Source organism: Bradyrhizobium oligotrophicum (assembly GCF_051168495.1).
Classification (GTDB): Bacteria; Pseudomonadota; Alphaproteobacteria; order Rhizobiales; family Xanthobacteraceae; genus Bradyrhizobium; species Bradyrhizobium oligotrophicum_A.
The window spans coordinates 1-112,647 of record NZ_JBNPVB010000022.1; the positions used below are offsets into that span (position 1 = coordinate 1).

Annotated in this window: 106 protein-coding genes and 2 pseudogenes (1 of these 108 only partly in view); 36 read left to right on the forward strand and 72 right to left on the reverse strand. The window is 65.7% G+C overall.

All coding sequences use genetic code 11. The features are described from left to right. From ACQR1B_RS30485 to ACQR1B_RS30510, 6 genes are all read left to right on the forward strand, one after another. Positions 1 to 243, forward strand: a 243-nt coding sequence (locus tag ACQR1B_RS30485; RefSeq protein ID WP_434871386.1) for an efflux RND transporter permease subunit, incomplete at its 5' end; no start/stop codon positions are given. A gap of 9 nt (positions 244 to 252) precedes the next feature. Beyond that, entirely contained in the window at positions 253 to 606 is a 354-nt protein-coding gene (locus ACQR1B_RS30490; protein ID WP_434836571.1) for a carboxymuconolactone decarboxylase family protein, read from the forward strand. A 43-nt stretch (positions 607 to 649) separates the two neighbouring features. Further along, entirely contained in the window at positions 650 to 1,318 is a 669-nt protein-coding gene (locus ACQR1B_RS30495; protein ID WP_434836577.1) for a Crp/Fnr family transcriptional regulator, read from the forward strand. 91 nt (positions 1,319 to 1,409) lie between these two features. After that, the gene (locus ACQR1B_RS30500; RefSeq protein ID WP_434836570.1) at positions 1,410 to 1,613 is read left to right on the forward strand and encodes a YgaP family membrane protein; all 204 of its coding nucleotides are present in this window, start codon (positions 1,410 to 1,412) and stop codon (positions 1,611 to 1,613) included. 68 nt (positions 1,614 to 1,681) lie between these two features. After that, positions 1,682 to 2,569 carry an MBL fold metallo-hydrolase gene (locus tag ACQR1B_RS30505; protein ID WP_434836569.1) on the forward strand — a complete coding sequence of 296 codons (888 nt, stop codon included), beginning with the start codon at positions 1,682 to 1,684 and terminating at the stop codon, positions 2,567 to 2,569. A 92-nt stretch (positions 2,570 to 2,661) separates the two neighbouring features. Beyond that, complete coding sequence (locus tag ACQR1B_RS30510) at positions 2,662 to 3,039, forward strand: hypothetical protein (protein WP_434836568.1); 378 nt, start codon at positions 2,662 to 2,664, stop codon at positions 3,037 to 3,039. A 51-nt stretch (positions 3,040 to 3,090) separates the two neighbouring features. On the opposite strand, the gene ACQR1B_RS30515 is transcribed toward ACQR1B_RS30510, so the two are convergent. Next, the gene (locus ACQR1B_RS30515; RefSeq protein WP_434836567.1) at positions 3,091 to 3,213 is read right to left on the reverse strand and encodes a hypothetical protein; all 123 of its coding nucleotides are present in this window, start codon (positions 3,211 to 3,213) and stop codon (positions 3,091 to 3,093) included. On the opposite strand from ACQR1B_RS30515, the gene ACQR1B_RS30520 reads away from it, so the two are divergent. Then, positions 3,206 to 5,308, forward strand: coding sequence for a protein-disulfide reductase DsbD family protein (locus tag ACQR1B_RS30520; protein ID WP_434836566.1), 2,103 nt, complete (start codon positions 3,206 to 3,208; stop codon positions 5,306 to 5,308). The two genes, ACQR1B_RS30515 and ACQR1B_RS30520, sit on opposite strands and share 8 nt — an antisense overlap. Continuing rightward, a complete protein-coding gene (locus tag ACQR1B_RS30525) occupies positions 5,308 to 5,943 on the forward strand; it encodes a DsbA family protein (protein ID WP_434836576.1) in 636 nt (211 codons plus the stop codon). The genes ACQR1B_RS30520 and ACQR1B_RS30525 overlap by 1 nt, the downstream gene beginning before the upstream one ends. Before the next feature lie 55 nt (positions 5,944 to 5,998). Here the strand turns inward: ACQR1B_RS30525 and ACQR1B_RS30530 are convergent, their stop codons facing one another. The 15 genes from ACQR1B_RS30530 to ACQR1B_RS30600 all read right to left on the reverse strand — a co-directional run bounded on the left by ACQR1B_RS30530 (position 5,999) and on the right by ACQR1B_RS30600 (position 17,102). Further along, positions 5,999 to 6,340 carry a rhodanese-like domain-containing protein gene (locus ACQR1B_RS30530; RefSeq protein WP_434836565.1) on the reverse strand — a complete coding sequence of 114 codons (342 nt, stop codon included), beginning with the start codon at positions 6,338 to 6,340 and terminating at the stop codon, positions 5,999 to 6,001. 47 nt (positions 6,341 to 6,387) lie between these two features. Continuing rightward, the gene (locus tag ACQR1B_RS30535; RefSeq protein WP_434836564.1) at positions 6,388 to 6,945 is read right to left on the reverse strand and encodes a YeeE/YedE thiosulfate transporter family protein; all 558 of its coding nucleotides are present in this window, start codon (positions 6,943 to 6,945) and stop codon (positions 6,388 to 6,390) included. A 14-nt stretch (positions 6,946 to 6,959) separates the two neighbouring features. Next, positions 6,960 to 7,502 carry a YeeE/YedE thiosulfate transporter family protein gene (locus tag ACQR1B_RS30540; RefSeq protein WP_434836575.1) on the reverse strand — a complete coding sequence of 181 codons (543 nt, stop codon included), beginning with the start codon at positions 7,500 to 7,502 and terminating at the stop codon, positions 6,960 to 6,962. A 94-nt stretch (positions 7,503 to 7,596) separates the two neighbouring features. Continuing rightward, a complete protein-coding gene (locus tag ACQR1B_RS30545) occupies positions 7,597 to 8,697 on the reverse strand; it encodes a YeeE/YedE family protein (RefSeq protein ID WP_434836563.1) in 1,101 nt (366 codons plus the stop codon). 68 nt (positions 8,698 to 8,765) lie between these two features. Beyond that, on the reverse strand, positions 8,766 to 9,206 hold the full coding sequence (locus ACQR1B_RS30550; protein WP_434836562.1) for a DsrE family protein: 441 nt from the start codon (positions 9,204 to 9,206) through the stop codon (positions 8,766 to 8,768). 9 nt (positions 9,207 to 9,215) lie between these two features. Beyond that, positions 9,216 to 10,118, reverse strand: coding sequence for an alpha/beta hydrolase (locus ACQR1B_RS30555; RefSeq protein WP_434836561.1), 903 nt, complete (start codon positions 10,116 to 10,118; stop codon positions 9,216 to 9,218). Positions 10,119 to 10,129: 11 nt separating this feature from the next. After that, positions 10,130 to 10,564 carry a hypothetical protein gene (locus tag ACQR1B_RS30560; protein WP_434836574.1) on the reverse strand — a complete coding sequence of 145 codons (435 nt, stop codon included), beginning with the start codon at positions 10,562 to 10,564 and terminating at the stop codon, positions 10,130 to 10,132. A 26-nt stretch (positions 10,565 to 10,590) separates the two neighbouring features. Then, positions 10,591 to 11,382, reverse strand: coding sequence for a c-type cytochrome (locus tag ACQR1B_RS30565; protein ID WP_434836560.1), 792 nt, complete (start codon positions 11,380 to 11,382; stop codon positions 10,591 to 10,593). Then, positions 11,321 to 12,604: a sulfite dehydrogenase gene (gene soxC / locus ACQR1B_RS30570; protein ID WP_434836559.1), complete on the reverse strand. Its 1,284-nt coding sequence runs from the start codon at positions 12,602 to 12,604 to the stop codon at positions 11,321 to 11,323. The genes ACQR1B_RS30565 and soxC overlap by 62 nt, the downstream gene beginning before the upstream one ends. 5 nt (positions 12,605 to 12,609) lie before the next feature. Beyond that, positions 12,610 to 14,289, reverse strand: a complete 1,680-nt coding sequence (soxB, locus tag ACQR1B_RS30575; RefSeq protein WP_434836558.1) for a thiosulfohydrolase SoxB — start codon at positions 14,287 to 14,289, stop codon at positions 12,610 to 12,612. Positions 14,290 to 14,309: 20 nt separating this feature from the next. Further along, positions 14,310 to 15,134: a sulfur oxidation c-type cytochrome SoxA gene (gene soxA / locus ACQR1B_RS30580; RefSeq protein WP_434836557.1), complete on the reverse strand. Its 825-nt coding sequence runs from the start codon at positions 15,132 to 15,134 to the stop codon at positions 14,310 to 14,312. Between the two features lie 33 nt (positions 15,135 to 15,167). After that, positions 15,168 to 15,494, reverse strand: coding sequence for a thiosulfate oxidation carrier complex protein SoxZ (gene soxZ / locus ACQR1B_RS30585; RefSeq protein WP_434836556.1), 327 nt, complete (start codon positions 15,492 to 15,494; stop codon positions 15,168 to 15,170). A gap of 17 nt (positions 15,495 to 15,511) precedes the next feature. After that, a complete protein-coding gene (gene soxY, locus ACQR1B_RS30590) occupies positions 15,512 to 15,964 on the reverse strand; it encodes a thiosulfate oxidation carrier protein SoxY (RefSeq protein ID WP_434836555.1) in 453 nt (150 codons plus the stop codon). Positions 15,965 to 15,984: 20 nt separating this feature from the next. Then, the gene (soxX, locus tag ACQR1B_RS30595) at positions 15,985 to 16,428 is read right to left on the reverse strand and encodes a sulfur oxidation c-type cytochrome SoxX (protein ID WP_434836554.1); all 444 of its coding nucleotides are present in this window, start codon (positions 16,426 to 16,428) and stop codon (positions 15,985 to 15,987) included. Positions 16,429 to 16,553: 125 nt separating this feature from the next. After that, a complete protein-coding gene (locus tag ACQR1B_RS30600) occupies positions 16,554 to 17,102 on the reverse strand; it encodes a SoxW family protein (RefSeq protein WP_434836573.1) in 549 nt (182 codons plus the stop codon). Between the two features lie 120 nt (positions 17,103 to 17,222). Between ACQR1B_RS30600 and ACQR1B_RS30605 the strand changes: the two genes are divergently transcribed. Next, positions 17,223 to 17,939, forward strand: coding sequence for a hypothetical protein (locus ACQR1B_RS30605; protein ID WP_434836553.1), 717 nt, complete (start codon positions 17,223 to 17,225; stop codon positions 17,937 to 17,939). Here the strand turns inward: ACQR1B_RS30605 and ACQR1B_RS30610 are convergent, their stop codons facing one another. Then, the gene (locus tag ACQR1B_RS30610) at positions 17,940 to 18,674 is read right to left on the reverse strand and encodes a cytochrome c biogenesis CcdA family protein (RefSeq protein ID WP_434836552.1); all 735 of its coding nucleotides are present in this window, start codon (positions 18,672 to 18,674) and stop codon (positions 17,940 to 17,942) included. 120 nt (positions 18,675 to 18,794) lie between these two features. Here ACQR1B_RS30610 and ACQR1B_RS30615 point away from each other — a divergent pair, with 120 nt between their 5' ends. The 3 genes from ACQR1B_RS30615 to ACQR1B_RS30625 all read left to right on the forward strand — a co-directional run bounded on the left by ACQR1B_RS30615 (position 18,795) and on the right by ACQR1B_RS30625 (position 20,789). Beyond that, entirely contained in the window at positions 18,795 to 19,184 is a 390-nt protein-coding gene (locus ACQR1B_RS30615; protein ID WP_434836551.1) for a thioredoxin, read from the forward strand. A 24-nt stretch (positions 19,185 to 19,208) separates the two neighbouring features. Continuing rightward, positions 19,209 to 19,559: an ArsR/SmtB family transcription factor gene (locus tag ACQR1B_RS30620; protein WP_008960790.1), complete on the forward strand. Its 351-nt coding sequence runs from the start codon at positions 19,209 to 19,211 to the stop codon at positions 19,557 to 19,559. 144 nt (positions 19,560 to 19,703) lie between these two features. After that, a complete protein-coding gene (locus ACQR1B_RS30625) occupies positions 19,704 to 20,789 on the forward strand; it encodes a YeeE/YedE family protein (protein ID WP_434836550.1) in 1,086 nt (361 codons plus the stop codon). A 149-nt stretch (positions 20,790 to 20,938) separates the two neighbouring features. On the opposite strand, the gene ACQR1B_RS30630 is transcribed toward ACQR1B_RS30625, so the two are convergent. From ACQR1B_RS30630 to ACQR1B_RS30640, 3 genes are all read right to left on the reverse strand, one after another. Beyond that, a complete protein-coding gene (locus ACQR1B_RS30630) occupies positions 20,939 to 21,655 on the reverse strand; it encodes an SDR family oxidoreductase (RefSeq protein ID WP_434836549.1) in 717 nt (238 codons plus the stop codon). Between the two features lie 47 nt (positions 21,656 to 21,702). Beyond that, entirely contained in the window at positions 21,703 to 22,377 is a 675-nt protein-coding gene (locus ACQR1B_RS30635) for a peroxiredoxin-like family protein (protein WP_434836548.1), read from the reverse strand. Between the two features lie 120 nt (positions 22,378 to 22,497). Then, complete coding sequence (locus tag ACQR1B_RS30640) at positions 22,498 to 23,118, reverse strand: glutathione S-transferase family protein (protein ID WP_434836547.1); 621 nt, start codon at positions 23,116 to 23,118, stop codon at positions 22,498 to 22,500. 196 nt (positions 23,119 to 23,314) lie between these two features. Here ACQR1B_RS30640 and ACQR1B_RS30645 point away from each other — a divergent pair, with 196 nt between their 5' ends. From ACQR1B_RS30645 to ACQR1B_RS30660, 4 genes and pseudogenes are all read left to right on the forward strand, one after another. Then, on the forward strand, positions 23,315 to 24,193 hold the full coding sequence (locus tag ACQR1B_RS30645) for a LysR family transcriptional regulator (RefSeq protein ID WP_434836546.1): 879 nt from the start codon (positions 23,315 to 23,317) through the stop codon (positions 24,191 to 24,193). Positions 24,194 to 24,383: 190 nt separating this feature from the next. Continuing rightward, positions 24,384 to 24,686 (forward strand): hypothetical protein, encoded by a 303-nt coding sequence (locus tag ACQR1B_RS30650; protein WP_434836545.1) that lies wholly within the window; start codon positions 24,384 to 24,386, stop codon positions 24,684 to 24,686. A gap of 82 nt (positions 24,687 to 24,768) precedes the next feature. Further along, the gene (locus ACQR1B_RS30655) at positions 24,769 to 25,251 is read left to right on the forward strand and encodes a hypothetical protein (protein ID WP_434836544.1); all 483 of its coding nucleotides are present in this window, start codon (positions 24,769 to 24,771) and stop codon (positions 25,249 to 25,251) included. Positions 25,252 to 25,673: 422 nt separating this feature from the next. Next, positions 25,674 to 26,117 (forward strand): annotated as a pseudogene (locus tag ACQR1B_RS30660) (trehalose-6-phosphate synthase); the annotation flags it as partial. A 41-nt stretch (positions 26,118 to 26,158) separates the two neighbouring features. On the opposite strand, the gene ACQR1B_RS30665 reads toward ACQR1B_RS30660, so the two are convergent. From ACQR1B_RS30665 to ACQR1B_RS30690, 6 genes are all read right to left on the reverse strand, one after another. Continuing rightward, the gene (locus tag ACQR1B_RS30665) at positions 26,159 to 26,611 is read right to left on the reverse strand and encodes an SPW repeat domain-containing protein (RefSeq protein ID WP_434836543.1); all 453 of its coding nucleotides are present in this window, start codon (positions 26,609 to 26,611) and stop codon (positions 26,159 to 26,161) included. Next, positions 26,608 to 29,022 (reverse strand): membrane-bound PQQ-dependent dehydrogenase, glucose/quinate/shikimate family, encoded by a 2,415-nt coding sequence (locus ACQR1B_RS30670; RefSeq protein ID WP_434836542.1) that lies wholly within the window; start codon positions 29,020 to 29,022, stop codon positions 26,608 to 26,610. The genes ACQR1B_RS30665 and ACQR1B_RS30670 overlap by 4 nt, the downstream gene beginning before the upstream one ends. 115 nt (positions 29,023 to 29,137) lie before the next feature. After that, the gene (locus ACQR1B_RS30675) at positions 29,138 to 29,752 is read right to left on the reverse strand and encodes a PRC-barrel domain-containing protein (protein WP_434836541.1); all 615 of its coding nucleotides are present in this window, start codon (positions 29,750 to 29,752) and stop codon (positions 29,138 to 29,140) included. A gap of 89 nt (positions 29,753 to 29,841) precedes the next feature. Continuing rightward, complete coding sequence (locus tag ACQR1B_RS30680; RefSeq protein ID WP_434836540.1) at positions 29,842 to 30,240, reverse strand: BA14K family protein; 399 nt, start codon at positions 30,238 to 30,240, stop codon at positions 29,842 to 29,844. Positions 30,241 to 30,366: 126 nt separating this feature from the next. After that, positions 30,367 to 31,026 (reverse strand): response regulator transcription factor, encoded by a 660-nt coding sequence (locus ACQR1B_RS30685; protein ID WP_434836539.1) that lies wholly within the window; start codon positions 31,024 to 31,026, stop codon positions 30,367 to 30,369. Beyond that, positions 31,023 to 33,047, reverse strand: coding sequence for an ATP-binding protein (locus ACQR1B_RS30690; protein ID WP_434871385.1), 2,025 nt, complete (start codon positions 33,045 to 33,047; stop codon positions 31,023 to 31,025). Before ACQR1B_RS30690 ends, ACQR1B_RS30685 begins: the two co-directional genes overlap by 4 nt. Positions 33,048 to 33,176: 129 nt before the next feature. Between ACQR1B_RS30690 and ACQR1B_RS30695 the strand changes: the two genes are divergently transcribed. Together ACQR1B_RS30695 and ACQR1B_RS30700 are read left to right on the forward strand one after the other, a co-directional pair. Beyond that, positions 33,177 to 33,986 (forward strand): Crp/Fnr family transcriptional regulator, encoded by an 810-nt coding sequence (locus tag ACQR1B_RS30695; RefSeq protein ID WP_009025836.1) that lies wholly within the window; start codon positions 33,177 to 33,179, stop codon positions 33,984 to 33,986. A 173-nt stretch (positions 33,987 to 34,159) separates the two neighbouring features. Beyond that, positions 34,160 to 35,421, forward strand: a pseudogene (locus ACQR1B_RS30700) (cation:proton antiporter). Between the two features lie 167 nt (positions 35,422 to 35,588). Here the strand turns inward: ACQR1B_RS30700 and ACQR1B_RS30705 are convergent. Further along, positions 35,589 to 35,969, reverse strand: coding sequence for a hypothetical protein (locus ACQR1B_RS30705; RefSeq protein WP_434836537.1), 381 nt, complete (start codon positions 35,967 to 35,969; stop codon positions 35,589 to 35,591). A 332-nt stretch (positions 35,970 to 36,301) separates the two neighbouring features. On the opposite strand from ACQR1B_RS30705, the gene ACQR1B_RS30710 reads away from it, so the two are divergent. The 3 genes from ACQR1B_RS30710 (at position 36,302) to ACQR1B_RS30720 (ending at position 40,326) form a co-directional block, all read left to right on the forward strand. Next, the gene (locus ACQR1B_RS30710) at positions 36,302 to 37,609 is read left to right on the forward strand and encodes a DUF2254 domain-containing protein (RefSeq protein WP_434836536.1); all 1,308 of its coding nucleotides are present in this window, start codon (positions 36,302 to 36,304) and stop codon (positions 37,607 to 37,609) included. Between the two features lie 216 nt (positions 37,610 to 37,825). Further along, complete coding sequence (locus tag ACQR1B_RS30715) at positions 37,826 to 38,188, forward strand: hypothetical protein (RefSeq protein ID WP_434836535.1); 363 nt, start codon at positions 37,826 to 37,828, stop codon at positions 38,186 to 38,188. Continuing rightward, entirely contained in the window at positions 38,185 to 40,326 is a 2,142-nt protein-coding gene (locus tag ACQR1B_RS30720) for a pyrroloquinoline quinone-dependent dehydrogenase (protein ID WP_434836534.1), read from the forward strand. Before ACQR1B_RS30715 ends, ACQR1B_RS30720 begins: the two co-directional genes overlap by 4 nt. Before the next feature lie 812 nt (positions 40,327 to 41,138). Here ACQR1B_RS30720 and ACQR1B_RS30725 read toward each other — a convergent pair. From ACQR1B_RS30725 to ACQR1B_RS30765, 9 genes are all read right to left on the reverse strand, one after another. Then, on the reverse strand, positions 41,139 to 42,884 hold the full coding sequence (locus ACQR1B_RS30725) for an ATP-binding protein (protein WP_434836533.1): 1,746 nt from the start codon (positions 42,882 to 42,884) through the stop codon (positions 41,139 to 41,141). Beyond that, entirely contained in the window at positions 42,881 to 43,921 is a 1,041-nt protein-coding gene (locus tag ACQR1B_RS30730; RefSeq protein ID WP_434836532.1) for an SIR2 family protein, read from the reverse strand. Before ACQR1B_RS30730 ends, ACQR1B_RS30725 begins: the two co-directional genes overlap by 4 nt. A gap of 291 nt (positions 43,922 to 44,212) precedes the next feature. Continuing rightward, entirely contained in the window at positions 44,213 to 44,722 is a 510-nt protein-coding gene (locus ACQR1B_RS30735) for a hypothetical protein (protein WP_434836531.1), read from the reverse strand. A 10-nt stretch (positions 44,723 to 44,732) separates the two neighbouring features. After that, positions 44,733 to 46,340, reverse strand: coding sequence for a glutamine-hydrolyzing GMP synthase (guaA, locus tag ACQR1B_RS30740; protein ID WP_434836530.1), 1,608 nt, complete (start codon positions 46,338 to 46,340; stop codon positions 44,733 to 44,735). Between the two features lie 291 nt (positions 46,341 to 46,631). Beyond that, positions 46,632 to 47,930 (reverse strand): RsmB/NOP family class I SAM-dependent RNA methyltransferase, encoded by a 1,299-nt coding sequence (locus tag ACQR1B_RS30745; protein WP_434836529.1) that lies wholly within the window; start codon positions 47,928 to 47,930, stop codon positions 46,632 to 46,634. A 13-nt stretch (positions 47,931 to 47,943) separates the two neighbouring features. Continuing rightward, a complete protein-coding gene (locus tag ACQR1B_RS30750; protein ID WP_434836528.1) occupies positions 47,944 to 48,285 on the reverse strand; it encodes an MAPEG family protein in 342 nt (113 codons plus the stop codon). A gap of 142 nt (positions 48,286 to 48,427) precedes the next feature. Further along, complete coding sequence (locus ACQR1B_RS30755) at positions 48,428 to 49,450, reverse strand: NADP-dependent oxidoreductase (RefSeq protein ID WP_434836527.1); 1,023 nt, start codon at positions 49,448 to 49,450, stop codon at positions 48,428 to 48,430. A gap of 233 nt (positions 49,451 to 49,683) precedes the next feature. After that, on the reverse strand, positions 49,684 to 51,171 hold the full coding sequence (gene guaB / locus ACQR1B_RS30760; protein ID WP_434836526.1) for an IMP dehydrogenase: 1,488 nt from the start codon (positions 51,169 to 51,171) through the stop codon (positions 49,684 to 49,686). Positions 51,172 to 51,445: 274 nt separating this feature from the next. Beyond that, positions 51,446 to 51,694, reverse strand: coding sequence for a hypothetical protein (locus ACQR1B_RS30765; protein ID WP_434836525.1), 249 nt, complete (start codon positions 51,692 to 51,694; stop codon positions 51,446 to 51,448). Between the two features lie 137 nt (positions 51,695 to 51,831). Here ACQR1B_RS30765 and ACQR1B_RS30770 point away from each other — a divergent pair, with 137 nt between their 5' ends. After that, a complete protein-coding gene (locus ACQR1B_RS30770; protein WP_434836524.1) occupies positions 51,832 to 53,319 on the forward strand; it encodes an MDR family MFS transporter in 1,488 nt (495 codons plus the stop codon). Positions 53,320 to 53,336: 17 nt separating this feature from the next. Here ACQR1B_RS30770 and ACQR1B_RS30775 read toward each other — a convergent pair whose 3' ends face one another. Further along, entirely contained in the window at positions 53,337 to 54,527 is a 1,191-nt protein-coding gene (locus ACQR1B_RS30775) for a sialate O-acetylesterase (protein WP_434836523.1), read from the reverse strand. An 87-nt stretch (positions 54,528 to 54,614) separates the two neighbouring features. Between ACQR1B_RS30775 and ACQR1B_RS30780 the strand changes: the two genes are divergently transcribed. Then, positions 54,615 to 56,039, forward strand: a complete 1,425-nt coding sequence (locus ACQR1B_RS30780; protein ID WP_434836522.1) for an O-antigen ligase family protein — start codon at positions 54,615 to 54,617, stop codon at positions 56,037 to 56,039. On the opposite strand, the gene ACQR1B_RS30785 is transcribed toward ACQR1B_RS30780, so the two are convergent. The 9 genes from ACQR1B_RS30785 to ACQR1B_RS30825 form a co-directional block, all read right to left on the reverse strand. Continuing rightward, positions 56,024 to 57,082: an acyltransferase family protein gene (locus ACQR1B_RS30785; RefSeq protein ID WP_434836521.1), complete on the reverse strand. Its 1,059-nt coding sequence runs from the start codon at positions 57,080 to 57,082 to the stop codon at positions 56,024 to 56,026. The two genes, ACQR1B_RS30780 and ACQR1B_RS30785, sit on opposite strands and share 16 nt — an antisense overlap. A 144-nt stretch (positions 57,083 to 57,226) precedes the next feature. Next, the gene (locus ACQR1B_RS30790; protein ID WP_434836520.1) at positions 57,227 to 57,412 is read right to left on the reverse strand and encodes a hypothetical protein; all 186 of its coding nucleotides are present in this window, start codon (positions 57,410 to 57,412) and stop codon (positions 57,227 to 57,229) included. A gap of 22 nt (positions 57,413 to 57,434) precedes the next feature. Beyond that, positions 57,435 to 57,872, reverse strand: a complete 438-nt coding sequence (locus tag ACQR1B_RS30795) for an SgcJ/EcaC family oxidoreductase (protein ID WP_434836519.1) — start codon at positions 57,870 to 57,872, stop codon at positions 57,435 to 57,437. A gap of 366 nt (positions 57,873 to 58,238) precedes the next feature. Beyond that, entirely contained in the window at positions 58,239 to 59,456 is a 1,218-nt protein-coding gene (locus ACQR1B_RS30800) for a hypothetical protein (RefSeq protein WP_434836518.1), read from the reverse strand. Positions 59,457 to 59,534: 78 nt separating this feature from the next. After that, positions 59,535 to 61,034 (reverse strand): tripartite tricarboxylate transporter permease, encoded by a 1,500-nt coding sequence (locus ACQR1B_RS30805; RefSeq protein ID WP_434836517.1) that lies wholly within the window; start codon positions 61,032 to 61,034, stop codon positions 59,535 to 59,537. Further along, positions 61,034 to 61,528: a tripartite tricarboxylate transporter TctB family protein gene (locus ACQR1B_RS30810; RefSeq protein ID WP_434836516.1), complete on the reverse strand. Its 495-nt coding sequence runs from the start codon at positions 61,526 to 61,528 to the stop codon at positions 61,034 to 61,036. The genes ACQR1B_RS30805 and ACQR1B_RS30810 overlap by 1 nt, the downstream gene beginning before the upstream one ends. Next, positions 61,525 to 62,493 carry a Bug family tripartite tricarboxylate transporter substrate binding protein gene (locus tag ACQR1B_RS30815; RefSeq protein ID WP_434836515.1) on the reverse strand — a complete coding sequence of 323 codons (969 nt, stop codon included), beginning with the start codon at positions 62,491 to 62,493 and terminating at the stop codon, positions 61,525 to 61,527. Before ACQR1B_RS30815 ends, ACQR1B_RS30810 begins: the two co-directional genes overlap by 4 nt. A gap of 197 nt (positions 62,494 to 62,690) precedes the next feature. Further along, positions 62,691 to 63,050, reverse strand: coding sequence for a hypothetical protein (locus ACQR1B_RS30820; RefSeq protein WP_434836514.1), 360 nt, complete (start codon positions 63,048 to 63,050; stop codon positions 62,691 to 62,693). An 81-nt stretch (positions 63,051 to 63,131) separates the two neighbouring features. Beyond that, positions 63,132 to 63,392 (reverse strand): DUF3551 domain-containing protein, encoded by a 261-nt coding sequence (locus tag ACQR1B_RS30825; protein ID WP_434836513.1) that lies wholly within the window; start codon positions 63,390 to 63,392, stop codon positions 63,132 to 63,134. Positions 63,393 to 63,560: 168 nt separating this feature from the next. On the opposite strand from ACQR1B_RS30825, the gene ACQR1B_RS30830 reads away from it, so the two are divergent. Then, positions 63,561 to 64,022, forward strand: coding sequence for a cupin domain-containing protein (locus ACQR1B_RS30830; RefSeq protein WP_434836512.1), 462 nt, complete (start codon positions 63,561 to 63,563; stop codon positions 64,020 to 64,022). Between the two features lie 18 nt (positions 64,023 to 64,040). Here the strand turns inward: ACQR1B_RS30830 and ACQR1B_RS30835 are convergent, their stop codons facing one another. Together ACQR1B_RS30835 and ACQR1B_RS30840 are read right to left on the reverse strand one after the other, a co-directional pair. Next, complete coding sequence (locus ACQR1B_RS30835; protein ID WP_434836511.1) at positions 64,041 to 64,739, reverse strand: RlmE family RNA methyltransferase; 699 nt, start codon at positions 64,737 to 64,739, stop codon at positions 64,041 to 64,043. Between the two features lie 238 nt (positions 64,740 to 64,977). Next, positions 64,978 to 66,051, reverse strand: a complete 1,074-nt coding sequence (locus ACQR1B_RS30840) for a Ppx/GppA phosphatase family protein (protein WP_434836510.1) — start codon at positions 66,049 to 66,051, stop codon at positions 64,978 to 64,980. 199 nt (positions 66,052 to 66,250) lie between these two features. On the opposite strand from ACQR1B_RS30840, the gene ACQR1B_RS30845 reads away from it, so the two are divergent. After that, a complete protein-coding gene (locus tag ACQR1B_RS30845; protein ID WP_434836509.1) occupies positions 66,251 to 68,626 on the forward strand; it encodes a xanthine dehydrogenase family protein molybdopterin-binding subunit in 2,376 nt (791 codons plus the stop codon). A gap of 256 nt (positions 68,627 to 68,882) precedes the next feature. On the opposite strand, the gene ACQR1B_RS30850 is transcribed toward ACQR1B_RS30845, so the two are convergent. After that, the gene (locus tag ACQR1B_RS30850) at positions 68,883 to 69,677 is read right to left on the reverse strand and encodes a hypothetical protein (RefSeq protein WP_434836508.1); all 795 of its coding nucleotides are present in this window, start codon (positions 69,675 to 69,677) and stop codon (positions 68,883 to 68,885) included. A gap of 116 nt (positions 69,678 to 69,793) precedes the next feature. On the opposite strand from ACQR1B_RS30850, the gene ACQR1B_RS30855 reads away from it, so the two are divergent. The 3 genes from ACQR1B_RS30855 to ACQR1B_RS30865 all read left to right on the forward strand — a co-directional run bounded on the left by ACQR1B_RS30855 (position 69,794) and on the right by ACQR1B_RS30865 (position 73,444). Then, complete coding sequence (locus tag ACQR1B_RS30855) at positions 69,794 to 70,300, forward strand: YaiI/YqxD family protein (RefSeq protein WP_434836507.1); 507 nt, start codon at positions 69,794 to 69,796, stop codon at positions 70,298 to 70,300. Positions 70,301 to 70,304: 4 nt separating this feature from the next. Continuing rightward, the gene (locus ACQR1B_RS30860) at positions 70,305 to 72,125 is read left to right on the forward strand and encodes an ABC-F family ATP-binding cassette domain-containing protein (RefSeq protein WP_434836506.1); all 1,821 of its coding nucleotides are present in this window, start codon (positions 70,305 to 70,307) and stop codon (positions 72,123 to 72,125) included. Between the two features lie 239 nt (positions 72,126 to 72,364). Continuing rightward, on the forward strand, positions 72,365 to 73,444 hold the full coding sequence (locus ACQR1B_RS30865; RefSeq protein ID WP_434836505.1) for a D-TA family PLP-dependent enzyme: 1,080 nt from the start codon (positions 72,365 to 72,367) through the stop codon (positions 73,442 to 73,444). A 171-nt stretch (positions 73,445 to 73,615) separates the two neighbouring features. Here the strand turns inward: ACQR1B_RS30865 and ACQR1B_RS30870 are convergent, their stop codons facing one another. From ACQR1B_RS30870 to ACQR1B_RS30915, 10 genes are all read right to left on the reverse strand, one after another. Then, complete coding sequence (locus ACQR1B_RS30870) at positions 73,616 to 73,912, reverse strand: hypothetical protein (protein ID WP_434836504.1); 297 nt, start codon at positions 73,910 to 73,912, stop codon at positions 73,616 to 73,618. Next, positions 73,909 to 75,171, reverse strand: a complete 1,263-nt coding sequence (locus tag ACQR1B_RS30875; RefSeq protein ID WP_434836503.1) for an NAD(P)/FAD-dependent oxidoreductase — start codon at positions 75,169 to 75,171, stop codon at positions 73,909 to 73,911. Before ACQR1B_RS30875 ends, ACQR1B_RS30870 begins: the two co-directional genes overlap by 4 nt. Before the next feature lie 196 nt (positions 75,172 to 75,367). Then, positions 75,368 to 76,285 carry an SDR family NAD(P)-dependent oxidoreductase gene (locus ACQR1B_RS30880; protein WP_434836502.1) on the reverse strand — a complete coding sequence of 306 codons (918 nt, stop codon included), beginning with the start codon at positions 76,283 to 76,285 and terminating at the stop codon, positions 75,368 to 75,370. Positions 76,286 to 76,419: 134 nt separating this feature from the next. After that, positions 76,420 to 76,899, reverse strand: coding sequence for a MaoC family dehydratase (locus tag ACQR1B_RS30885; RefSeq protein ID WP_434836501.1), 480 nt, complete (start codon positions 76,897 to 76,899; stop codon positions 76,420 to 76,422). 188 nt (positions 76,900 to 77,087) lie between these two features. Continuing rightward, positions 77,088 to 78,818: an AMP-binding protein gene (locus ACQR1B_RS30890; RefSeq protein WP_434836500.1), complete on the reverse strand. Its 1,731-nt coding sequence runs from the start codon at positions 78,816 to 78,818 to the stop codon at positions 77,088 to 77,090. After that, on the reverse strand, positions 78,818 to 79,708 hold the full coding sequence (gene mmsB / locus ACQR1B_RS30895) for a 3-hydroxyisobutyrate dehydrogenase (RefSeq protein WP_434836499.1): 891 nt from the start codon (positions 79,706 to 79,708) through the stop codon (positions 78,818 to 78,820). Before mmsB ends, ACQR1B_RS30890 begins: the two co-directional genes overlap by 1 nt. 27 nt (positions 79,709 to 79,735) lie before the next feature. After that, the gene (locus ACQR1B_RS30900; protein WP_434836498.1) at positions 79,736 to 80,812 is read right to left on the reverse strand and encodes an enoyl-CoA hydratase/isomerase family protein; all 1,077 of its coding nucleotides are present in this window, start codon (positions 80,810 to 80,812) and stop codon (positions 79,736 to 79,738) included. Then, a complete protein-coding gene (locus ACQR1B_RS30905) occupies positions 80,809 to 81,954 on the reverse strand; it encodes an isobutyryl-CoA dehydrogenase (RefSeq protein ID WP_434836497.1) in 1,146 nt (381 codons plus the stop codon). Before ACQR1B_RS30905 ends, ACQR1B_RS30900 begins: the two co-directional genes overlap by 4 nt. 167 nt (positions 81,955 to 82,121) lie before the next feature. Then, positions 82,122 to 83,618, reverse strand: coding sequence for a CoA-acylating methylmalonate-semialdehyde dehydrogenase (locus ACQR1B_RS30910; RefSeq protein ID WP_434836496.1), 1,497 nt, complete (start codon positions 83,616 to 83,618; stop codon positions 82,122 to 82,124). 161 nt (positions 83,619 to 83,779) lie between these two features. Then, entirely contained in the window at positions 83,780 to 84,433 is a 654-nt protein-coding gene (locus ACQR1B_RS30915) for a TetR/AcrR family transcriptional regulator (RefSeq protein WP_434836495.1), read from the reverse strand. 152 nt (positions 84,434 to 84,585) lie between these two features. Here ACQR1B_RS30915 and ACQR1B_RS30920 point away from each other — a divergent pair, with 152 nt between their 5' ends. The 3 genes from ACQR1B_RS30920 to ACQR1B_RS30930 all read left to right on the forward strand — a co-directional run bounded on the left by ACQR1B_RS30920 (position 84,586) and on the right by ACQR1B_RS30930 (position 88,070). Then, positions 84,586 to 85,356 (forward strand): enoyl-CoA hydratase, encoded by a 771-nt coding sequence (locus tag ACQR1B_RS30920; protein WP_434836494.1) that lies wholly within the window; start codon positions 84,586 to 84,588, stop codon positions 85,354 to 85,356. Between the two features lie 142 nt (positions 85,357 to 85,498). Continuing rightward, a complete protein-coding gene (locus tag ACQR1B_RS30925; RefSeq protein ID WP_434836493.1) occupies positions 85,499 to 86,683 on the forward strand; it encodes an acetyl-CoA C-acyltransferase in 1,185 nt (394 codons plus the stop codon). A gap of 103 nt (positions 86,684 to 86,786) precedes the next feature. After that, positions 86,787 to 88,070 (forward strand): MFS transporter, encoded by a 1,284-nt coding sequence (locus ACQR1B_RS30930; protein WP_434836492.1) that lies wholly within the window; start codon positions 86,787 to 86,789, stop codon positions 88,068 to 88,070. Between the two features lie 6 nt (positions 88,071 to 88,076). On the opposite strand, the gene ACQR1B_RS30935 is transcribed toward ACQR1B_RS30930, so the two are convergent. Together ACQR1B_RS30935 and ACQR1B_RS30940 are read right to left on the reverse strand one after the other, a co-directional pair. Next, positions 88,077 to 89,636, reverse strand: a complete 1,560-nt coding sequence (locus tag ACQR1B_RS30935) for an acyl-CoA carboxylase subunit beta (RefSeq protein ID WP_434836491.1) — start codon at positions 89,634 to 89,636, stop codon at positions 88,077 to 88,079. Beyond that, entirely contained in the window at positions 89,566 to 90,552 is a 987-nt protein-coding gene (locus ACQR1B_RS30940; protein ID WP_434836490.1) for an IclR family transcriptional regulator, read from the reverse strand. The genes ACQR1B_RS30935 and ACQR1B_RS30940 overlap by 71 nt, the downstream gene beginning before the upstream one ends. Before the next feature lie 369 nt (positions 90,553 to 90,921). Here ACQR1B_RS30940 and glsA point away from each other — a divergent pair, with 369 nt between their 5' ends. Next, positions 90,922 to 92,784, forward strand: coding sequence for a glutaminase A (gene glsA / locus ACQR1B_RS30945; protein ID WP_434836489.1), 1,863 nt, complete (start codon positions 90,922 to 90,924; stop codon positions 92,782 to 92,784). Between the two features lie 655 nt (positions 92,785 to 93,439). Here the strand turns inward: glsA and ACQR1B_RS30950 are convergent. The 4 genes from ACQR1B_RS30950 to ACQR1B_RS30965 form a co-directional block, all read right to left on the reverse strand. Continuing rightward, positions 93,440 to 93,796: a Zn-ribbon domain-containing OB-fold protein gene (locus tag ACQR1B_RS30950; protein ID WP_434836488.1), complete on the reverse strand. Its 357-nt coding sequence runs from the start codon at positions 93,794 to 93,796 to the stop codon at positions 93,440 to 93,442. After that, positions 93,793 to 94,929: a thiolase family protein gene (locus tag ACQR1B_RS30955; protein ID WP_434836487.1), complete on the reverse strand. Its 1,137-nt coding sequence runs from the start codon at positions 94,927 to 94,929 to the stop codon at positions 93,793 to 93,795. The genes ACQR1B_RS30950 and ACQR1B_RS30955 overlap by 4 nt, the downstream gene beginning before the upstream one ends. A gap of 423 nt (positions 94,930 to 95,352) precedes the next feature. Next, on the reverse strand, positions 95,353 to 96,519 hold the full coding sequence (locus ACQR1B_RS30960) for an acyl-CoA dehydrogenase family protein (RefSeq protein WP_434836486.1): 1,167 nt from the start codon (positions 96,517 to 96,519) through the stop codon (positions 95,353 to 95,355). 4 nt (positions 96,520 to 96,523) lie between these two features. Continuing rightward, positions 96,524 to 97,729 carry a CaiB/BaiF CoA transferase family protein gene (locus ACQR1B_RS30965; RefSeq protein ID WP_434836485.1) on the reverse strand — a complete coding sequence of 402 codons (1,206 nt, stop codon included), beginning with the start codon at positions 97,727 to 97,729 and terminating at the stop codon, positions 96,524 to 96,526. A gap of 633 nt (positions 97,730 to 98,362) precedes the next feature. On the opposite strand from ACQR1B_RS30965, the gene ACQR1B_RS30970 reads away from it, so the two are divergent. Beyond that, positions 98,363 to 98,788: a GFA family protein gene (locus ACQR1B_RS30970; protein WP_434836484.1), complete on the forward strand. Its 426-nt coding sequence runs from the start codon at positions 98,363 to 98,365 to the stop codon at positions 98,786 to 98,788. 984 nt (positions 98,789 to 99,772) lie between these two features. On the opposite strand, the gene ybaL is transcribed toward ACQR1B_RS30970, so the two are convergent. Continuing rightward, positions 99,773 to 101,515 (reverse strand): YbaL family putative K(+) efflux transporter, encoded by a 1,743-nt coding sequence (gene ybaL, locus ACQR1B_RS30975; protein WP_434836483.1) that lies wholly within the window; start codon positions 101,513 to 101,515, stop codon positions 99,773 to 99,775. A gap of 168 nt (positions 101,516 to 101,683) precedes the next feature. Between ybaL and ACQR1B_RS30980 the strand changes: the two genes are divergently transcribed. Then, positions 101,684 to 102,247, forward strand: a complete 564-nt coding sequence (locus ACQR1B_RS30980; protein WP_434836482.1) for a DinB family protein — start codon at positions 101,684 to 101,686, stop codon at positions 102,245 to 102,247. 228 nt (positions 102,248 to 102,475) lie between these two features. Here the strand turns inward: ACQR1B_RS30980 and ACQR1B_RS30985 are convergent, their stop codons facing one another. The 6 genes from ACQR1B_RS30985 to ACQR1B_RS31010 form a co-directional block, all read right to left on the reverse strand. Then, positions 102,476 to 103,645, reverse strand: a complete 1,170-nt coding sequence (locus ACQR1B_RS30985; protein ID WP_434836481.1) for an acetyl-CoA acetyltransferase — start codon at positions 103,643 to 103,645, stop codon at positions 102,476 to 102,478. A gap of 74 nt (positions 103,646 to 103,719) precedes the next feature. Continuing rightward, positions 103,720 to 104,703 carry a D-erythronate dehydrogenase gene (gene denD, locus ACQR1B_RS30990; protein ID WP_434836480.1) on the reverse strand — a complete coding sequence of 328 codons (984 nt, stop codon included), beginning with the start codon at positions 104,701 to 104,703 and terminating at the stop codon, positions 103,720 to 103,722. Between the two features lie 273 nt (positions 104,704 to 104,976). Continuing rightward, the gene (locus ACQR1B_RS30995; protein ID WP_284417625.1) at positions 104,977 to 105,885 is read right to left on the reverse strand and encodes a carbohydrate ABC transporter permease; all 909 of its coding nucleotides are present in this window, start codon (positions 105,883 to 105,885) and stop codon (positions 104,977 to 104,979) included. Continuing rightward, positions 105,882 to 106,835: a carbohydrate ABC transporter permease gene (locus tag ACQR1B_RS31000; protein ID WP_434836479.1), complete on the reverse strand. Its 954-nt coding sequence runs from the start codon at positions 106,833 to 106,835 to the stop codon at positions 105,882 to 105,884. Before ACQR1B_RS31000 ends, ACQR1B_RS30995 begins: the two co-directional genes overlap by 4 nt. A 345-nt stretch (positions 106,836 to 107,180) precedes the next feature. Next, complete coding sequence (locus ACQR1B_RS31005; RefSeq protein WP_434836478.1) at positions 107,181 to 108,503, reverse strand: ABC transporter substrate-binding protein; 1,323 nt, start codon at positions 108,501 to 108,503, stop codon at positions 107,181 to 107,183. Between the two features lie 67 nt (positions 108,504 to 108,570). After that, positions 108,571 to 109,632, reverse strand: a complete 1,062-nt coding sequence (locus tag ACQR1B_RS31010) for an ABC transporter ATP-binding protein (protein ID WP_434836477.1) — start codon at positions 109,630 to 109,632, stop codon at positions 108,571 to 108,573. Positions 109,633 to 109,903: 271 nt separating this feature from the next. Between ACQR1B_RS31010 and ACQR1B_RS31015 the strand changes: the two genes are divergently transcribed. Both ACQR1B_RS31015 and ACQR1B_RS31020 read left to right on the forward strand, forming a co-directional pair. Beyond that, positions 109,904 to 110,983, forward strand: a complete 1,080-nt coding sequence (locus tag ACQR1B_RS31015; protein ID WP_434836476.1) for a LacI family DNA-binding transcriptional regulator — start codon at positions 109,904 to 109,906, stop codon at positions 110,981 to 110,983. Between the two features lie 181 nt (positions 110,984 to 111,164). Beyond that, a protein-coding gene (locus ACQR1B_RS31020; RefSeq protein WP_434836475.1) for an IlvD/Edd family dehydratase crosses the window boundary here: on the forward strand, positions 111,165 to 112,647 show its 5' portion. Its footprint extends 341 nt past the window's final position; 1,483 of the gene's 1,824 nt are visible here — the first part of the coding sequence; it begins with the start codon at positions 111,165 to 111,167; its stop codon lies beyond the right edge, outside the window.

Here is a 112,647-nt window from a genome sequence, read left to right on the forward strand (position 1 = left end):
GAAGGCAAGACCTTGCGCGATGTCGTGCTGGAGGCCGGCGCCGTGCGCTTCAAGCCGATCTTGCTGACGGCGCTGGCCGCGATGATCGGCGCGGCGACGATCCTGCTCGACCCGATCTTCCAGGGCCTGGCGATCTCGCTGCTGTTCGGCCTTGCCTCGTCCACCCTGCTCACCGTGCTCGTCATCCCCGCGATCTACATTGCCCTGCGCGCGCCCGGCAAACCGACCATGAAAGCATCCTAGGACATCTCCATGACCAAGAACTACAGCGAGATCTGCAAGGACATCTCCGGCAACCTGAAGACGCTGCGCAAGGATATCCCCGACGTCATGCAGGGCTTCTCGGCGATGGCGCGAGCTGCCACTGCCGACGGCGCGCTCGACAAGAAGACCAAGGAGCTCATTGCGCTGGCGATCGGCGTGGCCGTCCGCTGCGACGGCTGCATCGGCTTCCATGCCGAGGCGCTGGTGCGCCTCGGCGCCACGCGACAGGAGGTCGAGGAAACGCTCGGCATGGCGATCTACATGGGCGGCGGCCCGTCACTGATGTACGCCGCCGATGCGATCGGCGCCTTCGAGCAGTTCCAGCAGCAGGCGGGAACCTGAGTCGGGCTCAGCAAACAGATGACGAGAACGGTCGGACTTTGTGATGTCATCGAAGCAAGATTGGACGGACACGTTCCCGCCGCTGCAGCAGTTGCCGGAAGAGATTTTCAAGCAACTGCGCGAGGCGAGCCTGATCGTTGAGCTTCCCGAAGGCAGCCGGATTTTCGGCCCTGGCCAGGCTCCGGAGTCCTTTCTTCTGCTGCTGGCGGGAACCATTCGCGTTCAGCAGACGTCGGAGTCCGGGCGCGAGATCGTGCTCTACCGCGTTCAGGCCGGCGAGAGCTGCGCCCTGACCACCGCCTGCCTGATGGGCTACGAGGAATACCAGGCCGAGGGCATCGCCGAGACGCCCATCCGGGCCGTGGCGATTCCTCGCGCACTGTTCGACCGGCTGATCGCCACCTCGCGCGAATTCCGCCAGTTCGTGTTCACGGCGTTCAGCCGCCGGGTCACGAACCTGTTTCGCGTCATTGAGGAGGTGGCATTCGAGCGGATCGACGCCCGGCTGGCGCAGAAGCTGCTCGAGCTTGCCGGGGCGAAGCAGCAGGTTCTCGCCACCCACCAGGATCTGGCCAACGAGCTCGGCAGCGCCCGCGAGGTGATCAGCCGCCAGCTCAACGAATTCGCCAGGCGCGGCTGGTTGCGAGTGGCTCGCGGAGTGGTCGAGATCACCGACAGACCAGCGCTCGCGCGGCTGGCCCAGCATGGTTAGAAACCCGACCGTCTCGGTGACTTAGTTACAGACCGTCGCGCCTCTGCCGCATTAACGTTCGCTTCATCACAACGCCAGTGGGGAGCGTCAGATGACACGGAATGTTGGCAAGGTCGACCGGCTGCTCAGGATCGTCGTCGGACTGGCGGTTCTCAGTCTCATGTTCGTCGGCCCGCAGACGATGTGGGGCCTGCTTGGTCTGATCCCGCTCGGCACCGCGCTGGTCGGCTGGTGTCCGCCCTACGCTTTGCTCGGCATCAACACCTGCGGAACGAAGTCGAGCCCGACGTCTTAGACCCGGCAAAATAACAGAGAGTACGGGGCGGCGATGCCGCCCTGGAGCTTCATTGTGGAGCAGCAGCCATGTCCTATCCGATCGATGTCCGCGTGCGGCCCAAGGTGGCCGGCTTCTTCGATCCGGACACCAGCACGATCAGTTATGTCGTGAAGGATCCGTCATCGCCGTCCTGTGCGATCATCGATCCCGTCCTCGACATCGACTATGCGGCCGGCCGCCTCGGCACCCGCTCCGCGGACACGCTGATCGACTACATCAGGATGAACGATCTGCGGCCGGAATGGCTGATCGAGACGCATGCCCATGCCGATCATCTCTCGGCCGCGCCCTATATCCAGGACAGGCTCGGCGGCAAGATCGGCATCGGCGAGCACATCCTCATCGTGCAGGAGACGTTCGGCAAGGTCTTCAACGAAGGCACCGAGTTTCGCCGCGACGGCAGCCAGTTCGACCGGCTGTTCAAGGACGGCGACACCTATCAGGTCGGGCAGATGACCGCCTTCGTGATGCACACGCCCGGCCACACGCCGGCCTGCGCGACGCATGTGATGGGAGATGCGGCATTCGTCGGCGACACGCTGTTCATGCCCGACGGCGGCACCGCTCGCGCGGATTTCCCCGGCGGCGACGCGCGGACGCTGTTTCGGTCGATCCGCAGGATTCTCGAGACGCTGCCGCGCGAGACCCGGCTGTTCATGTGCCACGATTACGGCCCTGACGGACGTGAGGTACGGTGGGAGACGACGGTCGGCGACGAGCGCCTCCACAACATTCACGCCCGCGATGGCATGACCGAGGACGCGTTCGTCACCCTGCGCGAGGCCCGCGACAAGACGCTGGGCATGCCGCGGCTGATCATCCCCTCGCTGCAAGTGAATATCCGCGCTGGACATCTTCCTCCCGCCGACGACAGCGGAAAGATCTTCCTGAAGGTGCCGATCAACGCGCTGTGACCTCAGTTGCACGATCGCACCGTCACGAAGATGTCAGTTGCCAACCACGAGCGGTCCGCGCGACGTGTCTGTGCTGGAGAAGCGAGCCGAAGATGAGGCGATCTGGTTTCAAGGTGCCCGTGCTGACCCGCCGCCTCGTGGCGGCGCTGGTCGCGGTCGCCATGAGCCTGGTTCCGCTGCTCGGCACGCTCGAAGCTGCAACGGCGACAACGGCCGACGGCGTCCATGCGCAGCAATGGTCGTCGACGACGACACCTGCGCCGAAGCCGTGCCGGAAGGCCGTGCTGCCCGGCACCATCAACCTCTGTCCCTTCGCCGCGGCGAGCCTCACCGCTCTCCCGGCAGATGACGGCGCAACTGCGCAGCCGCTGGCCGCCTCCCGCACGCTGTCGTGGCAATCCCGGCATGACGCGCTGGCGACGCAATGCCACGCGTCCTCGCCCTACCGTCCTCCCTGTCGCCGCTCCTGATCATCGTTTCGCGCGCGGCGTAACGCTGCGGCCCGAGCGAGCGAAATTCCATCATCGATCGCGCATCGAACGGATCGCATAGCGCAGCCGCGTGTTCGGGCCGCCTTGCGTCGAACCGCGCGGCACGACCGCTTGAGACATGCGCTGACCGCGCAGGGAGATCATCATGTCCATCCGCCATCCTGGCTGGCTCGGCCTGCTGCTGGGCGCGCTTCTCGTTGCGACGACGGGTGCGAGCGCCGGCGCGTCGCGGCCTCAACCGAACCTCGAAACGCGCCTGGTGGTCGGCGACGTCGCACGCGCCGACAGCGGTGTGACGACGGCCTGGGCGGGCCTCGACGTCAGGCTCGACGCCGGCTGGCATACGTATTGGCGCTCCGCGGGCGACGCCGGCGCGCCACCGGAGTTCGACTGGACCGGGTCCACCAATGTCGCTGATGTCACGGTCGAATGGCCGGCGCCGCGCCGCTTCAGCGAGCAGGACATCGACACGTTCGGCTATGAGGAGCACGTGCTGTTTCCATTGCGGGTGCGGCTGCAGGATGGAGCAGCGCCGGCGCATCTCAAGCTGAAGGCAGTCCTGTTCGTCTGCTCGATCATCTGCACCCAGCAGGAGGCGCAGCTGGAGGCCGACATCCCGGCGACGCCGCATCAGCCAAACGATCAGGGCCTGATCGAGGAATGGCGGCAGAGCGTGCCGCGCGAGACCGCGCCGGGCCTCTCCGTCACCGCGCTACGCATCGAGCGCCAGCCCAAACCGCAGCTGCGTCTCGAGGCCCGGGCCGCGCCGCCGCTGCGCGCGCCCGACGTCTTCGTCGATGGCAATGAGGCGGTGTCCGGTGGTCGTGCTCAAGTCAGCAACAGCTCAGATGGCGCCGTCACGATCCATGTGCCGTTGCAAGGCCTCGATCAGGCCGCCGCTGAACAAAGGTTGCGAGTCACGCTGGTCGATGGCGACCGCGCGATCGAAGCCACGCTGCCCGTGGACGCTGATGCTGTCGCCGCGAAGTCGGCACCGGCAAGGCCGCATGCCGCTGCGGCATCGCTCTGGAGCATCCTCGGCGTGGCGCTGCTCGGCGGCTTCATCCTCAACTTCATGCCGTGCGTGTTTCCGGTACTGTCGCTGAAGCTCGTTTCCCTGGTCGATCACGATCCGGCCCACGCGCCATCACGGCGTCCGGCCTTCCTGGCGACGGCCGCAGGGATCATCGCGTCATTCGTGGCTCTCGCCCTGGTCCTCTCCGTCCTCAAAGCCGCGGGCGCGGAAGTCGGCTGGGGGCTGCAGTTTCAGCAACCGGCTTTCCTCGTCGCAATGATCGTCGTGCTCGCCGCGTTCGGCGCCAACCTGCTCGGCCTGTTCGAGATCCGCCTGCCCTGGTGGATCGCCGGCCGCCTCGGCGGCGCCACCGGCCGCAACACGATGGCGGGGCACGCCATCAACGGCTTCGTCATGACGCTGCTCGCGACACCCTGCTCTGCACCGTTCGTCGGCACCGCCGTCGCGTTCGCGCTGTCACAGGCTGCGCCGCAGATCCTGCTGGTGTTCACCGTACTCGGGCTCGGCATGGCCGCCCCCTATCTCGGCCTCGCAGCGGCGCCGCGCCTGGCCACGCTGTTTCCTCGGCCGGGCCGCTGGATGCTGACGCTGCGCGCCGTTGCGGCGCTCGCGATGATCGCCACTGCATCATGGCTGCTGCGCGTGCTCGCGGACATCAGCGGCGTTGCGACCGCGGCCGTGCTCGCCGCCGTCCTGCTCGTGCCCGCGCTGATCCTGACCATGCTGCGCTTTCCGTTGCGGCGAACGGTCGCCGGCGCGGGCGTCATCGTCGCGATCGGGCTGGTGCTGACCGCCGCCAACGTGATCAGTCCGCCGGACAGCCCAGGACGGTCGGACGGGATCGCGTGGCAGAAGCTGGCGCCGGCGGACATCGCGGCCCAGGTCCGCGCCGGCCATACCGTGTTCGTCGACATCGGCGCCAGCTGGTGCGTGACCTGCAAGGTCAATGAGAAGCTCGCGATCGACAGCGCCGCCGTGCGCAGCCGCCTCACGTCGGATGTCGTTGCCGTCAGGGCTGACTGGACCTCGCACGACGATACGATCGCGGCCTACCTGCAATCCTTCGGCCGCTACGGCCTGCCCTTCAACGTCGTGTTCGGCCCCGGCGCGCCCGCCGGCATCGTGCTGCCCGAATTGCTCACACCACAGATCGTGCTCGACGCCATCGACACCGCATCGACCATCCCACCAAAGGAGACCGACAAGACATGATGACCAGGAAGACCTTCTCCGCTTCGCTCGCGACGCTGCTGCTGCTCACGGCTGCCACACTGCCGCTCCAGGTCCGCGCAGAGGATGACGACGGCGACATTCTGAGCGAGGCGCGAATCTTGCGCGATCCCGCCATTCCCGTCCTCGGCAATGCCGATGGCGACATCACGATCGTCGAGTATTTCGACTATCAATGTCCGTATTGCCGCAAGATCAGCCCGGAGCTCGCCAAGGTGGTTCGCGACGACGGTCACGTCCGCCTGATCTTCAAGGACTGGCCGATCTTCGGCGGACCGTCGATCTACGCGGCCCGCATGACGCTTGCGGCGAAGTACCAGGACAAGTTCGCCGAAGCCCACGAGGCCCTGATCTCCCTCAAGGACAAGCTCTCGGAGGCGAACGCCGACGCCGCGCTCTCTGCCGCCGGGATCGACCTCGCGCGCGCCAAGGCCGATCTGGCCGCCAAAGGCAGCGAGATCGATGCCGTCCTCGCCCGCAACCACGACCAGGCCATGGGCCTGGGCTTCCAGGGCACCCCGGCCTTCATCATCGGCCGCTTCCGCGTGCCGGGAGCGCCCAACGCCCAGGCGTTCAAGCAAGCCATCGCCGACGCGCGAAAGGCGTCGCGGAAGTGACGGCCGTCGTCAAGCACGCTGCTGGCGTGATGTTCAGCAGATCCGGACCGGCCGCCTAGGCGACCGGACCGCCCTGTGCGCGCCAGCGGCTCATGCCGCCGGCGTAGTGGCGGATGTTCTGCTGCCCCGCCGCCATGGCTCGCCGCAATGCCGTGGCCGAACGGCCGCCGGCCTGGCAGATCAGGACCACCGGCTTGTCGTGCACGAGGCTGTCCGGATCGAAACGCGAGAGCGGATGATTGATGGCACCTGGAATATGGCCACCCTTGAACTCGTGCGGCTCGCGGACGTCGACGATGACGCAGCTGCGCTGTTGATGCGCCTTGACCAGCTCGTCATGCTCGATGGCGGGCACGCTCGCCGATCCCGTGAGCTTGTTGAACAATCCTGCCAGCATGGGATGAACCTCTCGACTGCTGATGAGGGGGGATCGAGCGAAGCGGCCTAACCTTGCGCGCGGCTCGCCTTGGCCTCCGAAGCCTCGACCCAGAAGAAGAACGCGCCGGCGCCGATCGCGAGCGCGGCGAACCAGACACCATCCGGCACGCCAGTGATATCGGGCAACCGCACTTTGCCGAGCGCCCAGACGTTGAGAATGTGGGCCTTCACCCAGTCGAAGCTGAGCGCATACAGGATGGCGCCAACGATCATGCCGAAGGCGCCGACGGCGGCATGCACGCTGCCGCTGGCGATGGCGCCGAGCGCGGTGCCGGGGCAGTAGCCGTAGACCACCATGCCGATGCCGAACAACGCCGCGCCGAGCGCGACCGCCAACATGTTGGCATCCTTGACGTAGTATTTGGTGTTACCGGTGTCCACAAGCAGCAGCACGCCGATGCCGCCGACCACGATCGCGGTGCCCATCACCTTCAGGACGGTGAAATCGCGCAGCCGGAACTGGTTCTCGATCACGTTGCAGCTCGTGACCTTGCCTTGCTGCAGCAGATAGCCGAACACGGCGCCCATCAGGATCGGGCCGGCGATGCTCATCAAAGACGTCATGACCTCTCTCCCTCTCAGGCCTTGCGGAACATCAGGCGCGACACGACAAGGCCGGTCGCAAACATCACCGCCAGGAACAGCCAGCTCGACAGCGCCAATTGCAGCCCGCCGGAAATACCGTGTCCGCTGGTGCAGCCTCCGGCCAGCCGCGCGCCATACATGATGACGATGCCGCCGACAAAAGCGGCGACGAAGCGCTTGAACACCGAGGGACCGAAGCGCTGCTTCCAGACCTCCGGCACCAGCTCGAGGCGCCATGTTCCCGAGATGATCGCCGACAGGAACGCGCCGAGTGGAACGCCGACCAGGAACCACACGCCATAGTCCCATTTCAGCGGCATCGACTTCCAATAGCTGTTGGCGGCGACGACGTCGGATCCGACCACCGGCGCAGCAAACAGCGAGGCGACACGGGAAAACGCCGTCGTTACGCCGAGCGGATCGCCGAACCCGGCAAAGGCCACCCAGCTCAGGATGCCGATACCGGCCCCGACCAGATAAGGCGACCAATCGATCCGTCTGGACTTCCTCGCATCTCCGACTGCGACGTCGGTCATGATCGTCATGACGCCTGTCCTCCCTGCTGGCGCGCGGCGCACGCCGCACTGATGCCGCGCATTATATACGTATATTCGCACTTGTGAATATCACTTATGGTCGCGTCGTCGCGCCCGACAGCGTCTCGCGCAGCGCTTGTTTGGCACCGAACAGCCAGCGGTCGACGACGAAATCCGTCACGGCCGCGCCCAGCCACATGCCGCCGAGCACGATCCAGGCCGTCAGCGCGAACACCGAGGCTCCGGTCACACCGGCCCCGACGGCGCAGCCTCCGGCCAGCATCGCGCCGAACCCCATGAGGACGGCACCGATCAGATAGCGACGCATGCCGCGCCCATCGGAGAAGCCTTCTAGATTGAGCTCGCGGGCTAGCGCGGCGGCGACGAACGAGCCGAGGAACACGCCCGGGATGATGCCGAGATCGAAGCCCGGCTTCAGCTGCTGGCTCGCCAGCACCTGCATCAGGAGCTCGGCGGAAGGGCCGCTGAACGTCAGGCTCTTCAGCGGCACCGGCGCGAACGAGGCTTGGCCGAGCTGATAGGTCAGCAGCCAGCCCACCGCGACTGCCGCGCCCGCGGCGACGGCCGAACCCAGGGCCTTCGCACCGACCTGAAACTTCGACACTGCAGCGAGGCCGGCCACGAACCACAACATGCCGAAGCCGAGCTTCTCCGGCGTGCCGCCGCCGAACAGACTCATGATGTCGCGCGACGGCCCGCCGTCGACGAGCCAGAGATTGGTGAGCCACTCGCGCGCCGGCGCGAGCAGGCCACGATAGGCGGACTGCGCGGTCACCGCGAAGATCAGGCCCGACAGCAGCGCCCGCAGATTGCCGTTCGCCGAGAGCACCAGCAGCCGGCTGGCGCAGCCGCGCGCCAGGATCATGCCGCAGCCGAACAGGGTGCCGCCGACCATCGCGCCGGAGATGCTTCCCTGCTGCGCCAGCTGGCGCGCTTCGGAGACATCGAGCAGCCCCATCGCCACCAGCGCTTGGGTGCCGAGCAGCGCCGAGGCGAAGGTGAGGAGCCACACCGCCAGACGCGGCCCGCCCTGCCCGCGCGCGAACTCGATCGTCGCCGCCCGCAAGCAGAAGCGGCTGCGCTGGGCGAAGAAGCCGAACGCGCCGCCGACCGCGAGCCCACCCAGCAGCGACACCAGCTCCTCACCCAACAGGTCGATCAATGCGGTGAGCACGGGCGCTCTCGTCGTTCAGATCTGCTGCTCAATCCGCCGCGCGGCTGCGGCAAGGAAGTATGCACCTACTACGGACGCAGATATGCATATCCGCTCTGCTGAAGCTCGGTGAGACGCACCACCCCGCCCTTCGAGGCCACCGCGAAGCCGGGCAAGAGATCGTCCAGCTTCACGCCTTGCGCCTTCATGGTGTTGGCACAGGCATCGAAACCGACCCCGGCTTTCATCAGCCGCTCCGCCAGCGCCGCAATGGCCTGATCGGCCGAGATCGCGTGAAAGGCCCGCAAGCCCGGACCGTGGATCACCAGCCGGATGTCGGCGCGACCGGGGCCGCCGGTGCCGTCGACATGGTTCTGGATGTTGCCGAGCACGAAGAGCGCGCGATCCTGGTCGGCCAGATGATAGGCGACGCGCTGGCGCGGAGACTCCGTCGCGGCCCGGGCGCTGCCGACACCCAACAGTCCGAACAGGCTGGCAAGCCCGGCTTGCATCAAGGATCGTCGTTCCATGGGCTACTCCTAACGCGCGGCTGCAATGAATCCTGCGATGCGATCCGCGGCATCCTCGGCGGCGAGATCGCGAAAGAAGTGATCGGCATCATCGATCGTCTCCAGCCGGACACGGCTGCCGGCGCGGGCGGCCAGCGGCGCGAACGAGGCTGCCACGTCCGGCACGGTCTTGTCTTGCGCGGCCGCAAGCACCATGATCGGTAGGCTGACGTCCGCGATCAGCGCCGCCGTGTCCTGGCGCCGGTCGGCGCGATAGAACGCGACAAAGGCGCGCGCGGTCACCTTGGCATCGCGGCAGTAGATGAATCCCGGCACCGACATCCAGTCGCCACCGCGTCCCGCTGATACAGCGGCTTCGGCCTTGTCAAGCAGCGGCGCCAAGGGCTCGCCATAGCTCTCCGCATAGGCCGCCTTCAGGCTGGTCTCGATGCCCACCGTGGCTGGCGCCAGCAGGATTGCGCCTTCGATCGCGGCTTTCGGGTTGGCGACCAGATAGCGCGCGAGCTGATTGGCGCCGCGCGAGTGCCCGAGCACGAAGATCCGCGACGAGGTCTTGCGCGCCTCGGCGAGCCAGGCGGCGATCTCCTCGATCGCATCATCTGGCGCGTAGTCGTGCGGTTTGGCGCAGTCGTACATGCCGGTGCGGCGATCCAGCCCGAGCACGAGGTTGTGCGCGAGCGAGGCGATGCCACGCTCGGCCAGCGCCTTGGACAGGCCCTGGATCGTCTCCATGTCCTTGTGCGCCAGCGTGCCGTGAGTCATCAGGACCAGAGGCATATCCGGCCTCGATTGAGCCGGCAGCCTGAGCGTGGCGAGCGCCGTGCGGCCACCGATCACGAGCTCGCGCGGCTCCTCAGCGGCCAGCGCGACCGAGGCAGAGAGACAGACGACGAGCGCGAGCCACCAGCGCATGACAAGTTCCTTTACGGACGAACGATCGTCCAGTTCTTCTCGGACAGCTCCAGCAGGGTCGCGACCCCGGTCTTGACCACGGTGACGCCATCGATCAGCGGCGGCTGCCGGCCCTCCTTGCCCGCGAGCGTCTCCAAGGTATTGCCGCAGGCGATGAAGCTCACATTGGGCATCGACTTGGCGAAGCCGAGCACGCGCTCCTTCACCGGCGAGCGGTCGGCCAGCAGCATGTCGAGCCCGCCGTTGAACGCGACCACCACGATCTCGACCTCGTCGCCCTCGCCCGAATAGTGCCGGGACACATTGGCGGCGACGTCGAGTACCGCGCGCATCTTGGCCGGATCGTCGTCGCTGATCTGCAGCGCCAGCCGGTGCGGCTCCGCCGCGGCGGCAATCGAAGCGACCCCGCCTATCGCAAGCACGACGGATGCGGCCGCCAGCAGCATCTGGCGGCGGGTGCATCCGGCCATCGTCACTCGACGCCCCGCGGCTTGCCGTCCTTGTCCTCGGGCGTGACGTCGACGGCGGTCGCACGTCCGGTGATCTTGACCGGCGCGATGCAGTTCTTCATGCACGGGTCCTTCTGCCAGAAGGCCTTCTCGCTGGTCGCCCGGTCGTCCATGATGAAGCCGCCCTCGTTCGGCATCTTGATGGTGGCGAGATTCTTGTCGGTCAGCTCGAAGTTCTGATCGGTGATGACATCGTTCAGATAGAGCACATAGGCGACCAGCGCGTAGTATTCGTCGACCTTCAGCGACTGCGGGCTGCCGAACGGCATCGCGTGGCGGACATAATCGAACAGGGTCGAGGCGTAGGGCCAGTACGAGCCGACGGTCTTGACCGGATTGTCCGAGGTGAGCGAGCCCTTGCCGCCGGCGAGCACCGGCCAGCGGCCGGCACCCTCGCCGAACTCGCCATGACAACTGGCGCAATTGTCCATGAACAGCTTCTCGCCCTGGGCGACGGTGCCCTTGCCGACCGGCAGGCCCTGCCCGTCCGGCCGCACGTCGATATCCCAGCCGCGGATCTCCTCGACCGTCGGCGCGCGGCCGATGTTGAAGCGCTGCGGCGCAGCAGCTTCCGTCTTCGCCTCGGTCTTTGCGTCCGTCTTTGCGTCAGACTTGGCCGCGATCTTCTCTCCCGGTCCACCGGCGAGCGCGACCGAGCCCGCAAGGGTGGCGAGCGCGACTGCAATGATCAGCTTAGGCGACCTCGACATTCTCGACCTCACCGTTTGCCTGCACATGCCAAGTCTGGATGCCATTGTTGTGATAGATGGAGTTGTAGCCGCGCACCTTGCGCAACTCGGCCTTGGACGGCTGGACGTAGCCGGTCTCGTCCTGCACCCGCGACTGCAGCAGCAGCGGCTCGCCGTTCCAGTCGAACTCGTAATAGAAGCGGGTCAGCGCCTTATCGAGCACAGGGCCATCGATCCGCGCCGGCCACCAGTTGCGGCCGCCGTCGAGCGACACATCCACGCGCTTGACCTTGCCGTTGCCGGACCACGCCAGGCCCGAGACGATCGTAAAGCCCTTGCCGTGCTTGATCGGCGCCTGCGGGCTCGGGCTCGTGATCACGGACTTCGCGTCCATCGACCAGGTGAAACGGCGCGCCTTGCCGTTCGGCAGCAGGTCCGTGTACTTCGATGTCTCCTCGCGGGTGTGCCAGGGCTGATCGCCGACCTCGATACGGCGCAGCCATTTGACCCAGAGATTGCCCTGCCATCCCGGCACCACGAGCCGCATCGGATAGCCCTGCTCGGGATACAGCGCCTCGCCGTTCATCTTGTAGGCAATGATGCAGTCGTCGAGCGCCTTCTCGATCGGCAGACTGCGATCCATCGACGCGGAGTCGGCGCCCTCGACGAGCAGCCATTTGCCGCTCGGCTTGACACCAGTCTCTTCCAGCAGCGTGCGCAGCGAGACGCCGGTGTACTGCACGCAGTGGATCATGCCATGGGTGAACTGGCAGCCGTTGAGCTGGGCGCCGCGCCACTCCATTCCGGAATTGGCCGCGCATTCCATGAAATGGATGCGGTTGATGCGCGGGTAGCGCTTGAGCTCGTCGAGCGACAGCAGCAGCGGCCGCTCGACCAGACCATGGATCATCAGCCGGTGATCGGCCGGATCGACCTCGGCGACGCCGCCGTGATGGCGCTCGAAGCACAGCCCGTTCGGCGTGATGATGCCTTCGAGCTCATGCAGCGGCGTGAAGCTGACCGAGGATTCGCGCGAGGCCGTCAGCCATTCGACGTCGCGGCGGATGACATCCTTCTCGAATTTCGACGGCTTGCCGTAGGGACGCACGGCGACGCCCTCGCCGAGCGTGCGCGTCCATTCCGGCACGTTCGGCGGCTGATTGGCGGGATTGCCGGCACCGGCACGCGCCTGCGACGCCAGCGCCGTGGCCGCGAGACCGCCCGCTGCCGTCAGGAAGCCACGGCGCGACGCGCGAGGTACTGAGGAGAGAGATTTGTCCTTGGACATCGTCGTCACACTCCGGAGACTTTGACGGCCCGATTGGGCTCGAGACGCACGGTTTTCTGGCGCTGCAGATAGCTCGACACGACCTCCCAGATCGGCGGCCCCTGCGTGCCTTCATTGACGCTGGCCCAGCCGGCGACCTGATATTCACGCGCCGGGTCGATCGCGGCGCCGGTCTTGATCAGGCGCATGTCGGAGATGCGCTGCCCCTGCGGCTTGTTGACGTCGATCGCGTAGGACATGCCGCCGATGCGGACCATGTCGCCGCCCTGCTGGTAGTACGGGTCGACGTTGAACAGATTGTCGGCGACGTCCTCGATGATCTCCTTGAGGCGCGTGCCGGTCATGCCCATGCGGTAGACCGCGGGATAGGTGATCGCGGTGGCATTGGTGACGTCCTCGAAGGTGATGTCCTGGCCCGGCATCACGCTGGTGCCCCAGCGGAACCCCGGCGACAGCGCGATCTCCGCATCGCGCTCCTGCAGCAGCGCCTGGCAGATCAGGTCGTCGAACGTGCCGTTGAAATTGCCGCGGCGGTACAGCAGCGTTTCGGTTCGTCCCAGTGAGCGGCCGAGATCGGCGGCAAACGGCTTGCGCACCTCGGCGATCTTGGCCGCCATCGCCGGATCCGGCGTGATCACGTCGGAGAACAACGGGATCAGCTTGTAGCGATAGCCCTTGACCTCGCCGTCCTTGACGTCGAGATCGAGCCGCGACACGAACTTGCCGGAGGAGCCGGACGCGATCAGCAGCGTCTTGCCGACCTTCACGGCCTCGGGCAACGCATCATGGGTGTGCCCGGTCAGAATGACGTCGAGACCCTTGACCCGGCTGGCCAGCTTGCGGTCGACGTCGAAGCCGTTGTGCGACAGCAGCACCACGAGGCCGGCGCCATCCTTGCGCGCCTTGTCGACCTGCGTCTGCACGTCCTCCTCGCGAACGCCGAACGACCAGTTCGGGATCATCCAGCGCGGATTCGCGACGGGCGTGTACGGAAAGGCCTGGCCGAGCACCGCGATCTTGACGCCGCCGCGCTCGATCATCGTCGAGGGCTCGAACGCCGGCTCGTTCCACTCGGTGTCGCGGATGTTGAGGCCAAGGAAGGGGAAGCCGAGCGCATCCACCGCCTGCTTGACGCGCTCGGTGCCGTAGGTGAACTCCCAATGCCCGGTCATCGCATCCGGCTTCAGCAGCGCCATGCAGTCGATCATGTCCTGGCCGCGGGTCTTCAACGACGACCATGATCCCTGCCACGTATCACCGCCATCGAGCAGGATCACCTTGTCGCAGCGCTCGGCGCGGATCGCCTTGATGACGGTGGCGGCACGGTCGAGCCCGCCGATTCGGCCGTAGGTCTTGGCCAGCGCCTCGAAATCCTCCGACGTCAGCGCGTAGGCGGACGACGAGCCCGGCGCGATGCCGAACCGGGTGAGGAAGTCCTTGCCGGTGATATGCGGCGGCTGGCCCTTGGCGTCGCCGACGCCGAGATTGGTCGACGGCTCGCGGAAATACAGCGGCATCAGCTGGCCGTGGATGTCGGTGACATGCACCAGCGTGACATTGCCGACCGGCTCGAAGGCCAAAAGCTCCTTCTCGGTCAGCTTCTGCTGCGCAAAAGCCCGGGACGTGCCACCCGTCAAGGCAGCCGCCGCCAATGCGACCTGAACGAATTCGCGACGCGATATCATGATGTCTATCCTTGTGTCCGCTAGTTGCGGACCGACGGTGTCTCGACGGGCAGGCCGATGCCACGCCAGGCGACGTAGAGCTCGAGCGCCAGGAACTCATCCGACAGCGGCTTATAGGGCACGCCGCGCACGTCGAACATGCAGCCTTCGAAGCGCTCGTGCAGCGGAATCAGGCGCTGATCGCGCAGCCGGTAGGTCGGAAAGCCGTTGGTCTGGCCCTGGCTGAGAAAATCGGCGCGCATGAACTTGCCGTTGTTCTTTTCATGGCAGGAGGCGCAGGCGAGATCGAGCTGGCCGACCCTGGTATAGTAGATCTCCTTGCCCTTCTCGAACCAGGGCGACATCGGACCATCGGTCTTCACCGCCACCGGCATGCCGCGCGACTGGAAGCGGACGAAGGTCGTCATGTCCGTCAGCTCCTTGGACTTGAACGCCCAGGGCTGCGCCTTCATGTGCTCGCTGCGGCAGATGTTGATCTGCTGCTCGAGATTGACCGGCTTGTTGAGCTTCTCGCTCCATTTGGGCATGGCAGCACCAACGCCCTTCATCGTCGTCTCGGCCTCGCCATGGCAGCTCATGCACGATTTGCCTTCGCTGCCGTCGACCGTCTTCCACATGTCGGCGGCCCGCTCCACCGCGAGGAAGCCCGGGTTCTCCAGGTCATCGTCCTGGAGAGCGCGCGTTTCCTTGGTGCGGAACTGATAGCCCGAGATGATGGTCTTGAAGACGTGGCCGGGAGGCGCCGGAATGCCCTTCCGTTCCGCCTCCTGGCCGAACACCGCGATGGCCGAGAGGGTCAGCGCGGCCGTGGCCAGGACAGCGAGAGAACCGTAGCGAATGGACATCCGTCACTCCCCGTAGCGATCACACGCGGCCGGTCAGACCTTCAACGCGATCTTTTCCTCGGCCGCCACCACCGAGCCGTCATCATCCGTCCAGGCGAACTTGAAGGTGCCTTCCTCGTCGACCTTCGCGTCGAACTGGATGTACGGATTGGCGGAGATCGCCGGCTCCAGCACGCAGGAGAACACCGGCTTGCCGTTGAACTCGCAGGCGAACTTGTTGATGATCTTACGTGGGATCGGCTTGCCCTGCGCATCCTTGCGCTGGCCCGATTCCATCAGATGCGAGACCAGCGTCTTGATCTGGATGATCTCGCCCTTCTTGGCTTCCTTCGGAAGCTTGATCCGCGGCTTGTCTGCCATGTCTTCTCTCCCCTGCCTCAGCCGCCGCAGCCGCCGATGGTGACCTTGACGGTCTTGCGCTCGGTGAACATCGAGCCGTCGCTCATCTTGGCGACCGCGATCACGTTCTGGGTCTGCGCCAGACGGATCCGGATCGACGCCTCGGCCTTGCCGGACATCGGCGTGAACATCAGCGTCGCGACGCCGGCGTTCGGATTGCCGTCGGCCACGAACAGCACTTCCTTGACGTAGTTGTCAGCCGTCATCGGGCTTTCGACCGTGAGCGCGAGCGGCACGGTGTTGCCGTTCTCGGCGATCTCAGGCAGATCGAGCGTGATCTTACCCTTCGTGGCTTCCTTGCCGCCGGTGAACTTCTTGATCAGCTCGGCCGCGTCATTGCTTGGCTCGGCGTTGGCGGCCATCGGCAGCACCGTCAAGGCGACGAAGCCGCCGCCGAGAAGGAATGCCTGTCGTCTGTTGATTGCGCCCATGCATCATCCTCCAGAGGCGGTTATTTCAATGTTTCGAGATAGGCCACGACATCCTCGACCTGCGCGGCGGTGAGAACCGGCTTGCCGGCAAACTCGGGACGCAAGCGATTGAGGCCGTCGTTCTTGTAGAAGGCGGGCATCACCGTATCGGTGAAGATCCGCTTGGGATCGGCGACGATCAGGCGCAGCTGCGCCGTGTTGTAGCGGGTCGCGACGCCGTCGAGCGATGGACCGAACTCGCCGTGAAACTCCTCGGACTTCAGAGAAGACACCTGATGGCAGGCGAGACAATTGCCCAGCGTCCGGGTCAGAAACACCTTCTTGCCGGCTTCGGCACTGCCCGGCGCGCCCGTCAGGGATTTTGGAATCGCATAGTCGACGACATCGAGCCTGATCGGCTCGTCACCTCGCGCGGTTGCCGAGAGCAACGCGCAGAACAAGGCGGCCGGAATCAAACGGCGCATGTTTCCACCCTGACCGACGAGGCTTCCCCTCGCCCGCTGATGCAACGGACTTACGGCCCGTCATATTCACGAATTATGATTTGATAATGTGATTGAAGTCAACGGAAATCGATGCGGCGGTGCACTCAACCTCTGGAGGCGGCGAGATAGTCGCGAAACGTGCCGCGCTCATAGGCCTTGTCGCGCACGAAACGGAACATCGCCAGGAAATGAGGCGGCTTGAGATAGCCCGGCGCCCGCGCAACCTCGCGCGCGAGCGGCTCCTTGGCGGCGACGCCGTCCGCAGACGGCGGAAAGAACTGGAAGGTCGGCGTGAACCTGATGGCGTAGCGCTCGGCGAGCTCCTTCTCGGTGAGCTCCTTGCCGTCGAAATCGGTGACCTTGCGGGCGCCTAGCAGATTGAGCTGCAGCACCTCGAAATTCGCGCGGATGTAGTCGGTGATGAGGGGATCAGCGAAATTCACCAGATGCGTCTCGCGGCAATAGGGACAACCGCGCAGCTCCCACATGATCGCAAGCCGTTTGCCTTCCGATGCAGCGCTGTCGAGATCTTCGCGGAGATCGAGGAAGCTGTTGAGGAACCACGACTGATGATAGAGCCCGTCGTCGCCGAGCACGGCATCGGCGCGCGCCAGCGTCGGCATGGCACCGAGGACAGCAGCGGCAGGTACCATGGCAACCAGTTCGCGCCGCGACATCATCGGGTTCGAAGTCATGAGCCTGCCCGCGCTTTGCCAAATCTCTCGAAGTTCGATACACCATATTCGAATAATAGAATGTGAAAAGGACATTCGATGCTGCGCCGCGCCATCATCCTGTCCCTCGCGCTGTCGTGTCTCGCCTCAAGCGTCGATCTGCAGGCCGCCGAGAAAGCGGACATCGCGGCGATGATGCCGGCGGCAATGGCCAGCCTGCGCGCGGCTGCGAGCTATGCGCGGACCGGCAACATCGGCCTTGCGCAGATCGAACTCGACGATGCCCGTCGGGCCTGGGCAAGGCTCGGCGATCTGACCGAGCGCGCGGCGCCCTCCCATTTGGACAAGTCGCTGTCGGTGCTGATCGCCAGCGGCAATGATCACCTGAGCAAGGCCGACGCGGCGCTGACATCCGGCGACGGCGCTCGCGCTGCGGCGGACATCGCCGCGCTGCGCCAGTCGATCCACGCCCTGAGGCGCGATGCGGGCGTCATCGAGCTCAGCGACTGCGTATTCGAACTCGTTCCCGTCATGAATATCTTGCGCGACGCCGCGGCACGGTTCGCCGCGACCAAGGCAGGACCTGGTGAGGTCGTCGAGGCCGGCGCCGCCCTGCGCGCGCAGTTGCAGCGCTGCAACGGCTTCGCCACGCCTGACGTTGCAAACCAGGCCGAGTTCCGCCGCCTGATCGATGGCGCCACTGCGAGCGCCCAGGAGATCGGCCGCGCCGCTCGCGAGGGCGATGCCGGTCTCGTGCATCGCTACGAGATCGAGCTGCAGTCCTTCGTCAACCTGCTCGACTTCCGCTATGGCTGATCACCCGATAGTGGCGAGCGATGGAAAGCGCTCGAAGATCCATTGCGACATCTCCGGAATGACACCGGCGAGAAAGGCAGCGCCGGTAAGGATGAGAAAGCCGCCCATCGTCTTCTCGACCAATGGCAGATGCGGCTTGATCCCCTTCAGCATCGTCATGAACTGTCCGGTGAAGGCGGCCGCGATCAGGAACGGGATTCCCGTGCCAACCGAATAGGCCGCGAGCAGCAGCGCGCCCTTCCCCACGGTCGCCTCCGCGCCGGCCATCATCAGCACGGCGGCGAGCACCGGCCCCGCGCACGGCGTCCAGCCGAAGGCGAAGGCGAGCCCCATCAAGAAGGCGCCGAGCAGGCCGGCGGGCTTGCGCCCGACGTCGATCGTCGCGCTCCGGTACAGCAAGGGAATCCTGAGCACCCCGAGAAAATGCAGCCCCATTGCGATGATAACGAGCCCGGCGACGATGCCGAGCTGGCCGAGATGACCGGCGATGAAGCGCCCGAAGACGGACGCTGTCGCCCCGAGGCCGATGAACACCAGCGAGAAGCCGGCGACGAAGCACAGCGCCGTCAGCACCGTCCGCCGCCGCTGGACCATGCTGCCCTCGGTGATGGTATCGGCCGCCGAGACGCCGGCCATGTAGCACAGGAACGGCGGGACGAGCGGCAGAATGCAGGGTGACAGGAACGACAGGAGGCCGGCGGCAAGCGCAGCGCCGAGCGTGACGTCGAGATCCATCTCACCTCCCCCTTGACCAGTGCTGCGGCCCCATCTGCATGGCAGGCTTCGGAATTCACGCACTGGTACATATTCGAATTTAATGATAGAATGGCCGGCAAGTCCAGAGAGGATGGCGGCATGGCGGGTCCAATCACCAATCGCAGGCTCGCAACCGTGGCATCGGCGGCGGTCTCCCTGCTGTGCCTGTTGTCGCCGGCCCTCGCCTCCGAGCTCGTGATGTTCGAGCGCCCCGGCTGCGGCTGGTGCGCCCGGTTCAACGCCGAGATCGCGCCGATCTATGCCAAGACCGACGAGGGCCGCGCCCTTCCCCTGCGGCGGGTCGACCTCACCCAGAAGCTGCCGGCGGATCTCGCCGGCATCGACCCCGGCGCCTTCACGCCGACCTTCGTAGTGCTCGACCAGGGCCGCGAGATCGGCCGGATCCGCGGCTATCCGGGCGACGCGTTCTTCTTTGGGCTGCTCGGCCGCATCATCAATGCTACAAGCGGAACGCCTGCCCGCTCCTGACCGACAATCGAGGACCCCAAATCCATGCCGCTGCCGAAGTTGAAGGACATCGAAACCTCCGCCGAGCTCGAGCAGATGATCGAGAAGGCGCGCGAGGCCAGCGAGATGCTGAAGGCGCTGTCCCACGAGTCCCGGCTGCTGCTGCTGTGCATCCTCTCCGAAGGCGAAAAATCCGTCACCGAGCTCGAGCAGTTCCTCGGCGAGCGACAGTCGACGGTGTCGCAGCAGCTCGCCCGTCTCCGGCTCGACCGGCTGGTCACGACACGGCGCGACGGCAAGACGATCTATTACAGTCTCGCCAGCGAGGACGTGCGCAAGATCCTGACGGCGATCTATGACGTCTTCTGCGAGCCGGTCCGCAAGCGCCGCCGCTGAACGGCGCTCTGCGCCGCGACATCGTCGGCCGCGCCGGCGAAGCAAGGGGACGCAAACGCCGGTAACGGACTGCGCAAGAGTTCTGGCTTCGCCAACGATCCTGGCGCACAATCGGCCGGACAAGAACAAGGACATCGGGGAGGCATGCTCAGTCCGTCAGCAATGACGTTCCTATGCGGGCTGCTGGCGGGCGCCGTGCTCGGAGTCGCCGGCCGTGCGGGTCGTTTCTGTACCCTCGCGATGCTCGAGGACGCATTCTTCGGCGCCGATACGCGGCGGCTCAAATCGTTCGCGCTGGCCGCGGCCGTGGCGCTGGTCGCGACCCAGCTGCTTTCCAGCTTCGGCCTCGTCGATCTCTCCCGCTCGATCTACCTGACCGCCTCCATTCCGATCGGCGGTGCCATTCTCGGCGGTTTCCTGTTCGGGATCGGCATGGCGCTGGTCGGCACCTGCGGCTTCGGGACTCTGGTGCGCATCGGCGGCGGTGACCTGCGCGCGATCGTCGTCTTTCTCGTGCTCGGCGTCTCGGCGCTGGCGGCGATGCGTGGCCTCACTGGATTCGTGCGCGTCGGTTTGATCGAGCCACTGTCGGTGCGTCTGCCGGAGGCGATGAACCAGGGCATGGACACACTGCTATCCGCGGCCATCGGCTCCTACGGGCGACCTGTCATTGTCTCGCTCGTCGCCGTGACGCTTGCGGCCTGGGCCCTGGCTGATGGCCAGCTGATCAGATCGCCCCGCCTGCTGTTGTCGGGCCTCGCGGTCGGCGGCGCGGTCGCCTTCGGCTGGTTTGCAACCGGCTGGCTCGGCCATGATGATTTCGACCCTGAGCGGGTGGCCTCGCTCACCTTCGTCGCTCCGCTCGGCAACACCGTGCTCTACATCGCCACGCTCTCGGGCAGCCACGCCGACTTCGCGATCGGCTCGGTCGCCGGCGTCATCCTCGGCTCGTTCGTGGCGGCCATGTTCTCGCGCGTCTTCCGCTGGGAGGCCTGCGACGACGCACGCGAGCTGAAGCGTCACATGATCGGCGCGCTGCTGATGGGCACCGGCGGCATCATGTCGATGGGCTGCACCATCGGCCAGGGCCTGTCCGCCTTCTCGACGCTGGCGCTGTCAGCGCCACTGACGATGGTTGCGATCAGCTGCGGCGCGCGGCTGGGGTTGGAGTACACGATGACCGGCGAATGGCGCCCCGCCGTGCGCAATCTGTTGCGGATGTCGTCGTAGCGCCCGACCAGGCATGTGCCGCACGGATTTCGGCACTGGACTCTCATGGTGATGAGCGCCGTACTCCGTCGCCTGCCCCGCGACGGCTGCCCACGCGGCCGTCTCGAAACCATGAGGCGACCGCCGGGCCTGCCCCTTCGGGACTAGCTCTAGAACGTCGCCTTGCCGATCGAGGCGCCGCCGTCGACGTGGAGGGTCTGGCCGGTGATGAAGGCAGCCCCATCCGACAACAGGAAGGCGATCGCGGCGGCGATCTCCTCCGGCCGGCCGAACCGTTTCATCGGGACACCCGCGAGGTAACGACGTTCGCCGTCGCTGCCGGGCGGGTTGTTGGCGCGGAACAGTTCGGTCTCGGTCGGTCCCGGCGAGACCGCGTTGACCGTGATGCCCGTGGTCGCGAGTTCGAGCGCCCAGCTGCGGCTGAAGCTCACCAGCGCGGCCTTGGCCGCGGCATAGGCAGTGCGCTCGATCGAACCGAGCACCGTCAGGCTGGAGATGTTGACGATGCGTCCCCAGCCTCGCTCCATCATGCCTGGAAGCACGGCCTGCACGGCTTGCAGCGCCGGATGCAGATTGACCCGCATCACCTCGTCGAGCGCAGACAGCTCGACAGCGCCGAGCCGCTGCGGGCGGACCAGGCCGACATTGTTCACCACGCCGTCGACGCGGTGGCGGGCAACGAGCTCGCGCAGCGCCTCGGCGGTCGCGCGGGCATCCGCGAGGTCGACCGAGACGAGCGTGCCGGGGAAGTCCGCCGCCGCGCCGCGCGCGAGGCCTACGACCTCGTGCCCGTCCTGCGTCAGACGATCGGCGAGCGCCCGGCCGATGCCCTTGCTCGCGCCGGTGATGAGGAAAGTACGTGTCATGAGGACCTCGCGAGAACCATTGTCGATCGGGAGACGTGCGTGTTCGGCTAGGCGGCGATGGCAGACGCGCGGCGGAGTGCCGGCAGCATGTCCTCGGGCTCGGGCCGGCGCGTGTAGTCCGGGTTCACCTCCGCATAGAGGATCCTGCCGTCCCGCCCGATGACGTAGCGGGCGGGCATCGGCAGCGTCCAGCTCGGGTCGCCGTTGAACGCCGGCAGGTCGTTCTTCAGGCTCTTGTAGAGATCAACGAGATAGTCTGGCAACGCGAAGCGCAGGCCGAAGGCGGCGGCGACATCATTGCGGACGTCAGACAGGATCGGGAAACGCAGCTCGTTCTGACGCACCGATTTGCGGCTGTTGGCCGCCGTCTGCGGCGAGATCGCAACCAGGCTTGCGCCGAGTTCTTCGAACGCGGGCAGAGCCGCCTGCAGCGCCTGCAGCTCCATGTTGCAATAGGGGCACCAGACGCCGCGATAGAAGCTCACCACCAGCGGCCCTCTGGCAAGCAGATCCGCCGATGATACCGGCCGGCCCTCGGGATCGTTGAGCGTGAAGGCAGGCGCCGTATCGCCCGCCTTGAGCGCGCGCGCCGCCGCGCCGCTGGCGATCAGCTCCGCGGTGGCGCGGTGCATCGTCTCGATCACGGACGGCGGCACATTGTAGGACGGCTTGCCTGCTTCGAAATCGGCCTTGAAGGCATCGAGCTTGGACTGAAGGGTCATGGATGTATTCCTTGGATTGAGTTGGCAGAGTGGAGGGTGAGCGTTTCAGGGACGCGGCGGCAGCGGCGCCGTGCGACTATCGTTCATTCCACGTGGGAATAGCCTCGCGAGCGCCATCACTTAGACGGCAGGAACGAGCGCGTTGACACGCGCAATGGCCCGCTGAACGGCCGGCCGGCCTTCGATATCGGCGTACCAGCGCCGAACGTTGGGCGTGCCCTCGAGACTGACACCGGCAAATTCGCGCCGCCACAGCCAGCCGAAATGGGCAATGTCGGCGATCGTCAGCGCCTCGCCGGCGACGAAGCGGTGCCGGGCGAGGACGCCATCGAGGATCGAGACCGTGCGGCTGGCCTCGCTCGAGAAGCGCTCGATCGCGATCGGCTGCGGCTCGGCCGCGAAGCGCTGGAAGAAGCCGGACTGGCCGAACGCCGGACTTAAGCCTGAGGCGTGGAAGAAGAGCTGCTCGAACACGCGCGCCCTGCCCTCGCCCGAAGCCGGCAACAGACGTCCGGTCTTCTCGGCGAGATAGACCAGGATGGCGGCAGACTCGGTCAGCACCAGATCGCCATCGACCAGCACCGGCACCTTGGCGTTCGGATTGAGCGCGAGAAAGTCGGGCGCCTTCTGCTCGCCCTTGCGGACGTTCACGCCGTGCAGCGCATAGTCGAGCCCGAGCTCCTCCAGCGCGATCGGCACCTTGACGCTGTTGGGCGTGGCGAAAGCATAGACGTCGAGCATGGGTCCTCTTCCTCTCGAATGTGGCCGCGGGCTGAAAGATCGCGCCGCCAGCACGATGGTGCCGCGGGCGGCTCCCGCTGATCCGATTGATCGGTCAGCACAGCGGATTGATGCGCCCTGGCCGCTCGACAGGGCAGCGGGCCATGAGCGATAACGCTCATTCCACGGAGGAATGACGTTGGACCGATATCAGGCGATGGCGACGTTCGTGCGGGTGGTGGAAACGGGCTCCTTCTCGGCCGCGGCGCGGCACCTCAATGTCGGCCAACCCGCCGTGTCGAAGACCATCGCGCAGCTCGAGGACAGGCTTCAGGTCAGCCTGCTGATCCGCTCGACGCACGGACTGACGCCGACCGAAGCCGGGCAGCGCTTCTACGAGCGGGCCAAGGCCGCGATCCAAGAGGCCGATGAGGCCGAGCTCGCCGCGCGTGGAGCGGGCGCCGGACTCTCCGGCTGCCTGCGCGTCTCCGCTGCAACGACGTTCGCGCGCTTGCACATCGTGCCGCTGCTGCCGCGCTTTCTCGACCGGCATCCCGAACTCGAGATCGACGTGATCCTCGACGACCGGGTGATCGACCTCGTGGCCGAAGGCATCGACGTCTCGCTGCGCATGGGCGCGCTGGCCGACTCGTCGGCGGTCGCGCGCAAGCTCGCGACCGGCAGACGCTCTGTCCTGGCCACCCCCTCCTATCTCGCGGGCGCGGGCGAGCCGCGGAGTCCCGCCGAACTCGCGGAGCACGAGGCGGTGATCTACAGTCAGCTTCCGAACGTCTGGTCGTTCACGCGCGACGGCGCCGAAGTCTCGGTTTCCGTGCATGGGCGCATCAAGGTGAGCGCGGCCGAGGGGCTGCGGGCTGCGGTGCTCGCGGACATGGGCCTGACCATCGCATCGGACTGGATGTTCAGCCCAGAGCTCGCCAGCGGCGCCGTGCGCCGCGTGCTGAACGACTGGAGCCTGCCGCCGCTCGATCTCTGGGCGGTGTTCCCCGCCGGCCGCCTCGCAAGCGCCAAGGCGCGCGAATTCGCACGGTTCGTCGAGGCCGCGTTGGCCGAAGGCTCTCCTGGCGCTGCGTAAAGCGCCCAGTGACACTCGCGCCCGTACGCAATCATCGAGGCACTTCGAAGATCGGCGCGCCCGTACGGACGCGTACCAAGAACCGTCGCGCCTTTGCGTCGACATGCTTGCTGGAGTGTTGAAGGCGGTGAACGCCAACGATCCGCCCCTTCGGCACGTCGATCGTCGGCAGGCTCGACGGAGTTCCTCGATGAGCAAGCGACGCAAGCGCACCTCCCCGACCTCATCGCTTCGGGAGCGGCTGCTGGAGTTCGCTGCGCAGGCCCATGCTGCAGCGAAGACGTTGCCGGCCGGGACTGCACGCCGCGACCTGCTGAAGAAAGCTTCCGCAAGCGCGACGGCTGCGGAGATCGATCGTTGGCTTTCACTCTCCGATGGCAACAGCGCGCAGCGACCGGCTCGTCCTTCGACATCCAGTCCGGTACCGCACCAAGCCGAGGGCCATGATTCATTCTCCGCCGAACAGGGCCCTCTCCGCGATCAGGCGTCATAGCACAGACCAGAAGCAGTCAGGCCCGGCGGGCCGCGTCGAGCCTGTATCGATTCGTACCCACGACGAAGACAGGAGGCGAAAGATGCGCAGTGTTGGCTTGGCGCTATCCCTTTCCGGCATTTTGGCAATCACGCAGGTCACCTGCGCCACTGCGGCCCCGCTGACGTCGCTGTCCGCAGCTGCCAAACCTCTCGAACGAGCTTCCAGCATGCGAAGCGACGTGACGGAAGTCCGTTGGCGTGGCGGCTGGGGCATTGGAGCCGGTCTTCTCGCCGACGCGCTCATCGGCTCCGCCTTTGCCGCTCCCTATTACTACGAGCCGTATCCAACTTACTATGGCTACGGTTACTCGTACGGGCCAGCCTACTACCCCCGCTACACCTACCGACCTTACTGGGGCGGATATGGGTGGGGTGGCGGCCCTCGCTTCTACACCACTTACGGCTACGGCGCCGCTCCCTGGGGCTACACGATCCGGCCGCATTGGCGAAACAGCTATGGCTGGCAGCCGCGGCCATGGCGGCGTCACCACCACGGCGTCATTCGCGCGCACCATCGTTGGTAGGCGACGCGGTCGATACGAGCGGCGCTGCTCGCTGATCGCTGCGCCCTCGCCACCAGCTCTCATCGTCCCGGCAGCGCATCCAGCAAGAGGTGTGCTTCCGGACCGCCCGCCGATTCGCGAAGGACTGGTGGCCTTCCGCCATGCGACTCGGCGCCTCGCATCAGGTGCCTTCGCAGCCAACGTCCGCAGCGGCTCCGCAGTTGGTACGCGCGCGTACCAACTCTCACGTACGAGGATCCGGCACGGCGGGAACATCACTCCGGAACCAGACTGCCCACTCAAGCGTCCGTGAGAGTTCTTGATCCGCGGTCGATCTTGCACCAATCTGCGGGCCACCGAGATCTCGACGCTTCATGCCCATACAGCCCCTGGCCAAGACCATTCAGGATTTCATCCTGAAGCACATTCACACTGTCGCCCAGGTCGGCTGGATCAACGCCAAGCCCATCCGGCTGGTCATTCGTCACCACGAACCCGATGAGGTGTTCGAGCTGTTCAGGGCCGCCGACATCTGCGTCGTCTCGAGCCTGCATGACGGCATGAACCTGGTCGCGAAGGAATTCGTCGCCGCGCGCGACGACGAACAGGGCCTGCTGATCCTGTCAACCTTCGCCGGCGCCTCGCGCGAATTGTCCGAGGCCCTGCTCGTCAATCCCTACGATACACACGGCATGGCGGACGCCTTGCAGCATGCGATGCAGATGTCCCCGTCCGAACAGCGCAACCGCATGCGGCTGATGCGAGAGCTGATCCGGGAACGCAACGTGTATCGGTGGGCGGCGCAGATGCTGCTCGACGCATCGCATATCCGGCAGCGCCAGCGTATCGGCTCGGTCGAGCCGGAGTCACAGCGACGGTCGGCCTAGATCATCTCGGCTGGCTGCGAGCTCCGAACGAGATGTCGCGCTCAGCGCACGTCCGGCGCCGTCTGACGCAACAACCAGAGTCGCGATGATGCTAAGGCCAATGTCGCGATGCCGCTCAGCCCCACCGTGACGGCCGCCGATCCAGGCAGATCGATGAAGGCCGGCGACAGGATCGCCAATGCCGATGCCAAGACCAGAATATATTCTTCCCAAGCTTCGAACGCCCTCAGGGCTGCCACACTGGTGACAGCGATGACCGCCCCCAGCACGCCGGCCGTCCGCGTTGCGACGTTTGTGACGGGACCTCCGAAGCCGAGCACCCAGGGCGACGAGAACAGGAAGGCCCCGACAATCAAATTCGCGACGTCGCACCAGGACCCGTTCGAGAACGCTCCGCTCGCCGCACTCCTGAACGACGTGTGATCGAAACGCTTCAAGGCCGGTGCATGCCCGCCGGCTCGGTGAGTACGCCACGTATTGCTTTCAACCGTCATTGAGCTTCCCTCCGGGTCGTTGCGGCAGGACTTTGCGGCAAGGCATATGCGACGACGGCATCACCGATCGGCGTTTCCATGAAATGGTGGCCGCCCGCCATGATGACGAGATACTGACGCCCGTCTGCCTCGTAGGTCATTGGCGTCGCCTGGCCGCCCGCCGGAAGGGTGTCGCTCCAGACCGTCTTCCCGGTCCTGATATCGATCGCGCGGATCAGGTTGTCGGTCGCGGCGGCAATGAACACCAGTCCTCCTGCTGTCACGACCGAGCCGCCATTGTTGGGCGTTCCGATGCGGATGGGCAGCATCGACGGGATGCCGAACGGTCCGTTGGTCCGGGCCAAGCCCAGGGGTCGGTCCCACAACGTCTTTCCAGACTTCAGATCGATGGCGCGGATGCCGCCGTAAGGTGGCTGCTTGCAGAGCATGCCCGTGAAAGGCAGACGCCAGCCGGCGTTGACGTTGATGGCGTACGGTGCACCCTGCTGTGGATCCCCGGCCCCTTCCGGACCTCCGATCGTCCCGCGCGCCTGCTCCCGCGGAGCCCAGCCGCGCCGATTGGCCTCGTCGCGCGGAACCAGCCTGTTATAGTTCGGCATGTCGTTGTAGTTGGCAACGAGGATGCCGCGGACCGGATCGAGCGCAACACCGCCCCAATCCGAGCCGCCGTTGTAGCCGGGATACTCGATCCAGTGCCGTGTGGCGCTCGGCGGCGTGAACATCCCCTGATAGTCGGCGCGCCTGAACTGAATGCGGCACACCATCTGATCGATGGGAGAAATGCCCCACATGTCGCGTTCGGTGAGATCGGGCCGACGAAGCGTGTGGTAGGAGGAAAACGGCTGCGTTTTGGCACGCTCCTTCGGCTCGACGCCGCCTTGTGGCACGGGGCGCTCCTCCACGCCGACCAGCGGCTCGCCGGTCCGGCGGTCCAGCACGAAGATGTCTCCTCGCTTGCTGGGCAGAACAAGGGCGGGAACAGACTGGCCCGTCTTGTCGGGGAACTCGGCCAGCGTGGCCTGAGAGCCGAGATCGTAGTCCCAGACGTCATTGTGAACGGTCTGGAAGTGCCAGGCCGGCTTGCCCGACGTCACATCGATAGCCACGAGCGACGTGGCATATTGTTTTTCGACCTCCGAGCGGCTGCCGCTCCAATAATCGACCGCCGAGACCCCGAGCGGTAGATAGACCAGCCCAAGCTGTTCGTCGCCAGACGCGGTCGTCCACATGTTGGGCGTGCCGCGGCTATAGGTCTCGCCGAGGGCCGGCGGCGCAGCTCCATCCGGCCTCGCCATGTCCCAGGCCCAGCGCAGCTTGCCCGAGATCGCATCGTAGCCCTGGATGACGCCTGACGGAGCATCGCGCTTCTGTCCATCGAGGATCTGATGTCCTACCACGACGACGCCGCGAACGATGGTCGGCGGCGACGTGATCGAGTACATGCCGGGATCATGCCGCCCGATCCCCGTCGCCGTGTCGACCTGACCTCCGTAGCCGAACGACATGCAAGGTTTACCGGATTCGGCGTCGACGGCGACAAGACGTCCATCCAGCGTTCCTTCGAACACCCGTGTCGCGCAAAGCTGCGCGGGATCGGCATCCGGCACCGCAAAGTACGTGACGCCGCGACAGGCGGCCGTATAGGGAATGAACGCGTCAGGAACGCGAGGATCGTAGCGCCAGCGCTGCTTTCCGGTCGACGCCTCGACGGCGATCAGAATGTTCTTGGGCGTGCAGACATACAGCAGGTTGCCGACCTTCAACGGAGTCGTCTCGGCGCCATAGTTGTTTTGCGTTTCGTCGGATGGCAGATCACCGGTGTGGAACACCCATGCTCTGGTCAGTTGGCTCACGTTCTTGGGGTTGATCTGGTCAAGCGGCGAATAGCGTCGTGCGCTGTAGCTCCTGCCATAGGCGGGCCAGTCCGCGCCTGCCTTGAGCGGTGAAGGATCGTTCATGGCAGAGCTGGCCGCCATGCTGGCCGCCATCCCTGGCACCGATACGGCAGCCGCAGCATTCGAGGACACGAACATCAGATAGCCCGTTCCCACCAGCATCAGCGTGCCCACTGCGATCGTGGCCGGGAGCTCGAACGCATGGCGGTAGGCGCGCAATGTCGGCGCCAGGAGGATGACGCAGATCAGCAACACGGCAGGACCGACCGTCCTGGGCACCAATGCCCATCCGTCCGACCCGACCTCCCACCACGCCCAGGCGACCGTGACGAGAAACAGCAACGAGTACAGCCACGCGCCCTCGGCACGGCGGCGCGCCAGCAAATAGCCGGACAGGATCAGGGCTATACCGGAGGGAAGATAATAGAACGAGCCGCCAAGGGCGATGAGCCAGGCGCCGCCGATGGCGAGCACGATCCCGATGACGATCATCACGGCGCCCAGGAGGAGCGCCATCCAGTCAGCTGCCGACCTGCTACGCCACATGTTCGTTCTCGCTGTCTATCGGATTTGAAAAGCAGCTGTGGCAGCGGAGCCGGAGCGGCTGCACGCCGCTCCGGCTCGTCGTCGCTCACATGTTGCTCGGGTACTTGAACGACGGGGCGGCCTTCAGCTGCTCTGCCGTCGTGTCCATCGAGGCATGCCACCGCTTGTCGCTCTGATCATATTTGATCTTGATCGCGGACGGACGCACGGCGACGTACTGATCGCCGATGCCGAGAAAGCCGCCGACCGACAGAATGTAGCCATCGACGCCATTCTCGTTGAAGGCGATATCCTTGATGGTGCCGATGTTCTGCTTGGCCATGTTGTAGACGTCGAGTCCGATCACCCGCGATCCGAGCCCGTCCTTGGCCGGCACGGATGTGAAGGCCCCGCCGGGAGCTGCATCCGGCGCGGAGCCCGCCGATGCCGCGGTGTTCGCTCCGACCGTCGCGGGTTCGTCCATCGCATTCGCTCCGACGAACACCATGATCGGATTGCCCGAACTGTCCTTCGCCTGGATGACGGTCGGGGCGGAGATCACCTTCACGTTCGTGAAGCCGGATTGCTGGAGGTTGGCGACGATGTCCTGGCGACCGCTCTGATTTGCGGCCGGTGCTTGCGATGCCGTCTCTGCAAACGCTGCGGTCGATGCCAAGGCTGTCATGGCTGTCAGCGCGAGCGCTGTCGTCAGATTTCGCATGGGATATACCTTCTTGAAGTAGGTGTTCGATCTCGAGCGACCGTCGATGTGATGAGGAAGATTTCCTCTCCTCACGATCGCGTCGCGGTTTACGGACAGGGATGGCGCTGTCCGTCATAGCCGAGATAGGTGCCCGAGCTCGGGTCGTAGGACCTGTAGCGCTGGGAACAATAGGCGTCGGTCTCTGCCGCCTGCGCGCGGCTGTTGGCGATGGCTCCACCGATCACCGCGCCCGCTGCCAGACCGCCGATCGCCGGTCCCCAGCCGTAACCGCGTCCATATCCGTGATGGTAGCCGTATCCCCGGTGACCGTAGCGCCAGCCGCCGCCGCGCCAGCGCGCTTCGATCACGTTCGTCGCACTGACGCTGCTTCCGGCTGCGATCGGTGCCTTGGGGGAGATGACGGTCGCCGCGGACGCCATGTCGGCGCCCGAGAGGATCGCCACGAACGCAACAGCTGCGACTGGAACTGCGTTTCTGATGGGCATGGAGTTCTCCTTCGTTTCGATTTGCGAAGGACCAATCCGCGCCAGCTGCCCGAGTTCTCCTGAAGTGTACCGCTGCGTACCATGCGGGCTACCGTGCATCAGCGGCAATCTGTCGCGATCATCAGCTTATTTGGCGAGATCGCCGAGCCATCCCTGCGACACGCCATAACGCACGATGTCGGCTCTGGTGGACAGGCCGAGCTTCTCTATCGCCCTCGATTTGTGCGTCTCGATCGTCTTCACGCTGACGTCCAGGCGTCCGGCGATTTCCTTGTTGCTGAAGCCCTGCGCGATGAAGCGCAGCACTTCGGTCTCGCGCGGCGTCAGCTCGTGTTGAGACGCCTTGCCCGGATGAGACTCGTCAACTCTTGAAGCCGGCAGCACCTTCTCCGCGACAGCGGGATCGAGATAGACGCCGCCCTCCGCAATCGCCCTGATTGCGCGCACCAGGTCTTCTGCCGCGGAGCGCTTGAGCAGATAGCCACGCACACCGGCCTGCATCATCGGCTCGACATAGGCGCGATCCTCGTGGACCGTCAGCGCCAGCATCCGCACCGAGGGCACCTTGTCCGCAATCCGATGCGCCAGCGCGATGCCGCCGATGACGGGAAGCGAAATGTCCAGAACCGCGATATCCGGTGTTTCACGCGCGATGAGTTCAAGCGCGGTCTCGGCATCCGTGGCTTCGCCGACGACCTCCATGTCGCCGACGCGCTCCAGGAGCGCCTTCATCCCTGCGAGCACGAGAGGATGATCATCCGCGAGCGTGATCCGGATCGGCGTCAAGATCTCAGACTCCCGTTGATCACCGGCACCGTCATGAAGAGGGTCGTTCCGTGCCGGGGCTCGGTTTCGATCGCGAGCGTTCCTCCCAGGAGTGATATTCTCTCTTCGATGAACGAGAGCCCCAGCCTCTGGCTTGCGCCGTCAGGACTGGCGCGGCGGCTGGGATCAAATCCCTTGCCATCGTCTTCGACGATGACGCGGAGCTCTTCTTCGCGCCGGTCCAGCACGACGCTGACATGCCGCGCGTCCGCATGCTTTGCCACATTGGTCAGGGCTTCCTGAATAGCGCGATAGATCGCGCTCTCGACCTCCGGCGGAAGCCGGCCCGCTCGTCCCAACGTCTGGACATCGGTGCTCACGCCGAATCGTCGCGACCATTCCGAACAGAACGCTTCCACCGCCTTGTACAATCCCAAATCGTCCAGCGCGGCGGGACGAAGATCCGCAGCGATCTGATGGATGTCACGCCCGATGTCGCTCGCGAGCGCCTGCAACGCGTGCAGACTGTCGAGCTGCGCGGCCTGCCCGGGGAGTTGCGCGATCGCCTGCTCGACGTTCTTGAGGCCAAATAGCAGGCCGGTCACGGTCTGGCCGATCTGATCGTGCAATTCGCGCGACAGGCGCTTGCGCTCATCCTCTTCCGCCTTGCCCAGTCGTCTCAGCAGACGCTGCCGGTCGAGCTCCGCGCGCTTGCTGTCGTTGATGTCGACGAGAACGGCGACCACGACCTCACCGCCCGTATCCGGCCGCTGCGAGCAGCGGCCGTTCACACGCAGCCAGCGCGCCGGTGGCGTCGCCGTTCTGAAGTCCACCGTGACGGCCTCGTCTCCACGACAATGCAGCAGTGCGTTCCTGACCGCAGCACGGTCGGCCGGCTCGATGGCTTCGACAACGCGATCGAGGGCGAGCGTCAGGTCCTCATGGCCGGCCTCGTCGCTGAGTTGCAGCATCTGAAGGGTTCGCCCGGAGGCAATGACGTCACCCGTCGACACGGTCAGACTGAAGACGCCGAGGTCCGCGGCATCGACCATGATGCGTCGGCGCTCTTCACTGGCCTTCAGGGCCAGCGCCGCCTGAGCCTCCTGCTCCAGACGCCGCTGCGAGATATCGCGAGCAGTGAACCACACGAGCGCCATGCCCAGCGTCAAACTGACCGCTCCTCCACTGGCAAGGACGAAGGCCGATCGGCGAACCGGCGCATCAAGCTGATCTGTCGGGATTCCGAGATGAACCGACCAGCCGCTGGTGCCCGGCAGCTCCTTGAAAATCGAATCGACGCGGGCGCCTTCCGGGGTCGTGGCCGTGTAGTTTCCTTCCGATCCTTCCGAGATCGCCTGCCGGACGGCGGCGCCGGCCGGCCTTCCGAGCTCGAACGGTTCGCCGATTGTCCGCGCGACGATGTTGCCCTTTGCGTCGACGACGACACCGACCCACCCGGGTGGAGCGCCGGCGCCCTTCAAGATCTGGCTCACCGCATCCGGCACGAGGGCGACCGTCAGCACGAATTTCAGCTCACCGTGCCGTTCGACCGGCGCCCTGAGCGCAACGAGCCGTTTGCCGGAAATGGGGCCGATCGGGCCGATGCCGCCGATCGCCGCCTTGCGGGTCGCCAATATCCGTTCGAAGTTCTCGCGGTCTGCCGTGGCTCCGAGGTCGGCCCCGATGGGCCGCAGCAGATTGAGCACCTGATTGCCTTTGGGGTCGACGAGCTCAATCGTCTCCCAGAGCGGCCTTGCCTGCTTGATGCGAATCGCTTCGATGTAGAACGAGTCTAGATCCGGCGCATCCAGGCTCGCAGAGGTGGCGAGCGTCTCCGCAATCTCCACCTGAAGGCCCAGCTCGGATGACAGACGGCCGACGACGCGGTTGAGCGTCTCGAGTGCAGCGAGGCGCGAATCGGTTCGCGCCTGGCGGGCGTTCAGGAAGACCACCCAGCCAGCAAACAGGATCAGGGGAATTGCGGCGGCCATGACCAGGAGCACCAGGGACCGCCGGGCGGCACTCGCTTTCTGACTGGTCAATCTATCCCTCAAAAACCAAGTTCTCTCCGGGTCAGGTTTTTCCTGACGGCGCCTCACCGTCAGCCCGACTGGGATGAGCGTCCTGCACTCACCATCAATAGTCAAATGGCGATGGTGAGGACGGTGGACATGCTGAAAACCGACACGATAGACGATCGCGCGTGGACCCCGCGACCACCGCGAACCATCAACGACCAGGGATTGCTCTGCTCAGATCCGCAGGAGACAGGCAACGCGCTGCTCAGCAGGCTTTCGCGCCGCTCGCGCCAGAACCTGCTCGAGCGCTGCGAGAACGTCGATCTCGCGGCCAGAATGCATCTTCAGGATCGTGGGGTTCCCATTCAGTATGCCTATTTTATCGAATCAGGCGCTGCCTCTGTGAGCACCAGGGCCGGGGACTGTCTGCAAGTCGAAATTCAGACCTTGGGCAAGAAAGACTTTGTCGGTATTCCGCTGATTCTCGGCATGCGCATTTCACCACATACGTGCACTGTGCAAGTGCCGGGAACCGCGCTGCGTATTCGCGCGGAGGCGCTGATTCATGTGATGACCACGGACCGCGAAGTCGAAAAGATGCTGCTGCGGTATGTCCAGGCGACCCTCATCCAGAGTTCCCAGCTCGTGGCCTGCAATTCGCGACACAGCCTGAATCAGCGCGTCGCGCGATGGCTGCTGGTCGCCAGGGACCGGACGGACAGCCCTGAGATCGGCATCACCCACCGCTCGATCGCCCAGGCGCTCGGCGTGCGGCGGGCGAGCATCACCGACACGTTCGCCGAAATGGAGGCTGCCGGGCTCATCCGCCGCAGCCGCAAGCACATTGCGATCACCAACGAGGCCTGCATGGCGGAACTGAGCTGCAACTGCCATCGCGTGATCCAGGCTGCCCACGAGAACTCCCTGTTCGGAAATCCCGGTCTGCACATCGAGCGGCGGTGACCTTCGGGGGACCACCTGGGACTTTCGCGAGGAACGAACGATCTCCCGACGGCATTCCTTGAGACGATGCTGCCGGTCCGCCCGAGCAGGCACGGCTGGTCTGGACGGCTGCGTGCGGTCGAGCATCAGGTCCAGCTCCGCATCGCGACGCCCGACAAAGCAGTGAGAGCGACTTGGCGTTTTCCCTCCTGGACCTGAGCGCGATCCTGCTGGTACTCTCGGCGCTGTTCGGCTGGCTAAATCAGAAGTACAGCCCGCTGCCGCACACGATCGGCCTGCTGTTGATGAGTGTCGTGGTCTCCGGCATTCTGGTGCTGGTCGACGTCGCCGCGCCGTCGCATCACCTGTTCGCGCCCCTGACGAACGCGCTGCTCCAGATCGACTTCTCCTCGGTCGTCATGAACGGGATGCTCGGCTTTCTCCTGTTCGCCGGCTCGCTGCACGTCGACCTCAAGCAGCTCAGGCGCCGGGCTGTTCCGGTGATCACTCTGGCCCTGCTTGGTACGGGCATCTCGACCGTCGTGGTTGGCTTCGGCTTCTACGGCGCGTGCACGGCCATCGGCCTGCCGATCTCACTCGCCTGGTCGCTGGTGTTCGGCGCCCTCATCAGTCCCACCGATCCCGTGGCGGTTCTGAGCACGCTCAAGAACATCCGTGTCCCGCCGGACCTCGAGATCGAGATGCAGGGCGAGTCGCTCTTCAACGACGGCATCGGGATCGTCCTGTTCACCATTCTGCTTCGCTATGCCACGGGAGGTGGCGATGTCGGTGCTGCCGACATTGGCCGGTTGCTGCTGTTCGAAGCCGGGGGCGGAATTCTCCTGGGCCTTGTGGGCGGCTACATTGCCTACAGGGCCATGCACGCGATCGATGACTATGCGATCGAGGTTCTGCTGTCCTTGGCGCTCGTCACCTCCGTCTACGCGGTTGCCTTGCGGCTCCGTTGCAGCGCGCCGCTCGCGGTGGTCGCTGCCGGATTGCTGATCGGAGATCGCGGCCCGCGATACGCCATGAGCGAGCAGACCCAGCGTTATTTGTTCGGCCTGTGGACCCTGATCGACGAGATCCTGAATTCGGTCTCTTCCTGCTGATCGGCCTGGAGGTCCTTCTGCTCCGCTTCGGCACACTGGCGTTGCTGGGAGCCGCAACCGCGATCCCGATCGTGCTGCTAGGCCGGCTGACCGCCGTCAGCCTTCCGCTGCTGTTCCTGGCGCGGACCACCCTCGTCTCGGCCCACAACATCCCCTTCCTGACCTGGGCGGGTGTTCGAGGCGGAATCTCCGTAGCGCTCGCGCTGTCGCTTCCGGAAGGAGAGGCCAAGGCTCCCATTCTCGCAGCCACCTATGCGGTCGTCGTGTTCAGCGTGATCGTCCAAGGATCGACGCTCGGCCTCGTCGCCAAGCGGACGTTGTCGCTGTCGGGCAAGAAGGATTGACTGTAAGGGGGCGCTTCCCTGCTCCGTGCAATCTTCAGCGATGACCGAGCGGCCGGCCAGCCAGACGAGCAGTTCACACAACGACGGTATCGCTGTCGACACGTGGCGGCGCGGGCCACGCTGAAGCGTGTGACCCGCGCCAGATCGGCCTCGGATGAATGATCCGACTACTTGCTGCTCTGGCCGCTGCCGTTCTGCATGCTGCTGGAGCCGCCGCCCGAATGCGCCGCACCGCTGGCGCTGCCGGTGGTCTGGCTCTGCGGGCTGATCTCGCTGAACATGGTCAGCGAGTGCGGCCCGATCACCATCGTCACCGGATCGTTGTTGCTGTCCTTGGCGCTCACGATGAACGAACCCGGCACCACGTTGATGTCGGTGAAGCCCTGCTTCTGCAGCTTCTGCTTGATCTCCTGCGGAATCGGCTGCGACGCCGAATTGCTCGCCTGACTGTTCTGGGTTGCGGCATGAGAGCGGCTGCCCTGGGCGATTGCCGGAGCCTGAGACGCAGCGAGAACCAACAACGACGATGCGATGAGCCGTACAAGCATTCCATATCCTCCTGGATTGACTTGTGATGCAGACCTTGAACCGAAGCGGGTGACGAAGGTTCGACGCATTCAAAGGCGCTCCGTACGCTCTCGTACTCTGATTGCCGGCGTCCCTTCCGATCGCGCGTTTCTCACGTCCTTCGCGCTCTGACCGACTTGGCTGGCCTCGCCGGCAGCGTCCTCCAGATCGCGAGCACCGGAATGGCCGGCAGGGCCGATGGCGGAACCTTCCTGGAGAGGAACCATTGACAGGCGGCGGATCAACGCCCTCCGCCCGGCCTTGCTGACGCGTCATCGCCAGCGAGGGCCTCTGACACGCGCATCGAGGATCCATGACCGCACGTTTCCGCAAGATGCTCGACGATCTCGCAGAGACGTTCTGGCTGGTGCCGGCCCTGATCGTCCTGCTTGGTATCGGCATCGCGTTTCTGGTGATCGAGATCGACCGCGGCACCATCGTTCCTGACTGGCTGCGCAACGAGTGGCTCTACAATGGCGGCGCGACCGGCGCCCGCACCCTTCTCGGCGCCATCGCGTCCTCGACGATCGGCGTCGCCGGCACGGTGTTCTCGATCATGATCGCGGCGCTGTCGCTCGCAGCCGGGCAGATGGGGCCGCGGCTGCTGCGCAACTTCACGCGCGATCGCGGCAACCAGATCACGCTCGGCGTCTTCCTCGCCACCTTCTGCTACGCGCTCATCGTGCTGCGGAGCGTGCGCACTCCGGCGGAAGGCGCGTTCGTGCCGCACCTCGCGACCACGATCGGCATCGTGCTCGCCTTTCTCTCCGTCGCCACGCTCGTCTATTTCGTCGGTCACATGTCCGGACGGATCAATGTCGACACCGTCATCGGCCTGGTCAGCGACGACGTGCAGGCCATGATCCACTCGCTGACCCGCGAGGACAGCCAACCTGCGCCTCCGCCTGCGCGTTTCTGGCAGCATGCCGTTCCGATCGTCGACGCGCGTCAGGGCTATCTGGTCCAGTTGGACGAGAGCGGACTGGCGACGTGGGCGTGCGAGCACGACACCGCTATCCATCTCCTCGTGCGGCCGGGCGATTACGTTTTTCCCGGCGCGCCGATCGCGATGGCGACCAGGACGCGCGATGGACTCGAGGAAGCGATCCGCGATGCGACAGCGCTCGGCCCGCAGCAGGTCACCTCGGCCGATCTCCGCTTCGCGGTTCGGCAACTCGTCGAGGTCGCGGTCCGTGCGCTGTCGCCGGGGATCAACGATCCGCATACGGCGATCACCGTCCTCGACCGGCTCGGCGCGGCCCTGTGCGAGATGCAGCCGCTGCGATTGCAGACGGGCGTCTGGATCAAGGATGGAAAACCCGCGCTGGTCGTTCCTCATCTCCGTTACGCTGAACTGGTCGCCGCCATGTTCGACATGATCCGGCAAAACGCGGCGGATGCATCTCCGGTGATGATCCGCATGATCGAGGTGATGATCCAGGTCGCGAGCTGCGAGCGCGACCCGCATCGGATCGCGTGTGTCCGCAAGCACGCCGATCTCGTTCTCGCGGACGCCGAGCGATGCATCCGCAATCCCAGCGATCTCGACGCCGTTCGCAGCCATCATCGCGTCTTCACTGCGGTCTGCGAAGATGGCCCGCTGGGCCGCTTCCGGAGTTGATACATTCTGGGCCAGCTCTGCGCCGTGATCATCTGCGATCGACGTTGTTTGCGTGGTGCGCCCGACAGAATGCGTGCGGTCGCGGACAATGTTTGAGCAAACGCGAGCCCAACGGGCGGCGGCCAAGGGAACCAGCACGTCGAAAGAACATTCCTTCCCTGCTCGTTAAAATCGCCGCTGCCGCACAGGCAGGCCAGAAAGCTTGGAAGCGTCGACTTGACCTCATCTCACAGCCAACCGCTCGGTCCGATCATTGTCCTCGTTGCAGCCGCCGCGGGCGTGCTGCTCGGGCTCGACTACTACTTCACCCCTCTGACGGGAATCACCGGTGCGCCGGGCGTGCTGCTCGTCATCGGCTCCAGCCTGGCCCTCGTCCTCGACGCCTTCATCCTCTGGTTCGGCGGGCGCGGATGGCTGTTCGGGGTGTTCTGGGCGCTCGGACTGCTCGGCGCGCTCGGTACGATCGTCGCCGCCTGGTTTCTGCACGCGTGGTGGCTGGCGGCCGCGATCGTCTTCGTCTTCGCCGGATTGATCGTGACACTTGCCGGTCCCTCCCATCCCCGGAGGGCCGCCGCATGACAATACGCACACTCCTCCGGTCCGCCCCGGCTGCGGCGCTTGGCCTGGCGCTACTGGTCGCACTTCCAGCTTCCATCGCCCAGAACGACACGAACAAGCCGGGCGCGACCTCGGGGGGCATCCCCGGCCAGGAACAGCATGGGCCGTCGGGCCCAGGCGCCGAGCCGCCGCGCGGCAATGTGGTCGCCCCGTCGTCTGCCCCGGCCAGCAGTCCGTCGTCGACCACCGACGCCGCCGCGCAGCAGCCTTCCGGCACTCTGCCCCCGCCGAAACAGGTCCCGCTCGTCCCGGCGCAGGCCACCTGGAATACATTCCACGGCCAGCTCAACGCGCAGAAATATTCTCCGCTGACCCAGATCACGGCCGACAACGTCAAGTCGCTGGTGAAGGTGTGGGAGTATCACACCGGCGACATGTCGGACGGTTCGGGCGACCGGCCGACCAGCGTCTGGTCCGCCACGCCCATTTTCGCCAACGACACGCTCTACATCGGCACGCCGTTCTATCGCGTGATTGCGCTCGACCCCGGCACCGGCAAGGTCAAATGGACCTTCGATTCCAAGTCGACGCTGAAGGCGCTGACGCAGCCGGCGCTGAAGAACCGCGGCGTCGCCTATTGGCAGTCGCCAAATCCCGTCGCCGGCCAGCCTTGCCAGAAGATCGTCTATCTCGGCACCATGGACGCGCAGCTGTTCGCGATGGACGCCGACACCGGCAAGCTCTGCCAAGGTTTCGCGAACAAGGGCGTCCTCAACGTCGATCAGTGGAACGACGTCAACAACAAATATCCGCTGTCGCTGCTGCAGCCGCCGACGGTGGCCGGCAATCACGTGATCATGGGCTGGGCCGGCAAGGACTGGGCCTATGCCGAAGCCCCTCCCGGCACCGTGTTCTCCGTCGATCCGCAGACCGGCCAGCGGCAATGGTCGTTCGCCGCGCTGCCGCCTGAGATCGCGCCGCGCACCGGCACCGCCAATGTCTGGACCGGCATGTCGGTCGACGAGGGCCTCGGCCTGGTCTATCTCCCGGTGTCCAGCCCCTCGCCCAACTACTGGGGCGGCAACCGCACCGAGAAGATTCCGCTCGCCACCTCGACCACGGCGCTCAACCTCGAGACCGGCGAGGTCGTCTGGTCGCGGCAATGGGTGCACCATGACATCTGGGACTACGACATCAACTCCGCGCCGACCCTGATGGACATCACCGTCAACGGCCAGCAGATCCCGGCCTTGATGCAGGCCACCAAGATGGGCTTCCTGTTCGTCGTCGATCGCCGCACCGGCAAGGACGTCTGGCCGATCGAGGAGCGCAAGGTGCCCGGCGGCGACGGTTCGATCCAGGGCGAAGTCTACGCGCCGACGCAGCCCTTCCCGACCAGGCCGGCGCCGCTGCTCGACCAGTCCAAGAAGCCCCCCATCTGGTGGGTCGCCGACGCTCTCGGGCTCGGCCAATGCTCGCGGCTCTGGAAGAGCCTCGACTACGCCGGCATGTACTCGCCGCCGACGCACAACAACAATGGCGTGCTCGCCTATCCCGACTCGGCCGGCGGCGTGCAATGGGGCGGCGTGGCGTTCGATCCCCGCGGCAAGACCGCGATCGTCAACTTCTCGCACGTGGTGCAGTCGATCAAGCTCTACCCAAGGAAGGAATATGAGCAGCTCGCCGGCGGCTCCGGCAACGAGCAGGGCTTCTATCCGCAGGAGGGCGCGCCCTACGGCATGTCGCTCGACAATGCGTTGAACTGGCTCGGCATGCCCTGCTGGGCCCCGCCGTTCGGCGAGATCGCCGCCATCGACATGTCTACCGGCGACATCAAGTGGCGCCGCCCGATCGGCGCGTCCCAGAAATGGGGCTTCTACATGCCGGAGTCGATGGGCTCGGTGACGATCGGCGGCCCCGCGGTCACGGCCGGCGGCGTGATCTTCATCGGCGCCTCGATGGATGCCAAGGTCCGGGCCTATGCGCTGGCCGACGGCAAGGAGCTGTGGTCCGACATCGTCCAGGCCCCCGCGGTCGCCAATCCCGCCGTCTACGAATACAAGGGCCGCGAATACGTCGCCTTCATCGCCGGCGGCAACACGATCCTCAAGGACCAGGTCGGCGATCAGGTCGCGGTCTATGCGCTGCCGAAGTCGTAGCTGGCCGCAGTCGCGCCCGGGATCATCGCCGCACGGCTGGCGTTCGCCCGCGTCCATCGTCATCGCGCCTCCGCGCCAGCGATGGACGGGACGAGACGGCGCCAATCGCGGGATCCCTGGGCAGCGCACCGCCACATCTCTCCACGTCTCAAACAGCAGGCATGGCTGAGCCGCCTCGCGGCTGCATGCGCCCGAGCTTTGCGATCAATCGACCTCTTCGTCGGAAGAAGAGGCGCAGGGAAGACCGGGTATCGGCTGACACCCGCGGTCCGCGTGCAGCAGAAAGCACGCGGCAGAACCACAGGTACAGCCCAATATCCGGCCTTCCCCGCGCAACGGTTTGACGGTTTATAGGCGCTCTCCCCGGGGACCGGCTTTTTGCCCCCGTCGCCAGCGGATCATCATCACCACCGGCTTGGCATCAGCACCGGGATGCCAGGACCACACCACTTCGCCGTCGCCTCACTCCGTTCGTCGGCCCGGCTGCGACACCAGGCTGCAGAGCAACGCGCCCGCCGCTTCCCCTGCTCGACGCTCGTGACGATCGCGAAACGTCCCTCTTCAGCGAGCCGGGATGCGCGGAAATGTGCAGCTGATTTGCCCGACGGCGCAAGTGATGAGTCCGCGACAAACTGGCACGACGGGCAGTTGGCGCATGCTGGGCATGCAAGGATTGCCCGTCGGGCAGATGGTTAGTCTAACGAGACGGAATGCCCGTGCGTGGCTTTCGCCGTCGCTGCGTCGGGCCAACGTGGTCATTCGCACCGATTAGAGCCAACGAGTTTCGCACACTGCCATCGTAACCACGACGCCTAACTTCGGGCCTGGCTCCGCAAGCGTTCGACGGCGGCCTTAATCGCAGCGTCCTCGGGCTGAACATTACCCCATTCCGTCCAAAAATCGCGTGTAGCGCTATCTGGCCTTATCTTGGGGATATCGAGCTTGATGCGCGTAGGCAGAAGCACCGCATCTCCCAACAACAGCGCCTCCCCAGTATCCAGCAGCGGCAAAATGCTCGTCAGACCAGCTAACGAGTCGGGCATAAGCCGCTTTATTACACCCTGATCCGTCTCGTTGGTCAGCCGTAACGCCAAAAAATTATTACATTGACTCAAGATGGTTCGACTAACGTCAGAAGGCCGCTGACTGACGACCAGCAGCGAAAATCCATACTTTCTACCTTCCTTTGCAATTCTTTCAAAAGAGCCGAGCGCTTGGCGCTGAACAGCATCCGCATCATCTCGAACCGGAAGATACAGATGGGCTTCGTCACACAGCAGCGTTATTGGCGTCCGGCTTTTCGGACTCATCCAAAACTGCACATCATAAAGCAGACGAGAAAGAGTGCCCGTGACGACGGGAAGCACATCTGCCGGAACTTCCGAAAAGTCTATGACTTTAATTCCGGAACCGCCATCTGAGCCTAATAGCCTCAGCACCTGCCCTGCAAGCCAATCATAAGACATCGACGATCTGGGCGGAGAAAACATAAACCCGTATCGTCGATCATCGAGCTTCGCTTCAAGCCGAGATAAGAATCTTGTTAGCTTATCTTCCCACTCACCCTTTACAGGCGCCCCCTTTGATCCGACACCTTTTGTCGTGTTGTCGCTATCAAGACGCTTCACCAACTCTCGCACATCGTAAGGAATCGGGGAGTCCACGGTGAACGTCTTCTTTACGGCTTCGCGCTTCTCGAGATCGAGCGTTGCTCCTTTCAAATTTCGCACATGCAATGTGAATCGCGATGCTTGATTTGGAGCGTTTTGGTCACTTCGATCAAGTATCATCGATAGCATTTCATCGCGGTTTAATAGCCAATACGGAAGAAAGAGAACATTACTATCTGGATTATCAAGATCGCCAGGACCGGCTATGCGAAACCGCTGCGCAAATCCACCATTGGCCTCGTCAGCCAAAGGGGCATATTCGCCGTGCATATCGAACACGATGATATTTGGATACTTAAGCTTTGCGGCACGCTCTAGGATAAGGGCCACTGCCCAACTCTTTCCGGAGCCGGTGCTCCCCAATATTGCAGCGTGACGCTGAAAAAACTTGTCGCCGCTAGCGATCGCATCAGCCGACCGATCTGCAACGAACGAGCCGAGCTTGAGGCGCTCATCCGGAGTAAAGCCCGCCCCCAATATACCCATAAACCTCTGGAGGTTACTACCAGAGACGACGTAGGCCTCTCGATCAATCTGCGGAAAGCTGTCAGCACCTCTCTTGAAAGTGTTGGATTTTGCCCCTTCCACCGTCCGGAACGTCCCTATGAGTATCGCATGCACCAAATCAGTCGGAACCGATACCAGCAATGCGCTATCGTCGTCGGCACTTAAATCAGGAAGCTCATTCTGTATGCTCCGAGTTACACGCTCAGTGATGGCAATAAGGTACTCGCGCTCAGTCGAGCCACGAATCGCAATTAGCTGGCCAATACCTATTCGAGTAAGAAGAACGGAATTGGTTACTGTCAGCGCGACCCGACTCGTATCCACCGAAGCAACTCGGCCAAGCTTTTCGTCATCAGAGAACTGAAGAGCAGCATCAGTCATGGCTCAAGCACCTTCGATATTAACACACCTAAGTCCCACAACGCCAAGTCTGGCACGAACTCTTCCATCTTATTGACGAACAGTAGCGAGCCTTCCTTGCCATCAGCGGCGACTGCATGCTGGACAGCGATTACGTTGGCATTTTCTCGCGCAAGCTTTAACGCGTTTTCCGAGAGCGAGTGCGTCAAGAGCAGAGTTGGAATACCGCTTCTGATTCTCGGGGTAAGGTGGGTTTCAAGATGATCATCGTTGAAACCGTATCCGATAATCAAGAAGCGGCTTGCTTTGTCGATTGCACTATTTGCACGTTCCCGATGGCGATCGAACGGGCTTTCGTACCCGTTCCTAAATTTGTTCAATCCAGGCGTAATAATAAGCCTCGGAAGGGGCAACTCCCCAGCATAGCTGACTGGCTTACCCTCTCGATAATACCAATCCAAACTTCCGTGCGGCTTGAAAACGTTCACTCGCTCTCTAAACCGATAATGGACTCGGCCCTTAGTTAGGGTAACGTCACGACAAAAACTGAGACGGCTTTCTTTTTCGTTCAAGTGCCCGGCGAATTGTCCAACAAAAAGCGTATCAACTCCCAGACCCGCTTCTTCGGAAGCTACTTCAATTAAGCGATCATAGTTTGTCGTCACGACCGGAATGCCAGCTGTTGGCTTTAGGAGATGGGCTAAGAGTCGCGTAAATCGGAGGGTTCGTTTTTTCTGGAATACCTCGGTCACAATTTCCCGCTCTCGCTGAGCGATCAACTCTGCCGTCTTAGACACGATTGCCGCCTCAAGAGTAGCACTGGGCGGCTTGGCCAGGAGCGCAGCTTCGAGACCCAATTGCGCAATCATCGGCGACAATTGGGCCCAAAGCTCCTTATCATCGTCGGAAATTACGGCCTCGATGGTTGACTGCAAATGAGCGGCTAGCGCTCCCATCCCTGGGAGTCCTTCCGCGCACGACAGGCCCGATCCCACGACGGTGACGAGACCATCGGTGAAATGACGCTGAAGCAAGAGCTTTAAATCGTCCAGCTGCAAGTAAGTCTCAACTTGGGCAATATGGACCAGTAGGGTCGCTGGAACCTAAATCTTCTCGAATGCAATTCAAGGTAGATGTCGGACAAATTGTGAGCAAAACCTGCGGTGATAGTCCGTCCCAGCGTTCGCCTCGTTGAAGAGGTGCCGAGGTACGTCATCTCGAAGGCATAGAATCCGTCGAGGTGACGACGCGCAGGCGACGACGTAATCGAAAGTGCGGGCGTCGCCCAGGCGCCGACTGTGCTGACGAGGAGCAGCGCATCTCGTCCTAGCAGATAACAGGCGGGGCCCTCAGATCAGCACCTTGAACGAGGCCATGAACTTCCGGTCGGCCGCATCCCAGCCCTCCAGCGGTTTGCGCTTCATGACCTGCACGAGGAAGGTGTGTGGCCCGGAGACCGTCGTCAGGCCGCCTCCCCACACCTTGTCACTACCGAAGGTGAAGCGCTTGGCGGGGAGCATGGCGCCGCTCGCCGATTTGAACTCGGTCTTGTCGATCGAGAGGAATTCGCCCGAGATGCGCTCCACCAGTCCGTCGAGCATGGACTGCATCATCAGGGCCGGCTTGCCTTGGATCGGCCAGGACGCATGGAAAACGGCGAAGGCCTTGTTTCCGTCCTTGGCCAAGAACGTCGTCGAGGAAAGTCCCAGCAGGCCGCTCGACTTTTCCTCCGGTGGCGTCGGAAACTCGACCGAGAAGAAATGCTCGGCCGGGGCGAACGCCTGGCCAGCGAAGGCCGGGGCCGGGACGACGGCGCCGCTGAGGATGGTCAACAGATGGCGTCGCGATATCCCGCTCATGACGGCCCACCTACTCCCACTCAATCGTCCCGGGCGGCTTGCTGGTCACGTCGTACACTACCCTGTTCACGCCCTTCACCTCGTTGATAATGCGCGTGGCCGTGTTGCCCAGGAACTTCATGTCGAAGGGATAGAAGTCGGCGGTCATGCCGTCGGTGGAGGTGACTGCGCGCAGGCCTACGACGTAGTCATAGGTGCGGCCGTCGCCCATGACGCCGACGGTCTTGACGGGGAGCAGCACGGCAAAAGCCTGCCAGATGGTGTCGTAGAGGCCGGCCTTGCGGATCTCGTCGATGTAGATGGCGTCGGCCTTGCGCAGGATGTCGAGCTTGTCGACCGTGATCTCGCCGGGGCAGCGGATGGCCAGCCCAGGGCCCGGGAACGGGTGGCGGCCGACGAACACGTCGGGCAGGCCGAGCTCGCGGCCGAGCACGCGGACCTCGTCCTTGAACAATTCGCGTAAGGGTTCGACCAGCTTCATGTTCATGCGCTCAGGCAGGCCGCCGACATTGTGGTGCGACTTGATCGTCACCGAGGGGCCGCCGGTGAAGGAGACGCTCTCGATCACGTCGGGATAGAGCGTGCCCTGCGCCAGGAAATCGGCGCCGCCGATCTTCTTGGCCTCGGCCTCGAACACGTCGATGAAGAGCTTGCCAATGGTCTTGCGCTTCTGCTCGGGGTCGGTGACCCCTGCGAGCTCGCCGAGGAAGAGTTGTGAGGCGTCCACATGCACCAGCGGGATGTTGTAGTGGTGCCGGAACAGGTCGACGACGGTCTCGGCCTCGTTCAGGCGCAGCAGGCCGTGATCGACGAACACGCAGGTGAGCTGGTCGCCGATCGCCTCGTGGATCAGCACCGCCGCGACGGCGGAATCGACGCCGCCGGAGAGGCCGCAGATCACCTTGCCCTTGCCGACCTGCGCGCGGATCTTCTTGATCTCCTCCTCGCGGAAGGCGTGCATGGTCCAGTCGCCGCCGAGGCCGGCGATGTTGCGGACGAAGTTGCGGATCAGCTTGGCGCCGTCCGGCGTGTGCACCACTTCGGGGTGGAACATCAGGCCGTAATATTTGCGCGTCTCGTCCTGGATCACGGCGAAGGGCGCGTTGGGCGAGACGCCGGCGACCGAGAAGCCCGGCGGCATCTGGGTGATGCGGTCGCCATGGCTCATCCACACCTGGTGCTGCTCGCCCGGCTGCCAGACGCCGTCGAACAGCAGGCTCGAGGTCTTCACCTCGACGTCGGCGCGGCCGAACTCGCGGTGGTGGCCGCCTTCGACGGTGCCGCCGAGCTGGGCGGCCATCGTCATCTGGCCGTAGCAGATGCCCATCACCGGGACGCCGGACTCGAAGATCAGCTGCGGGGCGCGCGGCGAGCCCTCTTCGTGGACGGATTCGGGGCCGCCGGAGAGGATCACGGCCTTCGGGTTCATCTGCCGGAAGGCGGCCTCCGCCTTCTGGAACGGCACGATCTCGCAATACACGCCGTCCTCGCGCACCCGGCGCGCGATCAGCTGCGTGACCTGGCTGCCGAAATCGACGATCAGGATCTTGTCGTGGAGCGCGGCCACAGAGGTGTCGGCGGCGGCGGCGGTCGGGGTGTTGTTGGCTGGGGCTGTCATGGCAAGGAATTACGCCGAGAGCCGGAGTCTCGCAACCCTTGCAAGCGGGCGATTCACCGGCGCGTGCCGCGCCCACCGCTGTCGTCCCGGCCAAGCGGGCTGGGGCAATGCGCAGCATTGCGCCGGGCCGCGCCGAGCCGGGACCCATAACCACAGGATGCGGCGCTCGGGCACGCTGGCCGCTCCATCTCGCGCCTCATAACGGCCGCGGAGTATGGGTCCCGGGTCGGCGCCCCACGCGCTGCGCGCGCAGGGCTTGCCCGGGACGACAGCGGAGGGTGTTTGCGGCAGCTAGGCCTTTTTCAGCACCGACACGAAGAACCCGTCCGTCCCCGTCCGGCGGGGGGTCATAAGCCAGCCTTCCGGGGTCTGCAGGGCAGCCTCGGCGAAGGCTTCGGCCTTGTCCCAGAGGACGGTCGCGGTCTGATCCGGGGGCTGGATGGTGAACTCCGGATGGCGCGCCACGAACGCCCGGACCTGGTCACCGTTCTCCGGCTGGAGCACCGAGCAGGTGATGTAGGCGATGCGGCCGCCGGGCTTGACCAGGGCGGCTGCCCGATCAAGCACTTCGGCCTGGTCCTTGAGACGGATCTCGAGCGCGCCGGGCCGCATGCGCCATTTGGCGTCGGGGTTGCGGCGCCAGGTGCCGGTGCCCGTGCAGGGGGCGTCGATGACGACGAGGTCGGCGGAGGCCTTGATGTCGGCGAGCGGATCGGCGTCGCCCTTCGGGGTCCGCACATCGGCATTGTGGACGCCGGCGCGCGAGAGGCGCTCGTGGATGGGCGCGAGCTGGCGCTTGTCGGCGTCGGTGGCAATCAGGCGGCCCTTGCCGGCCATCATCGCGGCCAGCGCCAGGGTCTTGCCGCCGGCGCCGGCGCAGAGGTCGATGACCTGCTCGCCGGGCTTGGCCGCGGTGAAGAGTGCTGCGAGCTGCGAGCCCTCGTCCTGGACCTCGATGCCGCCCTTGATGAAATCCTCCTCGGCATGGATGCCGGGATTGCGCGCGTCGGCGCCCAGCGCGATGCGCAGGCCGAGCGGCGACCATGGCGTCGGCGTCGCGCCGAGATGCTTGAGCGAAGCCTCCACCTTCTCGCGCTTGGCCTTCAGCGTGTTGACGCGCAGGTCGAGCGGCGCGCGGCTGGCCATCGCCATGGCCTCAGCCACGCGGACGTCGCCGAACACGGCGGCGAGATACGGGTCGAGCCAGTCGGGATAGTCGCCGGCGACCGGCGGCGGCGCGCCGTCGGTGGTGCGCGAGGCCAGCGCGCCCTCCTCTCTCGCGGTCAGCGGCGGCGGCGCGAAACGGCTGCCGTCGCACATCGCGGCGATGGTCGCGACATCCAGGCCGCGTTCGAGCTTGAGCATGCCGAGCACCCGCGCACGCGCGGTATCATCCTCCATCACATAGGCGCTGGAGGCGCGGCGGCGCAGCACGTCCCAGACCAGGCCGGCGATGGCGGCGCGGTCGCCGGAACCGGCGAAGCGGTGGCTGGTGCCCCAGTCCTTCAGCGCCTTGGCCGCCGGCGCCCGCTGGGCCTCGATGGACTCGATGATGTCGATGGCGGCGGACAGCCGGGCGGCAGGGGTCATTGCAAATCCAGAGCTAGAGCAGAAGCAGAATCTTGAGGGCGAAATACAGCCACATCGCCAGCAGCACCAGCGCCGAGGCGAGCCAGGCCAGCCCGCGCTGCCGGCTGTCCTTGGCGCCGCTGACGAGGCCGGCATTGGCGAAACGGGCGACCACGAACACCCAGGACAGCAGCACGATGACCAGATCGGCATGGCGCAGCGGCAGCGCTATCGCAATCAGCGCGTAGAACAAGGTCGGCAGGCCGAACTCGTCAGCGGCATCAGAGGCTTGCGCCCGGGCGTTGTTCCAAAACAGCAGCGCGAAAGTGAGCCCGATCTGCGCGAAGACAGGCAGCAGCACCATGGTCAGCGACATCGAAAGATCCCCCTCGAGAAAATCAAAGGCCCGGCGCGACGCCGGGCCCTCGTGATTGAACCGGTTCCCTCAGGACTCCCGACAACCGTCTGTGGTTCCCGTATTTTTGCGGTCGTGCTGAATTTTCACTTGAGGTGTGGCATCACACCTTGTCCGGCCCGACCCGCACCAGCTGCTTGCCGAAATTGGCGCCCTTCAACAAGCCCATGAACGCCGTGGGCGCGTTCTCCAGGCCCTCGGTGACGAACTCCTTGTACTTGACCTTGCCATCGCGGACCCAGCCGGACATGTCGCGCAGGAAGTCGCCATGGCGGCTGGCGAAGTCGGAGACGATGAAGCCGCGGATCAGGAGCCGCTTGGTCAGCACGTTGCGCATCAGCGCGCCGGCCCATTTCGGCGCCGCCGACTGGGTGTCGTTGTAATGCGCGATCAGGCCGCAGACGGGCATGCGGGCGAAGGCGTTGAACAGCGGGAACACCGCCTCGAACACCGGGCCGCCGACATTCTCGAAATAGACGTCGATGCCCTTGGGACACGCCTCTTTCAGCTTCGCCGCGAGGTCGGGGTCGCGATGGTCGAGGCAGTCGTCGAAGCCAAACTCGGAACGGACGTAGTCGCATTTGTCCTTGCCGCCGGCGATGCCGATGGCGCGGGCGCCCTTGATCCTGGCGATCTGGCCGACCGCCGAGCCGACCGCGCCGGAGGCGGCGGCGACCACCACGGTCTCGCCTTCCTTCGGTTGGCCGATGTCGAGCAGGCCGGTGTAGGCGGTCATGCCGGGCATGCCGAGCACGCCGACGGCGGTCGAGATCGGCGCCAGCTTGGGGTCGACCTTGGCGAGACCCTTGCCGTCGGAGATCGCGTGCGTCTGCCAGCCGGCGCGCGCCAGCACGATGTCGCCGGCTTTGAAGCCCGGATTGTTGGAGGCCACCACCTCGCACACGGTGCCGGCCTCCATGACGCCGCCGACCGGCACCGGCTGGGCATAGGACGGCCCGTCGCTCATGCGGCCGCGCATATAGGGATCGAGCGACAGCCAGATCGTGCGCAGCAGCACCTCGCCGGCGCCGGGCGTCGGGATGGCGTAGTCCTCGAGGCGGAAATCGCTGGGCTTGGGCTCGCCGACGGGCCGGGCGGCGAGAACGATGCGCTTGGCTTGGGACATGATGTTTCCTCTTCTTCGTTGGTTGTGATCGGCAGATTTGGGCCTCATGGTTCGAGACGCGCCGCAAGAGCGGCGCTCCTCACCATGAGGTTTTGGCACCGAGACCGGTGCTGCACATTGACCATGAGCAGCGTGTTCATGGAGAGGGTTGAGAGCGTCTCCGCAGAAAAAGTCCTCGTCCTGAGGAGCGCGCCCAGTTGGGCGCGCGTCTCGAAGGACGGCCGCGAGCTCAATTACGCCCCGCCCGGATAGTTCGGGCTTTCGCGCGTGATCGTCACGTCGTGGACGTGGCTTTCGCGCAGGCCGGCGCCGGTGATGCGGACGAACTCGGCCTTGCCGTGGAAGTCGGCCAGATCCTTGGCGCCGACATAGCCCATGGCGGCGCGCAGGCCGCCGGCGAGCTGGTGCATGACGTTGCCGACCGGGCCCTTGTACGGCACCTGGCCCTCGATGCCCTCCGGCACGAGCTTGAGCGTGTCCTTGATGTCCTGCTGGAAGTAGCGGTCGGCCGAGCCGCGCGCCATCGCGCCGACCGAGCCCATGCCGCGATAGGCCTTGTAGGAGCGGCCCTGCCACAGGAACACTTCGCCGGGGGTCTCGTCGGTGCCCGCGAGCAGCGAGCCGACCATGGCCACGTCGGCGCCGGCGGCGAGCGCCTTGGCGAGATCGCCGGAGAACTTGATGCCGCCATCGGCGATCACGGGCACGTCGGCCTTCTTGGCCGCCTCGACCGCATCCATGATCGCGGTGAGCTGCGGCACGCCGACGCCGGCGACGATGCGCGTGGTGCAGATCGAGCCCGGGCCGATGCCGACCTTGACGGCGTCGGCGCCGGCATCGATCAGCGCCTGCGCGCCGTCGCGGGTGGCGATGTTGCCGGCGATCACCTGCACGGCGTTGGAGATCCGCTTGATGCGGTTGACCGCCTCGAGCACGCGCGCGGAATGGCCATGCGCGGTGTCGACTACGATGAGATCGACGCCGGCCTCGATCAGCTTCTCGGTGCGCTCGAAGCCGCCCTCGCCCACGGTGGTCGCCGCCGCTACGCGCAGCCGGCCCTGGCCGTCCTTGCAAGCGAGCGGATGCGCGACCGCCTTCTCCATGTCCTTGACCGTGATCAGGCCGACGCAGCGATACTGATCGTCGACGACGAGCAGCTTCTCGATGCGGTGCTTGTGCAGGATCTTCTTGGCCTCGTCCTGGCCGACGCCCTCGCGCACGGTGACGAGGTTCTCATGCGTCATCAGCTCGGAGATCTTCTGCCGCGGATCGGTGGCGAAACGGACGTCGCGGTTGGTCAGGATGCCGACCAGCTTGCCGGGGATGCCCTTACCGCTGCCGGTCACCACGGGAATGCCGGAGAAGCCGTAATCCTTCATCAGCGCCAGGGCGTCGGCAAGCGTCGCATCAGGGGAGATGGTCAGCGGATTGACCACCATGCCGGATTCGAACTTCTTGACCTGGCGCACCTGGGCGGCCTGGCCCTCGGGATCGAAATTGCGGTGGATGACCCCGACACCGCCGGCCTGCGCCATCGCGATCGCCATGCGCGCTTCGGTGACGGTATCCATGGCGGACGCCATGATCGGAATGTTCAGCGGGATCTCGCGCGTCACGCGCGAGCGGATGTCGACCTCGGAGGGAAGCACATCGGACAGGCCCGGCTTCAAGAGCACGTCGTCGAAGGTGAAGGCTTCGCGAAGTGTCTGCACGGTGGCCATCGTCAACTCCTTGTTCTGCGGCGGATAGCGCCGCGATGGTGCTACGGATGAGCGGCGCCGCCGTCGAGACCATGCCTCGCCGTCGAATCGGAGCCCATCGGAGGGGGTTGACGCGGGTCGATAGCATGGGCCTGTGACGAATCAAAGGGCCCTCGCAAGCTCATCCCGCGATTGCGAAGGACGGCCGGCGAGAGCCCATCTTTGACGCCGCGCGCGCAACAAAAGATCGCGCTGACGGCGATTCAGATGCCAAAATTCCGCGCCGGGCCTCCGCCTAGCGCCAGGCACCTGGCGGCGGTCCATACCGCCGGATCGCATCCACCACCTCGCGGTGCCGCCGGTCCTCGCGCCGCATGTGCACGGCGATCAGGGCGTGGGCCGAGGGCACCAGCAGCAGGATGTGGAACACCAGGCCGAGGACCAGGCAGACCACGCACAGCACCAGATTGAAGATCGCGGCAAACGGCTGGCCGTTGAACAGCAGGCCCAGCGGCGGCACCAACGCAGCAAGCAGGTAGATCATCGGCACATCTCCCTTGCGGACGCGACAGCGTCACGCTGGATTTAGGGGGCCATGCTGCCCACGCAATGGCCTCGTTGGTCGCAGGGTGTTAAAGCCGCGCGGCCCGCCCTGCCCCTCGCTCCCGAATCCCCCCGCTGATGAACAAGCAACGAATCATTCCGCTGATCGTCGCCACCGCCCTGTTCATGGAGAACATGGATTCCACGGTCATCGCGACCTCGCTGCCGGCGATCGCGGCCGACATCGGCACCAGCCCGCTGACCCTGAAGCTCGCCATCACCTCATACCTGCTGTCGCTGGCGGTATTCATCCCGGCGAGCGGCTGGACCGCCGACCGCTTCGGCGCGCGGCGCGTTTTCGCCAGCGCGGTTGCGGTGTTCATGATCGGCTCGATCGGCTGCGCGCTCGCCAACTCGGTCGAGAACTTTGTGTTCGCGCGCATCCTGCAGGGTATGGGCGGCGCGATGATGACGCCGGTCGGCCGGCTCGTGCTGCTGCGCTCGGTCGACAAGAGCGCGCTGGTCGGCGCGATGGCCTGGGTCACGATCCCCGCGCTGATTGGTCCCGTCATCGGGCCGCCGGTCGGCGGCTTCATCACCACCTATTTCTCCTGGCACTGGATCTTCCTGATCAACATCCCGATCGGCATCGTCGGGATCGTCATGGCGCTGCGCTTCATCGATCCGATCAAGAGCGACAATCCCGAGCCATTCGATCTCTACGGCATGGTGCTCGCCGGCATCGGCCTCGCCGGCATCGCCTTCGGGCTGTCGGTCGCCGGCCTCAATCTGCTGCCATGGTCGGTGGTCGGCAGCCTGGTGGCGATCGGCGCGATCTCGATGACGCTGTATGTCCGCCATTCCTGGCGGACCAATTCGCCGGTGCTCGACTTCTCGCTGCTGCGGCTGCCGACGCTGCGCGCCTCGATCATCGGCGGCTTCATGTTCCGGCTCGGCATCGGCGCGCTGCCGTTCCTGCTGCCGCTCTTGATGCAGATCGGCTTCGGGCTGTCGCCGTTCCAGTCCGGTCTCGTCACCTTCGGCTCCTCGGCCGGCGCCATGGGCATGAAGGCGCTGGCCGCGCGCATCATCCGCACCTTCGGCTTCCGCTATCTGATGACGGTCAACGCGGTCGTCAGCTCGGTCTTCCTCGCCGCCTGCGCGCTGTTCACGCCGGCGACGCCGCTGCTCTTGATCCTGATCATTCTCGTCGTCGGCGGCTTCTTCCGCTCGCTGCAGTTCACCGCCATCAACACGGTGGCCTATGCCGAGGTCGAGACCGCGCAAATGAGCCGAGCGACCACGCTCACCAGCGTCAACCAGCAGCTCGCGATCTCGGCGGGTGTCGCGGTCGGCGCGTTCTCGGTGGAGACCACGATGTGGGCGCACGGGGCAAGCCAGATCACCGCCACCTCGTTCGCACCGGCGTTCATCGTCGTCGCCATCACCTCGGCGCTGTCGTCGATCTTCTTCTGGCAGATGCCGGATGATGCCGGCAGCGAGATCTCGGGCCGCAAGGTCGACGCGATCGCGAGCCGCAAGGGCGCCGAGAAGACCGCGGAGAAGGCCGCGACCAAGTCGGCGAGCGAGACCACGCAGGACGCGCGGGATCAGCGGCTCGGCTGATTCCTCCCGCCTGCGGCTCAAGGCCGCCGCGCGCCGGACGTCCAGTAGTCGGCGAGGCGATCGGCCCACATCCGCGCGTGCATCTCCGTGCCGGCATGGCTCATGTGGCAGCCGTCGTGGCGCAGCTTGAGCCCGATCTGGTCGGTGTCCGGACCCGGATGGACACCGAGCGCGGGGTTCGGCACGGCGGCCTGCGCCGAGCGGATGATCTCGTCGGCAATGCTGCCGCAGAGCGTCGCCGTCGCCACGAAGATCGGTGCGGTCACGTCGGCCGCGCGCAGCCCGGCGACGATCTCGAGATAGTTCCGCAAGTACGACAGCCGGCCCGCTTCCATCATCTGAGCGGTGACTTGCAGGCGCGTGCCGTCCTCCGCGCCATGGGTCGAGAACGCGAAGGCGTTGTGCTCGCCCTGATGCCAGAGCACGGCGCTCGGCTCGAGCCCGACGTCGCGCAGGCCGGCAAGGGTCGCGAGCAGCACCTCGAAATATTTGCCGCCGCGGGCGCGCCACTCCTCCAGATAGGTGCCGCCGATGGCGACGGGTGCGATCACGACCGTCTTCGCAAGCCCGCGATCGATCAGTTCGTCCGCAAGCCGCGTGGCGACGTTCTCGCCGTCCCCCGTCGTTCCCAGCAAGGGATTGCGCGCAACGTAGCAACGGCCGTCGAAGCGGTCGAAATTGTAGAACCGGCGATGCGGCTGATAGAGCGTCCCACTCCGATCGGGAGCGCCGGTGTTGGCGATGTTCGACTGCCCCGCGGTCAGCAGCACCACAAGCCCGTCGCGCGGAATGGCGTCACAGGGAACCGGCGTGGCCTTGGCGCGCGCCTGCTCATTGTCCGGCAGGAGGCAGCGCGAAACGCTTCCGCCCGCGATGAAATCCGCGTCCGAGCCGTACAGCGCATGCGCCAGATTGCGTCCCTTCAGCAGGCCCTGCACCGCGAGGTCGCCACTTGCGCCGTCGATCCGGCGATCGATGTCGTCGAAGACGGCGCCGCGCGTACGCACCTGCTCCACCAGCGCCAGAAAGTGCGGTCGTGTCGAGATCGCCCCGACCATGCAGGAAACACAATTGCCGTCACGTGACTTGGCCGAGGTAGTCGGCAGGCAGACATCGCGCGCCGGCAGCACCTCCGCGGCGCCAGCCGTGACGCCGAGCAACGCCAGCCAGGCTCCGACACATGCGGCGATCGATATACGTCGTGTCATGCTTCGATCACTTCTTCCTGGCCATCACCGGACGCCCGTCTTCGCGGGGTGCATCGCGCGCCGGCTTTTCCATTATAGTCCGCCACCATGAAGGAGAGCCGAATCGACGCGCGGCCGCTCGCCGCCCTGGCGATGGACTGTTGGCCAACAACGCTTCTGCTGGTGGCAACGGCCCTGGCCGTCCCGGCGCTGGGCGGACTGGTCAGACCGGCCTTCGTCCTCGGCTGCGCCGTCGCCGGGTGGTTTGCGTGGCGCCGCAGCGCCGCGGCTCACATGCAGTCGGCGATCGTGATGTTCGCCTTCGCCCCGTTCGTGCGTCGCCTGGTCGACGTCTCCGCAGGCTTCGACCCCTCGGGCATCATGCTGAGCGGTCCCCTGCTGTTCATTCTCGCGCCTCTCCCGAGCCTGATCCTGTCGCCTGCGGACAAGGCCGCGCCAGGCAATCCGTGGCTGGTGCCGCCGCTCATCATCCTGGCCTGCATCGTCTATGGCGGCGCGCTGTCGATGTTCCAGAACGACTGGTTCAACGCCGCCAATGGCGGCATGAAATGGGCGGCGCCGGTGCTCTATGCGATCGCCCTGCAGCAGCAGGCACGATCCGACGGCGTCCTGATCGATGCGATCACGCGCGTGTTCATGCTGGTGCTGCCGCTCACCGGCCTCTACGGCATCTGGCAATATGTCGATCCGCAGGACTGGGACCGGTTCTGGATGGTGAATGCCAGCATCACCTCGGCCGGGTATCCGCTGCCCTACATGGTGCGCGTGTTCAGCACCATGAATGGGCCCGCCAGCTACGCGACCTTCACGGCGACGGGCCTGCTGCTGGTCGGCTTCCTGCGGCCGGGATGGCTTTCGATGGTCGCGATGGCACCGGCGGCGCTCGGCCTGTTGCTGTCGCTCTATCGCACCAGCTGGATCACGCTCGCCGTGGGCGTCCTGTTCTGCCTGGCCTTCCCCGCGACGCGAAAGCGCTCGGCGTCGCTCACGCTCGGACTGCTCGCCGCGGTGGTCGTCACCGTCCTGTTCACGCCATTCGCGGAGGTCATCACCTCCCGTCTGGAGTCGCTCGGCAGCGTGTCGCAGGACAGCAGCGGCAGCGAGCGGCTCGAGGAGTTCGTGACGCTCTGGAATGCACCGAACAGCATGGTGCTGGGATCGGGCTTCACCATCACCGACGTCGGCGTCGCCGGGACGATGCCGATCGACGGGCAGATCATTGCCAGCTGGGTGACGATGGGCATTCCGGTCGGACTGATCTGCCTCGCGGCCTATGTCTGGGTCGGTCTCACCGCCACCGGCGCCGCCTGGCGGATGCCGACGCGTGAGGGCGTCGTTCTCGGTGCACTCGCCATCAGCGCGCTGTTTATCCAGCTGCCGCTGACCAGCATCTCCTCGGGCGAGGTCTCCGCGCTGTTCTGGATGCTGGTCGCGATGGCCTGTCCGATCGAGCAGACCGCCAGCCAGACGCAGCACGCCGCTGGTCCGCAACGGCATCACACCGGCGCCTGATCGGAGGTGGCGACACGCGGCGCAATCGCCTGAGGTTGCGGCTTGCGCCTGGCGGGGGCTGCAAGTCCAAAGACCGTGAGCAGGTGCAGCCGCCGCAAAGCGGCATGCGCGATGAGGGGACACACGACGCCGGCCGCGGTCCCGGCCAGCAGATAGACCCAGGGCCACGATGGGATGTGCGCCTTGAGCATGATGATACGCATGCCCGAGCCGGCGAGGATGTGCAGCACATAGATCGTCATGGAGGCAATGCCGACGGCGGCAAGCCAGCGGTGATGCGCGGGGTCGAGCAGCCGGCACAGCACCACCATGCCGGCGATCCCGAGCACGCAGGCGGGCAGAGAGGCGAGCCCGTTGGCGTCCATGCCGGACAGCTGACCGCCGAGAACCACCGCGGCCGCAAACGCTGCAACGATCGCCATCAGCAAGGACCAGCCCTGCGGGCGCCATTCCGCGACGAGGCGGGCGCCGTACAGGCCTGCGACATAGAACGGCAGATGATGCAAGGTCAGTGCGAGATCCGGCCGGACCGGAAGCATCAGAAACACCGCGAAGCCGGCCACTGCAAGTGAGATCAGCACCGTCCGCGAGGGAACGAGCACCGCAATCAGGTGGCAGATCATCAGCGCGTAGAGAAACCAGAATTGCGCGATCGGACGATACCAGATCGCGGCGAGATCGCTCGGCTGGATCGGAATGTTGGCATCCCGCGCCAACAGCATCGTCGTCCCGCCCTGCAGCAACGACCACAGCAAATAGGGATAGGCGATGGTCCAGAGCTTTGCTTCCAGGAACGGTCGCGCGCCGTGACGCAGACTGTGCTGCACGTTCAAGCCGGCCAGGAAAAAGAACAGCGGCATGTGGAACGTGTAGAGCGTGTAGTCCATCCAGCGCGCAAGCGCCTCATCCGGGAAGATTCCCGGGCGCACCAGGCCGCCCAGCACGTGACCGACCACCACCAGGATCACGCCGAGACCGCGCGCATAGTCGATCCACACCATGCGCGTGGTTTCGGCCGACGCCCTCTGCGTTCCAGCATCCATGCCCGACATGCCCTGCCCTGTCGCGCAGTCGCGTCCGGTCCATGATCCCTGCGACGCCCGCGCGGCGTTCCGCCAAGTCATATCGCACGGGGCTTTGCAGTGCCGTCACATCCGGCCGGGGCACCGGGTATTTTGATGTTAGTCTTAATTAACCCTCTGCGTCCGGTGGCTTGAAAAATTCGAGACCGGCAGCACGATCTCGCGCGACACGGTGTCCACGACATGGCCCTGCTCGCGCCCCCACCGGCGCGCCATGCCGTCGACCGGCATGGCGTTCCAATGGCTTTGCATTCCTGCGGTATTCATCGCGAAGCGGAATGCCGGCACCACACCGCGATCGTCTCGTGCGCGGTTACTTCTCCGGCATCAACGAGGAGTGGAGATGGTCGATCTTCCAGGCGCCATCCTCATAGCGATAGATGAAGGAGTAGCGCGCCTTCACGTCGGACTTCGTCCCTGTCGCCGGGTCGGTCAACGTCACCGTCCAGGTGCCGAGACGCGTCGCCGTGTTGCAGTCGAGCTCGACCGTCGATGTGTCGATGCGGCCGACCGGGCTGCCCTTGAGGAATTTCACGAAGTAATCGTTGACCTGCTCCGGCGTCGTGCGCGGCTGGTTCGACACGGTGGCGAGCAGCACCGGCTTCTTGGTGAAGAGCGCGGTGACCTTCGCCGGATCCTTGGTCGCCCAAGAGTCATTGAAGCTGGCGAACAGGCCTTCGATCTGCGATTCCGAGGTCGTTGGACATTCCATGCTCTTGGCCTGGACCGCACTCGCGGATACCACAATCATGAGCGCCGACATTGTAGATTTCACAACGGTAGACACGTCTCTGTTCTCCTGTGGACGGTGCGGACCATGTAAGAATCGGCTATCGGCCAACAAGCCCCTGCGACATTTTAACAAACAACTCATAGTTCTGAGTAGTCACTTCATCCATCAGTTCCATCGACTGATCTTCTCGCCAGACGATTGCATGAAGGCTTTATGGCGGCAACGAAGGCCTCCTGACACATCCAATCAAATTCGCAGGAACGAGACCGACTGATTGTCTCAATGACTGGCATGCAGAAGGCCACGCTGGTTGCCGCCAGAACTCCTGCAGGCGAGCTGATCGTGCCGGGCGGGATCGGTCTGGTCGCAGCCACGCTGGAAACGTCAGGGCACACGCGCGCCGGTGAACGGATTCCAGCCGGTCTCGGCGAGCACAGCCCAGGCGGTGGCGCCGAGATGCGGCCGCTTGTAGTAGAAGAAGTCGGGGATCTTGCTGGCCCCGCTCGGATCGATCGAGAGACCAGTCGTGATGCGGGCGATGCGCGTCGCGTTCAACAGCCCCGATGGCGTGCGGTCGTCGCGCAGCGCCGCGAGCAGCCGCTGGCTCGCGGCGGGATCGCCGACCATGCGGTAGGCCAGCGCGGCCTGTGCCGTGCCCTCGACCCAGACCCCATCGCGATCGCCGTTGAAGTCGAAGCCGCCGTCGACGGCGAGTGCCCGTTCCGCGAAACCGAGCGCCTTGCGCCAGGCGAGCGCATCCGGCACCGCCATCCATGGCCACAATTGCACGTCGAGCGCGAGCAGATCGTCGTCGGCGAGGCTGCCGTCCGGCTTGGTGCCGAGCAGGAAATGATCGCCGCGGAAGCTGCGGTCGAGCAGCCGGCGGGCCTTGCGTGCCGCGTCCTGATAGCGCCCGTCCTTCGTCAGGCGAAACAGCCAGTCGGCCACCGCATGGACGTCGGCGTTGTGCTCGGTCGACATCCAGGTCAGCCGGACCTGCTGCGGATCATAGCCGTGAAAGCCGCCGCTGAAGCCATCCGCTCCGTTGGTCGCGTTGGCGATCACCCAATCCATCAGCTGCCTTGCGCCAGACAGATAGCTCGCATCGCCGGTCGCCTGATGCAACGTCAGGAGCGCCAGCGCCCCCCAGGCAACGTTACCGGTCGAGGTGCCGTCCTGCGCGGCATCCTCGCCCCAGATGTTCTTCCGGCCATTCCACCAGCCCGGCAGCAGCGCCGCACCGAGGCCGGCCGGACCGGCGCGGTAGGCATTGCGGAGCCGGCCGTCGTCGAAGGTGCGATCGTGGGACGCGGCATGCAGCAGCGCATTGCCGATCGTGCGCGCCTGATCGACGCGGTCACATGCGACCAGCGCGATCGCGGCGAGCGCGTTGTCGTAGACGAACGCCGTCGTGGACAAACCGAGCGGCAGGTCGCTTTCGTCAGCGCCGGGTTCGTAGCTGCGGATGAAGGCCGCGTCCCGGCCCGCAAGCTTCGGTCCGACCGCCTTCATCAGACCCGGGCAGAACGAAACCTCGGCGTCCGCAGGCCGGCCGCCGCCGAGCAGCGCGATCGACAGCAGGATCATGGACAAGAGTCTCATCTGGCTGTTACCGCGCCCGGCTGCCCGTCCGACGAGAGCATGCCGTACAGTGGCTCCGTTTCCGCTTGCTCGCCATACCTAATCTTCATTCGCCTTGAAGCGCCCGAGCCCCTTCAGCACGAACGGCGCAACGAGCGCGATCAACGCCACGACGAGGAGGGTCGCAGAGATCGGCGATTGCAAGAGCATCATGGGATCGCCGAGGCTGATCGCGAGCGCGCGGCGCAACTGACTCTCGGCGATCGGCCCGAGGATCAGCCCGACGACGACCGGCGCGATCGGAAAGTCGAAGCGGCGCATCAGGAACCCGAGCACGCCGAAGCCGGCCAGCATCGACAGCTCCACGACCGACGGTTTGGCCGCGATCGTGCCCATGGTCGCGAACACGAGAATGCCGGCATAGAGCCAGGGCGTCGGAATCGCCAAAAGCTTCACCCACAGGCCGACCAGCGGCAGATTGAGCACCAGCAGCATCGTGTTGGCGATGAACAGGCTCGCGATCAGGCCCCAGACCAGATCGGGTCGTTCGGCGAACAGCAGCGGCCCCGGATTGAGGCCGTATTGCTGGAAACCGGCGAGCATCATCGCGGCCGTCGCCGAGGTCGGCAGACCCAAGGTCAAGAGAGGCACGAGGGTGCCGGCGGCAGACGCGTTGTTGGCGGCCTCGGGCCCGGCAACGCCTTCGATCGCGCCCTTGCCGAACTGCTCCGGATATTTGGTCAGCCGCCGCTCGGCCGAATAGGACAGAAAGGTCGGGATCTCCGCGCCGCCCGCCGGCAGCGCGCCGATGGGAAAGCCGAACGCGGTGCCGCGCAGCCACGGTTTCCACGACCGCTTCCAGTCCTCGCGCGTCATCCACAACGAGCCCTTGATGGCCTCGATCTTCTCCTCGCTGTGGTGCCGGCGCGAGGCGACGTAGAGCGCTTCGCCGACTGCGAACAGGCCAACCGCGAGCGTTGTCACCTCGACGCCGTCGAGCAGCTCCGGCACGCCGAAGGCAAGCCGCGCCTGCCCCGTCAGCTTGTCGATGCCGATGAGGCCGAGCGTGAGGCCGATGAACAGGCTGGTCAGGCCGCGGATCGGCGAGTCGCCGAACGTCGCGGACACCGTGACGAAGGCGACGCACATCAGCGCGAAATAATCCTCCGGCCCAAAGCGCACGGCGATGTCGACGAGGTACGGCGACAGGAAGGCGAGACCGATGGTGGCGATGGTGCCGGCGACGAAGGAGCCGATCGCCGAGGTCGCCAGTGCCGGGCCGCCGCGACCGGCCTTGGCCATCTTGTTGCCTTCGAGCGCGGTCGCCATCGAGGCGCTCTCGCCGGGCGTGTTGATCAGGATCGCGGTGGTCGAGCCGCCATACATGCCGCCGTAGTAAATGCCGGCGAACATGATCAGCGAGCCGCCGGGATCGAGCTTGTAAGTGACCGGCAGCAACAGCGCGACGGTGAGCGCCGGCCCGATGCCCGGCAGCACGCCGACGGCGGTGCCGAGGAACACGCCGACCAGCGCATAGAGTAAATTCATGGGCTGGACGGCGATCGCCATCCCATGCGCGAGCGCGGCAAAGGTGTCCATCAGAGCAGTCTTTCCAGGGGACCTGCGGGAAGGCTCAGGGTCAGGAGACGGTCGAAGGCGAGATAGATCGCCGTCGTCAGCACCGCGCCGATGACGAGGTCGGTGACGAAGGCGCGGCGGCCGAACGCGGCCGACGTCGTCACGAACAGCGCCGTGGTCGCCAGGATGAAGCCGCCGCCGAAGCCGATGATGGCGATCAGCAGCGCAAGCCCCGCGAGGATCAAAACCACCGCGACCGGATCGGAGCTCTCGCGCGGCGGCAGATGGCCCCTGATCGCATCGATCAGATTGGCAGCCGCGAGGATGCCGAGCCCGATCGCGATCACCACCGGCATGACCTGCGGGCCCATGCCGTACATCGTGGTCGCCGGAATCTGGTTGGCGTCATAGACCAGCACCAGGGCGACGGCGGCGAGCAAGCCTGCGATGACGATGCCGGCCTTGTCGACGCCTCGCGAGGCGGGTGTCTCAGGGCCGGCGCTGTCCGCCGTCATGACTTGACGAGACCGACCGACTTCAGCACGTCGGTGACGCGGATGTTCTCCTTCTTGAGAAACTCGGCGAAGGCGTCGCCCGCGAGATAGGCGTCATCCCAGCCCTTCTGCTTCAGGATGTCCTTCCACGCGTCCGACTTCACCATCTTCTCGACGGCCTCGCTCAGCGTCTTCTTCTGCTCCGGCGTGATGCCGGGCGCCGCGACCACCGAGCGCCAGTTGGCGAGCACGAGGTCGATGCCCTGCTCCTTGAAGGTCGGGATGTCGACGCCGGGAACGCGGTTCTCCGAGGAGACGCCGATCGCGCGCAGCTTGCCGGACTTGATCTGCCCGTCATACTCCGACAGGCCGGAAATGCCGGCGGTGACCTTGCCGCCGAGGATCGCGGCCAGCGACTCGCCGCCGCCCGAGAACGGGATATAGTTGACCTTCTTGGCATCGGCCCCGACGGTGCCCGCGAACAACGCGGCCATCACGTGGTCGACGCCGCCGGCCGAGCCGCCGGCGAAGGTGACCTTCGCGATATCGGCTTTCAGCGCGGCCGCGAGATCCTGCGCGGTCTTGATCGGCGAGGCGGCCGGCACGACGATGACCTGGATCTCCTCGGTCAGCCGCGCGATCGGCGTCACCTGCTCCAGGGTCACCGGCGACTTGTTCATGGCGAGCGCGCCGACCATGACGAAGCCGTTGACCATCAGCTGGTTGCCGTCGCCCTTGGCGCCGTTGACGAACTGCGCAATGCCGACCGAGCCGCCGGCACCGGCGACATTGGTCACCTGGACGCTGCGCGCCACGCCCGATGCGACGAGGGCCTGCTGCATGGCGCGCGCGGTCTGGTCCCAGCCGCCGCCGGGCGCGGCCGGCGCCATCACCTTGAGCTCGAGCTGCTGGGCAACGGCCGGAGCACTGGCCAGGACCGTCAGAGCAACGGCGGCGCCGAACAGGCGCGTACACAACGAATTCAAGGCGATCCTCCAGGGTGGGCCGAACGAGCGGCTCGCGTTTCTTGTCTTGCTTCTCAGAAGCGGCATTTCAGCGGGAAACGGCGGCTGTGTCCAGACAGGAATGGCCGCGCGCGCTATCGCGCCGCGACAGGCCCGCCATCGGGCATATCTGCTGCGTCAAGCCGAGAACGCGTGCGACGGAAACGGGGCCGAGCGGGCTAGCCGCAGGTCCAGACCATGCCGACCGGCGTCCGCGTCCAGCACGGGCCGAAGCTGCCGCCATTGTAGTGGCCGCGATAGAAGCCGGGCTGGCCGAAATAGTGCCACTCGCCGTTGTAGAGCATGTATTTGGGCGTGCCGTCGATGTACCAGTTGCGGCGGCTGCCGCGCGGTCCGTTTCGCATCGCCTCCTTGTCGGCATAGAGCGGCAGGCTATTGTTGGGCGGCTGCTTGTAGCCCGGGAGGAAGCCATAGCCCTGCCAGCGATGCGCCTTGCGCTTGTGCGCCGGCGCGGCAATGGCGATGGCCGGCACCAGCAGCAGGAGCATCACGATCGACACGATGAAACGATGCGGCATCTCGGAAGCCCGTTTGGTGCGACGGCTGGAATCTTTAAGCTCGATTGCGGCGCGGCAACGGCCGGACCGTCATGAAATGTTTCAGCGATGCCGCCGATGCGCGCGCCGCGGCGGGGGCGACGGCGGCGCGAAGAACGGATTGACGTCGCACATCGCGGACCGGCCCGACGCGGACGCGCGGCATTGCGGCAGCGACGTATAGCTGCAGTCGATCCACTCGCCACCGCCCCACCGGCCTTCATAGACCTTCATGCAGACGGGATAGCGCGGATCGTAGGCCTGGGCGTGAGCCGGAACCAACGTCAGGATGAGCGCGAGAGCGCTCCAGGCCAGGACACGCATCAGAATCTCCACCTCAATTCGGCCCGTGAGTCAGCCGGTCGAGCCGATACAGGCGCTGTTTATCCGTCACCGACGGCTGTCGCAACGCGTGCATTCGTGCAAGGCTCGGAAAATACCGCAGGCGTAGCCCAACGGGCACGGGACCGCATTCAAAAACAGGCTTGCATCATGCCCAAGGTCGAGATTGCTGCCGTTCCACGCCGAAAGGGCTCCGGCTATCCGGCGCCGCACGATCAGCCCTGCTCCGAACGGATTCGGCAGCGCCTCGGGGAGGCCGGGGGATTGGTCGATTTCGGGGTCAACCTGATGCAGCTGCCGCCCGGCGGCTGGTCGAGCCAGCGTCATTGGCACTCTCACGAGGACGAGTTCGTCTACGTCCTGGCGGGTGAACTGGTCCTGATCGAGGACGGCGGCGAATCGATCCTGCGCGCCGGCGATTGCGCGGCATTCGCAAAAGGCACTGGAAACGGGCACCACCTGGTCAACAGATCGGTGACCACCGCAACCTATCTCGAAGTCGGCTCGCGATCGCCTGATGACGTCACGACCTGCTCGGACGTCGACATGATGAGCAGCAATGCCGATGGCCGCTTCCTGCACACGGACGGAACACCCTATCCGGAGCGCTAGACCAACGTCCTTCGCGGATCAGCCCGCCTGCTCCGGATCCTGGCTGCCGCGAAAGCCCATCGCCAGCACGTAGCGCTCCGACGAATCCTGCCGGCTCGCCGAAGGCTTGACGTGCCGGACGCTGGTGAAATCGCGCTTGAGCTGGGTCATCAGGTCGGCATCGGCGCCGCTCTGGAAGGTCTTGGCAAGGAAGCTGCCGCCGGGCTTGAGCACCTCGCCGGCGAAATGCGCCGCGAGTTCGACGAGGCCGACGATGCGCAGCTGGTCGGTCTTGCGGTGGCCGGTGGTGTTGGCGGCCATATCCGACATCACCACGTCGGCGCGGCCGCCGATCATTTCCCGAAGCTTCTCGGGCGCCTCCTCCGCGTGGAAATCGAGCTGGGTGAAGGTGACGCCGGGAATCTCACCCATCTCGAGCAGATCGATCGCGATCACCTTGCCCTTGCCCGCATCGGCGCCGACGCGCCGCGCCGCGATCTGGCTCCAGCCGCCGGGCGCCGCGCCGAGATCGACCACGGTCATGCCGGACTTGAGCATGTGATATTTGTCGTCGATCTCGATCAGCTTGTAGGTCGCGCGCGAGCGATAACCGTCGCGCTTGGCCTGGGCCACGTAGGGATCGTTGAGCTGGCGCTCCAGCCAGAGTTTTGAGGACAGCTTGCGCTTGCCCCCGGTCTTGACCTGCACATGCATGCGGCCGGTGGTGTCTTTTGCCATGTGGGTCTCTGTAGTGGTCCTGCGAACCATCGTCGATGGGATCGCTCGGTACTCGAGCAACAACGCCAGTTGCGAGGGTCACCCTCCCCTGGAGGGGGAGGGTCGATCGGGAGCGAAGCGAGCGATCGGGGTGGGGTGAGCCACGGAAAGACTGCCCGTGGGGCTCACCCCCCACCCCGTCTCCCATTCGCTTCGCTCATGTGAGCCGACCCTCCCCCTCCAGGGGAGGATGAAGAACTCACGCCGTTCTCAGCGCCCCGTCCTCGCGCATCATTTCCACCAGCATGCCCTCGCGCAGACCGCGATCGGCGACCCGCAGCCGCGGCAGCGGGAACGCGTCGCGGATGGCGTCGAGAATGGCACAGCCGGCGAGCACGAGGTCGGCGCGGTCGATGCTGATGCAGTTGTTCTCGGCGCGCTCCTGGTAGCTCATCGTCAGCAGCTTGGCGATCGTCGTCGTGATGTCGGTATCGTTGATCCAGATGCCGTCGACCCGGCGGCGATCATAGCGCGCGAGGTTGAGGTGGATGCCGGCGAGCGTCGTCACGGTGCCGGAAGTGCCCAGCAGATGCATGCCGGCGAGGTCACCGCCATGCTCGGCCGCGAACGGGCCGACATGGCCGGCCACGGTCTCGACCATCGCAGCATAGACCTCCGGGGTCACGTCACGACCGCCGAAACGCTCGGCGAGCGTCACGACCCCGAGCGGGATCGACATCCAGGCCTTGATCCGCGGTTCCGCATTGCGGTCGGCCGGGTCGCGCTCGATCCTGACCAGCTCGCTGGAACCGCCGCCGATGTCGAACAGGATCGCGCCCCGCCCGCCCGGATCGAGCAGCGGCGCGCAGCCCTTCACGGCCAGCGCCGCCTCGGTCTCGCGGTCGATCACCTCGAGATCGATGCCGGTTTCGGCGGCTACCCGGCTGCGGAACCCCTCGGCATTGGCCGCGGCGCGGCAGGCCTCGGTCGCGATCAGGCGCAGTCGGCGCGCCTTCTTCGACTGGATCTTGTCCCGGCAAATGGACAGCGCCGCGATGGCCCGATCCATCGCCGCGTCGCTGATGCAACCGGTGGTCGAGATACCCTCGCCAAGCCGGACGATGCGCGAGAAGGAGTCGACCACGCGGAAGCTGTCGCCCGAGGGACAGGCGATCAGGAGCCGGCAATTGTTGGTTCCAAGGTCCAGGGCCGCATAGACGCTGCTGCCATTGCTGGCGCAGGAAGGCGTCGCGACGTCCAGACCCGGATGCAAGCCGGGCCCCAGGTTCCCGCGCGGCCTCGGACTCTCCCGCAGCCGCGTGTCATTGATCATTCAAATGTCTTTCCGCTGGCCGAACCGGCCCAGATGGAAGTTCTCTTTCCGAGACATTATCAGTGGAGTGCGCCGGCGCAACAGCCCCTCTGTCAGGCGTGATGCACCATTCCTAATCAACCGTTGTCCGGCCGCGGACCCTGCACTATCTGGGAACAGCCCGCTTTTGCGCCCCATCCAGCTCCCCGGATCCGTCTCCATGCAAGATCACACCTCCCCGGCCTCCCTCGAAAACGCGATCGCGCTGCAGAAATACGGCGTCGGGCAGCCGGTCCGGCGCAAGGAGGACGACACGCTGGTCCGCGGGCACGGCAAATATACCGATGATTTCAATCTCCCTGGCCAGGCGCACGCCTGGATGGTGCGCTCCAGCCACGCTCACGGGATCATCAAGGGCATCGACACCACGGCCGCCAAGGCGATGCCGGGCGTGCTCGGGGTGTGGACCGGCGCGGACCTCGCGGCGGCCGCCTATGGGCCGTTCACCTGCGGCCTGCCGCTGAAGAGCCGTGACGGCTCGCCGCTGCTGCAGACGAACCGCGGTGCGCTGGCGACCGACAAGGTGCGCTTCGTCGGCGACCCCGTGGCTTTCGTGGTGGCGGAAACCCTGGCCCAGGCCCGCGACGCGGCCGAGGCGGTCGAGCTCGATATCGAGCCCCTGCCAGCCGTGACCAATGCCGAGGAGGCCGCCAGGCCGGGCGCGCCGCAGCTCTATGACCACATCCCGAACAACGTCGCCCTCGACTACCATTATGGCGACACCGCCAAGATCGACGAGGCCTTCGCCAAGGCCGCGCATGTGACCAGGCTCGACATCGTCAACACCCGCGTCGCCGTGGTGTCGATGGAGCCGCGCGTGGCGCTCGCCGCGTTCGATGGCAAGAGCGAGCGCTTCACGCTGCAGGTGCCGACCCAGGGCGTGTCCGGCAACAAGGCGACCTTGGCCAAGATCCTCAACGTCGCGCCGGACAAGGTCCGCATACTCACCACCAATGTCGGCGGCTCGTTCGGGATGAAGAACGTCTCCTATCCGGAGTATGTCTGCATCCTGCACGCCGCGAAGGAGCTGGGGAAGCCGGTGAAATGGCGCGACGAGCGCACCACCGCCTTTCTGTCGGACAGCCAGGGCCGCGACCAGATCATCCATGGCGAGCTCGCGCTCGATTCCGACGGCAAGTTCCTTGCCGTCAGGCTCTCCGGCTATGGCAATCTCGGCGCCTACATCATGGGCGTCGCGCCGCTGCCGCTGTCGCTCAACGTCGGCAAGAACCTCGCCAGCGTCTACAAGACGCCGCTGCTCGGCGTCGACATCAAGACGGTGCTGACCAACATCACACTCATGGGCGCCTATCGCGGCGCCGGCCGGCCCGAGGCGAACTACTTCATGGAGCGGCTGATCGACACCGCCGCGCGCGAGATGGGCATCGACCGCCTCACCATCCGCAAACGCAACTTCATCAAGCCGAGCCAGATGCCGTTCCCGGCCGCCTCGGGCGTCACTTACGACTCCGGCGATTTCGCCGCCGTGTTCGAGAAGGCACTGGAGGTCTCCGACTATGCCGGCTTCGCCAAGCGCAAGCGCGAGAGCCGCAAGGCCGGCAAGCTGCGCGGCATTGCGGTCGGCTCGTATCTCGAGGTGACCGCGCCGCCGAGCGGCGAGCTCGGCAAGATCACCTTCGATGCCGATGGCGGCGTCACGCTGACGACCGGCACGCTCGACTACGGCCAGGGCCACGCGACGCCGTTCGCGCAGGTGCTGTCGGCGCAGCTCGGCGTGCCCTTCGACAAGGTCCGGCTGGAGCAGAGCGATTCCGATCTCGTGCGCTTCGGCAACGGCACCGGCGGCTCGCGCTCGATCACCGCGACCGGACAGGCCATCGTCGAATCCTCTCAGCTCGTCATCGCCAAGGGCAAGCAGGCGGCCGCGCATCTGCTGGAGGCGTCCGAGGCCGACATCGAGTTCGCGGGCGGCCAATTCACCATCGCCGGCACCGACCGCAGCATCGACATCATGGAGCTGGCGCGGCGCATGCGCGAGGGCAAGATGCCCGAGGGCGTGCCGGCCTCGCTCGACGTCGACCACAATTCGACCGCGACCGAGTCGACGTTCCCCAATGGCTGCCATGTCTGCGAGGTCGAGATCGAGCCGGACACCGGCGTCGCGCAGATCGTCGCCTACACCGCCATCAACGATTTCGGCACGGTCATCAACCCGATGATCGTCGCCGGCCAGCTGCATGGTGGCGTGGCGCAAGGCATCGGTCAGGCGCTGATGGAGCATCTGCGCTACGACGAGAGCGGCCAGCCGATCACCGGCTCACTGATGGACTACGCCCTGCCGCGCGCCTCCGACGTGCCGATGATGACGGTCGACAACCATCCGGTGCCCGCCAAGAGCAATCCCCTGGGCACCAAGGGCTGCGGCGAAGCCGGCTGCGCCGGCTCGATGGCGAGCGTCATCAACGCCGTGATCGACGCGCTGTCGGACTATGGCGTGAAGCATCTGGACATGCCGCTGACGACGGAAAAACTCTGGCGCGCGATCCAGGACGGCAAGGCGAAGTCGGCGGCGTGAGACACGCTGCCGCAAAGTGCAGTGCTGAGTGGGTGCCCCGCTCTCTCCTCCGTCATGGCCGGGCTTGACCCGGCCATCCACGAATCCCAGCGACGATCGACGTGAGTGCCCGGGCCTTCGCCGCGCCGAAGCGGCTTCGGCCGCGCAGGCGGGACAAGCCCGGGCATGACGATCTTTGTTTGGAGGCAGCGTGCCTCTCATCTCGTCCGCGCAGGCGGAGCATGACAGCGTGCCTGGCTGAAGGCAGCTGCCCTGTTCAGGCCACCTGTTCGCGCGGCTGATAGATCGCGACGTGGTGGCAATGTGCCAGCGGCCGCGTGCCGTTCGCCACCACCAGTGCGTCGATCTCGACGAAGCGGTGGCCCTTCTTTTCGTAGTTGGCGACCACCCGTCCCCGCGCAGTAATCTCGTCGCTCTCCGCAATCGCCGACAGCAATTGCATCCGGCTGCCGACGTGAATCCAGGGGCCGAGCACGACATTGTCGACCAGCAGGCGGTTCATCACCCGCTGCAGCATGCCGGGATGACCGAACCGCTGTTCCGCATAGATCGGATCGCGCTCGCGGATCTCGGCGAGATACGCCGTCGCCGCCTGTCCCGGCCACGCACGCGGCGCCGCGCCGAGCCAGCTTCCGAGAGCGAACGACTCCGCGCCGACCGGCGGCCGCACCACGATAGGCGGAACATCGCGATAATCCGCCAGCGCGACATCGGGCACCGACGCCGGCAGCGACGCGGAACCGGTGGCGCAGAGCTCGCCTTTGCTGATCACCGCGAGGCTGAGCCCATCGCCCACCTCCTCTGCCTTGACCTCGGCGATCTCCCCGTCATAGACCGGCTTGATGAAGCGCGCCTCGATCAGGCCGCGCTCCAGGAACGCCCGGCCCCAGCGCGCGACCGGCTGATGCACCATATAGGCCAGCACCTCGACGCCCGGCACGAGGCCGCCTGCGAAGCCAAAACGCTTGGCCACGCTGTCGTCGTGCATCTTGTTCTCGGACTGCTTGGCCGTGTTGAACGCCTCGACCGCATAGGCCGCCATGTCTGCCATCCACACCTCCCTTTGACCCGTTTTTCGGCGATGGTAGCGGCCGGACAGGTCCTGGCAAGCGGCTCGCAATTCTGTCTGCGATGGGGTACCAACCGGCCATTCGAACAGATGGCCCGATGACGACCGAAACCACCGAACCCGCCCCGATCCGAATCTATGTCGACGCCGACGCCTGCCCGGTGAAGGACGAGATCTACCGCGTCGCGCTCCGGCACGGCGTGCCGGTCAGCGTGGTCGCCGGCAATTTCATCCGCGTGCCGCAGGATCCGCTGATCGAACGCATCGCGGCCGGCTCCGGCATGGATGCCGCCGACGACTGGATCGCCGAACGCGCCAGGACCGGCGACATCGTGATCACGTCGGACATCCCGCTGGCGAGCCGCTGCGTCAAGCTGGGCGCCGCGGTGCTGGCCCCCAACGGCAAGGCGTTCACGGAGGAATCGATCGGCATGGCGCTCGCCGTGCGCAACCTGATGACCGACCTGCGCTCGTCCGGCGAGGTCACGGGCGGACCGCGCGGCTTCACGCCGCGCGACCGCTCGGCCTTCCTGTCAGCCCTGGACCAGACCATTCGCCGCAGCCAGCGCCAGCGCGCCGACCAGCACGCGCAGCAACAGAGTTAGCATCATGGCGCCCCCGCTCATCCAATTGAAAGACATCCGCCTGACCTTCGGCGGCACAGCCCTGCTGCAGGGCGTCGAACTCTCGGTCTCGCCCGGCGAGCGCGTCTGCCTGATCGGCCGTAACGGCTCCGGCAAATCGACCTTGCTGAAGATCGCCGCCGGCCTGGTCGAATGCGACAGCGGCACGCGCTTCGTGCAACCCGGCGCCACCGTGCGCTATTTGCCGCAAGAGCCGGACTTCTCCGGCCACGCCACTACGCTGTCCTATGTCGAGGCCGGCCTCGGGCCCGGCGACGATCACTATCAGGCGCGCTATCTCGTCGAGCAGCTCGGGCTGACCGGTGAGGAAGATCCGGCTCATGTCTCGGGCGGCGAGGCGCGCCGCGCGGCGCTGGCCCGCGTGCTGGCGCCCAATCCCGACATCCTGCTGCTGGACGAGCCGACCAACCATCTCGACCTGACGACGATCGAATGGCTGGAGAACGAGCTCGACGGCCGGCGCTGCGCGCTGGTGCTGATCAGCCATGACCGCCGCTTCCTGACCAATCTGTCGCGCGCCACCGCCTGGCTCGACCGCGGCCAGATCAAGCAGATCGACCGCGGTTTCGCCGGCTTCGAGGCGTGGCGCGACGAGGTGTTCGCGGAAGAAGAGCGCGAGCAGCACAAGCTCGACCGCAAGATCGTCAACGAGGAGCACTGGCTGCGCTACGGCGTGTCGGGCCGGCGCAAGCGCAATGTCAAGCGGCTCGCCAACCTGCATGCGCTGCGCCAGCAGCGCCGCGACTATCGGGGCACGGCGGGCGCGGCCAATCTCGCTGCCGCCGAGGCCGACAAATCCGGCAAGCTCGTCATCGAGGCGAAGGGCGCCTCGAAGGCGTTCGGTGAGCGCAAGATCGTCGATAATTTCTCCATCCGCATCCAGCGCGGGGATCGCATCGGCATCGTCGGCCCGAACGGCGCCGGCAAGACCACGCTGGTCAATCTGCTGACCGGCGGCGACCAGCCCGACAGCGGCAGCATCCGGCTCGGCGTCAATCTGGAGACCGCGACGCTGGACCAGCATCGCGAAAGCCTCGACCCGCGAACGACGCTGGCCGAGGCCTTGACCGGCGGGCGTGGCGATCACGTCATGGTCGGCGGCAAGCCCAAGCACGTCGTCGGCTACATGGAAGACTTCCTGTTCGCGCGCGAGCAGATGCGCACGCCGCTCGAAGTGCTGTCCGGCGGTGAGCGCGGCCGGCTGATGCTGGCCCGCGCGCTGGCCAAGCCGTCGAACCTGCTGGTGCTGGACGAGCCGACTAACGATCTCGATCTGGAGACGCTCGACGTGCTCGAGGACATGCTCGGCGACTACGAGGGCACGGTCATCCTGATCAGCCACGACCGCGACTTCCTCGACCGCGTCGTCACCTCGGTGATCGTGCCCGAGGGCAACGGCAAATGGCAGGAATATGCCGGCGGCTACAGCGACATGCTGGTGCAGCGCGGCGCCGACCTGAAGCGCGAGCACGCCGCGGCCGCAGCCGCCGCCGCCGACGAGAAGAAGGCGTCGAAGCCTGCCGCCGCGCCATCGAGCGCGCCGAAGCGCAAGCTGTCCTTCAACGAGAAGCACGCGCTGGAGACGTTGCCGAAGACGATCGCGAAGCTGCAAGGAGAGATCGCGAAACAGCAGAAGCTGCTCGACGATCCCGCGCTCTACGCGAAAGACCGCAAAAAGTTCGACGCCGCCTCCCTCGCGCTGGCCACAGCGCAGGCCGAGCTCACCGCCGCCGAAGACCGCTGGCTGGAGCTCGAGGTGCTGCGCGAGGAGATCGAGGGCGGGTGACGCGTCCTGTAGGGTGGGCAAAGGCGCGCAAGCGCCGTGCCCACCGCGATCTTACGCAAGAAGAATTGGTGGGCACGCTTCGCTTTGCCCTCCCTACGTTCTCTTCGTCATTGCGCGCGAAGCGACGCAATCCAGGGCTGCAGTCGCGACTCTGGATTGCTTCCGCCGTCGCCCTTCGGGCTATGGCGGACAAGTCGTCGCTTCGCTCCTCGCAATGACGGCAACATGGAGTGAATGACATGACCACGCCGCTCGCCGCGAAAATCGCCCGCGAATATGGCACGCCCTGCGCCGTCATCGACATGGACAAGGTCGAGCGCAACATCGCGCGCATCCAGGCGCAGTGCGCGGCGGCTGGCGTCGCCAACCGTCCCCACATCAAGACGCACAAGAGCCCGGTGCTGGCGAAGCTGCAGATCGAGGCCGGCGCGCAAGGCATCACCTGCCAGAAGATCGGCGAGGCCGAGATCATGGCGGATGCCGGCATCACCGACATCCTGATCAGCTACAATCTGATCGGCGAGGAGAAGATGGCGAGGCTCGCCGCGCTGCAGGCCAAGGCCGACATGACGGTTGCCGCCGACAACGCCACCGTCATCGACGACCTGCCGCAGGCCGCGAAGCAGTCGGGACGCACGCTGTCCGTCGTGGTGGAATGCGACACGGGGCGCAAGCGTGCCGGCGTCGAGACGCCGGCCGAGGCGATCCAGCTGGCGCGCCAGATCAAGGCCAGCGAGGGCCTGCGCTTCGCCGGCTTCATGATGTACCCGACCGAAACCGGCTGGGACGAGGCGCAGCGCTTCTATGACGAGGCTTTGGCCGGCGTGCGCGCCGAAGGGCTGGAGGCGACCATCGTCTCGACCGGCGGCTCGCCCAACCTGAAGAATCTCGGCAAGCTCAAGGGCGCCACCGAGCACCGGCCCGGCACCTACATCTACAACGACCGCATGCAGGTCGCGGCCGGCGTCGCCAGCTGGGACGACTGCGCGCTGCACATCTACTCCACCGTCGTCAGCCGCGCCGCGCCCGAGCGTGGCATCCTCGACGCCGGCTCGAAGACGCTCACGACCGACACCGGCGGCCTCGACGGCCACGGCCTGATCCTGGAGCACCCGGAAGCCAAGATCGCCCGCTTCGCCGAGGAGCACGGCTTCCTCGATCTCTCCCGCAGCAACACCCGCCCCAATGTCGGCGACGTCGTCCGCATCGTCCCCAACCACGTCTGCGTCGTCGTCAACATGATGGACGAGGTCGTGATGGTGCGCGGCGAGGAGATTTTGGGCGTGTTGCCCGTCGCCGCGCGCGGCAAGCTGCGATAGGCTCACGCTCTCTCCACCGTCATTGCGAGGAGCGATCCCCGCAATGACGACTAATAAGGGTGGGCAAAGAGGCGCACGCGGCAACGCCGCGTCGCATCGTGCCCACCGCGGTCAACGCAAGCGCGGACGGTGGGCACGCTGCCGCCCCTGCGGGCGGCTGCTTTGCCCACCCTACGATTCCGATGCAGAGGCAATTCGCCACTCATCCATGGAGTTGTAGACCGTGGTTTCCGGCCAGCGCGGACCGTGCTCACGACGACCGGTCCAAGTCAGATGGATCTGGGCAACACGCCCGTCGTTCAGCGCGCCCAGCACACGGTCGCAATCGTCGCGTTTGGCGATAATATGGACAGACAGCCCGGCGAGCACATGCCGCGGAGAAAGCTCGCGCGCGAGCTCGGCTTCCAACGCTGCGCGAAGATCATCATCTGCGAGCAGGTACCAGGGCTCGGGAATCTGCTCGCTCATATGTTGTTCTTCAGCCACCTCAGCGTCCCTCTTCCTGCGGCGGCGCCGGTCGCGAACGAGGCTTGCAGCAGATAGCCGCCGGTCGGCGCTTCCCAGTCGAGCATTTCGCCGGCGGCGAACACGCCGGGTAGACGCTTGAGCATGAGGTCGGCGTCGAGTTCATCACGCGCGATGCCCCCGGCGCTGGAGATCGCGCGCGCCAGTCCGGCGGTGCCCGTCAGCCTGACCGGCACGGCGTTGATCAGCGCGGCGAGACGGTCCGGCGAGAGCGATGACAGCGACAGGCCTTGCGCTTTTGCCGCCTCCTGCAGCAGCCCTATCGCGACGGGCGACAGTTGCAGCGCCTTGCGCAGCACATTCGAGAACGACTGCTTGCCGCGGTGCGCTGACAGCCGCTTGACCAGATCGGCGGTCGCGAGATCGGGTCGCAGCGCGACGTGAAGACTGGCCGCGCCTTCCAGAGCGATTGCCTCGCGCAACTCGGCCGACAGCGCATAGACGGCGCCGCCCTCGATCCCGTCGCGCGTAATGACGGCCTCGCCGCGCACGCTGCGATCGGCGAACGCCAGCGCAATGCCCTTCAGCGGCTGGCCCTCGAAGCGGTCGCGGAAGATGTCCGACCATGTGGCGGTAAAGCCGCAATTGGCCGGCCGCAGCGGCGCGATCGCGATGCCCCTCTCGCTGAGAAGCGAGACCCAGCCGCCGTCGGAGCCGAGCCGGGGCCAGCTCGCGCCGCCGAGCGCGAGCACGGTCGCATCGGCCGTGATCGCACGCGGTCCTGCCGGTGTCTCGAATGTCAGCCGCCCTGCGCCGTCCCAGCCGGTCCAACGATGCCGCAGCTCAAGGCGCACGCCCTGCGTGGCCAGCCGGCGCAGCCATGCCCGCAGCAGCGGCGAGGCTTTCATCGCAACCGGAAACACGCGGCCCGAGGAGCCAATGAAAGTGGGCTCGCCGAGCGCCTCACACCAGTCGCGCAGCCGCTGCGGCGGGAACGCGCGGATGGCCGGCTCGAGCCATTCCGCCGCCTCGCGATAGCGCGCCAGGAAGGCGGGCAGCTCCTCGCTGTGGGTGAGATTGAGGCCGCCGCGGCCGGCCATCAGAAACTTGCGCGCAACCGACGGCATCGCGTCGTAGACGGTGACGGAAGCCCCGCCCTCGGCCAACACCTCGGCCGCCATCAGTCCGGCGGGCCCGGCCCCGATGACGGCGACATTCTTGCGCAAGCGGTTGGCCGCGTCCGACACGACATCTCCAGGCATCGGCTTAGCCCCTCATCCTGAGGAGCGGCTGCAAGCCGCGTCTCGAAGGATGAGGCCCGTGCACGGCCTCATGGTTCGAGACGCACGGCTTCGCCGTGCTCCTCACCATGAGGGGCAAAAGCCGACGGCGGCACTGCACACCGGACCATGAACACGCCGAGAGGCGTGTTCATGGAGAGGGTAGACGACTTTGCACTTACAGCTTGAGCCCCAGCCGCGCGGCAGCCTGGCCGACGTATTTCTGCGTCTGCTCGAACGCGCCCTGCAGCGCCCTCGCCTTCGACATGTCGCTGATCTCGGCGAAATGCGCGGCAATCGCGTCCGGGGTCCACTCCTCCGGCGGCAGATTGATGCCCTCGCTCTCCAGGATCTTGATCACCGCGAAGGAGCCGGCGCCGGCGCCCATGATGGTGCGGGTCGGCGCGTCCTCGCTGAGCAGATATTCCACCGCGGGCGTGATCGATTCCGGCTTCATCAGGGCCAGCGCCTGCGGCGGGAGCAGCTCCTCGGTCATGCGGGTGGCCGCCGTCGGCGAGATGATGTTGACGCGGATGTTGGTCTTGCGGCCCTCCTCCGCCAGCACGTTCATCAGGCCGACCATGCCGGTCTTGGCTGCGCCGTAATTGGCCTGGCCGAAATTGCCGAACAGGCCGGACGACGAGGTCGTCAGCACGATACGGCCGTAGTTGCGCTCGCGCATGCCGTTCCACACCGCCTTGCAGCAATAGAAGCTGCCGACCAGGTGCACGTCGAGGACCTTGGCGAAGTCGGCCACCTCCATCTTGCCGAACGACTTGTCTCTGAGAATGCCGGCATTGGCGCACATGATGTCGACGCTGCCCCACTCCTTGGTGGCGCGCTCGACCATCGCGGTGACCTGCTCGAAGTTCGAGACGTCCGCGCCGTCGGCCATCGCGGTGCCGCCGGCCTTGCGGATCTCCTCGACCACCGTCTCCGCCGCCGTCATCGAGCCGCCGGTGCCGTCGCGGGCGCCGCCGAAATCATTGACAACGACCTTGGCGCCGCGGCTCGCCAGCCCCAGCGCATGCGCGCGCCCGAGACCATTGCCTGCGCCGGTGACGATGGCGACGCGTCCGTCAAATCTGATTGCCATGATGCTGTGTCCTAGGCTCTTGGCTCGTCCTGCCCGGGCTTGACCCGGGCATCCATCGACTTGGAGATGACTCTCGGTCTTGATGGATCGCCGGGTCAAGCCCGGCGATGACGAGGGATGGGTGTGGTAGGGAGTTAGCTCAGATAGATCAGTCCAATCCAGTCGGCGACCAGAGCGGGCTTCTCCTCGCCCTCGATCTCGACCGTGACGTTGGTGCGCGACTGCAATTCCTTGGGCTTGCGCAGCGTGGCTTCGGCGAGCACGAAGCGGCCGCGGACGCGCTTGCCGGATTTCACCGGCGAGATGAAGCGCAGCTTGTCGAAGCCGTAATTGACGCCCATCGCGGTGCCTTCGATCGCAGGCACCACCTCATAGGCCATCACTGACAGCATCGACATCGTCAGGAAGCCGTGCGCGATGGTGGTGCCGAACGGCGTCGCCTTGGCCGCTTCCGGATCGACATGGATGAACTGATGATCCTCGGTCACATCGGCATAGGTATCGATGCGCTTCTGATCGAGCATGTGCCAGGACGACACGCCAATCTCCTGCCCGACCATGGCCTGGTAGGCTTCCAGCGAAATCGGCGGCTTCTTCCAGATCTGATGATTCATTTCTTACTGATCCTGCCTTGTTCAAGCCCGGTTTGGGAAGCCACGTGATCCGCCGACCTCACCGCGCCGTCATGGCCGGGCTCGTCCCGGCCATCCACGTCGTCCGGCCTGCTCAGCGCGACGTGGATGCCCGGGCATGACGAGTAACCCAACTCACGCCGCCATTGTAGCCCTAACCAAATCGTCTTCTAGACCTCGTGCCCGGACGGCCTCGTCTTCAGCTCGGGGAAATCCTCTTCCTTGAATTCCGTGCCGCGGAGATGGTCCGTGCGGTTGTCCTCGTGCTCCAACCGGCGCAGCTGCACGCGGCGGATCTTGCCGGAGATGGTCTTTGGCAACTCGGTGACCAGCTCGAGCCGGCGGATACGCTTGAACGGCGCCAGCCGCGCGGCCAGATGCGTGAAGATCGACAGCGCCGTTTCGCGCGAGCGCTCCGCGCCGGATGTGAGCAGCACATAGGCTTTGGGAATCGCAAGCCGGATCGGATCAGGGCTCGGCACCACGGCGGCCTCGGCGACCGCCTCATGCTCCAGCAGCACGCTCTCCAGCTCGAATGGCGAGATGCGGTAGTCGGAGGATTTGAACACGTCGTCGGAGCGGCCGACGAAGGTGAGATAGCCGTCCTCGTCCTGGAACACGACATCGCCCGTGCGATAGCGCGTACCGTCGGCGCCAGTGAGCTTGCCGTCATCGCCCTGATAGCCCTGCATCAGGCCGGCCGGACGCTCGCCCGTGAGCGCCAAGGTGATCTCGCCTTCGCTCGCCGGATTGCCGTCGATGTCGGCGACCTCGACGCGATAGCCGGGCAGCGGCCGGCCCATCGAGCCGATCTTCAGCGTCTGGCCCGGCGAGTTGCCGACGATGGCGGCGGTCTCAGTCTGGCCGTAGCCGTCGCGGATCGTCAGGCCCCAGGCAGCGCGGACCTGGTCGATCACCTCCGGGTTGAGCGGCTCGCCGGCGCCGCAGGCCTCGCGCAAACTCACTTTGAAATCGGCGAGATGCTCCTGGATGAACAGCCGCCACACCGTCGGCGGCGCGCACAGCGTCGTCACGCCGCAGCGGCGGATGATGGCCAGCAGACCCTTGGCGTCGAAGCGCGGCTGGTTGACCACGAACACGGTGGCGCCGGCATTCCACGGCGAGAAGAAGCAGCTCCAGGCGTGCTTGGCCCAGCCCGGCGAGGAGATGTTGAGATGCACGTCGCCCGGCTGCAGGCCGAGCCAGTACATCGTCGAGAGATGTCCGACCGGATAGCTGCGATGGCTGTGCCGCACCAGCTTCGGCTTGGCCGTCGTGCCGGACGTGAAATACAGCAGCATCGGATCATCCGGCTGCGTCGGCCCGTCCGGCGTGAACGCCTCGGCGGCATCGGCAGCCTGCTCGAAGGGCAGCCAGCCGGCGGGTGTCGTCGGGGCACCGACGACGATGCGGACGAGATCCCCGGCGCCGAGATCGGCGAACTTCGCCACCTGGTCCTGCGCTGCGACCACCGCCTTGGCGCGGCCGCGCTCCAGCCGGTCGCGCAATTCGTCGGTCGTCAGCAACGTGGTCGCGGGGATCACGACGACGCCGAGCTTCATCGCGGCCAGCATCGTCTCCCACAGCGGCACGACGTTGCCGAGCAGCAGCAGCAGATGGTCGCCGCGCTTCAGGCCCTGCGCGCGCAGGAAGTTCGCGACCTGGCTTGAGCGGCGCGACAGTGCTGCGAAGGACAGCTTGGTCTGGCGGTCCTGAGCTGCATCGAAGATCCACAACGCAGTGCGGTCGCGGCTCTCGGGATCGGAGGCGAGCTCCGCGTCGAACCAGTCGAGCGCCCAATTGAACGGCATCGGATCCGGCCAGCGGAAGCCCTTCACCGCAGCGTCGTAGTCGGTGCGATGCGCCAGCAGAAACGCGCGTGCGTCCTTGAATGTCGTCATCAGCGGGTCCCGGCGAGCTTGCGGACGTGCTGAATGATGCCTGAGAAATCGACGCCACCATGGCCGGCGGCATCGAACGCCTTGTAAATCTCCTGCGCATGCTGGCCGAGCGGCGTCGCAGCACCGGACGCCTTGGCCGCATCCTGCGACAGCGTGAGATCCTTCAGCATCAGCGCCGTGGCAAAGCCGGGCTTGTAGTCGTTGTTGGCGGGCGAGGCAGGCACCGGCCCGGGGACGGGGCAATAGGACGTCAGCGACCAGCACTGGCCGGACGAGGTCGAGGCGACGTCGAACAGCGCCTGGTGCGACAGGCCGAGCTTCTCACCCAGCGCAAAAGCCTCGCCGACCGCGATCATCGAAATGCCCAGGATCATGTTGTTGCAGATCTTGGCCGCCTGGCCGGCGCCGGCGCCGCCGCAATGCACGATCTTCCTGCCCATCTTCTCCAGGATCGGCTTGGCCTTGGCGAAGGCGCCCTCCTCGCCACCGCACATGAAGGTGAGCGTCGCGGCCTTGGCGCCGCCGGTGCCGCCGGACACCGGCGCGTCGATGGCGTCGATGCCATGCTTGGCGGCCAGCGCATGCGCGGCGCGCGCGCTTTCGACGTCGATGGTCGACGAATCGATGATCAGCGCGCCGTTGGACATTGCGGGCACGACATCATTCCAGACAGCCAGCACATGCTTGCCGGCCGGCAGCATGGTGACGACGGCGTCCGCCCCTTTCACGGCCGCGGCGGCGCTGCCGGCAATCTCGGCGCCGTCGGCCTTGGCCTGCGCGCACGAGGCCTCGGCCAGATCGAACGCGACCACCGTGTGGCCGGCTTTGACCAAATTGGCGGCCATCGGGCCGCCCATGTTGCCGAGGCCGATGAATGCGATCGTTGCCATGGTTCGTTGTCTCCCTCGACCTGCTTGTTATCTCGTTTGCGGGAATGTCAGCTCGTCGGCACCGATCTCGGCGAGATAGCGCGCGAGCATCTCGGGCGTGACCTGATCGACATCCGGCGGCGACCACCGGGGATTGCGGTCCTTGTCGATGATCGCGGCGCGCACGCCCTCGCGGAAATCATCGCTGCGGAACACTTCGAGCGCGGCGCGATACTCGCGCACCAGGCATTCTTCCAGGGACACCGCGCCGCGCGCCAGCCGCAGCAGCTTCAACGTCACGACCATGCCGCGCGGCGACTTCTCCTTCAACGTCTTCAGGGTCGCGAGCGCGAGCTCGGAGCCATCGGCTTCGAGCGCCGCAGAGATGTCGTGCATGCCGTCATGGGCAAACCATGCATCGATCTGCGCCTGCTGCGCGGCAACCGGCCCGGCGGCCTCCGCTGTCGCGAAGCCTGCGATCAGCCGGTCGATCTCGACGGACAGCGTGCCCGGCCGAACCTTGGTCAGGACCTCGCGCAGCACCGGCCATTTTTCGGTCGGCACGACGGCGTCAGCGAACCGCGCATGAATCGCGTCGGGCCCGTTCATGGTCTGCCCGGTCAGGCCGAAATAGGCGCCGAGCTCGCCCGGCGCGCGCGACAGCAGCCAGGTGCCGCCGACATCCGGAAAGAACCCGAGGCCGACTTCGGGCATCGCGAGCCTGGTCTTCTCGGTCACGATGCGATGGCGGCCATGCGCCGAGAGCCCGACGCCGCCGCCCATCACCAGGCCGTCCATGTAGGCGACATAGGGCTTGGGGAACGCGGCGATGCGCGCGTTCATGATGTATTCCTGACGCCAGAACACCTTGCCGAGGTCGCCATTGACCTTCGAGCTCTCATAGAGCCCGCGAATGTCACCGCCAGCGCACAGGCCGCGTTCGCCCGCGCCTTCCAGCACGACGACGGCCACGGCGGGATCCACCTCGAACTGATCGAGCGCCGCGTCGATGCCCATCGACATCTCCAAGGTCATCGCGTTGATCGCCTTGGGCCGGTTCAGCCGGATGATGCCGGCCGAACCTTCGCGCCGGACGATCAGGTCGCCTTCGACCAATTCGCTCATCGCGCGGCCTCGATCAGCTTGCGCGAGACGATCAGCCGCATGATCTCGTTGGTCCCTTCCAGGATCTGGTGCACGCGCAGGTCGCGCACGATCTTCTCGATGCCGTATTCGCTGAGGTAACCGTAGCCGCCATGCAGCTGCAGCGCCTGGTTGGCGACCTCGAAGCCGACGTCGGTCCCGAAGCGCTTGGCCATCGCGCACAGCATGGTCGCGTCGGCATCCTTGCGGTCGAGCGCGGCCGCGGCGCGCCAGACGAAGGTGCGGGCCGCCTCCAGCTCGATCGCCATGTCGGCGATGCGGAACTGCAGCGCCTGGAATTCGTCGAGCCGCTTGCCGAACGCCTTGCGCTCTTTCGTGTAGGCCAGCGTCTTGTCGAGCGCGCTCTGCGCGCCGCCGAGCGAACAGGCGGCGATGTTGAGACGGCCGCCGTCGAGGCCGGCCATCGCGATCTTGAAACCGATGCCTTCCTCGCCGAGCCGGTTCGCCACGGGCACGCGCGCGTTCTCGAAGATCACGGCGCGGGTCGGCTGCGCATTCCAGCCCATCTTGCGCTCATTGGCGCCGAACGACACGCCGGGCGTCTTGGCGTCGATGACGAGAGTCGAGATGCCGCCGGGACCGTCAGCGCCCGTGCGCACCATGGCGACGAGGATGTCGGTGGCGCCGGCGCCGGAGATGAACTGCTTCTGCCCGTTCAGCACGTAGTCGTCGCCGTCGCGCACCGCGCGGGTGCGCAGCGCCGCCGCATCGGAGCCGGCGCCCGGCTCGGTCAGGCAGTAGCTCGCGATGAGGTCCATCGGACAGAGCTTCGGCAGATATTCCTGGCGCTGCGCCTCGGTGCCGAAGGTGTCGATCATCCACGACGCCATGTTGTGGATCGAGATGAAGGCCGACACCGTCGGGCAGCCCGTCGCCAGCGCCTCGAAGATCAGCGCGGCGTCCAGACGGGTCAGGCCCGAGCCGCCGACATCGTCGCGGATGTAGATGCCGCCCATGCCGAGACTGGCCGCTTCGCGCATCACGTCGACAGGGAAATGCTTCTCCTCGTCCCAGCGCAGCGCATGCGGCGCGATCTTCTCGGCCGCGAAGGCGCGGGCCATGTCGCGCACCGCGATCTGATCCTCGTCGAGAGCGAACTGCATCCGTTCTCCGCGTTTCCCGATTTTTGATTGTTGGCGTTCGGCGTATCCTCAACCTCCGTCATTGCGAGGAGCGAAGCGACGAAGCAATCCAGACTTATGGACGACGCCCTGGATCGTCGCTTCGCTCGCAATGACGAAATGGGAGCCCTCGCGGGCTCCCATTCGTATCACTTCATCAGCGGGATCGAGAACTCCGCGCCTTCCTTGACGCCCGACGGCCAGCGCGAGGTGACGGTCTTGGTCTTGGTGTAGAAGCGGATCGAATCCGGGCCGTGCTGGTTGAGGTCGCCGAAGCCGGACTTCTTCCAGCCGCCGAAGGTGTAGTAGGCGATCGGCACCGGGATCGGCACGTTGATGCCGACCATGCCGACATTGACCTTGGCGGCGAAATCGCGCGCGGCATCGCCGTCGCGGGTGAAGATCGCGACGCCGTTGCCGTAGTCGTGGTCCGACGGCAGCGCCAGCGCCTCGGCGTAGTCCTTGGCGCGCACCACCGACAGCACGGGTCCGAAGATCTCTTCCTTGTAGATCCGCATGTCCTTGGTGACGTTGTCGAACAGGCAGCCCCCCATGTAGAAGCCGTTCTCATAGCCCTGCATCTTGAAGCCGCGGCCGTCGACGGCAAGCGTGGCGCCTTCCTTGACGCCGATGTCGACGTAGTTCTTCACACGCTCGACCGCCTCGCGCGTCACCAGCGGACCATAATCGGCCGACGGATCGATCGAGGTGCCGATCTTCAGACTTTCGACGCGCGGGATCAGCTTCTCCATCAGCCGGTCGGCCGTGGTCTTGCCCACAGGCACCGCCACCGACACCGCCATGCAGCGCTCGCCGGCCGAGCCGTAGCCGGCGCCGATCAGCGCATCGACCGCGTGGTCGAGATCGGCGTCGGGCATGATGATGGCGTGGTTCTTGGCGCCGCCGAAGCACTGGCAACGCTTGCCATGCGCGGCCGCGCGCTCATAGATGTATTGGGCGATCGGCGACGAGCCGACGAAGCACACCGCCATGATGTCCGGATCCTCGAGGATGGCGTCGACCGCCTCCTTGTCGCCGTTGACGACGTTGAGGATGCCGGCCGGCAGGCCGGCCTCGATCATCAGCTCGGCGAGCTTCATCGGCACGCCCGGATCGCGCTCGCTGGGCTTCAGGATGAAAGCATTGCCGCAGGCGATGGCGGGGGCGAACTTCCACAGCGGAATCATCGCCGGGAAATTGAACGGCGTGATGCCGGCAACGACACCGAGCGGCTGGCGCATCGAGTAGATGTCAATTCCGGGCCCCGCTCCTTCCGTGTACTCGCCCTTCATCAGGTGCGGAATGCCGCAGGCAAACTCGACCACTTCGAGACCGCGCTGGATGTCGCCCTTGGCATCGGGAACGGTCTTGCCATGCTCACGGGCCAGGAGCTCGGCGAGCTGGTCGTAGTCGCGCTGAGCAAGTTCCAGAAACTTCATCATGACGCGCGCGCGGCGCTGCGGGTTGGTCGCAGCCCAGGCCGGCTGCGCGACCTTGGCGTTCTCGACCGCGGCCCGGAGCTCGGCGCGCGAGGCCAATGCGACCTTCGCCTGCACGTCGCCGGTCATCGGCTCGAAGACGTCGGCCGTCCGACCGGACGTGCCCTTGACCTCTTTGCCGCCAATGAAATGGCCGATTGAACGCATGTGGTATCCTCCGCAGGGGGTAATCAATGCCGATTTGGCCGGCATCTTGCAGCCTTTGCGCCGTTTGGGAAGGGTTTAAGCGCTGATCGGCGCTGCGAAATTGCAGCCCCGACTTCCCCGGCGAGACCCCTGCCACGGGTACGTCCTGGTCGTTCCCCGACTCAGCGTTTCGCGGCTGCAGCCTTCTTCACCGGCTTTTGCGCGGCCGGCCGCGCCGTGGCCTTGCCGGCCGATCCGCCAGCCGCGATCGCCAGGGCCACCTCGCGTCCCGAGCTCAGGATCTCATCGGACAATTCGCCGCTGCCCGTCAGCCGCGCCATTACCAGCGTCCCCGTCAGCGTCGCGAGCATCGCCGACGCGCGCTTGCGCGCCGTCTTGCGCGGCACATCGATCACGTAGTCGGCGAACAGGCCGATCAATTCTTCCAGCTTGGCCGCGAAGGCCTTGCGTGTCTTTGCGCTCTCGCGCGCAATCTCCGCCCCGAGCGCCGGGACCGCACAGCCATGACCGACGTCGTCCCGATGCTGCGCGGAAAGATAGCCATCGACGATCGCGGCAAGCCGTCTCTGCGGCGGCAGCTCATCGAGCAGCTCGCGCCAACGCGCCACCGAACGGTCGACCGCATAGCTGAACGCTTCAACGACCAGCGCCTCGCGCGAATCGAAATGCGCGTAGAAGCCGCCATGGGTCAGCCCAGCCTCCTTCATCAGGTCGGCAACACCGACGCCGTGAGCGCCCTTCTCGCGCAATCGCACCGACGCCTTGCGCACGATTCGCGCGTGAGTTTCCGCCTTGTGTTCAGGAGAATAACGCATAGCCGTCCCATTGAATGTCTGCGGTCATACAATAGCAGTTCTGCGCCCAGCTCGCTGCAGCTATCTGATGAATTCGAGTTGATCTAAATCAGGACCGTGACACCATTCCAGATACCGGAACTCACCCGCCCCAAAACACCAAGAGGCGCAATATGGACATGCCCGATTCTCACTGCCGCGTGAGTCGCGACGGCCGCGGCGTCGTCCGGCTGACGATCTGCAATGCGGGAGCACTTAACATCCTCGGCTCTGCTGCAATCGTTGGCATCCAAACGGCACTGCAGTCTCTGGCGGAGGACCACGGCATCCGCGTTCTCGTGCTCGCGGGAGAGAGCGAGAAGAGCATGATCGGCGGCGCCGACATCAAGGAGATGGCCAAGCTCGACCAGGCCTCCGCGGAAGGGTTCATTTCACGACTGGCGGGACTCTGCGAAGCGGTACGCAATTTTCCCGCCCCCGTGATTGCCCGGATGCCGGGCTGGTGCCTCGGCGGCGGCCTGGAGGTCGCGGCCGCCTGCGATATCCGCGTTGCGGGACATGATGCCCAGTTCGGCATGCCGGAGGTGCGCGTCGGCATTCCCTCGGTCATTCATGCCGCGCTGCTGCCGCGACTGATCGGCTGGGGCCGCACACGCTGGCTGCTGATGACGGCCGACACGATCGACGCGCCGACCGCGCTCGCCTGGGGCCTGGTCGATGCCGTCGCCGCAGAAGGAGAGCTCGATCGCGCGGTCGAGAAAGTCGTTGAATCGCTGCTCGCATGCGGGCCCGAAGCTCTGCGATCGCAGAAGGCCCTGCTGCGACAGTGGGAGGACCTGCCGCTCAAGGACGCGATCGAGATGTCGATCGGCGCGTTCGGACGATCGTTCCTCACCGACGAGCCGAAACGCCTGATGCAGCACTTCATCGACCGCAAGCGCTAGAGCGCAAGTTTCTCCAAGTTTCCCTGCGCAGTTCTCGGCAATCTCGCATCGTCGTCACGACACGTTGAGCGACATCACCGGGGTTTTCTTTTCCATGGCAGCATTATATGATGATCATAATCTTTTTATCCAGGAGCCTGCCATGGCCTCGTCCGATCCCGTCGTGATCCTGTCCGCCGCCCGCACCCCGCTTGGCCGTTTCATGGGTGAATTGTCGCCGCTGAGCGCGCACAAGCTCGGGGCGCATGCGATCAAGTCGGCGCTCGAACGTGCGGCCGTCGCGCCGGATGCGGTGCAGGAGATATTCATGGGCAATGTGCTGTCCGCCGGTCAGGGCCAGGCGCCCGCCCGCCAGGCCGCGCGCGGCGCCGGTCTGCCCGACGGCACGGGCGCCACCACGATCAACAAGGTGTGCGGCTCAGGCATGAAAGCGACGATGCTGGGGCACGACATCATCAGCGCGGGTTCCGCGGATATCGTCGTGTCCGGCGGCATGGAGAGCATGAGCAACGCGCCCTATCTTCTCGCCAAGGCCCGCGGCGGCTATCGCGCCGGCCATGACCGCATTCTCGATCACATGATGCTGGACGGGCTCGAGGATGCCTACGAGACCGGTCGCTCGATGGGCGATTTCGGCGAGGCGACCGCCGAGGCCTATCAGTTCACCCGCGCCGACCAGGATGCCTATGCAATCGAGACGCTGACCCGTGCCCGCAGGGCGGTCGAGGGCGATGCGTTCGCGGCCGAGATCGCGCCGATCACGCTCGTCGAGAAGTCGGGCCCTCGGCTGGTCGCCAATGACGAGCACCCGCTGAAGGTCGATCCGGCGAAGATCCCCGCACTGAAGCCGGCCTTTCGCAAGGACGGCACCATCACGCCGGCTGCCTCTTCCGCGAATGCCGACGGCGCCGCGGCTCTCGTGCTCGCGCAACGATCACGGGCCGACCGCGACCGGCTGCCTGTCATCGCCGAGATCAAGGGGCACGCGACGCACAGCCAAGAGCCGCAATGGTTCACGACGGCGCCGATCCCGGCGATCCGCAAGCTGCTCGACAAGGTCGGCTGGCGGGTCGAGGACGTCGACCTGTTCGAAATCAACGAGGCGTTCGCAGTCGTCGCCATGGCTGCGCAGCGCGACCTCGGCATTCCGCGTGACCGGCTGAACGTCAATGGCGGCGCCTGTGCGCTCGGACACCCGATCGGCGCCACCGGCGCGCGCCTGATCGTGACGCTGCTGCATGCGATGCAGGCCCGCGGAGTGAGGCGCGGCGTGGCCGCGCTGTGCATCGGCGGCGGCGAGGCAACGGCGATCGCGGTCGAGCGGTAGCGGGGTCACGGCAATGTCCTGAAATGAGGGAACATTGTCATTCATGTCACACGCCCGCTCTGGCACGATGAGTGGGCCTCCCTCGGATTGGACCAGGACTCTCATGATCTCGAACCAGCTTGCAGCGGCCCTCGACCGGCGCAACATCCACTATGGCTGGGTCATGGTCGCCGTGACCTTCTTCACGGCGCTCGTGTCCGCCGGCACGGTGGGAGCACCGGGCGTGTTCATCGTGCCGCTGCAGCAGGAGTTCGGCTGGAGCACCGCGGAGATCTCCTCGGCGCTGTCGATCCGCTTCGTCCTGTTCGGGCTGATGGCGCCGTTCGCCGCCGCCCTGCTCAACCGCTACGGCCTGCGCAACATCACGCTGCTGGCGCAGCTGATCGTGGTATCGGCGCTGGTGGGATCGCTGGCGATGAGCCAGGTCTGGCAACTCGTGCTGCTGTGGGGCGTGGTGATCGGCATCGGCACCGGCATGACCGCACTGGTGCTGGGCGCCACCATCGCCACGCGCTGGTTCGTCGCGCGCCGCGGGCTCGTCGTCGGCATCCTCACGGCGAGCGTCGCCACCGGGCAGCTGGTGTTCCTGCCGCTGCTCGCGAGCCTGACCGAGCGGCTCGGCTGGCGTGTCGCGCTCGGGTTGATCTGCGTCATGCTCGGCGTCTCCGCAACCGCGGTGCTGCTGCTGATGCGCGACCGGCCGAGCGAACTCGGCTTGCGCCCCTATGGCGACACGGGCACCGACCCGATCGTCCCGCCGGCCCCCGTCACCACGCCGATCCTCGCGGCGGCACTCGGCACCCTGCGCGACGCCTCGCGCGCGCCGGTGTTCTGGATGCTGTTCGCGACCTTCTTCATCTGCGGCGCCTCGACCAACGGTCTGGTCCAGGTGCATCTGATCCCGATGTGCCTCGATTTCGGCATCCCGCAGGTGCAGGCCGCCAGCCTGCTCGCGGCGATGGGCATCTTCGACTTCTTCGGCACGATCATGTCGGGCTGGCTGTCGGACCGCTATGACAATCGCTGGCTGTTGTTCTGGTACTATGGGCTGCGCGGCCTGTCGCTGCTGTTTCTCCCCTTCACCGATTTCTCGTTCTATGGCCTGTCGCTGTTCGCGATGTTCTACGGCCTCGACTGGATCGCCACCGTGCCGCCGACGGTGCGGCTGACGGCGCAGCGGTTCGGGCCGGAGCGCGCCAACCTGGTATTCGGCTGGGTGTTCGCCGGACATCAGCTCGGCGCCGGCACCGCCGCCTTCGGCGCCGGCCTGTCGCGCACCTTGCTGCAGAGCTACCTGCCGGCCTTCTTCACCGCCGGCGCGCTGTGCATCATCGCGGCGCTGCTTGCTCTCATGATCGCGCGGCAGGCCAAGCCTGCCGCGGCGTAACATTCCTCACGGCCGCGTCGTCATCCCCAGCGGCGGACCGACCGTCCGCAGCGGCTCGGCGAGGCGCGCGAACTCGCACAGCAGCGCGCGCGTCTTGCGCGGGTCGATGATCTCTTCGACCCAGAACTTCTCGGCGGAGCGGAACGGCGAGCGCAGCTTGTTCAGGCGATCCTCGATCTCCTTGAGCTTGGCCTTGGGATCGGGCGCCGCATCGATCTCGGCGCGATAGGCCGCCTCGATGCCGCCTTCGAGCGGCAGCGAGCCCCAATAGGCCGACGGCCAGGCGTAGCGGATCGAGAACCGGTCGGCCGGCTGGTGCACGACACCGGCGACGCCGAACGAGTTGCGCACGATCACCGTGCACCACGGCACCGTCGACTGGTTGACCGCGGCCATCGCGCGCACGCCATGGCGGATGGTCGCCGCCTTCTCCGCCTCGAGCCCGACCATGAAGCCGGGGCAGTCCATCAGATAGACGATTGGCAGATGGAAGGTCTCGGCGAAATCGACCCAGCGGATCACCTTCTGGCAGGCGTCCGCCGTCCACGACCCGCCGGTGTGATAGGGATCGCTCGCCAGCACCATGACGGCGCGGCCTTCGAGACGCGCCAGCCCCACGATGAGCGGCCGGCCGTAGTTCTGCGCCACCTCGAAGAACGAGCCGCTGTCGACGACGGACTCGATGATCGGCCGCATCTTGTAGACGCGACGGCGATCCCGCGGCACGGCGCTGATGAGTTGCTCGTCGGCGCGCTGCGGATCATCGGTGCACGGCAAGGTCGGCGGCAGCTCGTAAACGGACGACGGCAGATAGGACAGGAAGCGGCGCGCGCAGGCGAACGCTTCCGCCTCGGTGTCGACGGCGTGATCGACGCCACCGGCCCGGGTCTGGATGTCGGCGCCGCCGAGTTCCATCTTGCCGAGGTCCTGCCCCAGCCGCTTCACGACAGGCGGTCCGGCGACGAACATCGCAGACTGCTTGGTCATGACCGAGTAGTGGCTCGCCGCGAGCCGCGCCGCGCCGAGCCCCGCCACCGAGCCGAGGCCGAGCGCGACCACGGGCACCAGCGACATGTTCTCGGTCGTGTAGCGGTACCAGCGATTGCCGCCGATGCCGCCGGGCAGATTGGCCGCGCCCTTGGTCTCGATGGTCTTGACCGAGCCGCCGCCGCCGGAGCCTTCGATGATGCGGATGATGGGCAGACGGAAGTCGTGCGCCATCTCCTCCGCCATCAGCGGTTTGGCGGCGATCGACGCATCGGCCGAGCCGCCGCGCACGGTGAAGTCGTCACCGACCACGACGACGGTGCGGCCGTCGATGCGCCCGCGCCCGAACACGCAATTGGCGGGCGTCACATGCGCGAGCTCGCCCTGCGCGTCATATTCGCCGATCCCTGAGACCGCGCCGATCTCGTGGAAGCTGCCGGGATCGACGATGCCGTCGATGCGCTCGCGAACGGTGAGGCGGCCCTGGTCGTGCTGACGCTTGACCTTGTCAGGCCCGCCCATCTCCCGCGCGAAGGCCTCGCGCCGGGCCAGTTCCTCGAGCTCCGGCTGCCAACTCATTCGTTCCCCCTGCCGCGGTGATGGTCTTGTTCTTATGATTGGACTTCGCGTTCACCTGAAGCGGCTTTCTCTCCATCCGGCTGTTGAAGACATCGGCCTCCGCGCCCTGCAGCAGCGCCGCGATGCTGAGACCGAGCTCGCGCATCGGCTCGGCCACCTCGTCATGCAGGCGCTGCTCGTCATACATCGCCGACAGCAGTCCGATCGTCAGCACGACATAGGTCTGGTACTGCGGCGACCACAGCGGCAGCGCGAGGCCATTGATGTGCGGGCTCCACAGGCCGCAGGCGACGACGTAGCCGTGCTCCTTGAGGAACTGCCTGTTGTGCTCCAGCCGCGGCCGCAGCAGCTTGGCGGCATCCGGCAGCTCCCGCTCCATCTCGGCGAGCAGCGCGTCGCCCACGTCCGGCTCGAGCGCGGCGACATAGGCGTGCCCCGCGGCCGTCGACGCCATCGAGATGCGGCTGCCCGTGGTCTCGTGCAGACCGAGTGCGTTCGCGGCGCGGCCGAACTCGAGATAGACGAGATGAAACTGGTCCGGAATGACGAAGCCGACGGTCCCGGGCAATTGCTCCGCGACGTCCTGCAGCCGCTGCCTGATCAGGTTGCGGAGCTGCAAGCCCCTGGTCATCGACGTGCTCATCGCGACGGCGCTCGGGCCGATGCGATACTTCTGATCCCGCGGCAGGTAGACCAGCTGCCCCATGCGGGTCAGCGTGTGCGTCAGCCGCGACACCGTCGAGCGCGGCAGGCCGCAGCGGTTGGAAATTTCGAGATTGCCCAGGCGCGAGTCGTGTCCCTCGAAACAGCGAAGCACGTCGAACGCCCGCGACACCACCTGGATCACCTCGCCTTCACCCGCGAGATCTCCGGGCAGCATGCCCACCCTGCTCAATCGCTCAGACCGTCGTCCCATGCGCGTTCCACTCAATTCCATGATGCGGAATTAAATTCCGCTTACAGAACAAGCTAACCCAGCCATTTTTCCCTCACAACAGCAGAGCGTTTCTAAAACCCATCGTTCTTCAGCGTGTTGGCACAAGACTCGACGTGTCCGCGCAAGTCGCAATGGCCCGACGGTATGGACACCCGACATGGTATTTTAACACCACCGTCGATCGCAACTCAGTCGACGGCGGGCGTGATGTGGCGCGTCTCGCAATGCCTCGGCCGCTCAATCCATGAGCAGCAGCAACATTTCGCCACCCTGCAACAAGTGTGGGCTGGATGCCCCACCGCCGCTGCGACATAACCACCGCGCCCTCTGGTCCCCACCGAGCTTGCCATGACCTCCGAACATCCGCGGCCGATCCGCAATCCGCAGCATTGGGCGTCCGCCGCGATGCCGCCGCTGCAGCGCTTCCTCTCGGCCTGCCATGCCGACTTCTGGCCCGACCATGACGGCGCGGTCGCAAACTACATCCCCGAACTCGGCAAGGCCGATCCGGCGCATTTCGGCATCGGCCTCGCGACGCTCGACGGCCACGTCTACGAAGTCGGCGACAGCCGGGTGCCGTTCACGATCCAGTCGATGTCGAAGCCGTTCGTGTTCGCGCTGGCGCTCGATGCGCTCGGATCGGACCAGGTCGAACGCGTCATCGGCGTCGAGCCGTCGGGCGATCCCTTCAACTCGATCCGGCTCAATGCCGAGAACCATCCGTTCAATCCGATGGTCAATGCCGGCGCGATCGCCTGCAGCGGCCTCATCCAACAAGCCCGGCACGCCGATGCGTTCGAGACGATCCGCGATGCGCTCGGCCGCTTCGCCGGCCGCAAGCTCGACGTCGACGACGCCGTGTTTGCATCGGAAGCCGCAACCGGCGACCGCAACCGCGCCATCGCCTATCTGCTGCGGACCTCCGAGGTCATCAGGGAGCCGGTCGAAGACGTGCTCGCGGTCTACTTCCGGCAATGCGCCGTGCTCGTGACCGCGCGCGACTGCGCGATCATGGCGGCGACGCTGGCCAATCGCGGCGTCAATCCGGTCACCGGGGAGCAGGTGGTGACGCCCTACGCGGTATCGCGCACGCTTTCGGTGATGACCTCCTCGGGTATGTATGACTTCGCCGGCGAATGGATCTACCGTGTCGGCATTCCCGCAAAGAGCGGCGTCGGCGGCGGCATCCTGGCGAGCCTGCCGGCGCGGCTCGGGCTCGGCAGCTATTCGCCCAGGCTCGACGGCCACGGCAACAGCGTGCGCGGCATCAAGGTCTGCGAAGCGCTGTCGGCACATTACGGCCTGCATATGCTGAACCGCTCGGACGATGCCCGCACCTCGATCATTGCCGACTACGACATCGGCGCCAACCCGTCGCGCCGAAGCCGCCGCGCGCAGGAGCGCAGCATCCTCGCCACCCATCCCGACGCGGTGCGCGTGCTCGAACTGGTCGGCACGCTGTCGTTCTCCAATGTCGACTACGTCTCGCGCCAGCTCGCAGCGGGCGCGCGTCCGCAATTCGTGATCTTCGATCTCCACCGCGTCACCGCCATGACGCCCGCCGGTCTGCGCCTCGTCGCCGAACTGTTTCATGAGCTCGCAGATTTTCACGTCACCGTCGTGCTCTCCGGCATCCGCCGGACGTCGCCGGAGTGGCAGGAGATTACCGCACTCACCGGCGACATCGGCAACGTTCGCGACTTCTATCTGCTCGACACGGCCATCGAATGGGCCGAGGATCAGATCGTCTATCGCTACGGCGGCGCGATCGACTTCCTGGAGACCACCGAGCTGGCCGAGCAGCCGCTGCTCGCCGGCCTGTCGCCGGACGAGCGCCACGAACTCGCGGCGCTTGCGATCATCCGGCATTATCAGCAGGGCGAACGTATTCTCGCCGCCGGTGACGCCGCGACCTCGCTGTTCTTCCTGCGCTCCGGCGTCGTTCACGTCACGCTGCCGGACGGCATCAGGTTGGCGACGCTGACGGCGGGGCAATGCTTCGGTGAGATGGCGCTGCTCGAACCGGTGCGCTCCGCCGACGTCATCGCCGACTTCTCCGCCACCGCGTTCGAGGTCGCGCTCGACGAGTTCGAGCGTTTCCGCACACGGCATCCGAAAGCCGGCGAGCGCATCATGCGCAATCTGGCCCAGTTGCTGGCCGAACGCCTGACGATCGCCAATGCGCGGCTGAACCTGCTCGCGGCGGATTGAGACGGCCGTCGAAGTGTCATGCGCAGCAGGCGCGCACCTAAGGTTGCAATTCACGACAACTGATAGCTTGCGGTCGATGCTGCTCATCACTCGTACTTGTACGGGTTCGCCCAAACGTTACCGGGAGTCGGTCGCAGGACAACCATAAGCGAGCCCAATTCGCGCCGCATTACCCGACGATGTTGTGAACCGTCGATGAACGCCGAGTGGGGACTCGCGAAGCAGACGTCGATGTGGGGTGTTTCCGAGTAAAATTCCAGCCGCCGTCGCGCGTGTATTTGCGCAACGGAGAGTCGTGTCCAGTGTCCAGGGAGGAAACGGCATGAAGGAAGCCACAAAGAGGGCAAGATCGGAAGCACTCGCGCACATGCTGGCGGTCACGTCCATGATCGTCATCGCCAGCGTCCTGTTCTACGGGCGATGAAGGGCTGTCTGGAGGTTCTGCGTCGCAGTTGCTTCATCGCCCGTAGGTAGGATTTGTGAGCTTGATTGCTCACGCGAACGACAGAGTTGAGTTGCGTTTGAGTTGGTAGCGTAGCGTCACAGTATTGCGTCAATCGCGCGGCGATCCGGGTCGGGACGAATGTGTGTTGCGTATCGTCCCGTCTCGGCCGGTCGTGCTCGGCTTGCGCTGTCACAGAGCGTCGCTCCATCGTCATTGCGCCTTCCCGAAGTAGGGTACCGTGCCGCCTGCGAAGGCTGTGAAGCGCGCCTCGACCGAATCGCCGATCGCAAGATCGTGGTCGCCATGGGCCATCATGCGAAAGCCCTCGCGCATATCCACCAGCACGATGTTGTAGGGCACATGCGCGCGCGTCTCCGGCGTCGCGGCGCGGCAGACCAATGACGTGGCGTAGATGATGCCTGCGCCGCTCGCGGCGTGATCGGTGAGCGCCAGCGAGCCGCAGGCGGCGCAGAAGTCGCGGCGGAAATATTGGACATGGGCGCAGCACGCGCAACGCTGATAGCGAATCGCTGCGGCGCCTTTGGTCCAGTCGGCCGATTCGCTCATCGCACCCGCTCCCAGAACATGCTGACATGCGACGACAGCACGCCGCCATCGCCATGCAGCAGCGTCAGCGCCGCATTGCGCACCTGCCGGCTGCCGGCCCGCCCTGTCATCTGCAGATGCGCCTCGTTGAGATGCGCCATCGCGCCGCCGACGCCGCAATGGCCGTAGCTCAATAGCCCGCCATGGGTGTTGAGCGGCACGGCGCCGTCACGGCTGAAATGGCCGGCTCTGACTCGCGCCGCCGCCTCGCCACGACCGGCCAGGCCGAGGTCCTCGAGCAGCATGCACAGCGTGATGGTGAAGCTGTCATAGACTGCGGCGTAGTCGACGTCCGCGATCTCGACGCCCGCAGCAGTCTTGGCCTTGGCGACCGCGATCTCGGCGCCGAGTTCGCTCAAGCGAGGCGCCGCCGTGACGTGCTGATGCGTATGGGCCTGAGCGCAGCCGCGCACGCGTATCGCAATGTTTCCGGTCGGCTCGCGGCTGACGATGATGGCCACACCGCCATCGGACACCGGGCAGCAGTCGAGCAGCTTCAGCGGCCGCGCCACCGGCTTCGACGCCATGACATCGGCAACGGTGATCGGCTCACGGAACTGGGCGCCCGGATGATCCAGCGCATGCCGGCGCATCAGCACCGCGAACTCGGCGAGGTCCTGTTCGGTGACGCCGTAGTCGTGCATGTAGCGCGACGCGACGAGGCCGTAGTAAGCGGGGATCGTGGGGCCGAGCGGCAGTTCGTAGGCAGGATGGCCGACCTGGGCCAGCGCCTGGATCGAGGCGTCACGGCTCTGCCCGGTCAGCCGGTTCTCACCGGCGACGACGAGCATGTGCCTGACGACGCCGGCCTCGACCAGGTGATGCGCGAGCATCACCATCGCCAGCCCGGTGGCGCCGCCGACCTGAACCGCGTGGGCATAGGATGGCTGGATGCCGAAATGCTCGGCAAATACGGTCGCCAGCATGATGTGGGGCGAGACGGTGGAATAGCCGCAGAGGATGCCGTCGATGTCACGCCGCGTCAGCTCGGCGTCGTCCAACGCAAGCTGCGCCGCCATGCTCATGAGATCGAGTGACGAGCGCCCGTCGTGCTTGCCGAACGAGGTGAGGCCGGTGCCGGTGATGTAGGTCATCGTGCCATCCACCTGCTCTGCTGCGCTTGTCTCGCTGCACCCAGGGTCGCATCGGCGAACGCCCCATGGCGCTTGACCCGAGATCGCGCGCCGCAGGCGGTGCGCCCCCTCGCCCCGCTTGCGGGGAGAGGGTTGGGGTGAGGGGGACTCTCCACGAACTCGGTGCGCGGAGAGCCCCCCTCACCCGGATTGCATCTACGATGCAATCCGGCCTCTCCCCGCACGCGGGGAGAGGCGAGCACCGCGCGGGCCCCGCGGCATGTGCTCGCGTCGGCCAGTCCGGCAAACCGGCTAGCGCCGTGATCCTCACACGACGAGTCTTTGCGGGGTACCCCCCTCCCTGCCACTTCCCCACAAGGCGGGAGGGAATGCGGGCATCGTGCGTCCATCACAATTGTCTTCATCATTTCAGCGAGCGCATCTTCAGTACGATTTGGGCAGGCCGAGCACCTTCTCGGCGATGAAGGACAGGATCAGTTGCGGACTGATCGGGGCGATCCGGGGGATCAGGGATTCGCGCAAGTATCGCTCCACGTGGTACTCGCGCGCGTAGCCAAATCCGCCATGGGTCATGACCGCCTGCTCGCAGGCGTGGAAGCCGGCCTCTGCCGCGAGATATTTCGCGGCGTTGGCGGCGGGTCCGCAAGGCTGGCCCTGGTCGTATTGCCAGCCGGCCTGCAGCACCATCAGCCACGCGGCTTCCAGCTCCATCCAGTTCTTGGCCAGGGGATGCTGGATGCCCTGGTTCTGGCCGATCGGCCGATTGAAGACGTTGCGCGTCTTCGCGTAGGCGCTGGCGCGCGACAGCGCGAGATGGCCGAGCCCGACGGCTTCGGCGGCAATCAGGATGCGCTCCGGATTCATGCCATGCAGGATGTAGTCGAATCCCCGCCCCTCCTCGCCGAGGCGATCCTCGACCGGAATCTCGACATCCTCGAAGAACAGCTCGTTGGAGTCGACCGGCTTGCGGCCCATCTTCTCGATCTCGTGGACCTTGATGCGGCTGCGATCGAAATCGGTGTAGAACAGGCTGAGCCCATGGGTCGGGCGCTTCACCTCATCGAGCGGCGTCGTGCGCGCCAGCAAGAGCATCTTCTCGGCGACCTGTGCGGTCGAGATCCAGACCTTCTGACCGTTGACGATGTAGCGGTCGCCCTTGCGCACGGCGCGGGTCTTGAGCTGCGTGGTGTTGAGGCCGGTATTGGGCTCGGTCACCGCGAAGCAGGCCTTCTCGCTGCCGTCGACGATGCCCGGCAGCATGCGCGCGCACTGCTCCTTGGTGCCGAACACGACGACCGGATTGAGGCCGAACACGTTCATGTGGATCGCCGAGGCGCCGGACATCCCGGCGCCGGATTCGGCGATGGTGCGCATCATGATCGCCGCATCGAGAATGCCGAGGCCGGAGCCGCCATACTCTTCGGGGATGCAGATGCCGAGCCAGCCGGCCGCGGCCAAGGCCTTGTGGAAGTCAGCGGGGAAACCACCCTCCTTGTCCTTCTTCAGCCAGTAGGCATCGTCGAAATCAGCGCAGATTTTTGCCACCGCATCGCGGATCGAGACCTGATTGGCCGAGAGCGCGAAATCCATCTGATCACTCCTTCGCAGGTGCCGGCGTCGTCGCGCCGTCACGGATCATTGCGGCGATCTCGTCATCCGAAAATCCGAGCTCGTGCAAAATCGCCTCGCCATGCTCGTTGGGCCGCGCTGCCAGACGCTGCGGCTCTGCCTTGGTCTCGGACCAGGTTGCCGAGACGCGCGTGCTGCGGATCGGGCCTTCGGTCGGATGCTGCACGACGGGAAAGAAATTCGTCGCGGCGAGATGCGGATCGTGCAGCAGGCTTTCGAGGTCGTGCATCGGCATGACCGGGATGTCGGCTGCATCCAGCAACGCGGTCCATTCGGCCGTGGTGCGCGTCTCGAAGATGCGAGCGAGCTCGGCATAGACGTGATCGATATTGGCGGCGCGCCTGGCAAAGCTGTTGAAGCGCTCGTCGGCGCGCAGGTCGGTGCGGCCGGACGCGGTGAAGAACGCGTCCCATTGCTTGTCGTTGTAGACGATGACGCAGACATGGCCGTCGGCCGTCTTGTACGGCCGGCGATCCGGGGACAAGTGGCGCGGATAGCCGCCGCGGTCGAGCGGCGGGTCGTAGGTCAGTCCACCCATGTGGTCGCCCATGATGAAGGCCGCCATGGTCTCGAACATCGGCACGTCCAGGCGCTGGCCGCGGCCGGTGCGGTCGCGGTGCACGAGGCTCGCGCAGATGGCGCCGACGGCGGTGAGCCCGACGATGCGGTCGACCAGCGCGTTCGGCACATAGCGCGGCGTGCCGTCGCCGGCCACCGCCATCAGGTGCGACAGCGCGGCGCCGCCCTGAATCAGATCGTCATAGGCGGGCTTGGCCGCATAGGGGCCGTCCTGGCCGAAGCCGAACACGCCGGCATAGACCAGCCGCGGATTGAGCGCCGAGATCAGTTCATAGCCGAGGTTCAGCCGCGCCATCGCCTGCGGACGAATGTTGTAGAGCAGGACGTCGGCGTCCTTGACCATGCGCAGCACGGCCTCGCGGCCCGTCGGCTTCTTCAGGTCGAGGCAGATCACGCGCTTGCTGCGGTTGGTGTTGAGGGTCACCGGCCCCATGCCGGGATGGTGCCACGGGCCGATCTTGCGGGTGACGTCGCCCTCTGGCGACTCCACCTTGATGACGTCGGCGCCGTAGTCGCCGAGCGTCTGGGCGGCATACGGCCCCATCAGCACGGTGGTCATGTCGATGACCTTGATGCCCGCAAGCGGTCCCATCGCAGCGCCGTCTCCCTCGTTCGTTATTGTGGCCAGAGCTAACGGCACTGCGGGTTTTGGGGCAAGCCGCTCCACGCGTATGGGGCCATGCACGGCGCCGTGACACGGAATTTCGAGGCACCCAGGCCTCATGGTTCTCAGTCTGAGGGTTGAGAGCGATGCTCGTATGAACTTTTTCGAGATCTCGGGTGAGCTGTTTCCCCTCGCCCTGAGGAGCCCGCCGCAGGCGGGCGTCTCGAAGGGCGAGGCCGCCCTTGGGGCCTCATGGTTCGAGACGCGCCACGCGCTCAAGAGTCGTCCTCTCCCTGGCTTCTGGGGCGCGCGGCGCTCCTCACCATGAGGTTCTGGCACCCAAGGCGGTCCTGCACACCGACCATGAACACGCCAAGAGGCGTGTTCATGGAGAGGTTCGAAAGCTGGGGCGGCACTGCACACCGGACCATCAAAACGCCGAGTGGCGCGTTCATGGAGAGGGTCGAGAGCGCCGACCGGATGGAGATCTCTGATATCTCGCCGCTGCACCGCACCAGATGTTCCATGCGAACTGGTGCATTCTGCGATTCCCTTCCGCCGCGGAGCTGTGTCAGCATGTCCGCCCGACATCCAACGACACCACACAGGGAGAACGCTGTCATGACGCTCTATCAGGGCAAATGCTTCTGCGGCGCGGTCGAGCTCGAGGCCGATGGCGAGCCGGAGGCGATGGGCTATTGCCATTGCGCGTCGTGCCGGTCCTGGTCGGCCGGCCCCGTCAACGCCTTCACCCTGTGGAAGCCGGCCAATGTGCGCGTGACCAAGGGCGCGGATGCGATCGGCACCTATCACAAGACCGACATGAGCCACCGCAAATACTGCACCAAATGCGGCGGGCATCTGATGACCGACCATCCGCCGCTCGGCATGATCGATGTCTATGCCGCGACGATTCCGAGCCTGAAGTTCGCGCCCGGCGTCCACGTCAACTATGCGGAGAGCGTGTTGCCGATCAAGGACGGGCTGCCGAAGCTGAAGGACTTTCCGGCCGAGTTCGGCGGCTCCGGCGAGATGATGCCGGAGTGATGCGGGCACCGCGCATGGTGCGCACACGAGCATGTTGGACCTCGCGACAGGATCTGTCCGAGCTTTGCTGAGCGAGTCCGCCCTCTTTCGAGACAGAGGGCGCAGGGAAGGCCAGGTGCCGACTGGCACCCGTGGCTCCCGTGCGAAAGAAAGCACGGGGAGAGAACCACAGGTTCAGCCGGATCAACCCGGCCTTCCCTGCGCGATGGTTTTCACGCTTATCTCGCGCTCTCCTCGGTGCACCGGCCTTTTGGCCACCGTCGCCCTTGGGATCATCACCCGCCGGCTTGGCATCAGCATCGGGATGCCGGGACCACGCGAATTCACGTCCGCAACCTGCCGTTCGTCCGCATGCTCTCGCACGCTGCGGCAAATCGCGGCCACCGCATCCCTGCCTCAACGTTCGTGACGATCGCGAAGCGCCCCTCTGGCGAAGCAGGATGGCGGCACTCAACCACAATTTCTGTAAAAGCGAAAGTCGAATATTTTTCGCGAAGGGACTGGACAGCCCAAATCAGCCTGAACGGACAGGCGAAATTCGCCGATCGGCGCAGCGCGCCTGGACGCTATGCAACACCGGCCTCGGAGCTTCACCGTCATGGCGAGGAGCACCGCCTTGCGACGCGTTCAGGCGATGCTCTCGCATCCCCTGAGAACCATGAGGCCGCAGTGAGGCCTCGCCCTTCGAGACGACCGCCTTGGGGGCGGTCTCCTCAGGGTGAGGGTGACGGTCGTGCGGGACGATAGAGCGAGACGATCCCTCCATGAGCACACTCTTCGTGTTCATGGTCCGGTGTGCAGTGCCTCGGCTTTTGAACCTCTCCATGAACACGCGGCTGATGACCAACCTGCCGCGCCAATCTCGGAACCCGAACCTCATGGTGAGGAGCGCCGCGCCATTCTATCAATTCGAAGTAGCGTCGTCGATCGCGGCGCGTCTCGAACCATGAGGCCCGGCTGCGCCGGTTCGCTGGCGCGATCTGCTCAGACCTGCGCCCTCTCCGCATCCCGCTGCGGCGCCAGTTCCGGCGCCGTGTCGGGGGGGCGCCGGTCCAGCTCCTCGATCATGCCGCGCGCGATCTCGCGCTCGCCCATGATGACGACATCGGCGCCGAGCGATCTGAGGTGGTCGACCTCGGCGTCCGAATGCGCGCGCGCCACGATCCGCAGGCCCGGATTGGCCGCACGCGCCTGCTCGACGATCTGTCCGGCCTCGAACGCCTCGGGGATCGCGATCACCAAGGTGTGCGCCCCGGCGGGGTTGGTGGCCCGCAGCACGTTGCCGCGCGCCGCGTTGCCGACGATCGTCTCGACGCCGGCGTCCTTCAACTGCTTCAGGATGTCTTCGGACGTCTCCACCGCGAGGAAGGTCTGCCCGCGCTGCTGCAGGGCCTCGCCGACGAGCCGGCCGACGCGACCGTAGCCGACGATGATCGTATGCTCCGTCAGCTGCGTCACGCGGATCTCGGCCGGCGGCGGCGCTGCGGGAGCCAAGACGTCGGCGCGGCGGCGCTCCAGCCGCGGCAGCAGCCAATCGAGGGCTGCGAACATCAGCGGATTGAGCATGATCGAGATGATGGCACCGGCCAGGATCAGGTCGCGGCCGGCTTTCGGCAGCAGGTTGGTCGCGCCGCCGATCTCGGCGAGGATGAAGGAAAACTCGCCGATCTGGGCGAGACTGGCCGAGATCGTCAGCGCCGTCGAGGCCGGATGGCGAAACGCGACCACGATCAGGAATGCGGCGAGCGACTTGCCGAACAGGATGATGAACAGGGTCGCCAGCAGCGGCCAGGGCTCGCGGATGATGCTGGCGGGATCGAACAGCATGCCGGCCGAGACGAAGAACAGCACCGCGAAGGCGTCGCGCAGCGGCAGCGATTCCTGCGCCGCGCGCTGGCTCAGCGGCGACTCGCCGAGCATCATGCCGGCAAAGAAGGCGCCGAGCGCCAGCGACACGCCGAACAGCTTGGTCGAGCCGAAGGCGACGCCAAGCGCGATCGCGAGCACCGCCAGCCGGAACAGCTCGCGCGAGCCGGTGTGGGCGATGTAATGCAGGATCCACGGGATCAGCCGGCGTCCGACCACCAGCATCAGCGCCATGAAGACGCCGATCTTGACGAAGGTCAGCAGCAGCACGCCGGGAAGCCCGAGCCCGAACCGGGCGGCGAGCGGGTCCGACATGAGCGCCTCGCCATTCCCGTTGGAAAGGCTGGCGAAGGCCGGGATCAGCACCAGCGCCAGCACCATCGCGAGGTCTTCGACGATCAGCCAGCCGACCGCGATGCGGCCCCGCTCGGTGTCCATCAGCCGCCGCTCCTGCATCGCGCGCAACAGCACCACGGTGCTGGCCACCGACAGCGCGAGACCGAACACGAGGCCCGCGCCGATCGGCCAACCCATTGCCCAGCCCAGCGCCATGCCCATCAGCGTGGCGGCGGCGATCTGCACGATCGCGCCGGGCACGGCGATGGCGCGCACCGACATCAGATCCTTGAGCGAGAAATGCAGGCCGACGCCGAACATCAGGAGAATGATGCCGAGCTCGGCGAGCTCCGTGGCCAGCGCCTGATCGGCGACGAAGCCGGGCGTGAAGGGGCCGACGGCGACGCCGGCCAGGAGATAGCCGACCAGCGGCGGAAACCGGAACCGCTGCGCGAGGGCTCCGAAGACGAAGGCAAGGCCGAGGCCAGCGACGATGGTCGCGATGAGAGGTGTGTCGTGCGGCATCTCGACTTGTTGCACAGGATGGCGCTGTGCGCACCGCGACCAAGTGAGGCAGAGTTCCCCCGGGCAGATGCATGGGGATGATGCCCATCCGGCTCGCGAATTCGGTGGTGAAGATCGCGATCGGTTCCGTATGATCGGACACGAGCCATCACGGGGTGCCCTGACACAATGCCCGCCGATCTCGTCCAGACGTTTCGCGCCTTCGCCTACAACAACGCATGGGCGAACCATCGCCTGCTGACCGCCTGCGCCAAGCTTGGCGCGGAAGAATTCGCCGCCGAGCGCACGGGCTTCTTCCCCAGCCTGCAGAAGACCTTGAACCACATCTACGTCATCGACCTGTTCTACGTCGACGCGCTGGAGGGCGGCTGGCTCGGCCCGATGGCGTGGCAGGACCAGGTGCCGTTCCCGCGCCTGCCCGATCTCGTCAAGGCGCAGACCGCGATGGACCGCCGCCTGATCGGCTTCTGCGAGGCGCTGACGCCGGCGCGGCTCGACGACACCGTCCGCATCAACCGCGAGACGCGGGTGCAGAACGAGCGCTGCGACCGACTCCTGCTGCATCTGTTCCAGCACGACATCCATCACCGCGGCCAGGCCCACGCGATGCTGTCGTCGACATCGGTCGCGCCGCCGCAGCTCGACGAGTTCTTCCCGGCCGACGACGCAACGTTGCGGGCCGGCGATTTCAGCGCGCTGGGGTTCAGCGAGGAGAAGGTGTGGAAGGGCTGAGGAGCCGTGGCAATCGTAGGGTGGGCAAAGGCGCAGACGTGCTGTCTCCTCACACGAGATCGCAGTGGCGCCGTGCCCACCATCTTGCTGATGAGTTCGCCGTTCGATGGTGGGCACGCCGCCGCCTGCGGCGGCCGCTTTGCCCACCCTACGACAGCTAAGCCTGGGCTCGCGCCCTCGCAACATTGCAAGGCGTGCGCCGAGGTACCTGCCTGGAGAATACTCCGCCTACTTCACCGGCTCCAAAATCGACACGTAGTTGGCGACGGCGGCGCCGCCCATGTTGAAGATGCCGCCGAGCTTGGCGTTGGGGAGTTGCATGCCCCCGGGTGCGGAGCCGGTGAGCTGCATCGCGGTCATCACGTGCATGGAGACGCCGGTTGCGCCGATCGGGTGGCCCTTGGCTTTCAGGCCGCCGGACGGATTGACCGGGAGCATGCCGTCCTTGAGCGTCCAACCTTCCTTGATGGCGCGGGCGCCCTGCCCGCGCGGCGTCAGGCCCATTGCCTCGTACTCGATCAGTTCGGCCACGGTGAAACAGTCATGAGTCTCGACGAAGGAGAGATCCGACAAAGTGACGCCGGCCTTTTCCAGGGCGCGCTGCCAGGCGACGGTGCAGCCCTCGAAGGCGAGGATGTCGCGCTTGGACATCGGCAGGAAGTCCTGCGCATGCGCTGTGGCGCGGACATTGACGGCCTTGGCAAAGGACTTCGCGGTCTCGCTGTCGGCCAGCACGAGCGCGGCAGCGCCGTCGGACACCAGCGAGCAGTCGGTGCGCTTCAGGGGGCCGGCGACATACGGATTCTTCTCGCTCTCGGAGCGGCAGAACTCGAAGCCGAAATCCTTGCGCATCTGCGCGAACGGATTGGCGACGCCGTTCTTGTGGTTCTTGGCGGCGATCAGCGCCAGCGCGTCCGACTGGTCGCCATATTTCTGGAAATAGCCCTGCGCAATCTTGCCGAACACGCCGGCGAAGCCGCCGACGGTGTCACCGTCCTCCGGCAGATAGGAGGCCTTGAGCAGGTTCTTGCCAATCTCCGGACCCGGCGTGCGCGTCATCTGCTCGACGCCGACGACGAGGACGATCTTGGCCGCGCCAGCGGCAATCGCCCGGATGCCCTGGTGGACGGCGGCAGAGCCCGTGGCGCAGGCGTTCTCGACCCGCGTCGCCGGCTTGAAGCGCAGCGCCGGATCGGCCTGCAGCACCAGCGAGGCGGTGAAGTCCTGGGCTGAGAAGCCGGCGTTGAAATGGCCGAGCACGATCTCGTCGACGTCGCCGGCCGAAATGCCGGCGTCGGCGAGCGCCTCATTGGCGACCTTGACGACGAGGCTCTCGACGGTCTCGGCGTCGAATTTCCCGAACGGCGTATGCGCCCATCCGACGATGCTGGCGGTCATGCTGTCTCTCCCGAATGTCTCCCTGCCCTCACATGGCGCGTTGCGCCATGTGAGTCCAGAGGCTGGTGGCGGTCTCAGGCCACGAACTTGCCACCGAGCTCATCCTCGATGTGGATCCGGATGATGTCGTCGAAGGTCTTTTCCTCGGTCGTGAAGCCGAGCTCGCGCGCCCGCTTCGCCTCGAATGTCCGCGGCCAGCCGGCGACGATGCCGACGATGAACGGATCGGGCTCGCGCCGGATGCGGGCGGCGACGGCGTCTCCGGCCACGCGCCGCAGCGCTGCGATCTGCTCGCCGACGGTCGCCGTCAGCCCGGGCATGGTGAGGTTGCGGCGCGGGCCGATCCTGGCCGTATCCATGGTCGCGGCGTGCAGCAGGAAGCCGACGGCCGAGCGCGGCGTCGCATGCCAGTGCTGGACGTCTTCGGACACCGGCAGCACCGCTTCCTTGCCCGCCAGCGGCTCGCGCAGGATGTTGGAGAAGAAGCCGGAGGCGGCCTTGTTGGGTGCGCCGGGACGGATGCAGATGGTCGGCAGCCGGATGCCGACACCGTCGAAGAAGCCGCGGCGGCTGTAATCGGCCAGCAGGAGCTCGCCGATCGCCTTCTGGGTGCCGTAGCTCAGGAGCGGTGCATTGACGAACTCGTCGCCGATGGCGTCCGGGAACGGCGCGCCGAACACCGCGATCGACGAGGTGAAGACCAGCCGCGGCTTGTAGCCGTCGCCGATCAGCCTGACCGCGTCGAACAGCATCCGCGTGCCGTCGAGGTTGATGCGGTAGCCCTTGTCGAAATCGAGCTCGGCCTCGCCCGAGACGATCGCGGCGAGATGGAAGATCACGTCGGGACGGCCGGCGACGAGCTTCTCGGCGAAGCCTGCCACGGCGAAGTCGCCGGCGATGGTCTCGACCGCGATGGCCGTGTCGGGCTTCGACGGCGCGACGATGTCCTGCAGGGTCATGCGGGTGATGGCGCTATTGCCGAGGCGGCCGTCGCGGATGAGCCGCTCCACCAGCTTGCGCCCGACCATGCCGGCGGCGCCGAGAACGAGAATATGCAAGGGATGCTCCTTGTTTCTTTTTGTTTGATCACGGCCGCGATCATCGCCGTTGCGAATGCGGTCGACATTACTGTGCCCTCTCCCCTTGTGGGAGAGGGCATCACCGCAGGTGCCGCATGCTCGATTGGGTGAGGGGTTGGTCCCACGAGCTCCGCCGTCGCGGAGAGAGACCCCTCACCCGGCGGCGCGCTTCGCGCGCCACCACCCTCTCCCACAAGGGGAGAGGGTGCACCACCCGTGCGGCGCCGTGTCCGTTCTAGTGCGAAAGCCGCCCTACTCCTTCACCGCGCCGGTCATGGCCGACACATAATGCTCGACGAAGAAGGCGTAAAGGATCACGAGGGGCAGCGAGCCGACCAGGGCGCCGGCCATCAACGATCCCCATTTGTAGATGTCGCCGTCGACGAACTCGTTGACGATCGCGACCGGCACGGTCTTGTTCGGGGTCGATTGCAGGAAGGTCAGCGCGTAGATGAACTCGTTCCAGCACAAGGTGAACGAGAAGATGAAGGCCGAGATCAGGCCGGGCACCGCGAGCGGCACCACGATCTTGACCAGGATCTGCCAGCGGCTGGCGCCGTCGATCAGGGCGCATTCCTCGAGCTCGAACGGGATGGTCTTGAAGTAGCCCATCAGGAGCCAGGTCGAGAACGGGATCAGCAAGGTCGGATAGACCAGGATCAGGGACAGCGGCGAATCGAACAGGCCGTAGGCCTGGATCACCGAGGCCAGCGGGATGAACAGGATCGACGGCGGCACGAGGTAGGCGAAGAAGATCAGCACGCCGACGGTGTCGGCGCCCTTGAAGCGCAGCCGCACGATGGCGTAGGCCGCGAGCACGGAGGCGAAGATCGACAAGGTGGTGGCGCCGACCGCGACATACATCGTGTTCCACAGCCAGCGAGGATATTGCGTCTCGAACAGCAGTTTCGAGATGTGCTTGAAGGTCGGATGCACCACCCAGAACGGGTTGTACTTCTCCATGTCGATCAGCTGCTCGTCGGGTTTGATCGAGGTCAGCCCCATCCAATAGAACGGGAACAGCAGCACCACGAGGATGATGAACAGCGGCAGATAGAGCGTGACGAGCCGGCGCGGCAGCGACTCGAGGTAGCTCATGCCCTCGGATTCGTCGGAGCCGGCCGTGGTGGGCGCCTTGGCGTGCAGCGTGGTGTCGGTCATTGGTCGGATCCTTGCTGCCATTTGCGCCGTTGCATGCCGAACCAGGAGATCGCGATCGCCGCGGCCAGGAACGGGATCATCGCGGTGGCAATCGCGGCGCCCTCGCCGAGCCGGCCCGAGATGATGCCGCGCTGATAGCTGAGCGTCGCCATCAGATGGGTGGCGTTGACCGGGCCGCCGCGGGTCAGCGCCCAGATCAGCTGGAAGTCGGTGAAGGTGAACAGCACCGAGAATGTCATGACCACCGCGATGATCGGCGTCAGCAAGGGATAGGTGATGAAGCGGAAGCGCTGCCAGCTGGTGGCGCCATCGAGCGTCGCGGCCTCATACAGCGAGGGCGACACGGTCTGCAGGCCGGCGAGCAAGGTGATGGCGACGAACGGCACGCCGCGCCAGATGTTGGCGATGATGACCGAGGCGCGCGCCCAGGAGGTGTCGCCGAGGAAGTTGATGTTCTGGGTGATGACGCCGAGCTTGATCAGCGACCAGGAGATGATCGAAAATTGCGAGTCGTAGATCCACCAGAACGCGATCGCCGACAGCACGGTGGGCACGATGAAGGGGATCAGCACGATGGCACGGATCAGTGCCTTGAACGGCATGTGCCGGTTCAAGAGCAGCGCGAGATACAGACCGATCGCGAATTTGATGGCTGATGCCACGATGGTGTAGAGCAGCGTGTTGAATACCGACAGCCAGAAGATCGAATCGTCCCACAGCCATTCATAGTTCTCGACCCCGACGAAGACGCCGCTGCGGCCGATCTTCTCGTCGGTGAAGCTCATCCAGACGCCTAAGCCGAGCGGATAGGCCAGGAACAGGATCAGGAACGCCGCCGCCGGCAGCATGAACCACAGCGCGATGACGTTGCGGTTGGTCTTGATCCGCGCCCATGCCGAAGGCTCGCTGATGGCGGCGCCTCGCGGCAACGTGGTCTGAATGGTACTCATGTATCCAGCAGCTCCAATTCCGGAGACGTAGCAGCAGGCGGCGATCAATCCGCGTCCTCGTCGTCGCGAGTGAAGCGAAGCAATCCAGGGCCGAACAGAAGGTCTGGGATTGCTTCGTCGCCTTTCGGCTCCTCGCAATGACGAAAATCACGAACCCGTAGGGTGGGCAAAGGACTCGGCGCGATGCTCGCATCGTGCCGAGACCGTGCCCACCGCCGGTGGTGCGATATGGTCGGTGGGCACGGCGCGCGAGACATCGCGATCCCTCGCGTCGATCCCGGCGCGCCTTTGCCCACCCTACGCAGTCAACAAACGCCGGCGCGATTGACGCCGGCGCTGACCGCCTCAGCGGAAGATGCGCTTGGCCGAGCGCTCGGCGCTCGCCATCGCCGTCTTCACGTCCTCGCGGCCGGTGCAGTAGTTCGCGAACATGTCGACCAGGACGAAGTCGGCGATCGCGGCCGCAGCCGCCTCGCCGAGCTTGCCGAGGCCGGCCGGCGTGGTCGCTGTGGCGGCAACCTCGCGATACGGCGTGTTCTTCGGATCGACCGTCCAGATCGGGTTGGCGTCGTAGGCCTTGAGGAAGTGCGACAGATACCCCTGCGCCGCCTCGATCCACGGATTGAACTGCTCCGGCTCCAGCATGAAGGCGGTGAACGCCTTGCAGGTCTGCGGGTACTTGGAGAAGTTGAACACCAGGATCGGGAAGCCCAGATGCATCTCGCGGGTCTTGCCGTCGAGGCCGGGCGGCAGATGCGCGTGGTTCATGTCCTCGGCGATCTGCGGCGCCTCCTTCTTGGCGGTGACGTAGATCGAGATGCCGTTGACGGTCGCGTAAAGCTGGCCGGCCAGGAACGCCTTGTTGTTGGACGAGTCGTTCCACGACGCGGTGCCCGGCACGAAGTTGTCGTACAGGCCCTTGACGTATTCGAGCGCCTTGGCGGTCTCGGGCGAGTTGATGACGACCTTGTTGTCCTTGTCGATCAGGTTGCCGCCATGCGCCCACAGCGCCCAGTGCACCCAGCCATTGGCGTCGCCCGAGGCGTGGCCGAGCGCCATGCCGCCGGGGGTGCCGTTCTTGTTCATCGCCTTGAAGAACTCGGACAGACCCGCGAGGTCCTTCGGGAACTCCTTGAAGCCGGCCTTCTCGGCCGCGGAGATGCGGTAGTTGACGAGACCGCCGGTGGCGGCGACGGGGATGCCGATCCACTTGCCGTCGAGCATGCCATAGGCCTTGCCCGAGTCGGTCCAGCCGCCGCACTTCTTGCCGAGGTAGTCGGCAACGTCGGTCATGTCGACGCATTTGTTGGAGAACAGGAAGGGCAGCGTGTACAGGCCCCACACCATGTCGAGCCCCTGTCCCGTATTGGCCGCGACCGAGGCCTTGGGCTGGACGTCGTCATAGGATTCGTTGGAGATGTTGATGGTGACGTTGTTGGCCTTCTGGAAGGCGTCGACGATCTTCATGAAGGCCACGTCCTCGGCCTCGACGAAGCGCTTCCAGCGCATCATGTTGATCTTGGCGCCGGGCTCCGGCTTGAACGGCGAGGTCTGCGCCCAGGCCTTGGCGTAGCCGAGCAGATCCTCGGCCGACATCGTGGCGGCTGCCGCCAAAAGGGTCGCGCCGCCCTTGAGCAAAGACCGCCGGTCCGTGGGGAAATGCGTCATCTGAAGTTTTCTCCCGTTGAATATATTGCTTGTTTTGCTTGTTGTATTCTTGCGTCGCGCGGCCGGATCAAAGTCTCCGGCCGCTGTCCTTGTCGAACAGATGCGCCGCCGACGCGCGCGGACGCAAATGGATCTTCTCGCCGGGATTGACCTCGTGGCGATCGCGGAACACCGCGATGATGTCCTGGGTGCCGATGCGGGCGACGATCTGGGTCTCCGATCCCGTCGGCTCGACCACGACGACCTCGGCCTCGATGCCGTCGTCGGCGAGTTCGAGATGCTCGGGCCGCACGCCGTAGACGACGGGACGGCCGTCGGACGCGGCAGGTGCCGTCAGGATCGGCAGCTTGGCGCCGTTCTCGGTCTCGACATAGACCGAGCCGTTGGACTTGAGATGACCGTTGAGGAAGTTCATTGCCGGCGAGCCGATGAAGCCGGCGACGAACTGATTGTCCGGCTTGTCGTAGAGGTCGAGCGGCGAGCCCATCTGCTCGACGATGCCGTCATGCATCACGACGATCTTGTCGGCCATGGTCATGGCTTCGATCTGGTCGTGGGTGACGTAGACGGTGGTGGTCTTGAGCCGCTGATGCAGTTCCTTGATCTCGGTCCGCATCGCCACGCGCAGCTTGGCGTCGAGATTGGACAGCGGCTCGTCGAACAGGAACACCTGCGGATCGCGCACGATGGCGCGGCCCATCGCGACGCGCTGGCGCTGGCCGCCGGAGAGCTGGCGCGGATAGCGGTCGAGCAGCGGCGTCAGCGCCAGGATCTCGGCGGCGCGCGCCACGCCCTTCTTGATGTCCTCGGGCCGCGCGCCGCGCAGCTTCAGCGAGAAGCCCATGTTGTCGGCGACGGTCATGTGCGGATAGAGCGCGTAGTTCTGGAACACCATCGCGATGTCGCGCTCTTTCGGCTGCACGTTGTTGACGACGCGCTCGCCGATCGAGATCGTTCCGGCGGTGATGTTCTCGAGACCAGCGAGCATGCGCAGCAGCGTCGACTTGCCGCAGCCGGACGGCCCGACCAGCACGACGAACTCGCCATCCTCGATCGGGATGGTCACGCCGTGCAGGACCTCGAATCCGCCGAACGATTTGCGCACGTCGCGAATTTGCACCGACGACATCAATTTCCTCCTCAAAGACCGGCAGCATTGGCTGCATGCCGGCGGCTTCCTGACCGTTGTTCTCGGCCGTTTGATCTGGCCGCTTGTCGTTGTCTCGTTCGCCGCGTTTCTTGTTATTGTTCTTGATCGTCTCGACTGCGTTGCGAAACTGGAAACCAGCTTCGCAGAGATCGTCCGCAGTTCAAATCCGTCGCAATGCTTCGCTTAGCAACCACGTGATAGCGCTGTCAATATCGCTTGTGTACCAGACCGCCTATGCTATGAGCAACGCATGGGACGGAAACGCATCACGCCGGGCAAAGCACGGCTGACCGAAGTCGCTGCACTGGCGGGCGTCAGCCCGATCACGGTGTCACGCTTCTTCCGCAATCCCGACACGGTCTCGGCCGCGCGCCGCCTGCGGATCGAGAGCGCCGCCAAGGATCTCGGCTACGTCCCGAACCTCGCTGCGCGCGCGCTCGCATCGCAACGCACCGAAGTGATCGGCGTGCTGATACCGTCCCTCACCAACAACGTGTTCTCCGACGTGCTGCGCGGCATCTATGACGCGTTCGAAGGCAGCCGCTACAGCATCCAGCTGGCCAACACCCGCTACAGTGTGCTGCAGGAGGAGCGCCTGCTGCGGCTGTTCCTGATGCAGAAGCCCGCCGGCCTGATCGTGACCGGCGTGGATCAGACGGCGGAAGGCCGTGCGATCGTGCAGGCGGCCGATTGTCCCGTGGTGCAGATCATGGAGCTCGGCACTGATCCGATCGACATGATGATCGGCTTTTCTCACGTCGACGCCTGCTTTGCAGCGATTTCGCACCTTCTCGCCCAGGGCTGCCGGCGCATCGGCTTCCTGGGCGCGCGCATGGACCCAAGGGTGCAGCGCCGCCTGCAGGGCTACCAGAACGCGATGAGAGGCGCCGGGCTGTTCGATCCGCGACTGATCGTCACAACCGCGGTTCCGACCTCGACGACCATGGGCGGCAGCCTGTTCTCGGATCTGATCCTGCGGGCGCCGGATCTCGATGCCGTGTTCTGCGCCAATGACGACCTCGCGCTGGGCGTGCTGTTCGAATGCCAGCGGCGGCACATCGCCGTGCCCGAGCAGATCGCGATCGTCGGCTTCAACGACATGGAGTTCATGGCCGCTGCCGTTCCGGCGCTCACCAGCGTGCGGACCAATCGCTACGAAATGGGCCTGCGCGCTGCGACCATGATCATGGACGAGATCGAGGGGCGCGAGGTCACCGCCCGCGTCGTCGATCTCGGCTTCGAGGTGATCGAACGGCAGAGTTCGACGCTGCAGCGCGCGGCCGCGACCGCCGCGGCGCAAGCCGACCGGGCCTCGGGAACAAAATGGTAGCGCAACCAAAACTGCTGATCTAGAACCACGCGAGCCGACGACCACTTAAACCAAAGACGTAGGCGATCATCGAAGCCGGTCAATTGCTCCTGACTGCTGTGTTCCGTTTCACGCAATCGTTGCGGGAGCGGAGCACCCCTGACAGACCGGCTCGCACCGTTTGCACTGCGGGAGAAAACGAATGACAAAATCCAACGGACATGCCGGCAACGGCGCTGACAAGAGCCGCAAGCTGCGGTCACAGGCCTGGTTCAACGATCCGCACAATCCGGGTATGACCGCGCTCTATCTCGAGCGCTATCTCAACTACGGCCTGACCCGCGCCGAGTTGCAGTCCGGCAAGCCGATCATCGGCATCGCACAAACGGGTAACGACCTCTCGCCCTGCAACCGGCATCACATCGAGCTGGCGCATCGCGTCCGCGAGGGCATCCGCGCCGCCGGCGGCATCGCGATGGAATTTCCGACCCATCCGATCCAGGAGACCGGCAAGCGGCCGACCGCGGCGCTCGACCGCAACCTCGCTTATCTCGGCCTCGTCGAAATCCTGTTCGGCTATCCGCTCGACGGCGTGGTGCTGACCACCGGCTGCGACAAGACCACACCGGCCTGCCTGATGGCGGCTGCGACCGTGAACATTCCCGCCATCGTGCTGTCGGGCGGGCCGATGCTGAATGGCTGGCACGAGGGCCAGCGTACCGGCTCCGGCACCGTGGTGTGGAAGTCGCGCGAGCGGCTGGCCGCGGGCGAGATCGGCTACGAGGAATTCATGCAGATCGTGGCGTCCTCGGCGCCGTCGGTCGGGCACTGCAACACCATGGGCACGGCCTCGACGATGAATGCGCTCGCCGAGGCGCTCGGCATGTCCCTGCCCGGCTGCGCCGCCATCCCGGCGCCGTATCGCGAACGCGGCCAGATCGCCTATGAGACCGGTGAGCGGATCGTCGACATGGTCTGGGAGGACCTCAAGCCGTCGGACATCCTGACGCGCAAGGCGTTCGAGAACTGCATTGTCGCCAACTCGGCGATCGGCGGCTCGACCAATGCGCCGATCCACATCAACGCGCTGGCGCGCCATGTCGGTGTCGAGCTCAATATCGATGACTGGCAGACATTCGGCCACGACGTGCCGCTGCTGGTCAACATGCAGCCGGCCGGCTTCTATCTCGGCGAGGAATTCCATCGCGCCGGCGGCGTGCCGGCGGTCATCGGCGAGCTGATTCGCCACAAGCGCATCCACGAGGACGCGATCACCGTCAACGGCCGCAGCATGGGCGACAATTGCCGCGCAGCGCCGAAGCCCGACAACGACGTGATCTGGTCCTACGACAAGCCGCTGGTGAAGGATGCCGGCTTCCTGGTGCTGCGCGGCAATTTGTTCGATTCCGCGATCATGAAGACCAGCGTGATCTCCAAGGAGTTCCGCGACCGCTATCTCGTCAACCCGAAGGACCCCAATGCCTTCGAGGGCCGCGCCATCGTGTTCGAGGGCCCGGAGGACTATCACGACCGCATCGACGATCCGCAGCTTGCGATCGACGAGCACTGCGTGCTGTTCATCCGCGGCGCCGGCCCGATCGGCTATCCCGGCGGCGCCGAGGTCGTGAACATGCAGCCGCCGGCGGCGCTGATCAAACGCGGCATCCTGTCCCTGCCCTGCATCG

Coding starts and splice junctions, on each gene's coding strand:
- ACQR1B_RS30490 (WP_434836571.1), top strand. CDS start 253: ATGACCAAGAACTACAGCGAGATCTGCAAGGACATCTCCGGCAACCTG.
- ACQR1B_RS30495 (WP_434836577.1), top strand. CDS start 650: ATGTCATCGAAGCAAGATTGGACGGACACGTTCCCGCCGCTGCAGCAG.
- ACQR1B_RS30500 (WP_434836570.1), top strand. CDS start 1,410: ATGACACGGAATGTTGGCAAGGTCGACCGGCTGCTCAGGATCGTCGTC.
- ACQR1B_RS30505 (WP_434836569.1), top strand. CDS start 1,682: ATGTCCTATCCGATCGATGTCCGCGTGCGGCCCAAGGTGGCCGGCTTC.
- ACQR1B_RS30510 (WP_434836568.1), top strand. CDS start 2,662: ATGAGGCGATCTGGTTTCAAGGTGCCCGTGCTGACCCGCCGCCTCGTG.
- ACQR1B_RS30520 (WP_434836566.1), top strand. CDS start 3,206: ATGTCCATCCGCCATCCTGGCTGGCTCGGCCTGCTGCTGGGCGCGCTT.
- ACQR1B_RS30515 (WP_434836567.1), bottom strand. CDS start 3,213: ATGGACATGATGATCTCCCTGCGCGGTCAGCGCATGTCTCAAGCGGTC.
- ACQR1B_RS30525 (WP_434836576.1), top strand. CDS start 5,308: ATGACCAGGAAGACCTTCTCCGCTTCGCTCGCGACGCTGCTGCTGCTC.
- ACQR1B_RS30530 (WP_434836565.1), bottom strand. CDS start 6,340: ATGCTGGCAGGATTGTTCAACAAGCTCACGGGATCGGCGAGCGTGCCC.
- ACQR1B_RS30535 (WP_434836564.1), bottom strand. CDS start 6,945: ATGACGTCTTTGATGAGCATCGCCGGCCCGATCCTGATGGGCGCCGTG.
- ACQR1B_RS30540 (WP_434836575.1), bottom strand. CDS start 7,502: ATGACCGACGTCGCAGTCGGAGATGCGAGGAAGTCCAGACGGATCGAT.
- ACQR1B_RS30550 (WP_434836562.1), bottom strand. CDS start 9,206: ATGGAACGACGATCCTTGATGCAAGCCGGGCTTGCCAGCCTGTTCGGA.
- ACQR1B_RS30555 (WP_434836561.1), bottom strand. CDS start 10,118: ATGCGCTGGTGGCTCGCGCTCGTCGTCTGTCTCTCTGCCTCGGTCGCG.
- ACQR1B_RS30560 (WP_434836574.1), bottom strand. CDS start 10,564: ATGCTGCTGGCGGCCGCATCCGTCGTGCTTGCGATAGGCGGGGTCGCT.
- ACQR1B_RS30565 (WP_434836560.1), bottom strand. CDS start 11,382: ATGGCATCCAGACTTGGCATGTGCAGGCAAACGGTGAGGTCGAGAATG.
- soxC (WP_434836559.1), bottom strand. CDS start 12,604: ATGTCCAAGGACAAATCTCTCTCCTCAGTACCTCGCGCGTCGCGCCGT.
- soxB (WP_434836558.1), bottom strand. CDS start 14,289: ATGATATCGCGTCGCGAATTCGTTCAGGTCGCATTGGCGGCGGCTGCC.
- soxA (WP_434836557.1), bottom strand. CDS start 15,134: ATGTCCATTCGCTACGGTTCTCTCGCTGTCCTGGCCACGGCCGCGCTG.
- soxZ (WP_434836556.1), bottom strand. CDS start 15,494: ATGGCAGACAAGCCGCGGATCAAGCTTCCGAAGGAAGCCAAGAAGGGC.
- soxY (WP_434836555.1), bottom strand. CDS start 15,964: ATGGGCGCAATCAACAGACGACAGGCATTCCTTCTCGGCGGCGGCTTC.
- soxX (WP_434836554.1), bottom strand. CDS start 16,428: ATGCGCCGTTTGATTCCGGCCGCCTTGTTCTGCGCGTTGCTCTCGGCA.
- ACQR1B_RS30600 (WP_434836573.1), bottom strand. CDS start 17,102: ATGGTACCTGCCGCTGCTGTCCTCGGTGCCATGCCGACGCTGGCGCGC.
- ACQR1B_RS30605 (WP_434836553.1), top strand. CDS start 17,223: ATGCTGCGCCGCGCCATCATCCTGTCCCTCGCGCTGTCGTGTCTCGCC.
- ACQR1B_RS30610 (WP_434836552.1), bottom strand. CDS start 18,674: ATGGATCTCGACGTCACGCTCGGCGCTGCGCTTGCCGCCGGCCTCCTG.
- ACQR1B_RS30615 (WP_434836551.1), top strand. CDS start 18,795: ATGGCGGGTCCAATCACCAATCGCAGGCTCGCAACCGTGGCATCGGCG.
- ACQR1B_RS30620 (WP_008960790.1), top strand. CDS start 19,209: ATGCCGCTGCCGAAGTTGAAGGACATCGAAACCTCCGCCGAGCTCGAG.
- ACQR1B_RS30625 (WP_434836550.1), top strand. CDS start 19,704: ATGCTCAGTCCGTCAGCAATGACGTTCCTATGCGGGCTGCTGGCGGGC.
- ACQR1B_RS30630 (WP_434836549.1), bottom strand. CDS start 21,655: ATGACACGTACTTTCCTCATCACCGGCGCGAGCAAGGGCATCGGCCGG.
- ACQR1B_RS30635 (WP_434836548.1), bottom strand. CDS start 22,377: ATGACCCTTCAGTCCAAGCTCGATGCCTTCAAGGCCGATTTCGAAGCA.
- ACQR1B_RS30640 (WP_434836547.1), bottom strand. CDS start 23,118: ATGCTCGACGTCTATGCTTTCGCCACGCCCAACAGCGTCAAGGTGCCG.
- ACQR1B_RS30645 (WP_434836546.1), top strand. CDS start 23,315: ATGGCGACGTTCGTGCGGGTGGTGGAAACGGGCTCCTTCTCGGCCGCG.
- ACQR1B_RS30650 (WP_434836545.1), top strand. CDS start 24,384: ATGAGCAAGCGACGCAAGCGCACCTCCCCGACCTCATCGCTTCGGGAG.
- ACQR1B_RS30655 (WP_434836544.1), top strand. CDS start 24,769: ATGCGCAGTGTTGGCTTGGCGCTATCCCTTTCCGGCATTTTGGCAATC.
- ACQR1B_RS30665 (WP_434836543.1), bottom strand. CDS start 26,611: ATGACGGTTGAAAGCAATACGTGGCGTACTCACCGAGCCGGCGGGCAT.
- ACQR1B_RS30670 (WP_434836542.1), bottom strand. CDS start 29,022: ATGGCGCTCCTCCTGGGCGCCGTGATGATCGTCATCGGGATCGTGCTC.
- ACQR1B_RS30675 (WP_434836541.1), bottom strand. CDS start 29,752: ATGCGAAATCTGACGACAGCGCTCGCGCTGACAGCCATGACAGCCTTG.
- ACQR1B_RS30680 (WP_434836540.1), bottom strand. CDS start 30,240: ATGCCCATCAGAAACGCAGTTCCAGTCGCAGCTGTTGCGTTCGTGGCG.
- ACQR1B_RS30695 (WP_009025836.1), top strand. CDS start 33,177: ATGCTGAAAACCGACACGATAGACGATCGCGCGTGGACCCCGCGACCA.
- ACQR1B_RS30705 (WP_434836537.1), bottom strand. CDS start 35,969: ATGCTTGTACGGCTCATCGCATCGTCGTTGTTGGTTCTCGCTGCGTCT.
- ACQR1B_RS30710 (WP_434836536.1), top strand. CDS start 36,302: ATGACCGCACGTTTCCGCAAGATGCTCGACGATCTCGCAGAGACGTTC.
- ACQR1B_RS30720 (WP_434836534.1), top strand. CDS start 38,185: ATGACAATACGCACACTCCTCCGGTCCGCCCCGGCTGCGGCGCTTGGC.
- ACQR1B_RS30725 (WP_434836533.1), bottom strand. CDS start 42,884: ATGACTGATGCTGCTCTTCAGTTCTCTGATGACGAAAAGCTTGGCCGA.
- ACQR1B_RS30735 (WP_434836531.1), bottom strand. CDS start 44,722: ATGAGCGGGATATCGCGACGCCATCTGTTGACCATCCTCAGCGGCGCC.
- guaA (WP_434836530.1), bottom strand. CDS start 46,340: ATGACAGCCCCAGCCAACAACACCCCGACCGCCGCCGCCGCCGACACC.
- ACQR1B_RS30745 (WP_434836529.1), bottom strand. CDS start 47,930: ATGACCCCTGCCGCCCGGCTGTCCGCCGCCATCGACATCATCGAGTCC.
- ACQR1B_RS30750 (WP_434836528.1), bottom strand. CDS start 48,285: ATGTCGCTGACCATGGTGCTGCTGCCTGTCTTCGCGCAGATCGGGCTC.
- ACQR1B_RS30755 (WP_434836527.1), bottom strand. CDS start 49,450: ATGTCCCAAGCCAAGCGCATCGTTCTCGCCGCCCGGCCCGTCGGCGAG.
- guaB (WP_434836526.1), bottom strand. CDS start 51,171: ATGGCCACCGTGCAGACACTTCGCGAAGCCTTCACCTTCGACGACGTG.
- ACQR1B_RS30765 (WP_434836525.1), bottom strand. CDS start 51,694: ATGATCTACCTGCTTGCTGCGTTGGTGCCGCCGCTGGGCCTGCTGTTC.
- ACQR1B_RS30770 (WP_434836524.1), top strand. CDS start 51,832: ATGAACAAGCAACGAATCATTCCGCTGATCGTCGCCACCGCCCTGTTC.
- ACQR1B_RS30775 (WP_434836523.1), bottom strand. CDS start 54,527: ATGACACGACGTATATCGATCGCCGCATGTGTCGGAGCCTGGCTGGCG.
- ACQR1B_RS30780 (WP_434836522.1), top strand. CDS start 54,615: ATGAAGGAGAGCCGAATCGACGCGCGGCCGCTCGCCGCCCTGGCGATG.
- ACQR1B_RS30785 (WP_434836521.1), bottom strand. CDS start 57,082: ATGGATGCTGGAACGCAGAGGGCGTCGGCCGAAACCACGCGCATGGTG.
- ACQR1B_RS30795 (WP_434836519.1), bottom strand. CDS start 57,872: ATGATTGTGGTATCCGCGAGTGCGGTCCAGGCCAAGAGCATGGAATGT.
- ACQR1B_RS30800 (WP_434836518.1), bottom strand. CDS start 59,456: ATGAGACTCTTGTCCATGATCCTGCTGTCGATCGCGCTGCTCGGCGGC.
- ACQR1B_RS30805 (WP_434836517.1), bottom strand. CDS start 61,034: ATGGACACCTTTGCCGCGCTCGCGCATGGGATGGCGATCGCCGTCCAG.
- ACQR1B_RS30810 (WP_434836516.1), bottom strand. CDS start 61,528: ATGACGGCGGACAGCGCCGGCCCTGAGACACCCGCCTCGCGAGGCGTC.
- ACQR1B_RS30820 (WP_434836514.1), bottom strand. CDS start 63,050: ATGCCGCATCGTTTCATCGTGTCGATCGTGATGCTCCTGCTGCTGGTG.
- ACQR1B_RS30825 (WP_434836513.1), bottom strand. CDS start 63,392: ATGCGTGTCCTGGCCTGGAGCGCTCTCGCGCTCATCCTGACGTTGGTT.
- ACQR1B_RS30830 (WP_434836512.1), top strand. CDS start 63,561: ATGCCCAAGGTCGAGATTGCTGCCGTTCCACGCCGAAAGGGCTCCGGC.
- ACQR1B_RS30835 (WP_434836511.1), bottom strand. CDS start 64,739: ATGGCAAAAGACACCACCGGCCGCATGCATGTGCAGGTCAAGACCGGG.
- ACQR1B_RS30840 (WP_434836510.1), bottom strand. CDS start 66,051: ATGATCAATGACACGCGGCTGCGGGAGAGTCCGAGGCCGCGCGGGAAC.
- ACQR1B_RS30845 (WP_434836509.1), top strand. CDS start 66,251: ATGCAAGATCACACCTCCCCGGCCTCCCTCGAAAACGCGATCGCGCTG.
- ACQR1B_RS30850 (WP_434836508.1), bottom strand. CDS start 69,677: ATGGCAGACATGGCGGCCTATGCGGTCGAGGCGTTCAACACGGCCAAG.
- ACQR1B_RS30855 (WP_434836507.1), top strand. CDS start 69,794: ATGACGACCGAAACCACCGAACCCGCCCCGATCCGAATCTATGTCGAC.
- ACQR1B_RS30860 (WP_434836506.1), top strand. CDS start 70,305: ATGGCGCCCCCGCTCATCCAATTGAAAGACATCCGCCTGACCTTCGGC.
- ACQR1B_RS30865 (WP_434836505.1), top strand. CDS start 72,365: ATGACCACGCCGCTCGCCGCGAAAATCGCCCGCGAATATGGCACGCCC.
- ACQR1B_RS30870 (WP_434836504.1), bottom strand. CDS start 73,912: ATGAGCGAGCAGATTCCCGAGCCCTGGTACCTGCTCGCAGATGATGAT.
- ACQR1B_RS30875 (WP_434836503.1), bottom strand. CDS start 75,171: ATGCCTGGAGATGTCGTGTCGGACGCGGCCAACCGCTTGCGCAAGAAT.
- ACQR1B_RS30880 (WP_434836502.1), bottom strand. CDS start 76,285: ATGGCAATCAGATTTGACGGACGCGTCGCCATCGTCACCGGCGCAGGC.
- ACQR1B_RS30885 (WP_434836501.1), bottom strand. CDS start 76,899: ATGAATCATCAGATCTGGAAGAAGCCGCCGATTTCGCTGGAAGCCTAC.
- ACQR1B_RS30890 (WP_434836500.1), bottom strand. CDS start 78,818: ATGACGACATTCAAGGACGCACGCGCGTTTCTGCTGGCGCATCGCACC.
- mmsB (WP_434836499.1), bottom strand. CDS start 79,708: ATGGCAACGATCGCATTCATCGGCCTCGGCAACATGGGCGGCCCGATG.
- ACQR1B_RS30900 (WP_434836498.1), bottom strand. CDS start 80,812: ATGAGCGAATTGGTCGAAGGCGACCTGATCGTCCGGCGCGAAGGTTCG.
- ACQR1B_RS30905 (WP_434836497.1), bottom strand. CDS start 81,954: ATGCAGTTCGCTCTCGACGAGGATCAGATCGCGGTGCGCGACATGGCC.
- ACQR1B_RS30910 (WP_434836496.1), bottom strand. CDS start 83,618: ATGCGTTCAATCGGCCATTTCATTGGCGGCAAAGAGGTCAAGGGCACG.
- ACQR1B_RS30915 (WP_434836495.1), bottom strand. CDS start 84,433: ATGCGTTATTCTCCTGAACACAAGGCGGAAACTCACGCGCGAATCGTG.
- ACQR1B_RS30920 (WP_434836494.1), top strand. CDS start 84,586: ATGGACATGCCCGATTCTCACTGCCGCGTGAGTCGCGACGGCCGCGGC.
- ACQR1B_RS30925 (WP_434836493.1), top strand. CDS start 85,499: ATGGCCTCGTCCGATCCCGTCGTGATCCTGTCCGCCGCCCGCACCCCG.
- ACQR1B_RS30930 (WP_434836492.1), top strand. CDS start 86,787: ATGATCTCGAACCAGCTTGCAGCGGCCCTCGACCGGCGCAACATCCAC.
- ACQR1B_RS30935 (WP_434836491.1), bottom strand. CDS start 89,636: ATGAGTTGGCAGCCGGAGCTCGAGGAACTGGCCCGGCGCGAGGCCTTC.
- ACQR1B_RS30940 (WP_434836490.1), bottom strand. CDS start 90,552: ATGGGACGACGGTCTGAGCGATTGAGCAGGGTGGGCATGCTGCCCGGA.
- glsA (WP_434836489.1), top strand. CDS start 90,922: ATGACCTCCGAACATCCGCGGCCGATCCGCAATCCGCAGCATTGGGCG.
- ACQR1B_RS30950 (WP_434836488.1), bottom strand. CDS start 93,796: ATGAGCGAATCGGCCGACTGGACCAAAGGCGCCGCAGCGATTCGCTAT.
- ACQR1B_RS30955 (WP_434836487.1), bottom strand. CDS start 94,929: ATGACCTACATCACCGGCACCGGCCTCACCTCGTTCGGCAAGCACGAC.
- ACQR1B_RS30960 (WP_434836486.1), bottom strand. CDS start 96,519: ATGGATTTCGCGCTCTCGGCCAATCAGGTCTCGATCCGCGATGCGGTG.
- ACQR1B_RS30965 (WP_434836485.1), bottom strand. CDS start 97,729: ATGGGACCGCTTGCGGGCATCAAGGTCATCGACATGACCACCGTGCTG.
- ACQR1B_RS30970 (WP_434836484.1), top strand. CDS start 98,363: ATGACGCTCTATCAGGGCAAATGCTTCTGCGGCGCGGTCGAGCTCGAG.
- ybaL (WP_434836483.1), bottom strand. CDS start 101,515: ATGCCGCACGACACACCTCTCATCGCGACCATCGTCGCTGGCCTCGGC.
- ACQR1B_RS30980 (WP_434836482.1), top strand. CDS start 101,684: ATGCCCGCCGATCTCGTCCAGACGTTTCGCGCCTTCGCCTACAACAAC.
- ACQR1B_RS30985 (WP_434836481.1), bottom strand. CDS start 103,645: ATGACCGCCAGCATCGTCGGATGGGCGCATACGCCGTTCGGGAAATTC.
- ACQR1B_RS30995 (WP_284417625.1), bottom strand. CDS start 105,885: ATGACCGACACCACGCTGCACGCCAAGGCGCCCACCACGGCCGGCTCC.
- ACQR1B_RS31000 (WP_434836479.1), bottom strand. CDS start 106,835: ATGAGTACCATTCAGACCACGTTGCCGCGAGGCGCCGCCATCAGCGAG.
- ACQR1B_RS31005 (WP_434836478.1), bottom strand. CDS start 108,503: ATGACGCATTTCCCCACGGACCGGCGGTCTTTGCTCAAGGGCGGCGCG.
- ACQR1B_RS31010 (WP_434836477.1), bottom strand. CDS start 109,632: ATGTCGTCGGTGCAAATTCGCGACGTGCGCAAATCGTTCGGCGGATTC.
- ACQR1B_RS31015 (WP_434836476.1), top strand. CDS start 109,904: ATGGGACGGAAACGCATCACGCCGGGCAAAGCACGGCTGACCGAAGTC.